This is a genomic window from Colwellia asteriadis (assembly GCF_039523295.1).
Classification (GTDB): domain Bacteria; phylum Pseudomonadota; class Gammaproteobacteria; order Enterobacterales; family Alteromonadaceae; genus Colwellia; species Colwellia asteriadis.
Window position 1 is genome coordinate 57672 of sequence record NZ_BAAAFA010000007.1, and the last position, 115343, is coordinate 173014.

Annotated in this window: 101 protein-coding genes and 1 pseudogene (2 of these 102 cut by a window edge); 34 read left to right on the plus strand and 68 right to left on the minus strand. The window is 37.6% G+C overall.

Going from position 1 to position 115343, the window contains the following annotated elements; translation table 11 throughout:
* Positions 1-579, minus strand: the 5' portion of a protein-coding gene (locus ABD005_RS10885; RefSeq protein ID WP_343817420.1) for an MbnP family copper-binding protein. It extends 375 nt beyond the left edge of the window; the window shows 579 of its 954 coding nt (coding positions 1-579); it begins with the start codon at positions 577-579; the stop codon falls past the left edge of the window.
* A 279-nt stretch (positions 580-858) separates the two neighbouring features.
* Between ABD005_RS10885 and ABD005_RS10890 the strand changes: the two genes are divergently transcribed.
* Positions 859-2046: a serine hydrolase domain-containing protein gene (locus ABD005_RS10890; RefSeq protein WP_343817421.1), complete on the plus strand. Its 1188-nt coding sequence runs from the start codon at positions 859-861 to the stop codon at positions 2044-2046.
* Positions 2047-2150: 104 nt separating this feature from the next.
* Here ABD005_RS10890 and ABD005_RS10895 read toward each other — a convergent pair whose 3' ends face one another.
* From ABD005_RS10895 to ABD005_RS10925, 7 genes are all read right to left on the minus strand, one after another.
* On the minus strand, positions 2151-3986 hold the full coding sequence (locus tag ABD005_RS10895) for a DUF885 domain-containing protein (RefSeq protein ID WP_343817422.1): 1836 nt from the start codon (positions 3984-3986) through the stop codon (positions 2151-2153).
* Between the two features lie 213 nt (positions 3987-4199).
* Positions 4200-5747, minus strand: coding sequence for a bifunctional GNAT family N-acetyltransferase/carbon-nitrogen hydrolase family protein (locus tag ABD005_RS10900; protein ID WP_215981375.1), 1548 nt, complete (start codon positions 5745-5747; stop codon positions 4200-4202).
* A 261-nt stretch (positions 5748-6008) separates the two neighbouring features.
* Positions 6009-6401 (minus strand): hypothetical protein, encoded by a 393-nt coding sequence (locus ABD005_RS10905; RefSeq protein ID WP_343817423.1) that lies wholly within the window; start codon positions 6399-6401, stop codon positions 6009-6011.
* A 71-nt stretch (positions 6402-6472) separates the two neighbouring features.
* A complete protein-coding gene (locus ABD005_RS10910; RefSeq protein WP_343817424.1) occupies positions 6473-7156 on the minus strand; it encodes a flagellar brake domain-containing protein in 684 nt (227 codons plus the stop codon).
* 167 nt (positions 7157-7323) lie between these two features.
* A complete protein-coding gene (locus ABD005_RS10915; RefSeq protein WP_252739014.1) occupies positions 7324-7575 on the minus strand; it encodes a hypothetical protein in 252 nt (83 codons plus the stop codon).
* Between the two features lie 48 nt (positions 7576-7623).
* Positions 7624-8148, minus strand: a complete 525-nt coding sequence (locus tag ABD005_RS10920) for a peroxiredoxin family protein (RefSeq protein ID WP_343817425.1) — start codon at positions 8146-8148, stop codon at positions 7624-7626.
* Between the two features lie 154 nt (positions 8149-8302).
* The gene (locus ABD005_RS10925; protein WP_343817621.1) at positions 8303-9001 is read right to left on the minus strand and encodes an EAL domain-containing protein; all 699 of its coding nucleotides are present in this window, start codon (positions 8999-9001) and stop codon (positions 8303-8305) included.
* Between the two features lie 412 nt (positions 9002-9413).
* Here ABD005_RS10925 and ABD005_RS10930 point away from each other — a divergent pair, with 412 nt between their 5' ends.
* On the plus strand, positions 9414-9854 hold the full coding sequence (locus tag ABD005_RS10930) for a type II toxin-antitoxin system HicB family antitoxin (RefSeq protein WP_343817426.1): 441 nt from the start codon (positions 9414-9416) through the stop codon (positions 9852-9854).
* A 33-nt stretch (positions 9855-9887) separates the two neighbouring features.
* Here the strand turns inward: ABD005_RS10930 and bioD are convergent, their stop codons facing one another.
* The 4 genes from bioD to bioB all read right to left on the minus strand — a co-directional run bounded on the left by bioD (position 9888) and on the right by bioB (position 13882).
* Positions 9888-10682 carry a dethiobiotin synthase gene (bioD, locus tag ABD005_RS10935; RefSeq protein WP_343817427.1) on the minus strand — a complete coding sequence of 265 codons (795 nt, stop codon included), beginning with the start codon at positions 10680-10682 and terminating at the stop codon, positions 9888-9890.
* 83 nt (positions 10683-10765) lie between these two features.
* Complete coding sequence (gene bioC / locus ABD005_RS10940; RefSeq protein WP_343817428.1) at positions 10766-11557, minus strand: malonyl-ACP O-methyltransferase BioC; 792 nt, start codon at positions 11555-11557, stop codon at positions 10766-10768.
* Positions 11557-12756, minus strand: a complete 1200-nt coding sequence (locus ABD005_RS10945) for an aminotransferase class I/II-fold pyridoxal phosphate-dependent enzyme (protein WP_343817429.1) — start codon at positions 12754-12756, stop codon at positions 11557-11559. The genes bioC and ABD005_RS10945 overlap by 1 nt, the downstream gene beginning before the upstream one ends.
* A 49-nt stretch (positions 12757-12805) precedes the next feature.
* Positions 12806-13882: a biotin synthase BioB gene (bioB, locus tag ABD005_RS10950; protein ID WP_215981383.1), complete on the minus strand. Its 1077-nt coding sequence runs from the start codon at positions 13880-13882 to the stop codon at positions 12806-12808.
* An 88-nt stretch (positions 13883-13970) separates the two neighbouring features.
* Between bioB and bioA the strand changes: the two genes are divergently transcribed.
* Complete coding sequence (gene bioA / locus ABD005_RS10955; RefSeq protein ID WP_343817430.1) at positions 13971-15326, plus strand: adenosylmethionine--8-amino-7-oxononanoate transaminase; 1356 nt, start codon at positions 13971-13973, stop codon at positions 15324-15326.
* Between the two features lie 228 nt (positions 15327-15554).
* On the opposite strand, the gene ABD005_RS10960 is transcribed toward bioA, so the two are convergent.
* Both ABD005_RS10960 and ABD005_RS10965 read right to left on the minus strand, forming a co-directional pair.
* Positions 15555-15968, minus strand: a complete 414-nt coding sequence (locus ABD005_RS10960; protein ID WP_343817431.1) for a hypothetical protein — start codon at positions 15966-15968, stop codon at positions 15555-15557.
* 30 nt (positions 15969-15998) lie between these two features.
* A pseudogene (locus tag ABD005_RS10965) lies at positions 15999-16256 on the minus strand (hypothetical protein).
* Between the two features lie 222 nt (positions 16257-16478).
* Between ABD005_RS10965 and asnS the strand changes: the two are divergent.
* Positions 16479-17879: an asparagine--tRNA ligase gene (asnS, locus tag ABD005_RS10970; protein WP_215979120.1), complete on the plus strand. Its 1401-nt coding sequence runs from the start codon at positions 16479-16481 to the stop codon at positions 17877-17879.
* A 126-nt stretch (positions 17880-18005) separates the two neighbouring features.
* Here the strand turns inward: asnS and ABD005_RS10975 are convergent, their stop codons facing one another.
* Entirely contained in the window at positions 18006-18572 is a 567-nt protein-coding gene (locus ABD005_RS10975) for an NAD(P)H nitroreductase (protein WP_215979121.1), read from the minus strand.
* A gap of 622 nt (positions 18573-19194) precedes the next feature.
* On the opposite strand from ABD005_RS10975, the gene ABD005_RS10980 reads away from it, so the two are divergent.
* Positions 19195-20100, plus strand: coding sequence for a DMT family transporter (locus ABD005_RS10980; protein ID WP_343817432.1), 906 nt, complete (start codon positions 19195-19197; stop codon positions 20098-20100).
* 83 nt (positions 20101-20183) lie between these two features.
* Here ABD005_RS10980 and ABD005_RS10985 read toward each other — a convergent pair whose 3' ends face one another.
* Entirely contained in the window at positions 20184-20900 is a 717-nt protein-coding gene (locus ABD005_RS10985; protein WP_425544898.1) for an HvfX family Cu-binding RiPP maturation protein, read from the minus strand.
* A 175-nt stretch (positions 20901-21075) separates the two neighbouring features.
* Between ABD005_RS10985 and sppA the strand changes: the two genes are divergently transcribed.
* The gene (sppA, locus tag ABD005_RS10990) at positions 21076-22992 is read left to right on the plus strand and encodes a signal peptide peptidase SppA (protein WP_215979123.1); all 1917 of its coding nucleotides are present in this window, start codon (positions 21076-21078) and stop codon (positions 22990-22992) included.
* Positions 22993-23136: 144 nt separating this feature from the next.
* Positions 23137-24159, plus strand: coding sequence for an asparaginase (gene ansA / locus ABD005_RS10995; protein ID WP_215979124.1), 1023 nt, complete (start codon positions 23137-23139; stop codon positions 24157-24159).
* Positions 24160-24352: 193 nt separating this feature from the next.
* On the opposite strand, the gene ABD005_RS11000 is transcribed toward ansA, so the two are convergent.
* The 6 genes from ABD005_RS11000 to ABD005_RS11025 form a co-directional block, all read right to left on the minus strand.
* A complete protein-coding gene (locus ABD005_RS11000; protein ID WP_343817434.1) occupies positions 24353-27289 on the minus strand; it encodes a DUF349 domain-containing protein in 2937 nt (978 codons plus the stop codon).
* 49 nt (positions 27290-27338) lie between these two features.
* Positions 27339-27662: a YeaC family protein gene (locus tag ABD005_RS11005; protein ID WP_215979126.1), complete on the minus strand. Its 324-nt coding sequence runs from the start codon at positions 27660-27662 to the stop codon at positions 27339-27341.
* 20 nt (positions 27663-27682) lie between these two features.
* On the minus strand, positions 27683-28009 hold the full coding sequence (locus ABD005_RS11010; protein ID WP_215979127.1) for a YrhK family protein: 327 nt from the start codon (positions 28007-28009) through the stop codon (positions 27683-27685).
* 255 nt (positions 28010-28264) lie between these two features.
* On the minus strand, positions 28265-29776 hold the full coding sequence (locus ABD005_RS11015; RefSeq protein WP_215979128.1) for an alanine/glycine:cation symporter family protein: 1512 nt from the start codon (positions 29774-29776) through the stop codon (positions 28265-28267).
* A gap of 99 nt (positions 29777-29875) precedes the next feature.
* Entirely contained in the window at positions 29876-31018 is a 1143-nt protein-coding gene (locus ABD005_RS11020; RefSeq protein WP_343817435.1) for a M14 family metallopeptidase, read from the minus strand.
* 84 nt (positions 31019-31102) lie between these two features.
* Complete coding sequence (locus ABD005_RS11025; RefSeq protein ID WP_343817436.1) at positions 31103-31621, minus strand: TlpA family protein disulfide reductase; 519 nt, start codon at positions 31619-31621, stop codon at positions 31103-31105.
* A gap of 263 nt (positions 31622-31884) precedes the next feature.
* Here ABD005_RS11025 and ABD005_RS11030 point away from each other — a divergent pair, with 263 nt between their 5' ends.
* Genes ABD005_RS11030 through lnt form a run of 3 tightly spaced genes read left to right on the plus strand, consistent with a single transcriptional unit; the run spans position 31885 to position 34383 of the window.
* Positions 31885-32514, plus strand: a complete 630-nt coding sequence (locus ABD005_RS11030) for a hypothetical protein (protein ID WP_343817437.1) — start codon at positions 31885-31887, stop codon at positions 32512-32514.
* Positions 32507-32686, plus strand: coding sequence for a hypothetical protein (locus tag ABD005_RS11035; RefSeq protein WP_215979131.1), 180 nt, complete (start codon positions 32507-32509; stop codon positions 32684-32686). The genes ABD005_RS11030 and ABD005_RS11035 overlap by 8 nt, the downstream gene beginning before the upstream one ends.
* Positions 32683-34383: an apolipoprotein N-acyltransferase gene (gene lnt, locus ABD005_RS11040; RefSeq protein WP_343817438.1), complete on the plus strand. Its 1701-nt coding sequence runs from the start codon at positions 32683-32685 to the stop codon at positions 34381-34383. The genes ABD005_RS11035 and lnt overlap by 4 nt, the downstream gene beginning before the upstream one ends.
* A 105-nt stretch (positions 34384-34488) precedes the next feature.
* Here the strand turns inward: lnt and serS are convergent, their stop codons facing one another.
* The 6 genes from serS to lrp all read right to left on the minus strand — a co-directional run bounded on the left by serS (position 34489) and on the right by lrp (position 41629).
* A complete protein-coding gene (gene serS / locus ABD005_RS11045; protein ID WP_343817439.1) occupies positions 34489-35769 on the minus strand; it encodes a serine--tRNA ligase in 1281 nt (426 codons plus the stop codon).
* A gap of 84 nt (positions 35770-35853) precedes the next feature.
* A complete protein-coding gene (gene crcB, locus ABD005_RS11050) occupies positions 35854-36255 on the minus strand; it encodes a fluoride efflux transporter CrcB (RefSeq protein WP_215979134.1) in 402 nt (133 codons plus the stop codon).
* Complete coding sequence (locus tag ABD005_RS11055; RefSeq protein ID WP_343817625.1) at positions 36239-37552, minus strand: replication-associated recombination protein A; 1314 nt, start codon at positions 37550-37552, stop codon at positions 36239-36241. Before ABD005_RS11055 ends, crcB begins: the two co-directional genes overlap by 17 nt.
* A gap of 166 nt (positions 37553-37718) precedes the next feature.
* Positions 37719-38447, minus strand: coding sequence for an outer membrane lipoprotein periplasmic chaperone LolA (lolA, locus tag ABD005_RS11060; protein ID WP_343817440.1), 729 nt, complete (start codon positions 38445-38447; stop codon positions 37719-37721).
* Positions 38448-38509: 62 nt separating this feature from the next.
* Positions 38510-41095 carry a DNA translocase FtsK gene (locus ABD005_RS11065; protein WP_343817441.1) on the minus strand — a complete coding sequence of 862 codons (2586 nt, stop codon included), beginning with the start codon at positions 41093-41095 and terminating at the stop codon, positions 38510-38512.
* A gap of 51 nt (positions 41096-41146) precedes the next feature.
* Positions 41147-41629 (minus strand): leucine-responsive transcriptional regulator Lrp, encoded by a 483-nt coding sequence (lrp, locus tag ABD005_RS11070; RefSeq protein ID WP_343817442.1) that lies wholly within the window; start codon positions 41627-41629, stop codon positions 41147-41149.
* A gap of 170 nt (positions 41630-41799) precedes the next feature.
* On the opposite strand from lrp, the gene ald reads away from it, so the two are divergent.
* The 7 genes from ald to ABD005_RS11105 all read left to right on the plus strand — a co-directional run bounded on the left by ald (position 41800) and on the right by ABD005_RS11105 (position 48560).
* Positions 41800-42918, plus strand: coding sequence for an alanine dehydrogenase (gene ald / locus ABD005_RS11075; protein ID WP_343817443.1), 1119 nt, complete (start codon positions 41800-41802; stop codon positions 42916-42918).
* Between the two features lie 294 nt (positions 42919-43212).
* On the plus strand, positions 43213-44166 hold the full coding sequence (trxB, locus tag ABD005_RS11080; protein ID WP_215979139.1) for a thioredoxin-disulfide reductase: 954 nt from the start codon (positions 43213-43215) through the stop codon (positions 44164-44166).
* A gap of 274 nt (positions 44167-44440) precedes the next feature.
* The gene (aat, locus tag ABD005_RS11085; RefSeq protein ID WP_343817444.1) at positions 44441-45169 is read left to right on the plus strand and encodes a leucyl/phenylalanyl-tRNA--protein transferase; all 729 of its coding nucleotides are present in this window, start codon (positions 44441-44443) and stop codon (positions 45167-45169) included.
* 156 nt (positions 45170-45325) lie between these two features.
* Entirely contained in the window at positions 45326-46066 is a 741-nt protein-coding gene (locus ABD005_RS11090; protein ID WP_343817445.1) for a hypothetical protein, read from the plus strand.
* A complete protein-coding gene (locus tag ABD005_RS11095; RefSeq protein WP_343817446.1) occupies positions 46059-46775 on the plus strand; it encodes an arginyltransferase in 717 nt (238 codons plus the stop codon). Before ABD005_RS11090 ends, ABD005_RS11095 begins: the two co-directional genes overlap by 8 nt.
* Positions 46776-46935: 160 nt before the next feature.
* Complete coding sequence (infA, locus tag ABD005_RS11100; protein ID WP_011043571.1) at positions 46936-47154, plus strand: translation initiation factor IF-1; 219 nt, start codon at positions 46936-46938, stop codon at positions 47152-47154.
* A 191-nt stretch (positions 47155-47345) separates the two neighbouring features.
* The gene (locus tag ABD005_RS11105; protein ID WP_215979143.1) at positions 47346-48560 is read left to right on the plus strand and encodes a M24 family metallopeptidase; all 1215 of its coding nucleotides are present in this window, start codon (positions 47346-47348) and stop codon (positions 48558-48560) included.
* Between the two features lie 311 nt (positions 48561-48871).
* On the opposite strand, the gene ABD005_RS11110 is transcribed toward ABD005_RS11105, so the two are convergent.
* The 8 genes from ABD005_RS11110 to recC form a co-directional block, all read right to left on the minus strand.
* The gene (locus ABD005_RS11110; protein WP_343817447.1) at positions 48872-49327 is read right to left on the minus strand and encodes an SMI1/KNR4 family protein; all 456 of its coding nucleotides are present in this window, start codon (positions 49325-49327) and stop codon (positions 48872-48874) included.
* Between the two features lie 104 nt (positions 49328-49431).
* The gene (locus ABD005_RS11115) at positions 49432-49959 is read right to left on the minus strand and encodes a YgjV family protein (RefSeq protein WP_343817448.1); all 528 of its coding nucleotides are present in this window, start codon (positions 49957-49959) and stop codon (positions 49432-49434) included.
* Positions 49960-50105: 146 nt separating this feature from the next.
* Positions 50106-50765, minus strand: a complete 660-nt coding sequence (locus tag ABD005_RS11120) for an NADPH-dependent FMN reductase (protein ID WP_215979146.1) — start codon at positions 50763-50765, stop codon at positions 50106-50108.
* Positions 50766-50818: 53 nt separating this feature from the next.
* Positions 50819-51097: a hypothetical protein gene (locus ABD005_RS11125; protein WP_215979147.1), complete on the minus strand. Its 279-nt coding sequence runs from the start codon at positions 51095-51097 to the stop codon at positions 50819-50821.
* A gap of 54 nt (positions 51098-51151) precedes the next feature.
* A complete protein-coding gene (locus ABD005_RS11130) occupies positions 51152-51709 on the minus strand; it encodes a DUF3087 family protein (RefSeq protein WP_343817449.1) in 558 nt (185 codons plus the stop codon).
* Positions 51710-51870: 161 nt separating this feature from the next.
* A complete protein-coding gene (gene recD, locus ABD005_RS11135; RefSeq protein WP_343817450.1) occupies positions 51871-53892 on the minus strand; it encodes an exodeoxyribonuclease V subunit alpha in 2022 nt (673 codons plus the stop codon).
* Positions 53885-57649 carry an exodeoxyribonuclease V subunit beta gene (gene recB / locus ABD005_RS11140; protein WP_343817451.1) on the minus strand — a complete coding sequence of 1255 codons (3765 nt, stop codon included), beginning with the start codon at positions 57647-57649 and terminating at the stop codon, positions 53885-53887. Before recB ends, recD begins: the two co-directional genes overlap by 8 nt.
* Entirely contained in the window at positions 57646-61197 is a 3552-nt protein-coding gene (recC, locus tag ABD005_RS11145) for an exodeoxyribonuclease V subunit gamma (protein WP_343817452.1), read from the minus strand. The genes recB and recC overlap by 4 nt, the downstream gene beginning before the upstream one ends.
* A gap of 250 nt (positions 61198-61447) precedes the next feature.
* Between recC and ABD005_RS11150 the strand changes: the two genes are divergently transcribed.
* The 4 genes from ABD005_RS11150 to ABD005_RS11165 all read left to right on the plus strand — a co-directional run bounded on the left by ABD005_RS11150 (position 61448) and on the right by ABD005_RS11165 (position 66196).
* Positions 61448-63121, plus strand: coding sequence for an AMP-binding protein (locus tag ABD005_RS11150; RefSeq protein ID WP_343817453.1), 1674 nt, complete (start codon positions 61448-61450; stop codon positions 63119-63121).
* Between the two features lie 104 nt (positions 63122-63225).
* Positions 63226-63453 carry an acyl carrier protein gene (locus ABD005_RS11155; RefSeq protein ID WP_343817454.1) on the plus strand — a complete coding sequence of 76 codons (228 nt, stop codon included), beginning with the start codon at positions 63226-63228 and terminating at the stop codon, positions 63451-63453.
* A complete protein-coding gene (locus ABD005_RS11160) occupies positions 63443-64351 on the plus strand; it encodes a lysophospholipid acyltransferase family protein (RefSeq protein ID WP_343817455.1) in 909 nt (302 codons plus the stop codon). The genes ABD005_RS11155 and ABD005_RS11160 overlap by 11 nt, the downstream gene beginning before the upstream one ends.
* An 18-nt stretch (positions 64352-64369) precedes the next feature.
* A complete protein-coding gene (locus tag ABD005_RS11165) occupies positions 64370-66196 on the plus strand; it encodes an ABC transporter transmembrane domain-containing protein (RefSeq protein WP_343817456.1) in 1827 nt (608 codons plus the stop codon).
* Between the two features lie 118 nt (positions 66197-66314).
* Here the strand turns inward: ABD005_RS11165 and ABD005_RS11170 are convergent, their stop codons facing one another.
* The 6 genes from ABD005_RS11170 to ABD005_RS11195 form a co-directional block, all read right to left on the minus strand.
* The gene (locus ABD005_RS11170) at positions 66315-66674 is read right to left on the minus strand and encodes a magnetosome magnetite crystal formation protein family (protein WP_215979156.1); all 360 of its coding nucleotides are present in this window, start codon (positions 66672-66674) and stop codon (positions 66315-66317) included.
* A 173-nt stretch (positions 66675-66847) separates the two neighbouring features.
* On the minus strand, positions 66848-69049 hold the full coding sequence (locus ABD005_RS11175; protein WP_343817457.1) for a transglutaminase TgpA family protein: 2202 nt from the start codon (positions 69047-69049) through the stop codon (positions 66848-66850).
* Between the two features lie 2 nt (positions 69050-69051).
* Positions 69052-70059 (minus strand): DUF58 domain-containing protein, encoded by a 1008-nt coding sequence (locus ABD005_RS11180; RefSeq protein WP_215979158.1) that lies wholly within the window; start codon positions 70057-70059, stop codon positions 69052-69054.
* Between the two features lie 3 nt (positions 70060-70062).
* Positions 70063-71103 carry an AAA family ATPase gene (locus tag ABD005_RS11185; protein ID WP_215979159.1) on the minus strand — a complete coding sequence of 347 codons (1041 nt, stop codon included), beginning with the start codon at positions 71101-71103 and terminating at the stop codon, positions 70063-70065.
* Between the two features lie 148 nt (positions 71104-71251).
* Complete coding sequence (aroG, locus tag ABD005_RS11190; protein WP_343817458.1) at positions 71252-72310, minus strand: 3-deoxy-7-phosphoheptulonate synthase AroG; 1059 nt, start codon at positions 72308-72310, stop codon at positions 71252-71254.
* Positions 72311-72549: 239 nt separating this feature from the next.
* Entirely contained in the window at positions 72550-72810 is a 261-nt protein-coding gene (locus ABD005_RS11195; RefSeq protein WP_215979302.1) for a DUF5062 family protein, read from the minus strand.
* A gap of 184 nt (positions 72811-72994) precedes the next feature.
* On the opposite strand from ABD005_RS11195, the gene ABD005_RS11200 reads away from it, so the two are divergent.
* Entirely contained in the window at positions 72995-74119 is a 1125-nt protein-coding gene (locus ABD005_RS11200; RefSeq protein WP_343817459.1) for a DUF3083 family protein, read from the plus strand.
* A gap of 75 nt (positions 74120-74194) precedes the next feature.
* On the opposite strand, the gene ABD005_RS11205 is transcribed toward ABD005_RS11200, so the two are convergent.
* On the minus strand, positions 74195-74383 hold the full coding sequence (locus ABD005_RS11205; RefSeq protein ID WP_215979162.1) for a hypothetical protein: 189 nt from the start codon (positions 74381-74383) through the stop codon (positions 74195-74197).
* Positions 74384-74664: 281 nt separating this feature from the next.
* Between ABD005_RS11205 and ABD005_RS11210 the strand changes: the two genes are divergently transcribed.
* The 6 genes from ABD005_RS11210 to ABD005_RS11235 all read left to right on the plus strand — a co-directional run bounded on the left by ABD005_RS11210 (position 74665) and on the right by ABD005_RS11235 (position 77687).
* A complete protein-coding gene (locus tag ABD005_RS11210; protein WP_343817460.1) occupies positions 74665-75261 on the plus strand; it encodes a DNA-3-methyladenine glycosylase I in 597 nt (198 codons plus the stop codon).
* Positions 75262-75518: 257 nt separating this feature from the next.
* Positions 75519-76187, plus strand: a complete 669-nt coding sequence (locus ABD005_RS11215; protein ID WP_343817461.1) for a Bax inhibitor-1/YccA family protein — start codon at positions 75519-75521, stop codon at positions 76185-76187.
* A 104-nt stretch (positions 76188-76291) separates the two neighbouring features.
* Entirely contained in the window at positions 76292-76669 is a 378-nt protein-coding gene (gene tusD, locus ABD005_RS11220) for a sulfurtransferase complex subunit TusD (RefSeq protein WP_215979165.1), read from the plus strand.
* Positions 76670-76698: 29 nt separating this feature from the next.
* Positions 76699-77061, plus strand: coding sequence for a sulfurtransferase complex subunit TusC (gene tusC / locus ABD005_RS11225; RefSeq protein ID WP_343817462.1), 363 nt, complete (start codon positions 76699-76701; stop codon positions 77059-77061).
* Between the two features lie 3 nt (positions 77062-77064).
* Entirely contained in the window at positions 77065-77358 is a 294-nt protein-coding gene (tusB, locus tag ABD005_RS11230; protein ID WP_343817463.1) for a sulfurtransferase complex subunit TusB, read from the plus strand.
* Positions 77349-77687 carry a TusE/DsrC/DsvC family sulfur relay protein gene (locus ABD005_RS11235; protein ID WP_215979168.1) on the plus strand — a complete coding sequence of 113 codons (339 nt, stop codon included), beginning with the start codon at positions 77349-77351 and terminating at the stop codon, positions 77685-77687. Before tusB ends, ABD005_RS11235 begins: the two co-directional genes overlap by 10 nt.
* 16 nt (positions 77688-77703) lie before the next feature.
* Here the strand turns inward: ABD005_RS11235 and ABD005_RS11240 are convergent, their stop codons facing one another.
* Both ABD005_RS11240 and ABD005_RS11245 read right to left on the minus strand, forming a co-directional pair.
* Complete coding sequence (locus ABD005_RS11240; RefSeq protein ID WP_215979169.1) at positions 77704-77904, minus strand: hypothetical protein; 201 nt, start codon at positions 77902-77904, stop codon at positions 77704-77706.
* Between the two features lie 177 nt (positions 77905-78081).
* Positions 78082-79533, minus strand: a complete 1452-nt coding sequence (locus ABD005_RS11245; RefSeq protein WP_343817464.1) for a glyceraldehyde-3-phosphate dehydrogenase — start codon at positions 79531-79533, stop codon at positions 78082-78084.
* 202 nt (positions 79534-79735) lie between these two features.
* Between ABD005_RS11245 and ABD005_RS11250 the strand changes: the two genes are divergently transcribed.
* Positions 79736-80539 (plus strand): DUF2989 domain-containing protein, encoded by an 804-nt coding sequence (locus ABD005_RS11250; protein WP_343817465.1) that lies wholly within the window; start codon positions 79736-79738, stop codon positions 80537-80539.
* Positions 80540-80624: 85 nt separating this feature from the next.
* On the opposite strand, the gene msrB is transcribed toward ABD005_RS11250, so the two are convergent.
* Positions 80625-81002, minus strand: coding sequence for a peptide-methionine (R)-S-oxide reductase MsrB (msrB, locus tag ABD005_RS11255; RefSeq protein ID WP_215979172.1), 378 nt, complete (start codon positions 81000-81002; stop codon positions 80625-80627).
* Positions 81003-81048: 46 nt separating this feature from the next.
* A complete protein-coding gene (gene gndA, locus ABD005_RS11260) occupies positions 81049-82581 on the minus strand; it encodes an NADP-dependent phosphogluconate dehydrogenase (protein ID WP_215979173.1) in 1533 nt (510 codons plus the stop codon).
* Positions 82582-82872: 291 nt separating this feature from the next.
* Between gndA and gap the strand changes: the two genes are divergently transcribed.
* A complete protein-coding gene (gene gap / locus ABD005_RS11265) occupies positions 82873-83877 on the plus strand; it encodes a type I glyceraldehyde-3-phosphate dehydrogenase (protein WP_215979174.1) in 1005 nt (334 codons plus the stop codon).
* A gap of 146 nt (positions 83878-84023) precedes the next feature.
* Here the strand turns inward: gap and pyrF are convergent, their stop codons facing one another.
* From pyrF to gyrA, 9 genes are all read right to left on the minus strand, one after another.
* Positions 84024-84719 carry an orotidine-5'-phosphate decarboxylase gene (gene pyrF, locus ABD005_RS11270; RefSeq protein ID WP_215979175.1) on the minus strand — a complete coding sequence of 232 codons (696 nt, stop codon included), beginning with the start codon at positions 84717-84719 and terminating at the stop codon, positions 84024-84026.
* A gap of 199 nt (positions 84720-84918) precedes the next feature.
* Complete coding sequence (gene lapB / locus ABD005_RS11275; protein WP_215979176.1) at positions 84919-86088, minus strand: lipopolysaccharide assembly protein LapB; 1170 nt, start codon at positions 86086-86088, stop codon at positions 84919-84921.
* Positions 86088-86333 (minus strand): lipopolysaccharide assembly protein LapA domain-containing protein, encoded by a 246-nt coding sequence (locus ABD005_RS11280; protein WP_343817467.1) that lies wholly within the window; start codon positions 86331-86333, stop codon positions 86088-86090. The genes lapB and ABD005_RS11280 overlap by 1 nt, the downstream gene beginning before the upstream one ends.
* 89 nt (positions 86334-86422) lie before the next feature.
* Complete coding sequence (gene ihfB, locus ABD005_RS11285) at positions 86423-86710, minus strand: integration host factor subunit beta (RefSeq protein WP_215979178.1); 288 nt, start codon at positions 86708-86710, stop codon at positions 86423-86425.
* A 177-nt stretch (positions 86711-86887) separates the two neighbouring features.
* Entirely contained in the window at positions 86888-88549 is a 1662-nt protein-coding gene (gene rpsA / locus ABD005_RS11290) for a 30S ribosomal protein S1 (protein WP_215979179.1), read from the minus strand.
* A gap of 143 nt (positions 88550-88692) precedes the next feature.
* Positions 88693-89373, minus strand: a complete 681-nt coding sequence (cmk, locus tag ABD005_RS11295; protein ID WP_215979180.1) for a (d)CMP kinase — start codon at positions 89371-89373, stop codon at positions 88693-88695.
* A gap of 86 nt (positions 89374-89459) precedes the next feature.
* The gene (aroA, locus tag ABD005_RS11300; RefSeq protein ID WP_343817469.1) at positions 89460-90740 is read right to left on the minus strand and encodes a 3-phosphoshikimate 1-carboxyvinyltransferase; all 1281 of its coding nucleotides are present in this window, start codon (positions 90738-90740) and stop codon (positions 89460-89462) included.
* 1 nt (position 90741) lies between these two features.
* Complete coding sequence (gene serC, locus ABD005_RS11305; RefSeq protein WP_343817470.1) at positions 90742-91827, minus strand: 3-phosphoserine/phosphohydroxythreonine transaminase; 1086 nt, start codon at positions 91825-91827, stop codon at positions 90742-90744.
* Between the two features lie 120 nt (positions 91828-91947).
* Positions 91948-94677: a DNA topoisomerase (ATP-hydrolyzing) subunit A gene (gene gyrA, locus ABD005_RS11310; protein ID WP_215979183.1), complete on the minus strand. Its 2730-nt coding sequence runs from the start codon at positions 94675-94677 to the stop codon at positions 91948-91950.
* Between the two features lie 327 nt (positions 94678-95004).
* Between gyrA and ubiG the strand changes: the two genes are divergently transcribed.
* From ubiG to yfaE, 4 genes are all read left to right on the plus strand, one after another.
* Positions 95005-95736, plus strand: a complete 732-nt coding sequence (gene ubiG, locus ABD005_RS11315; protein ID WP_343817471.1) for a bifunctional 2-polyprenyl-6-hydroxyphenol methylase/3-demethylubiquinol 3-O-methyltransferase UbiG — start codon at positions 95005-95007, stop codon at positions 95734-95736.
* A gap of 564 nt (positions 95737-96300) precedes the next feature.
* Positions 96301-98571, plus strand: a complete 2271-nt coding sequence (gene nrdA / locus ABD005_RS11320) for a class 1a ribonucleoside-diphosphate reductase subunit alpha (protein WP_343817472.1) — start codon at positions 96301-96303, stop codon at positions 98569-98571.
* 90 nt (positions 98572-98661) lie between these two features.
* On the plus strand, positions 98662-99792 hold the full coding sequence (nrdB, locus tag ABD005_RS11325) for a class Ia ribonucleoside-diphosphate reductase subunit beta (RefSeq protein WP_215979186.1): 1131 nt from the start codon (positions 98662-98664) through the stop codon (positions 99790-99792).
* 21 nt (positions 99793-99813) lie between these two features.
* A complete protein-coding gene (yfaE, locus tag ABD005_RS11330) occupies positions 99814-100116 on the plus strand; it encodes a class I ribonucleotide reductase maintenance protein YfaE (RefSeq protein WP_252738793.1) in 303 nt (100 codons plus the stop codon).
* 178 nt (positions 100117-100294) lie between these two features.
* On the opposite strand, the gene ABD005_RS11335 is transcribed toward yfaE, so the two are convergent.
* From ABD005_RS11335 to ABD005_RS11390, 12 genes are all read right to left on the minus strand, one after another.
* Positions 100295-101677, minus strand: coding sequence for a diguanylate cyclase (locus ABD005_RS11335; protein ID WP_343817473.1), 1383 nt, complete (start codon positions 101675-101677; stop codon positions 100295-100297).
* 168 nt (positions 101678-101845) lie between these two features.
* Positions 101846-103006: a response regulator gene (locus tag ABD005_RS11340; protein ID WP_343817474.1), complete on the minus strand. Its 1161-nt coding sequence runs from the start codon at positions 103004-103006 to the stop codon at positions 101846-101848.
* A gap of 62 nt (positions 103007-103068) precedes the next feature.
* Positions 103069-104829 (minus strand): ATP-binding SpoIIE family protein phosphatase, encoded by a 1761-nt coding sequence (locus ABD005_RS11345; RefSeq protein ID WP_343817476.1) that lies wholly within the window; start codon positions 104827-104829, stop codon positions 103069-103071.
* 37 nt (positions 104830-104866) lie between these two features.
* Positions 104867-105172, minus strand: a complete 306-nt coding sequence (locus tag ABD005_RS11350; protein WP_215979191.1) for an STAS domain-containing protein — start codon at positions 105170-105172, stop codon at positions 104867-104869.
* Between the two features lie 22 nt (positions 105173-105194).
* Positions 105195-106382, minus strand: coding sequence for a methyl-accepting chemotaxis protein (locus ABD005_RS11355; protein WP_343817478.1), 1188 nt, complete (start codon positions 106380-106382; stop codon positions 105195-105197).
* A complete protein-coding gene (locus ABD005_RS11360; protein ID WP_343817627.1) occupies positions 106379-107542 on the minus strand; it encodes a protein-glutamate methylesterase/protein-glutamine glutaminase in 1164 nt (387 codons plus the stop codon). Before ABD005_RS11360 ends, ABD005_RS11355 begins: the two co-directional genes overlap by 4 nt.
* A 27-nt stretch (positions 107543-107569) precedes the next feature.
* A complete protein-coding gene (cheD, locus tag ABD005_RS11365; protein WP_343817480.1) occupies positions 107570-108229 on the minus strand; it encodes a chemoreceptor glutamine deamidase CheD in 660 nt (219 codons plus the stop codon).
* A 32-nt stretch (positions 108230-108261) separates the two neighbouring features.
* Positions 108262-109146 (minus strand): CheR family methyltransferase, encoded by an 885-nt coding sequence (locus ABD005_RS11370; RefSeq protein WP_343817482.1) that lies wholly within the window; start codon positions 109144-109146, stop codon positions 108262-108264.
* A 77-nt stretch (positions 109147-109223) separates the two neighbouring features.
* Complete coding sequence (locus ABD005_RS11375; RefSeq protein WP_343817484.1) at positions 109224-112007, minus strand: methyl-accepting chemotaxis protein; 2784 nt, start codon at positions 112005-112007, stop codon at positions 109224-109226.
* Positions 112008-112111: 104 nt separating this feature from the next.
* On the minus strand, positions 112112-112654 hold the full coding sequence (locus ABD005_RS11380) for a chemotaxis protein CheW (RefSeq protein WP_343817486.1): 543 nt from the start codon (positions 112652-112654) through the stop codon (positions 112112-112114).
* Positions 112655-112703: 49 nt separating this feature from the next.
* Positions 112704-113225, minus strand: coding sequence for a chemotaxis protein CheW (locus ABD005_RS11385; protein ID WP_215979196.1), 522 nt, complete (start codon positions 113223-113225; stop codon positions 112704-112706).
* Positions 113226-113235: 10 nt separating this feature from the next.
* A protein-coding gene (locus ABD005_RS11390; RefSeq protein WP_343817488.1) for a chemotaxis protein CheA crosses the window boundary here: on the minus strand, positions 113236-115343 show its 3' portion. The gene runs 91 nt beyond the window's last position; only the last 2108 of its 2199 coding nucleotides appear in the window; its start codon lies off the right edge, out of view — the gene reads right to left on this strand; the stop codon is at positions 113236-113238.

Genomic DNA, 115343 nt, shown 5'->3' on the forward strand with positions numbered 1-115343 from the left:
GTAACCACTTGCCCAAGACCAATACATTTCATTTAATGGCGTTGGCGCATCTTCTTGTGTATTAGTGGCAATAACTTCTTTCATAACCGCTTGTGGTACACCAACATCAAAACTAACACGGGTAACATTTTCATCTAATAATGTACCGCTAATACCATTATTTACACGTTCGGTACCCCCTAAAGCTTCATCGGTACAAGCGCCTGATACATTACTTGTTAAGTCAATTAGGCCAACAAAGCCTTGCTCACTATGACGCTGAAAATCATTTTCATTGAGCTCAGCTGCAACTTCTTCATTGTTCTGGTTATAAAACTTAATATTACTCACGTAAAAGCGTAAATCACTAACTGATACTGAATGTAGAGCTTCTGTACCAAACTGATTATGGTTACTATCACAAGTCACTAACTCACCCGCACTTTTTGCTGCGAAACTTAAAGTAAAAGGTGCACTTTTATTTAAGTTACTATCTGTAATATCGCTTGAGCTGTCAGAGCCACAACCCGCTAATAAGGCGGCTGAAATAAGTGACAATGAAAGGGTTGAGTTAATTCTAGAACTAAAGCTTGTAAACATTATTGCATTCCATCGATTAAAAAAGTGCAATTATTATAACGATATAGCATAAAAAATAAGTGCGACCTATTGTCGCACTTCGCAATAAAACCCCTATTGTTTATAGTGTTTTATCTACCTTTTTAATGACTTTTAGTTTTAGAAAAAATTAAGATACAAACTGAGTGTTTATATTGTGCTATCTATTGGTAAAATATAAACTTAAACGAATTTTTCGACCTTGGTTGTAATCCTGTAGCCAATAATTAAATTCACTCACCTTAACGAGCTTGCTGTTATATGCTTATTCGCTGTATTGCTTTATTATCACTCTGCCCTTATTTTATCTCACCTCTTTGCTTTGCTAGCAATAACGATGGTATTACAAAATTCAACACGGCCTTTGCTAAAACTTTTCACCAAGAGCTAAAAAAGCTCAGTATCCCTGGTGGCGCTTATGTGATTGTAAAAAACAATCGCGTTATTGCCTTAGAAACTTTTGGACACCTTGATAACAGCAAAAAGCATAAGGTCGATAAAGATACCGTTTTCCGCTTAGCTTCTGTTTCTAAACCGTTTGCCGCAACTATAACGACAATGCTTGCTCAAGAGAAAAAGCTAACCTTATCTGATCCAATTACTCAGTATGTGCCTGATTTTGTGCTGGCAAAAAATAATGCTGCTAAAAATATACAACTCAAGCATATTTTAAGTCACTCAAGTGGTTTAATGCCTAATGCTTACGATAACTTGCTACATGAAAATTGGAGTATGGAAAAAATCATTAGTCGGTTTGATCGCATTACCCCCATTTGTAAACCAGAAAGGTGTTATGGCTATCAAAACGTAACCTATGGTTTTTTAGAAAATGCGATTGAATCAAGCCAAAGTAAAAGCTACGTTGAATTATTAAATGAAAAACTTTTTGCACCATTAAACATGCACAGTGCTTCTGTCGGGTATGATGATTTTATCGCGCAAGACAATACAGCAAAGCCTCATATTTTAAGAAAACGCGTCAATACCGGCAAAAAAGATAAACAAGGTAAAGCGATAAAAAAATATATTTGGCGAACGGTAAAGGTTAGCCCTGACTTTTATAAAGTAGCTCCTGCTGCTGGTGTAAATGCCAGTATTAGTGATTTAGCTCAGTGGCTTATTGCTAACCTTGGCCATCAACCTGACGTACTTAGTCCTTCACTATTGAATATAATGACAACGCCACGCATTCAAACCAAAAAAGATTTAAAACGCCGATATTGGAAGGATCATTTAACTGATGCACATTATGGTTATGGCTGGCGTATTTATCAGCTAAAAGATTACCCTATTATTTATCATGGTGGTTGGGTTGCAGGTTATGTTGCCGATATAGGCTATTCGCCTGACTTAGATATTGGCTTTGCAGTATTACTCAATGCTGAGTCGGGTGTTATTAGTAAAATATCGACTCAATTTTGGTCTCAAGTACAAGTGTTAACTCAATAAATTAGTTCAATAAGTTAGCTCAATAACTATCTCATTTATACTTAATCAATAAAAAACGCGCCGAAGCGCGTTTTTCGTTAATTGACTTATCTTAATTTCATTATTTAGCTTTGCTTAACGCTAATATACTCGTCAACAAGTTGTGATAGAACATTTAATGGTACTGGACCATTTTTTAGCACCACATCATGAAATTCTCGAATATCAAAGTTGTCACCTAATTGCGTTTTAGCGTGTTCACGTAGCTCAATAATTTTGTTCATACCAATTTTATAGGCGGTTGCTTGAGATGCCATCACCACATGACGCTCAACCATTTTCACCGCATCTGACTTGGCATTAGGGGTATTTGACACGTAGTATTCAATACCTTGCTCTCGCGTCCATTTTTTAGCGTGAATACCTGTATCAACCACTAAACGACATGCGCGCCATAACTCCATCGCTAAACGACCAAAATCAGAATACGGGTCTTGATATAAACCAATTTCTTTTGGAATAAACTCTGAATACAAGCCCCAGCCTTCGGTGTGCGCAGTATAGCCACCAAATTTACGGAACTTTGGAATACCTGTTAGCTCTTGTTTAATCGCTAGTTGCATATGATGGCCTGGAATACCTTCATGATAAGCAAGCGCCGCCATTTGATAAACAGGCATCGCTTCCATATCGTAAAGGTTAGCGTAATATACACCTGGACGTGAGCCATCTGGTGCAGGTTGCTGATAAAATGCTTTACCTGCTGACTTTTCACGGAATGCTTCAACCGCCTTAACTTTTAATTTAGCCTCAGGCTTAGTTAAAAATAAACTATCCAAACGCCCTTCCATGTCATCTATAAGTGCTACCGCTTCATCGATATAACGCTGTTTACCTTCTGGGGTTGCTGGGTAGTAAAACTGTTTATCATTACGCATGAAAACAAAAAACTCACTCAAGTCACCTTTAAAGCCAACCGCTTTCATAATAACGCGCATTTCATCATGAATTCGAGCGACTTCACTTAAACCTAATTGATGAATTTGAACCGCTGTTAAATCTGTGGTTGTGGTGCGTTTTAAGGCGTTATTGTAAAACGCTTCACCGTTAGGGAATTTCCAAACACCGTCACGATTATCGGCTTTTGTTTCAAGTACCGTTAAGTAATTAATTAACTCTTCATAACCCGGCTTTAAGCTATTAACTAATGCCTTATTTAAGTTAGTGATTAACTGGCTTTTACCGTTATCGCTGATCTCAAGTTTATTCACCTTCTCCGTAAAATCGGCCAAAATAGTACTGTCGGTTTCCGAGTCAAACGGCGCACCAACGAGAATGTTTTTTGAGTCACGAATAACATGCTCAAACACAAATTTAGGGGCAATAATACCGCGCTCTTCACGTAAACGTAATTGCACAATTAATTGCTCCATAACTTTTTTAGCGCCATGAACACGCGAAATATAATCTTGCGCTTCTTTCACGTTACTAATTGAGTGCTGGTTAATTAAAAATGCAGGGACTTGTGAATGAGTACCGTACATTTGATTTACTGGGTAATTATGAAAACGCCATTTATAATCATCAATTTGATTTTGGAGTTTTTGGGTGTACAGGCTGTAGCTAATTTTGGTTTGATCATCGAGAGTATCAAAGTCAATTGCCTGAATACGTATTAGGTTAGCTTTGGCAAATTCAAGCTCTTGTAAGCTGTTTTCTTCGGTGAACTCGCTCCACTTATCATAATCTTTTTTAATGCCAAGGTAAGTTTGTTTAACAGGATCACGATCAATACCTTCTTGGAAAATAGTATCAAAAAGTTTATTTGCTTGTGTTGAAGCTTCAGCAACAGTGGCTTCACTAATTGGCTGATTAACACTTTGATTAGCCGTTTGGCTTGTACAAGCACCAAGCAGTGCTGTTGATACGGCAAGTACCAAAATTGATTGTTTGAAGTTCATGCGATTCTCTCGTTGATGGTTATAAATACAGTGTGCCTGAGTGTCATGTACTTTATCAATGGCGCTACGACCAACTAACTGATTATTGCGATTAATAAAATAAAGCAGGTAAATTGTAGACCAAAAAAATGCCTATGCCCGTATCATCAGGTATAAGCATTTGGGTTTGTTTTTTAATAGAATTAACGTGGCTATTTTACTTTTATAGCTGCACTATTTACCTAACCACTCTATTTTATATAGATCACGACGACGATCTAAATAGTTTCTTACTGAGCCTTCATTTTGCAGTTTATTTAATTTATCGAGATCTAAATCAACAATTAAGGTCATTTCAGTATTTGGTGTAGTTTCTGCCATAATCGCATCATGAGGAAACGAGAAATCCGAAGGCGAAAATACCGCAGATTGTGAATATTGAATATCCGCCCCATCAACTTTAGGTAAGTTACCAACACTGCCAGCAATGGCGACATAACATTCATTTTCTATGGCGCGGGCTTGAGCACAACAACGGACACGTAAATAACCATTTTTTGTATCTGTCCAAAAAGGAACAAATAAAATTTGCATCCCCTCTTCAGACTGTAAACGCGCCAGCTCAGGGAATTCAACATCATAACAAATTAAAATGCCAATTTTACCAAAGTCAGTATTAAATACTTTAAGCTCATTGCCGCCTTGCATTATCCATGCTTTTTTCTCATAAGGCGTTGGATGAATTTTATATTGCGAGTCTACCGTACCGTCACGACGGCATAGGTAAGCTACGTTCAGTAATTCATCATCTTCTAACGTGGGTACTGAGCCGGCAATAATATTAATATTATATGATACCGCTAACTTTGAAATAGCTTCAACAATCTCAAGACTGTATTCCGCTAATGCTTTAATAGAATCAATAGAGTTTGCGTGATTATCTATTCCCATTAATGGTGCATTAAAAAACTCAGGGAACAATGCTAAGTCGCATTGATAGTCTGATAAGGCATCAACAAAAAATTCAACTTGTTGAATGAGCTCTTCAACGCTATCAAAGGGGCGCATTTGCCATTGTATACAACCTATACGTGCCGTTGTCCGTTTAGCACCAATGAGCGGTGACTTTTCAGGGTCGTAATATAAATTAGTCCACTCTAATAATGTTGCATAACCGTGCGACTCTTTATCTTCAGGTAAATACCCTTTAATAACACGCTTTACTTCAAATTCATTTGATAGTTGAAAAGTTAAAATAGGATCATAAAGTTCTTTCCGTTTAACTTGCTCAATATAAGCTTGCGGCGTTAATGTTTCAGAGTGGTTTTTATAAAGCGGAATACGCCCACCGGCAACAATGGCCTTTAAATTAAGATTTTGACAAAGCTCTTTACGCGCTTCGTATAAACGACGCCCTAAACGCATACCGTGATAATTAGGCGAAACAAAAACGTCAACGCCATAAAGTACATCGCCTAAAGGGTCGTGCGTTGTTAAATAAGCATTACCTGTTATTTCGTCATAAGTATGTTGATCACCAAACTTATCGTAATCAACAACAACACTAAATGCGGCTGCAACAACAACGCCGTGATCTTCAATACATATTTGTCCATCTTGAAATACCTTAAGCTGTGCTTGGAATTTTTTTTCAGGCCAAGCACCACCAAGATCAGGATAAACAGTATCCATGAGTTTTTTTACATCAGCGTAGTCACTTAATTTTAAATGGCGAAGGGTAAGTTTATGTTCGGGGTCTTCTATTAACGTATCATCAGTCATTGATGTTCTCTTTACAAAGCAACGCTAGTTAGCTCACGATTGAGCCGATATAACTCGTTGGTATCACCCATACAAAGTTAGATTTTTTATCTGTAAGGCATGCGCCATTACCACGCTAATACAATAAATTTTAATTAAGACGTAGCGCAGGTGATATATAAGGCAGCTTCAAAGAAAAGGCAAGTATTATTGAAAGGTTATTTTACTGTGGACAGTAAAAATACTTGTAAAGGGGTAAAGGGGTAAAGGGTGAATGATACGTTACTCGACGCTTAACATACCAATATCACTTAGCCATGCGTAAGCTTGCTCAATGTTATCAAAGAAATTACTTTCAACATTGGTCAACACCGTGTGACTGTCTTCCATTAGAGTTTTTTGCAGTGACATACCACAAATTACCGCTTCATATTTTTGATTATTGATATTGCCCCAGGCATTTAACTTATCAATTTCATCCCACATTTCAGGGGTCGATAACTCCCACTGACTTAAATCAACTAAGCATGCCCATGGTTTATCTTTTATTTGATTAACTAAGACTTTATATTCTCGGCAAAGTCTTAAAACAGTTTCAATATTCCAAGCATCAAAACATTTGACAACTAAGGTTTGCCCAATGATTTTCATTTTAAAAGAACCGTGTTCTTGCATAAGTATTTCCAAAATTTATCATTAACATCTACAGTGATAAAGTATTATTCGCTTTTATGCGCGCTACATACTTAAGTTGACTCAATTGCCATTTCGTCGAGTAATAATGAAATAGTTTTTAATGACGACTCATCAAACATAATACCCACAAGAATATTCCCATTATCAAATCTATTATTTTTAATGTGTGCATTTACTAGTAATGGCTCTTCTACACCTATACGTGTGATTGCAATATGAACGGGACATTTTTTAACGCCACTATCACGGCTTATCGCTTTGAATGAAAATAAACAACCGCGAGCAGAAATATCTACAATATAGCCGCCAATACAGTTACCCGTTAAGGTATTACCTTTTTTATTTTGAGCGATTTGAGCGGGTATGTGTGTTTGTTTGCGTTGCGATGTTCTCAGTTGACGGTTTTCTATATGGGTAGGATAGTTTAAAAATATTAATTTTTCTGGGATAGTTGATACATGTTTTATACTCGTTGAAAAAGCAACACATTCACCATGCTGTCCTTCCAGAATATAACGAACGACTACGCCACTACCGCTAAGCAGTATGTCTTTGTAATCTGCGTGGTTTAGTTTATTTGGAAATTTGACAAGTATGTAACGACCTAAATCAATACCAATCACTACTGGCTTCATTCTAACGCCACTTAACCCACCAAATTGAAGATCAATTATTTTCCCTGGCGTTAAATTATGTATAAACTCATTAAGAATTTGGTTTTCGGCATCTATCATTCAATAACTTCGTTTTAGATAACTTTACTAAATACTGCATTGTTAAATGATAAATATCAATATATTAATATTGGGATAGAAAAAAATAGATACAAGAAATAATGACTTCACATGTAACGTAGTCACAAGTGTAACAACCACTGCGCTATATATTGAGTGAATATACTTTATTTAAACCATACTTTACCGCCAACTATTTTCAAGGCGGGCGTTCCTTTAATTAATTGCTCCCGAGCAAAAACCAACTCACACTTGGGGCAAGTACCTAAAACTTGAGTAAAATCTTTGCTTATACGCTCAATAAAACATTTTACCAGAGCGCCCTTGCCACCTTTTCTATATTTAAGCAGCTGCGTATTACAGCTGCTACAAAATATATCAACGGTTTTTGTTGGACCTTTTTTATTCGGTTTAGCCATTGTGGTTAATACTTTATCTTATTGCGTTTTTCAATTCTGTGCTGAACACTACAGCAGACTAACGCCTAATATTTTCAAATTTTCAGCCATATCTTCCGCAGCAGTTCTAGGAGAAATATCTTCATCTATTTTGATAATCATACCGGCTTTGTCGATATAAAAAGTTACTCGGCTAGCAACACCGGCAAAATTTAAAACATCATAGGCTTTTGCAGCGGCCTTAGTTGGGTCACTTAACATAGGAAAGTCAGCTCCCGTCTTTTCTGCAAAGTCTCTATTGTCATCTAATGGATCAACGCTTGCCATAAAATAACTCACGTCATACTTTCTTATCAGATGACCTTTCTCAGTTAACGATTTGCACTCGATAGTGCAGCCACGTGTATTAGCCATAGGGTACCAAGCTAATACGACCGCTTGTTTACCTTGATAATCAGATAACTGATAAAAGTCACCATTGGTTGCTTGTAACTTAAAGTTTGGCGCTTTATCGCCCACCTTAAGTTCGTTTGCGCTCAAGGTTAAGCTAATAGCGCAGGAGATTATGCCGAGCAGTGATAAAAGTTTTTTCATTGTTGTTACCTTAAAAGTAGTTGAAACGTTTTAGTAAGTGCCATGTAAAGCGCAATATGTAAACGACAATAAAATTACGTCTTAAATGGTTGAAGGTATATACGCGCTTGAGTGTACTACAGATCTAAAATAGCACGATAAAAGTTATCATAAATTAATTAACCACTTTAAATTGCTCTTGATAGTAAAAACCTTGTACAAAATCAATATTGAGTGTTTTCGCTAGTGCCAAATCATCCGCTGTTTCAACACCTTCTAAAATAACCTGTTTACCTGCGCTGTGTGCATAATTAATAATAGACTCCACTAACAGCATAAAGTTTTGGTTGGCTCTATTTTTTAATACGTATTTATCTAGTTTTATATATTTAACTAGCTGAATAACCGATGTTGAGATCATTGATTGAGGGTTACACACGTCATCAATTGCAGTGCGTATATTATTTTTAGCTAGGTTATCTATCATCGCTAAACTCATAATCGCATCATTAATTTCTGAATTTTCAATCAGCTCAACTACTACTTCTGCCTTTTGAAACTCTTTAAATAATTTTAAAAATGGGTTATTGCCATTAATAATTCCACTGGAAAAATAAGAGTCTTGATCTAAGTTAACAAAAATATCTGAGCCATTGACAGCGTACGATAGTTGCAGCTTTTTCTGTTGGTATTCAACTTGAAACAAACTTAACGGGCTACTGTGTAATGATGCATAAACTAGATCAGGCCTGAGCGGTTTATCATCGGCACTATAAAAACGCGCTAACGCTTCATAAGCAAATATTTCATTATTTTTACACGCTATGATGGGCTGATATTCAACACCAAAACGTTTTCGTTCGATTAAATCTATTAAACATTATGAGCTTAATGCTTCTGTATTTTTCATTCATTACCTAAGTCACAGCGGCTAGATTACTTGCTGTTGATATGACTTTTTACGACAGGATTAACGGGAACGGCACATATTAAATGAGAATTATTATCAGGTAAAGGTAATTACTAAAACATTTAGCTAATGTTGCTAACAACTCCAAATAATAAAGATCTTTCGCTGAATTCAACTAATAACTATACGCTTTTAGCTATGTTTTCAGGCTATAGTAAACAATCACTCCAATATATTTCAGGGTTATCAGGGTTATTTAAATTACTTACGTAGAGTTATTGGAGTTATATCCACATGCATACAAAGGGGTTGTCGGAGTTATTATAAAGTGACATGATGTGGTTAACAAACAGACAATGTTAATTAGGTATCTGGCATGAAATACCCGTTATTGATAGAGAAAAAAAACCAAGCGTTCGGTTATCAAGTGAGCGTACCAGACTTACCCGGTTGTCAGGCGAATGCTGACTCTATTGATCAAGCTTTTGAAAATATTAACGCGGTGATCAAATCACATCTCACTATATTATCTGAGTACTCAGAGCCAATTCCAAATGGTACATCAATAGAAAAACAACGGGCCTTATGGCTAGCAAATCGTACTCAAGCACAATTAATAACTGATAATAGTACTGAAGTTATTTGGGGGTTAACCGAGCTAGACATCACTCCCTATTTAGGAAAAAGTCATAAAATCAATGTCACCTTACCTGAGTTGCTGATAACGCAAATTGATAAAAAAGTGAGTAAATCACCAGACTATAAAACACGATCGGGCTTTATTGCTTCCGCCTGTATAGCGCTACTTAACAAGTAGTTCTTTTGGTTATCATTAAGTGCGGTTGTTACCTTATGGTTTAGGAGTAGACTTAGCTTCAGCTTTATGTTGAGGTAATAATATTGATACATCAATACTCTCTGCGGCAATTTTAATTTTATCGGTAAAGGTTAAACCCTGCCCTGCTCTTATGTTCATATGAGCATCAGCAATAAAGTCTACTTGTGCTATTTTAGGTATTGGCAGTAACTGAGTTAAGGACTCAATATTTTCAGCTAAATTGCTCATTGGTGTTTCGCTGGCGCAATTTGCCACCCAAGCAATGCAATTTAAACCATCGGCCTTAATTGCATCAAAAGTGAGTAAAGCATGGTTTAAACAGCCAAGCTTCATATTCACAATTAAAATAACATCCATTTTTTGTGCTTTAACAAAATCAGCCATAAATTGTGTCGTGTTTTTAGTACCTTGCGCGCTATTGGCGACTATCAGAGGTAATCGCCAGCCACCAGCACCTTCAATTAAATTAATATCTGCATTTAAAGCATTAATCTGAGTAAAGTGCGTACTTAAGTCACTTACCGTGATTGCTTGTTGGTGTTTTTGTGCTGCAATATGTGGTGCTATAGGCTCTAAAAAAGCAATGGGGTTTACTTGCTTTAACGATTGCTGACAATTTGCATAATGGGTTAACCATTTAGCGTCATCATTAACTAACTCGCCATTAATTAGTTCACAGCCAGCAGATACGGGCTTATAAGCAGCGACTCGTTGATGATATTGTTGAGTAAGGGCGTGAATAATAGCGCAACTGACAAAGGTTTTTCCTGCGTCGGTATCCGTTGCGGTAATAAAAATATTTTTCATGAAAAGTAACCTGAAAATATACTATAAAAGGTCAGTACTGAACTAACCCTTTATAATTATTAAAGAATAAAGTCTCAATCAAGCTAGGTTTTCACCACTAAACCTGAAAAAAGACGATAGGTAGCGGGGTAAATACCACTAGGCTCAAGAAAGTCTTGGTAATGCTCGGTCATTTTAAACCATTTAGCTTTACCGGATAAACCACGGTTCTTTTTATTAGCTAAATGATTAGCCCCTAAACCTTTTAATTCACGTGCTAAATGAATGACATTTTGATATTCAAGTACTATATCTTGGCATTTTTGTTCAACTAACTGACACGATTGTTTGCTAAAAACATCGTTTAACTGGGTAGCGGTTTTAAAATCAATAACGTGCTGATCATCGTCAACTTGTCGCCATGATGACTTTAGTTCATGTAACGTGCCATCAACAAGTGTTGTAAAAATAAACATACCACCCGGTTTTAGCACCCGCAGTATTTCTTTAACGGCATTATCAAGCGGATTAAACCATTGAATAACCAAGTTAGAATAAATAAGATCAATACTATTATCTTGTAAAGGAATGTGATGAGCATCTCCTTCAACCCAAGTAATACTCTCATTACGGTTTGCTTGCGCAAATCGTAGCATTTGTGTGGCAATATCTAAGCCTATTACACGTTGATATTTACTGGCTAATAAGTCGGTAAAAAAACCGGTACCTGAGCCTAAGTCAAGCACGGTTAAATCGTCTTGCTCAGGTAACCACGGCATTAAGTGTTTACCTGAAAAACGTTGTAAGCGTGCTGAAACATCGTATGATTCACTCGCAGAGCCAAACGTTTTTGCAATATTTTTTCGGGTAAATCGAATTTGTTCGGTTGGAACCATTACTTTAGAGCCTTGTTTAAGCATTCTGCTAAGTATTTGATATCATTTTCATTATGATGTGCACAAATGGTTACGCGTAACCTAGAGCTATTAACCGCAACTGTTGGAGGTCTGATTGCCGTTAACCAAATACCCTGCTGTTTTAATTTTTCACTGACCTGAAGTGCTGCTTTTTCATCACCAATAATAATAGCGTGAATTGATGACTGTGAGGTGATCAATTGGATATTATCTGCTAATAACCTTGTAAAAAGCGCGCTGAGTTCATTAATTTTATCACGTCGCCATTGCGCCTGTTTTATCAATTTAATGCTTTTAATTGTCGCCCAAGCAATCGCCGGTGATATTGCGGTTGAATAAATATAGTGGCGAGAAAAATTGATTAAATAATCGTGCAACTCTGCCTGACAAGTTAAAAAGGCACCACTGGTTGCCATCGCTTTACCAAAAGTTGCCATGGTAATATCAATATCAGTAATGCTATTACTGCCCTGACCTTGTTCACCAATAACACCGATACTGTGAGCATCATCTAAATATAACCAAGCATTATGTTGTTTGGCCAATTGTGCTAATTGAGCAACCTTAGCTTGATCGCCATCCATACTAAAAACCCCTTCAGAGGCAATTAACGTATTCTCGGCATTATTTTGTTCAAGCAGTCGTGCCAATTGCTCGGTATTATTGTGGTTAAAGCGTTTCACTTTGGCGTTACTTTGATATGCACCATCAATCATTGAAGCATGACTAAGCTTATCTAAATAAAATTGCGCCTGGGAAGTGTTACTGCTTTGCGTATCACCTTGTTGCCCTAGTGCATGAAATAGTGCCAAATTAGCCGAGAAGCCACTTGAAAATAATAAACAGCGTGGTTTATTTAGCCATTGGCATATTTCATCTTCTAATGCTTGATGAGCATAATGATAACCAGTAACTAAGCTAGAAGCGCTGGCACAAGTACCAAATTTATCAGCGCCTTCTTGCAAGGCCTTATTAATTTCAGCATGATTATTTAATCCTAAATAATCATTTGATGAAAAATTAATATAGTGTTTTCCAGCAATATTGATCGTGCAATTATGTTCGTTGGTAACGCCAGCACCAATGCATACACGTTGACGATAACGATTAAGTTGTTGCTGTTCGGCCAACTGGCGGCTGATAAAACTGAAATTATTAGCGTGTTCAGTTGGCATCATAGCTTTTACCTTAGTAACGTTACTCACTCTAATAGCAAGCTAAATAACGTTATAATGCTGCGTTAGTAAATAAGTCGCTGTGTTGTTGGTCAACAATCGCCGTTTTAACTAATTTATCAACACGTTCATTATCATCAACAACCGTTTCAGTGTTAATGCCTAACTTTTCAAATAACGCAATATCTTGATTAGTTTCAGGGTTTTCAGTGGTTAATAACTTACAGCCATAGAAAATAGAGTTTGCACCAGCAAGAAAACACATTGCTTGCATTTGCTCGTTCATTGCTGAACGACCAGCCGATAGACGAACATGGCTTTTTGGCATCATAATACGGGCCACAGCAATACAGCGAATAAAATCAAAACTTTCTAAGTCATCGACATTTTCTAATGGTGTACCTTCAACTTTAACTAACATGTTAATAGGCACACTTTCTGGTTGTGGGTTTAAATTGGCTAACTGTGCTAATAACGAGGCGCGATCTACCGCTTTCTCGCCTAAACCGACAATACCGCCACTACAAACTTTCATACCAGCAGTACGAACATTATCAAGAGTGTCTAAACGGTCTTGATAAGTACGGGTGGTAATAATTTGATTGTAATGCTCTGGTGAGGTATCAAGGTTGTGGTTGTAGTAATCTAAACCTGCTTCTTGTAATTGTTCAGCTTGGTCTTCTGACAACATACCTAAGGTCATACACGTTTCCATGCCTAACTCTTTCACACCTTTAACCATGCTTAATACATAAGGCATGTCACGCTCTTTAGGGTTACGCCATGCGGCGCCCATACAAAAACGGGTTGAGCCCATTTCTTTAGCGCGTTTTGCGGCTTCAAATACTTTTTCAACCGCCAGTAAACTTTCTTTTTCTAAGTCAGTTTTATTACGTGCACTTTGCGAGCAGTATTTACAGTCTTCTGGACAAGCTCCAGTTTTAATTGATAATAAAGTACTTACCTGTACTTCATTAGGATTAAAATTTTCTCTGTGCACAACTTGTGCTTTAAACATTAAATCGTTGAAAGGAAGATCAAATAATTCCTTAACTTGCGCTAAGTTCCAATTATGGCGAATATTTGTTTGTTGGCTTGCTGACTGTGTTGATAAAACTGCTTCGGACATGATTACTCAATTGCATCTGGTTAACTTAACGGGTAGTCTAGCCAGCACGACCATGATGTCAACAATTTTAATTGCCAGTAGTTAACAAATGAACAAAAAACAAACACCTCTTCACTCTTCTTTCTCGACTTTATCCACAAACGATTTACTTCAATTTGATAAAGATAATGTTTGGCACCCATACACTTCAATGTCTGCTCCCTTACCTACCTATATGGTAGATCGCGCTGACGGTGTTCATATTCACTTAGCCAGTGGTGAGCAACTTATTGATGGTATGTCATCTTGGTGGTCAGTTTTACATGGCTATAATCATCCTAAACTAAATGCAGCACTCGTTGAACAGTCAGCAAAAATGTCGCATGTGATGTTTGGCGGTTTAACTCACCAAAGCGCCATTACATTGTGCGAGAAGCTCATTCGTTTAACACCAACAGGGTTAGATAAGGTTTTTTTATCTGACTCCGGCTCCGTGGCTGTTGAAGTTGCAATGAAAATGGCACTGCAATACCAACATGCAGTAGCGGCTAAAAATGCTACTAAGTTAACCAAAACAAAATTACTCACGGTTAAGAATGGTTACCATGGCGATACTTTTGCGGCGATGTCAGTTTGTGATCCCGTGACGGGAATGCATCAAATATTTGAGCAGGTATTAATGCAACATTATTTTGCTCCACCGCCACAATGTAAATTTGGTGAAGCGTGGCAGCTAGAAGATGCCGTTGAATTAAGTAGGCTATTTGCGCAACATCATCACGAAATTGCTGCTTTTATTATTGAGCCAATAGTACAAGGTACTGGTGGTATGCGTTTTTATCACCCTGAGTACTTAAAAACCTGCCGAGCACTTTGTGATCAATACAATGTGTTATTCATTGCTGATGAAATTGCCACAGGCTTTGGCCGCACGGGTAAGCTTTTTGCCTGTGAATGGGCAGACATAAGTCCCGATATTATGTGTTTAGGTAAAACACTTACTGGCGGCTATATCACTTTAGCCGCAACCCTTTGCTCTGAGCATATAGCCAATACGATTAGCCAAGGCGAAGCCGGTTGCTTTATGCATGGACCAACATTTATGGGTAATGCTCTTGCTTGCGCAGTAGCGAATGCCAGTATCGATTTATTATTTGAGAATAACTGGCAACAACAAGTGGCAGATATAGAAAAGCAGCTAATTCAAGATATTTTACCCCTTAACTGTCACCACCGCGTTGTAGATGCTCGAGTACTGGGCTCTATTGGCGCCGTTGAATGCAAGCAAAGTGTCAATGTTGCTGCTATACAAAAGCGTTTTGTAGAATTAGGCGTATGGATCCGCCCATTTGGTCAACTTATTTATATCATTCCGCCACTTATAACTACCGCAGCGCAATTAACGACATTAGTAAACGCGATTGCCGAAGTATTAAATGATGACAACTGCTTTACCACTAATTAACCTGAACTCGATTTAAGAGATATTTAACAAATTGAAATATCAGCAAAAATTACTTTTATGAACCTCTAGCTTGATAGTTTTTCTTCTTTTCATATGATAAGCAAGGAAAATTTCGCGTCAATAGCTGGCCTATTGCAAGTAAATTTAACGAAGAAGTTAGGAAAAGTAGCCGCTAGAGAAACATTTATTAAGCCGAGCTCAGGTTAATTAATAATAGTAAGAACAGTACTAACTATAACGGTGCAAATGATAAAGAATATACACCAGCCAGATCAAGTTAATGACCAGTAAAAAAATCAAATGGTAATGCGGGTTATCGGCTTTACGGCGGTTACGATACTTATCAAGCATCAACGCAAGGTAGCTGCCTAAAGCACTGAGCCAAAGCAAAATATATAAATACCCCGTTAAGGGTGTTAACCAAAATTGCCTGACGTCAATATCATAATAACGTAGCACGCCATAATTGCTTTCTGGCGCTGCGTAATACGACATAATTAATGCGACGAGAAACAATATCCAACTAGCCAGTGCTAACAGTATTTTGCCATAAACCCATGTGTCGATAGTTTTTCGGCGCTCAACAGGTTTAGCTGTTTCAGCATCGTTAGATTGTTTATCAGGCGTTACAGATAATTTCATTCATTAAGCTCTTTTTATGAATATTTACCGTTAAGTTCTAGGGGCTGTTGATCTTTCGAGATTATTTTTGCAGCTTTTTGTTGGGTATTTATACAAGGCAGAGCCTTTGTAATGTAGTTATTCAGGACAATAAGCTCCTGCATTGTCTAATAAACTACATCCATGTAGCGTTACCTAAAAAGGCGATAACGCAGTAAAAATGACCAACAAACGCTGTCCGAAGGATTCGGCTAAAAGCGTCTTACTCTTTGTTGAACAGTATTTGCTTAGAATGACTAGGCAACACACTGTCCGCCGCGATTAAAACGCTTTTATCTCGAACAAAGTTTAACCGCGAAAAATCAACAGACCTTAGTTTAATATAACAATTAAACTAAGTTTTTCCCTAACATGGCAATTAAGCGTTGCATTTACACAACGTCACGGTAACATATCACTCCATTTTCAGAGTAAAAGCAAATTTGTAAAAATTTGATTACTATTTGATATAACAATATAAGAGGTCATTAAATGTCAGTTATAGCAATTACTGATGTATTAGCAGGCAAATTCCCTGTTAATGAAAGTATTACCGTGCATGGTTGGATCAGAACCCGCCGCGACTCAAAAGCCGGTATTTCATTTTTAGCCGTTCATGACGGTTCATGTTTCGATGCTATTCAAGCTATAGTACCTAGTGATCTAGATAATTATCAAGACGATATACTTAAATTAACAACAGGTTGTTCAGTTAAAGTTACCGGTATTTTGGTAGAATCTCCAGGCCAAGGCCAATCATTTGAAATTCAAGCAACCGCAGTAGAAGTATTAGGTTTTGTTGAAGACCCAGATACTTACCCAATGGCCGCTAAACGTCACAGCATTGAGTTTTTACGTGAACAAGCACATTTACGTCCACGTACGAATATTGGCGGCGCAGTAACACGCGTACGTAACTGTTTAGCACAGGCCGTGCACCGTTTCTTACACAGTAAAGGCTATTTTTGGATCAGCACACCGTTAATTACTGGTAGTGACTGTGAAGGTGCCGGTGAGATGTTCCGCGTAAGTACCTTAGATATGGAAAATTTACCACGTAGTGAAAATGGTCAAGTTGATTACAACAAAGACTTTTTTGGCAAAGAAACTTTTTTAACTGTATCAGGTCAGTTAAACGTTGAAACTTATTGTAACGCGTTATCAAAAGTATATACATTTGGCCCTACATTCAGAGCAGAAAACTCCAATACTAGCCGTCACTTAGCTGAGTTTTGGATGGTTGAGCCAGAAATCGCTTTCGCTAACCTATCTGACGCTGCTGACTTAGCCGAAGAAATGCTTAAATACGTCTTAAAAGCTGTTTTAGATGAGCGCCCAGATGATATGGCCTTCTTCCAACAGCGTGTTGATAAAACCGTTATCGACCGTTTGAACTCTGTTATTAATACAGAATTTGTTCGCTTAGATTACACTGATGCCATTACTATTTTAGAGAACTGTGATAAGCAATTTGAAAATGCCGTTTCTTGGGGTGTAGATTTAAACTCTGAGCACGAACGTTATTTAGCGGAAGAGCATTTTAATGGTCCTGTTGTTTTACAAAACTACCCGAAAGATATTAAGTCTTTCTACATGCGTTTAAATGATGATGGTAAAACCGTTGCTGCAATGGATATTTTAGCACCAGGCATTGGTGAGATTATTGGTGGTAGCCAACGTGAAGAGCGTCTTGATGTACTTGATAGCCGTTTAGGTGAAATGGGCTTAGATGTAGCCGATTACAGCTGGTATCGTGATTTACGTCGTTACGGCACCGTACCACATTCAGGTTTTGGTTTAGGTTTCGAGCGTTTAGTCGCTTATGCTACTGGCATGCAAAACGTGCGTGACGTAATACCTTTCCCAAGAACGCCTAACAACGCAGCGTTCTAAGCAAATAAGCATTAGCTTTGCTTCTTATATAAAGGCGACCATTGGTCGCCTTTTTTATGATTGTTGTTTGTATACTTATTGGTTATAACGCACTATGTAATAACGCGCTTCAACATATTGTCAGTACTAATCCCAATACGTCACGAATTCCTCATAAGGTTTTGCGGGTTTTACTACCGCTTCTTTAGTTGGACTACCAATATATAAATAGCCAACAATTTCATTATCATTACTAATACCTAACGCTTTCTTTACTGTTGGGTTATAAGCAAAACCCCCAGTACGCCACATAGCGCCATAGCCTAATGAATATGCCGCCATTTGCATAGCATGAGCGCAGCAACCCGCAGTAACTAATTGCTCTTGTTTTGGTACTTTATGCTCAACAAATTTGGTGCTGATCACAATAATCATTGGCGCGCGAAATGGTTTTTTTGAGACTTTTTCAATTTTAAGTGCCAGCTTTTCTTCATCTTCATCCGCTAACTCTTCATGGGTAGCTTGAACAAATACTTCACTTAAACGTTGCAAACCTTGCCCTGTAATGACAGTGAAGTGCCACGGCTTTAAGGCACCATGATCTGGGGCGCGCATTCCCGCAGATAAAATGGCATCAAGATCATTATCTTTAGGGGCTGGGTGACATAACATTTGTGTCGACTGACGGTGTAATAACATTTCAATAGCGTTCATTTAAGAGCCTTTAATATAAAATATAGTGTCTGTTTATCTTTCATATGACAATGAAAGAAAAGAATAGCTAAAGTGTATCGTGTCAGATAATTAACTGCATTAAAAATCCTCATAAAGCCGCTATTTAATGCTTGACTTAGTATGTGCTTATCGCCAGTATAAAATCACTGATATAAAAACAATCAAGATATAGCCCAATGCTAACAACTTTATTGCCAACAATACCTATGCTTAACCGACTTATGCTGCTCAGCGTCTCTGCTCGCTTAGCTAATTGTGTCTGTGTACCTAGCAATAAATGGCGATTAAGCTGGCCTTGTAGTGCGGAGTATTGAAAATATAAAAGAATAAAATTTATATTATTTTTTAAGCCGCAAAACTCAAACGTTGCGGCTTTTTTATTTTCTTCATTTTTTACCTTGATTGTTTACCTTAATTGAAGAGTTAATAAAAATAATATAAAACCGCTAACATCTCTACCCTGTTTGAAACCTACGGTTAAAAAATAATACTTAATTTGACTCAACATATGGCACCTAAATAAAGGTACTAAGTTGATGTCAGGTTATACGTATTTATTAACTAAATGTTCATGCTGAGCATTATAACAAGGAGAAAAACCATGTCGGTGCCAATAGCCTATTTGGCGGTATTATTAATTTGGTCTACAACACCATTAGGGATTGTTTGGAGCAGTGAGTCTATTCCACCAAGTATGGCAGTGTTACTGCGAATGCTTATAGCCTTAGTGCTCGGCTTTATGGTGATTAAAAGTAAAAAAATAAATTTACCTTGGCACAAACAAGCCATCACATTATATAGCTACTCTGCTTTGGGCATTTTTGGCGGTATGATGTTTTCTTATCTAGCAGCGGGTTACTTATCTTCAGGCGTGTTATCACTGGTTTTCGGTTTATCGCCTGTGATTTCCGCTATTTTAGCGCGTAAAATATTAGCTGAGCCTAAAATTAGTAGTATTCGCAAAAGTGCTATGTTTATTGCTCTAGCTGGTTTAGGCGTTGTTTGCGCTGATAATTTTACCTTAGCTGAAAATGGCATTTTAGGATTAGTTTTTGTTTTTTTAGCCGTATTCTTTTTTAGTTTAAGTGGTGTTTTAGTAAAAAGTGTTTCTTTAGCGATACACCCTTTAGCAACCACTGTCGGGGCGTTAAGTGTAGCAACACCGTTATTTTTTATCAGCTGGCTAGTATTAGATGGCAGTATTAATACAGAGCTTTGGCAAGCCAAATCTATTTGGGCCACTATATATTTAGGGGTGTTTGGCTCCCTACTGGGCTTTTATGCTTACTTTACGGTACTACAAAAGTTATCAGCAAGTACCGTAACGCTTATTACCTTAATAACACCAGTAATAGCACTGTCATTAGGCGCTTTACTAAATGATGAAGCATTACACTATAAGTTAGTATTAGGTGCATTCTTTGTGTTATTTGGCCTAGCCATTTATCACTGGGGTGATGTGCTTGTCAGCTATATAAAAAAAAGACGAGCACTTGTTAACGCTTAATGAACAACACAATAGTGAATAAACCAAAGATTCATCATGAGTCTTTGGTTTATCAACATTACCCCCATCATAATCACATTAAATTACCTACCTGAGCTCGGAGTATCAGCCTGACCGGAGGTGAAGTAGCGCTTTACAATAAAATAATCAACACTGGTATAGCGCCCTGCACCAATAAAAAACAGCGCAAGTAACATAATGAAATAGGTGGTAGAAAACTCAACACCATTATTGAGTATCACAATATTGCCTTTTTCATATAACCAATCGGTATTGCCATTTTCGTCAAGTAAATTTTTCATTGCCGTTAAACGCTTAGCGGCTTCATCACTATTATCTAAACTCGCCTTGGCGCTATCAATACCGACCCAAGTTAATACTTTTGCAGGACTTATTACACTATTCGTTGGAGTAATAGCAAACCAGCCATGATCAAGGTGAACCGTTGTAGCTGCCACAAACATAGTAAACATCAAAGGAATTGTAACGAGTCGAGTTAACACGCCAAAAAGTAGTAGCCAACCACCAAGCAGCTCAACAATAATAACTAAGTTTGCCAGTAATGCCGGAAAAGGCAGACCTAAGCCCCATTCACTATTACCAAACCAAGCAATAATTGTAGGATCAGCCATTAGCGCGGTAACGCCATGCACCTCATCGTTGAGCAGTTGTGTTTTACTAAAGCCCGCCATAATAAAAACAGGGGCTAAATAAACCCTTAACATTAAGGCAGGTATACCATCAAAATTTTTTAGTTTTGCTATAAAGCTTTGATAACAAGTGGCAATAGATTTCATCATTGGAGCTTCTTATATACAGTAAAATAGTAGCGTATAGATTAAGACCTCGCTAAAGGGTAGTTCATTTCATTAATATAAGATCATTATTACTTACAAACTTACGTGAGTGATTGTTATCTTTTGATAAATATTAAGTTACTATAAGGTTAGGTATAATTTTAAAATAAGAGATCTTATGAATAAGAAACCCAACATCATTAAACGGATTTTCTCAGCACTTTGGCGCAGCATTACTTTTACACGTAACTTAATATTAAATTTAATCTTTTTTGTCTTACTATTTTCCTTTATTGCGGTTATCGCCAGCAGTGAAGACCAAATAATTGTGCCAGAAAAAACCGCCCTAGTTCTGAACCTTGTTGGTGATATTGTCGAGCAAAAGCGTGAAGTGGATCCAATGGAAACATTCATTAATGAAGCGCTTGAGCAACAAGAAGAAAATCCAGAAGTATTACTGGCCGATTTAGTCAAAATTCTTGAAAAAGCGAAAAAAGATGATCGGGTACAATTATTAGTTTTACAACTACAAGGCCTAAACCGTACTGGCTTAACCAAGCTACAAGATGTTGCAGCGGCATTGAACGATTTTAAGAGCGATGGTAAAAAAATTATCGCGTTAGGCGATCAATACACGCAAGATCAATATTACCTAGCCAGCACCGCCGATGAAATATGGTTAAACCCTAAAGGCTTTATGCTTATTGAAGGCTATGGTCGTTATAACATGTACTTTAAATCTGCATTAGATAAGTTAGCAATTAATCAACATATCTTTCGCGTAGGCACATTTAAATCAGCAGTAGAGCCATTCATGCGTGATGATATGTCTGATGCCGCTAAAGAAGCCAATAAGTTATGGTTAAACGATTTATGGCAGCAGTATAAAACGGATGTTGCCAATCGACGTGGTTTTGCTATTGATAACTTTGATGAAAATGTTGACGACTTAGTTGCAAAGTTTTCTAAAGCAAATAGTAGCTTTGCTGATTATGCTTTAGCAAATAACTGGGTTGATCATTTAAAAACTCGTCAGGAAATGCGTAGTGAGTTAACCGAACTGGTTGGCAAAAATAAAAAAGGCGATAGCTACAGCCATATTGCTTATAAAGATTACCATAAAGTAACCAGCTCGCCACTAGCGACTGAGGCTGCTTTAGCAAAAACAACAACAGCGGATAAAGTCGCCATTATTGTTGCCAAAGGTACTATTTTAGATGGTACGCAAAAGCCTGGCACTATTGGCGGCGACAGTACCGCTAAATTATTACGTAAAGCCCGTAACGATGAAAACGTTAAAGCGGTTGTGTTACGTGTAGATAGCCCAGGTGGTAGCGCTTACGCTTCTGAAATTATTCGCCAGGAAGTTGAGTTACTCAAAAAATCGGGTAAACCTGTTGTGGCATCAATGGGAACCTATGCAGCATCTGGCGGCTATTGGATTTCTGCACCGGCAGATAAAATTTATGCGGCTCCATCAACCATTACAGGCTCTATCGGCATTTTTGGGATGATGATGACATTTGAAGATTCATTAAGCAAAATGGGAATTTACACCGACGGTGTTGGTACTACCGACATTTCAGGTTTCAGCCCTACTCGCCCATTAACCGATGGCATGAAGCAATTGTTTCAATTATCAATTAATAAAGGTTACCAAGACTTTATTACCTTAGTGGCTAATAACCGCAATATGACTTTAGCGCAAGTTGATGCTGTAGCTCAAGGTCGTGTTTGGACAGGTAAAAAAGCAAAATCTTTAGGTTTAGTTGATGAGTTAGGTACCTTAGATGATGCAGTAGTAGCTGCAGCGACGTTAGCCAAATTAACCACTTATGACACTTTACTGATAGAAAAAACACCTTCTACCCGTGGTAAATTTATGGAGGCGTTAATGGGCAATGCAGCTAACATTACTGCGATGCTAAATGGCACTCAAGCAAATAGTGTTGTTGAGCTAGCAACACATACAGCAAGTAACGAACAAGGTCTTGGTGTGCTCGTTAACATGTTGAAAACCCAAGTAGAGCAAGTTAATGAGTTTAATGATCCACAAGGTAAATATACCTTATGTTTAGCTTGTACTAGCTTATAAACATTAAAATTTAAAAATATTTAAAGGCAGTTATGTAACCCATAGCTGCCTTTTTATTTTAGCGCGTTTTTTACATTTATTAGCCATAGCTAACGCAGCTACGATATAATGACAGGTATGTAGGGCTCAAATACGATAACAACAATGAAAAAGAAAATTTATGTCGCTTATACTGGCGGTACTATTGGTATGATGCAAAGTACTCAAGGGTTTGTACCTATTAAAGGGCATTTGACCGACTCAATTAACGGTTTACCTGAGTTTCATCGTAGTGAAATGCCTGACTTTACCATTAATGAATATCAACCATTGATTGATTCTTCTAATATGACGCCAACTGACTGGCAGCGTATTGCTGAAGATATCAAAGCCCATTATGACGACTATGATGGTTTTGTCGTATTGCATGGTACAGATACCATGGCTTATACCACTTCTGCCTTATCATTTATGTTTGAAAATTTAAGTAAGCCCGTTATTGTTACCGGCTCACAAATCCCGTTAAGCCAGTTACGCTCAGACGGACAAGTAAATGTTCTCAATGCAATTTATATTGCAGCAAATTACCCGATCAATGAAGTTGGCTTATTCTTTAACAATAACTTATACCGTGGTAACCGTTGCATTAAAGCTTATGCCGATGGCTTTAATGCCTTTGACTCACCAAACATGCCGGTACTATTAGAAGCAGGAATAAATATTAAACTAGTTGCTGGTAAAGTTGCCCCACCCGCCACGACTATTGAGCCACTACAACTGACTTATATGACACCTCAACCTATAGGTGTAGTGCATTTATATCCGGGTATTAGTAGTGCTGTTGTAGAAAATGTTATTAAACAACCAGTAAAAGCATTGATTTTACGCAGTTATGGAGTTGGTAATGCTCCGCAAGATGAAGCATTACTCAATTGTTTAGCTAAAGCAAAGCAGCAAAATATTATTGTTGTTAATTGTAGCCAGTGCATTAGAGGCACCGTAAATATGTCGGGTTATGCAACAGGCAATGCTCTTAGTGAAGCTGGCGTGATCAGTGGCGCTGATATGACCTTAGAGGCAACACTTACTAAACTGCACTACTTACTGAGTAAAAATTACAGTTACGATGAAATATGCGCATTAATGCCAAAGAATTTACGGGGTGAGTTATCCGCCGTTGCTAATTGAGATTTTTATCACGTTAGCTTAAAAGTAAATCGGTCTTGCTAGTATGTTATTAAACCTCTTAACCCGAGCTCAAGTTAAATACTGATTTTAACTTGGGCTTTTAATTTTAGCTGCGCTTATTTTTCGCTTAACCTTTTCACGTAACTTAATACATTAACCTGAGTTCAGATTAATGTATTAATGTATTAAGGTTTTAACTAACACAGTAAACCGCTTTTAGACGAGCTAATAATGCGCTATCTTTTTCACTCAGTTGTCCTAAGTGTAACCATTCAACAAGACAATCAGTTAGGTTAACGTCACTGCCTGATACCATTTGTTCTTGCATTAGCTTTACCTGAACTGCCATACGTTGTTCACTATATTCAGCAGGTGATGGCTTTTTAGCTAAAATCTCAATGGCTAAAGTTTGCTCAAAGCGCTCGGTTGCATCAGCAACACCATTAAGTGTAACTTGCTCACGTAAACGTTTTTGCCAAAAGCTTGAAAGACTTTGATAGTGTTCGGTTAACGCTAATTCATCGGTAGTCATTGACTGACCACATAATGAGTTTAATAAACTAAATACCGATGACCACTGTCGCTGTTGCTCTTTCTCATTAGCCGTATTTATTTTTGCTTTTAAGTCGTTAATAAACTGCTCAACACTATTAGCTACGCTTTTGGTCACTGGTCGCTGCGAGGTAATTTGCTGTAATAAATCACGAGCTTGTTGCTGTGTTTGCTTTAAAGCAGTTAGCGTTGCCTCTGTGCTATTTGCTAACGCACTTGATAGTTGCTGCAATTGCTCTGAAAATGCTTGCTCTTGCTGTGATACCATCGCTTGTTGCGTCGATTTTTCTTGTGCGCGTTTGGCAAAAACTTCATCATTGATGGTACGAAAACGTTGCCATAACTTGCTTTCTTTAGCATTACCGGCAAAACCAACATTACGCCAGTTTTGTTGTAACTGCTTAATTTCTTCAATAACCGTAAAAACATTATCACTATTTAACAGGGCTTCTGCTTTAGTAATAAGCGCTTCTTTTTCATTAACGTTGCGTTGGTGAAAGGCACTAATTGCTGCTTTTATCGGTTTAATAATCGTTTTGAATTGACCTTGCAGTTTTTTATATTCGTTACGATCTATTTCTCCAGCGTGTTGCCAGTTATGTTGTAGTTTATTTAATTGTGCATCCAGCTTTTTAAAATCAAGCGACGGACTGAGTTCACTACTCTCGTGATTAGCATTATCGGTTGCAGTTAATTCAGCAGCCAATAATTGCGCATCGGCTAAAATTTTATGCCGAGTCACTAAATGTTGCTCTCGTAACTTATCCTGCTCTGCGTAAAATAAACGACACGGCGCAAAAGCTTCTTCACAAGCTTTGTTAAAGTGCTCGTTTAGCTCATTATCTACCGCTTCATCGGCGTGGCCTAGCGTATTCCATATTTTACGGAACTGTTTTACTTTTTCAGCTTGTTCATTTGGGTTATCTAATGGTGTTGTCACTAAATTTTGTATATCAGCTAACAACTCTTGCTTACGAGGAGTCGCAATGTAATGTTCCCAGTCACTTAACTCAGCAAGCTGTGTGTGTACATTGTCATAATCGCGTTGTAGCTGTTGCTGTTGCTTAGCTGACAATAAAATAAAATCACTTTTTAGCCCTTTAAATAAACCAAAACACACTTTATATTTACCCGCTAATAATAAGCGTTTAATGTCGGTAAGCTTTTTCTTATTTTGAAAGAAAAGATCTTTTTGGGTTGCTTGTAAAGACTTTAAACCGCCTTGCCATAAACTAACAATTTGTAATTGTGAGTCTTTTATTGATTGTGGCAATACCCCTTTTGTTTTTGACTCAATAACTTTCCAGTCGTTTAACCAGTTATTATAGGTTTCTTGGCGATCATTTAATTGCTGTAGGTTATCAGGTAAAGTTAATTGAGAAATACGAGAAATTAACGCTGTTGCTTGACTAACAGACTGTGCAATATCAGGTAATTGCCCGAGTTTTTCTCTTAACTGAGTAACCTGTTTACTGAAAACCTCTTGCTCTTGTTCATTCAAAACAGAGTGTTTAATATCGGTTGATAGCTGCTTAAGCGTTGCTAAAAAGCTCGTTTCATCTAACTTATCGCTATAAAAGCTGTCACTATCAAAGCTATCGCTTTCAAATATTGCCGTTGTTAATGCTTGGTTGGCGTTATTTATTTGTTTGCTAAAATTTGCTTTTGCTTGTTGTTTATCAAACGCGAGTTTATCGGCAATTTTTTGTTGTTCGAACGCTTCTACTTTAGCGGCATAAATCGTTGTAAGTTGTGCAGAAATAAGCTGATATTTTTCGGTAAGCTCGGTGTTATCATCAGCAGTTAAGCATGACATTTCTGTGCTTAGCTGTTGCCACTCTTGCTCTAAAGCTGATTTTTTAGTGAGGTAGGTTCCATAATCCAGGTTATCTTTTAACGCTAACAGCTTTGATAAAACGAGTTGTAACTGTTTTTTCAATTTATTAGGTTTTTCTGCAACCTCATGAAGCTGTTGTAATTTATCAGTGATTATTTTAGCAATAGTTTCATCACACGCCTTTTTTAATAGCTTCTCTAATAGCTTGCTGTCGTCTATTTGGTGCAATAAGTGCTGCTGTACTTGCACATTTTGCTTTTTAATAAAGGTTTGCGTTAGCAGTAAGCTACTTTGTTTTTTGCTATTGAGTTGCTCAAATAATGGAATAACAAGCTCACTTCGCTGTTCTTGGTTTAGCCACTGTTCTAATAATGTGCTATGAGCGTTATCACTTTCAATAAAAGCAATTTTCTGCTCGGTCGATAATTGCTGTTTTGGCTCGCTCGTTGTTTGTACTGATTGCTGTTCAAGCAGCATATCGGTTAGTTGTTTAAGTGAAAATAGTTTAACTTTTTCGTTTGAGTTATATTTGCTTGCTTGTAAAAAATAATCAAAGTTATTCAGTTTAATTAGCGCTGCTCTGCGAACTAACTCATTGCTATCTTCATTGATTAAATTGATTAAAATATCGTGGTGTGTAGGATCTTGAACGTGTAAATCGTTATTAATGGCCGCAATTCGAACATTACTGTCTTTGTGCTGCCAAGTAGGTTTACTTTTAAATAAAGAGGAGAAAATCATCGAATTGTATTCACATATAAAAGGGAAAAGTTATTACATCGCTAAAACGCTATAATTCATTATTGCTAAAATAAGCAATATCAGCCTTAGTTGGCTTGGTACAAGGAACGATTTCTTCATCGCTTTTAGCGCTACTAAACTCTGCTTTTAGTTCACGCTTATTTTTTTCAACAATTTTACCATCAGCGCCAATAGTTAGCATTTGGTCATTATCAAGGTGGCGTGCTTGGTAAGCCATGGTTAATTGTAATGCCATTGCTCGCTGGCTCTCTTCGACAACAGTACCTTCAGGCCATTTACCGGTTTCAGCAGCACACTTTAAACGTGTATACATATCTGCAGACATAGTGTCGATTGTATTTAATAAGTTCATAAGTTTTCCAAATCTGACTACTATTTTTTATGCTTGGTGAAAAGCAACATAGCACGTATAACAATATAAAGAATAAATCCGATAACAGCACAAACCATAGCACTGGTATGTTGCCATGTACCCGGCTCAACGTTGTCCCAATACATAAAAAGAAAACCACCACAAAAAAGCAACATAGCAATAAATGAGTAATTCATTAATCGCTGCTTTTTATTAATACGATTTATTTTTTCAATGGTTTGCATTTTTTCTGAGTCAAGCTCGTTAAGCGATATATTACAGTGCGAGCATGTTTTTGCTTTATCAGATATTTTTTTCTTACAGCTTGGACAATTTATTACGGCCATTTAATTACTCATAAAATAGATATTAGTCGTAGTGATAACGTTATTAGTGCTAAAGCACATAACAAAAATTCGACTAAGTATACCTGACCTCATACGCTATTTCACTAGCGATATAGACTAAATTAATGCTATTGATAAAAGTAATAAAAAAGTCAATTTGTTAAAACAGATATAAAGTAATCCCCATAAAAAATGCCGCGCATATTACTGCGCGGCATTTGATTAATATCAATGTAATTTAACGATATTTTTTAACTATTTTTGTTTAGACTCGCTATCACTATTATTTTTAGCTATACGTTTTTCCCAAAAGTCAGCATTAGTGATACCAAGCTTTTTAGGATCAAAAGTAAAGGTTGTTACACCACGCTTTTGTTGTTCTTCATAATCTTTTAGCGCTTTCAGTGCTGGCTTAGACATAAAGAAAATAATTAAAATACCAATAATATTAAGCCAAGCCATCATACCAACACCAATATCGCCCATACCCCAAGCTAAATCGGCAGCTTTAACTGTACCGTAGAAAGTGGCTGAAATTAAGGCTACTTTTAAAATGGTGTTAAGTACTGGAATTTTGAATGTTCTTCGAATGTAATAAACATTATTCTCTGCAATAAAGTAATACGCCAAAATGGTCGTAAAGGCGAAGAAGAATAATGCAACAGCAACAAAAGGTTTACCCACTCCTGTAAAAACACTTTCAACGGCAAGCTGAGTATATGCAGGGCTATTAGCCGCAACTGTCGCTGCAACATTTTGCACTAAAAACACATCATCTATGCCATGAACGTTATATGCGCCAGTAATTAAAATCATAAAGGCCGTTGCTGAGCAAACAAATAAAGTATCAATGTACACCGAAAATGCTTGTACTAAACCTTGTTGTGCTGGGTGATCAACTTCTGCTGAGGCTGCTGCGTGAGGGCCTGTACCTTGACCCGCTTCGTTAGAGTAAACACCACGCTTTACGCCCCAACCTATTGCAGCACCAAAACCTGCCATCGGGTTAAACGCATCATTAATAATAAGCATAAACACCGCAGGTAAACGGTCGATACTTAAACCAATGATCACCAAAGAAACTAAAATATAAGCAAGTGCCATAAATGGCACAACCACTTGAGTAAAGTGAGCAATGCGCTTTACCCCACCAAAAATAATAAAACCTAACAGTAGAACAATCGCTGTAGCAGTGTAAACTTTTACCATACTTAGCTCGCCAAGCGCGGTATCAATAGAGTTACCTTGGCCAAATACCATGGTGATAGCTTCACCAATGCCATTTGATTGCACCATAGGTAATAAAACACCACAAGCAAGGATCGTTGCTAACGCGAATATCCATGCGTACCATTTTTGTCCCATCGCTTTTTCAATATAGTAAGCGGGACCACCACGGTAAAAACCGTCTTTCTCTTCTTTGTATATTTGCGCACTAGTTGATTCAATATAAGCGGTAGCAGCACCAAAAAAAGCAACAACCCACATCCAAAATACAGCGCCAGGGCCACCAAAACCAATGGCAGTTGCAACACCTGCAATATTACCCGTACCAACGCGACCTGATAACGAAACTGACAGTGCTTGAAATGATGACAAACCTTTTTCAGAGCTTTTTCCAGACAATAACAGTCGCCACATTTCACTAAAATGACGTACCTGTACAAAACGCGTGAGTATAGTAAAAAACAACCCCGCTCCCAAACATAAATAAATTAATGCTGGGCTCCATATAATTCCATTGAGACTATTGACAAAATCTTGCAAAGTTAATTCCTCATCTTATTTTATTTATTGTTATATAGATAAATACGCAAAAGGCGAATTCACTATGAATTCGCCTATTTCATTTATAATATTAGCTGACTACCTTAAGTCATCCAACATATGATAAACCCCTGTTAAGAAGTCTCGGCCTAATAAGCTACTACGTTCATCTGACCAACCTACGCTGTAATCTGGGAGTAAATCATTATCTTTAAATGGCATTTCAATGGTATACGCTAAACATTTAAATTGATTACCAACCCAGTTGGTGCCAACCGTTGGGTTCGCTTTACCTGGCTCATCTTTAGCATAACCACGCTCATCTTGAAACTCAGGGGTAATGGCGACCATAATTTCTTTGAACTTGTCTTCAAGTGCCTTATGACGAGCATCGTAATTTACAACACCTTCACAGCCAGCAACAAAGTTCACTGGTAAAGCTTCATCGCCATGCACGTCAAGGAACATATCAACGCCAATCGCTAACATTTGTTCACGTACCAAGAAAACTTCTGGGCTACGCTCCATTGTTGGCTCTAACCACTCACGGTTTAAGTTTGCGCCACAAGCATTAGTACGTAAATGACCACGAACACTGCCGTCTGGATTCATGTTAGGTACGATATAAAATACGGCTTTATTTAATAAAGCACGAGCAACACCGTCATCTTCGTCAAGTAAACGGTCTAATAAACCTTCAACAAACCACTCAGCCATAGTTTCACCTGGGTGTTGACGCGCAGTGATCCAGATTTTACGTTTACCTTCGCCCTCTTCACCTACTTTTAATAAGGTCATGTCACGACCATCAAGTGTTTGACCTAAAACTTGAACTTGGCAATCAAGGTGCATTTGTGCGTTATGAATTAAGTCTTGATGACGCTCATAACTATAAGGTGCAAAGTAAGCGAAATATACTGAGTCGTATTCTGGCGTTAAAGTTATTGTTAACTTTTCACCATCATATTCTGTCGGCACGCGAAACCAATGCTCACGATCATAAGAAGCAACGGCTTGATAATCAACCCAACCATCGGTGTAAGCTGCTTTACCAGCGTTATTTAAATGAAGAACATGCTCTTGACGTTCGCCATTAATTGGCGCATCGGTTTGCAACTTAAAATGGAACCATTGATAAAACTCTGATTGGTGATCATGTTTTATTTCTAATTGAATATTATTAGCATTAGTTGCATCAATAACGCGGATATTACCGCTGTCAAGATTATCAGTAATTTGCATAAGGGCTCTTCTTTCGTTTTCTTGCGAGAGTATTAATGAAAGTCATAGTGTACACAAACAATACTTAGATCACTATATCGAACCTTATAAAGATCGTAAATAAAGCCCTAGCTCTGATGAATAGCCCATTGACTTTGCTGTTATAACGTTATCTTTATCTACAATGTAATAGCTTGGGTAGCCGGTAATAGCAAAAGCTTGCTTGGTTTTCTCATCACCTAACGCAATAGGAAAAGTAAGTTGATGTCGTTGTGTAAACTTCAACACTTCTTCATTACTTGTGTAATCAAGCGCTATAGCAATCACATCAACGTCCTCGTTATGCTGAAATAAGTTTTGTAAATTACCAATACTGGCATGACAAACTTGACACCAAGGAGCAAAGAAATAAAGTACGGTAGTGTTACCTTGTGCTTGTAAAGCCACAGGTTCACCGTTTAAGGTAGATAACATAATCGCACCACTTTCATTATGATGCTGTGCTGGTGTATTAAGTGATGTTACGGGTAAGTCGGTGTCGAGCATACTTCTTTCTCTTAATAAAGAAAGTAACTGAAATGCCAGAATAAAAATCACTAATTGAATCGCAAAACTACGTAGCACGTATAAACCTTTTATAAAAAATGAAATGACGAATAAATAGACCTGAAATGAATAAAATTTATTACAAGCCTCTTGCTATAATTTAATGTAACTCATCTCATTATAATTACAGCTGTTTAACCCTATTTATAAACTAACTTAAAAATAAAGGTTAAAAAACAAGATGCTGATTAAGTAATTACTTGCCATAAAAAGGGTTCCGCCACTATACTGAGATAAACTGAAACGATGCGCTAACCTGCTTTTGATAGACAAGGAATATAATGGTCTTATCGAACAAAGTTCCACAATTAATTCTATTCAAACACTTCTTAATATATTTGGGTTCATCACCCCTTGTTCGTAAATTAAAAGATAACAACCTAACTTTCTTTGTTGTTTTCGTCTTATGCTCCGTACTTATTCAATTAACAGTTTGGCAAATACATCAAACACCATGGTTAGCCGATAGCATTCAAACAGCACTTGCCTATGCCGCTGCAAATTTATCTCAGCTATTTTCAATAGATGTCTTACTGAATGAAAATGAAATTATCCATTCACTATCGCAGCGCTATATAGTCGTTGACTCACAATGTACTGCTCTCTCATTAATAGGCACTTTATTAGCTGCGATTATCGCTTTACCAATAAAATCAATATCTGCGTCAGCTTCCTCTGTGACATTTTCACAAATTGTACGTATAAAGGGATTAATATTTTTCATCAGCGCTGGTTTTATTCAAGTGCTCAATATTATACGTATTAGTCATTTATTTTTTGAAATAAAGCACCCTATTAATAACTTTGAATTTTATCATTTATATGTTTGGCAAGGTATTAACTTCATTACCGTCATATGCATTTTTTATCTAATTCATCAATATGTTAAAAGGAAATTAACACTTGAATAAGATCTCTTGGTTTTGTCTACTCTTTTGCTTACTGTATACCTTTAATGCTTTAGCTACCGGAGGTGGCGGTGGCGGCGGAACAGGCTCAAGTGCTAGCGTACCTTTTTTAACACCTAGCCTAAACTTACTTGCTGTTCTCGTTATTTATTTCATTTATAAAAAACGTAAATGAGCCATACCGATAAACCTACCGCCATTACTTCCTTATCAAATAGTCATATTGTGGAAGATAAAACGTCTGAGCAATTATCAGCGAATACATCAAAGAATAACATTAGCCCGAGTAAACAACGAAAAGATTTGTTACTTGTTTTACTCACCGTCGCTCTATTTTATTTAGCGTTTCCCAGTGGGGGTTATGGACATTTAGCCTGGTTTATTATGATCCCTTTAATGATCGCACTTCATAATACCCAAGGTAAGTACGCTTTTATGCTCGGCTTAGTTGCCGCGACACTTGGCTGGATGTGCAGCATTTGGTTGGTAGTTGATGGCTTAGCTCAAGTCACTTTCAGTCAAAGTAATATTGTTATCCCTTTTATCTTTGGGTTTTGTGTATTATTTGCGCTGCCTTATGCCCTCGCTTGCTGGTTACACGCACGGTTTTATTGGGGAAACTCAATCAGTGGCGCATTAAAGTCAGCATTAACTTTTACCGTCATTGTTAACTACATACCTAATGTACTGCCTGGTAACCTTGCACATGCACTGTACTTAGCACCATTACACATTCAACTCCTTGATATTGGTGGTGTGCCACTGGTGTTTTTTCTTTTGCATTTTGTTAATTTTCTCTTGGCGACTGCGGTTATTCATTGGCGTAAAAGAATCGACCTTAGCGTTAAGTGTATCGCTGTAGCATTAAGTTGTTGGTTAATAAATGTTGGTTATGGTTATGTAAAAATAAATGACTTACTTGAGCCGAGTACGGAGAAAATCCCTACGCTTTCAATAGCAATGGTGCAGCCAAATGTTGATATTTCGCTGCGTACTCGCGATGACTGGCGACAAACATTACCTAAAATTCAAGAGCTACTGGCTGGGGTAGTAAGCGCTGAGCCAACCGACTTAATTATTTTACCTGAAATGCCTGTCCCACTTTCTTATAAAAATTATCCACAAGATAAGCACGCTTTTGATGCTGTAATCAAAAATAACAACCTGTTAATTACAGCGATTGAGCTTATGTTCAACCCTATAAACAATGAAGTTCAAGGCTATTTCAATACTGTTGAGCTTATTAGTGAGCAAGCGCTTTTACAGCAATATAAAAAACAAAAACTTTTGCCCATTGGAGAATATTTACCCTTTGAAGCACAGCTACCAATATTAAGAACTTTATTTCCTAATGCTCCCAACTATATCGCGGGTAAACAAACATATACTTTAACGCTAGCCTTAGAGCAGAAAACCATTAATATTGTGCCGTTAATTTGTTATGAAGCGGTTTTTACTGAATTAGTTGCCAATAGTCTTAAAAAGAATGCTCTCAACAAAGAAACTCTTGAGCCGAATAATACGGCAGCTCCCCCTAACTTTACCATACTTGTCAATACCGTTAATGATGCCTGGTTTGGTAACACGGCAGGTCGTGATGTGCATTTAGCTCTTGCTTTATATCGTAGTGTTGAATATAGAAAGCCACTTGTTAGAGTCACCAATAATGGTGTCAGTGGTATTATTAATCACAAAGGCGAAATTATTAAAGACTCTCAAATAAAGTCATTTACAGCGGATAGCGTGATAACACATGTTGATTTAGTTGATATACACAGTATCTACCAGAGATTCCCTTATGGTTTTATGCTGTTAGCAATTATTTTTGTTGTTGTCGTCATTATTAGCGAGCAATATAAGCGAGCAATATAAGCGAGCAATATAAACGAGTTAACAAACCTCGATTTTTAGCTATAAAAAAGCGAATACATAAAAATGCATTCGCTTTCTTGTTCAAGCTTTACAGCTAACTAGCAGCTACTTAATCGAAGTTAAGCCGCCCATGTAAGGCTGCAATACCGTCGGAATATTAATACTGCCATCAGCTTGTTGGTAGTTTTCAAGAATTGCGACTAACGTACGCCCTACTGCTAGGCCTGAGCCATTTAATGTATGTAATAACTCTGGTTTTTTCGTTTCACTGCTACGATAACGTGCTTGCATACGACGAGCCTGAAAAGCTCCCATATTTGAACAAGACGAAATTTCACGGTAAGTATTTTGTGCCGGTAACCATACCTCTAAATCAAAGGTTTTAGCAGCACTAAAACCAACATCACCACTACATAATTGTACGGTGCGGTATGGCAGCTCTAGTTTTTCTAAAATAATTTCAGCGTGACGTGTTAACTCGTCTAATGCCGCCATTGATGTTTCAGGCTTAACAATTTGTACCATTTCAACTTTATCAAACTGATGTTGACGAATAAGACCACGAATGTCACGACCACCTGAGCCGGCTTCACTTCTAAAACATGGTGTGTGCGCTGTCATTTTAATAGGTAAATCAGCTTCTTCAACAATCTCATCACGTACTAAATTAGTTAATGGTACTTCTGAGGTTGGAATAAGTGATAATTTCTTATTTGATAAATCAGTATGAAATAAGTCTTCGCCAAACTTAGGTAACTGCCCTGTACCGTATAATGAGTCTTCGTTCACTAAATAAGGCACATACATTTCTTGATAACCGTGCTCTTCGGTATGAGTATTTAACATAAACTGAGCAATAGCACGGTGCAATTTAGCAATATTACCACGCATTACGGCAAAGCGAGTACCGGCAAGTTTAGCGCCGCTTTCAAAGTCTAAGCCTTTAGCAACACCAAAACCTAAGTCAACGTGATCTTTAACTTCAAAGTCAAATTCACGTGGTGTACCCCAACGCTTTATTTCAACGTTATCATCTTCATCTTTACCAAAAGGTACTGACTCATCAAGTAAGTTAGGAATAGCGCTAGCAATCGCATCGATTTTAGCAAGCACTTCATCTTGCTCTGTCTTTGCAGCATCTAAATCGTTACCCAGCTGGCTCACTTGTGCTAATAATGGCTCAATATCTTCACCACGCGCTTTCGCTTGGCCAATCGATTTAGAACGAGTGTTACGCTCACTTTGTAATTCTTGGGTTTTAACCTGAATACCTTTGCGCTGTTCTTCAAGCGCACTTAACGTGGCGGTATCAAGTTCAAATCCACGTTTAGCCAGTTCGCTGGCAATATTATCTAAGTCTGTTCTAAGCAGTTTTGCATCAAGCATAATTGTTCACATTAATCGTTGAAAAGTTATAATAATGGGTTAATTGCTGACAAGTTAAGTAATAATACATATAACTTAACTTCTCTATTTGGCCAGTGACGATACAATAAACATACCGAGTGCAGCTGCGCCAATACATAAAACAACATTTAAAAATATATTTAATGTTGCTTTAACGACCTCGCCTTGTTGCAATAATAACAAGGAGTCTAATGAAAATGTAGAAAAGGTGGTAAAAGCACCTAAAAAACCTATTCCGATGAGTGTTCGGTGAACACTGATATCTAAAATTTCATTCTCTATCAGTTGATAAAGTAAGCCCATAACGAGCGATCCGGTGATATTAACCATCAATGTCGCAAAAGGGAAACCTTTTCCTAGCCAATTTAACACTAATTGGGAAATATAAAAGCGCAAACTAGCGCCACAAGCTCCGCCAATGGCTACAAAGGCGTATAAAGTAAAGTTACTAATAGCGCCGCTCATGACTGTTCCTATTAAGTTGTTCTAAATATTCCAGCTTCTCTTTGAGCTGCTTTTCAAGGCCACGTTCACTGGGTTGGTAAAGCTGTGTGTATGATTTATCACCTTGCGCTAACGCTTCGGGAAAATAATTCTCACCAGCGGCAAAAGCATTGGGTTCATTGTGAGCATAGCGATACTCACTGCCATGACCTAAACCTTTGGTAATATCGCTGGTTGCATTTTTTAAATGGTTAGGAACATCAAGTTGTGATGTATCTTGCGCTAATCGTTTTGCTTTTTTAAAGGCATCATAAACGGCATTGCTTTTAGGTGCTAGAGCCATATAAACTGCAGCTTGCGCAATTGCTCTTTCACCTTCACTGGGACCCACACGATGATAAGTATCCCACGCATTAACGCCAATTTGTAAAGCTCTTGGATCAGCATTACCAATATCTTCACTGGCAATAGCTAATAAGCGACGGGCAACATAAAGTGCATCACCACCGGCAGTGAGTATACGTGCATACCAATAAAGCGCAGCATCTGGACTAGAGCCACGAACCGATTTATGAAAAGCGCTAATCAAATCATAAAAAGCATCACCGCCTTTATCATAAAGTGCTATTTTACTCCCTGATACTTGTGCTATCAGCCCTTCAGAGATAAGACACTTACCCTCGCTTGTATCAAGACTATCAACACAGTTCTCAAGCAAATTAAGTAGTCGCCTAGCATCACCGTCACTACGATTGAGTAAGCTTTGAGCTGCATCGTCACTGAGCGAAACCATTAAGTTTTGCTCGTGTTGATAAAGCGCTATGGCACGCCTTAAGACTAAACGTAAATCGTCACTGGTAAGTTTTTTTAAAATATATAAACGCGCCCGTGAAAGGAGTGCTTTATTTAATTCAAAAGCTGGATTTTCAGTGGTCGCGCCAATAAAAATAATGGTACCGTCTTCAATATGCGGTAAAAATGCATCTTGTTGAGATTTATTAAAGCGGTGCACTTCGTCAACAAATAATACCGTACGGCGTTGTTGAGCATTAGCACGCATTTTTGCACGGTCAATCGCTGCACGTATTTCTTTAACACCAGACGTGACTGCTGAAACACGTTCAATATCGGCATCGCTATGCTGAGCAATTATCTCAGCTAAAGTCGTTTTGCCGCTGCCTGGTGGCCCCCAAAAAATTAATGAATGGCAATTCCCTTGCGCTATAGCTTGAGCTAAAGGTGACTCTGGCGCTAAAATATGTTGCTGTCCAACATAGTCTTTGAGTGTTTTGGGGCGCATTTTAGCCGCTAATGGCATAAACCCCTGAGGCTCATCTAGCGAAGGCTCAATACCATTAATTTGCTTGGCTTGATTACTATCATCGCCCTCAAGTCCATGCAACATGTCTCTTTCAGATGTATCGAATAAGTCATCTTCAAATAAGCCACTTTGACTTTGCTGTGGCTTATTAATAGCGCCCTGATTATCGCTTGTCTTCAAGTCTGACACCTTGTGGCAAGCTAAAAGAGAATAATTGTGCGTTAGGCGCATCGGTACTATTAAAGTTACTTAGAAGTATTTGGCTTACCTGCCCTGTTGCATCTTTAAATGAAAATTCACTTAATTGCGTTGTGCTAGACTCATTGCGGCTAAAGCGTAACGATAAGCTTTTAATCTGGCTTTCTTGATTTAATGGCGTAATCACAAATTGTTCATTTTTTTGTTCAACTTGATAATTATCCCATAGCGTTTTTTCATCACTGGTAAGTAATAATATTGGAGTGTTATCAATAGCTTTTGCTAAACTATAAGCACTAGCCTGCTCGATAAATGGGTCATAAAACCACAGTGTTTCACCATCACTAACAATAGTAGTTTCATCGGGCTCAGTCGTTTGCCAATTGACTAAATTAGGCTTACTAATGGCTAAAGTGCCAGCACCTTGTTGTAATAGCTCTTCACTTTCGCTAAATATTTTTTGAGTAAAGTCTGCGCTAAAATACGTTAATTCAGATAAGGTTGCCATTAATCTTGCTTTATCTTGCGCGCTACGTTCGTCTGTAGTATTTAACACCTGCGTTGCCACTGACTCAATAGCGGTGTCTTTAGTTGCCGGTGTAACACTTACCTCAGCATGTACACTAAAATGACTTAATACGGGAATGCTCAGTAACGTTGCTAAACGAATTTTTTTTAAAACTGTTGGGGACATCTAATTAATAAACCTTCTTCAATAAACCTAAGTAGTACAAACTATTATTTCAATTGTGTTAGTTAAAAGTCACGCACAGGTGGCGGCGCTAATACTTCACGGGCACCGTTATGGCCAGGTGTTGATACTACGCCTTGTATTTCCATTTGCTCAACAATACGTGCTGCGCGGTTATAGCCAATTCTAAATTGACGTTGCACACTTGAAATTGATACGCGGCGTTTTTCAGTCACAAACTGAATCGCTTCATCATAAAGCGCGTCAAGCTCTTCTTCTCCACCACCTTCAGCTTGCTCGCCAGGTAATAAAATATCTTGCTCATTCTCACCAGAAAGAATTTCATCTATGTAATTAGGCTCGCCGCGAGACTGCCAGTCTTTTACAACCGCATGCACTTCATGATCGTCAATAAATGCGCCATGTACACGCGTAGGAACACCTGTGCCCGGCGGTAAGTAAAGCATATCACCCATTCCGAGTAACTGCTCAGCACCTTGTTGATCTAATATGGTACGGGAGTTTAAACCAGAAGAAACTTGAAACGCCATACGCGTTGGAATATTTGCTTTAATTAAACCCGTGATAACATCAACTGATGGGCGCTGGGTTGCTAACACCAAATGAATACCTGCAGCACGTGCTTTTTGTGCGATACGTGCAATTAACTCTTCTACTTTTTTACCAACAATCATCATCATGTCGGCAAATTCATCAACAATAACCACAATACTTGGCAGTTTCTCTAATAACGGTGCGGTTTGGTCTAAACCGTCATTTGGTTGCCATGTAGGATCAATAATAGGTTGTCCACTTGCTTCAGCGTCACGAATTTTTTTGTTGTAACCTTTTAGATTTCTCACCCCTAAAGCAGACATCACTTTATAGCGACGTTCCATTTCACCGACACACCAACGCAGCGCGTTAGCTGCATCTTTCATGTCAGTTACCACTTCAGCTAATAAATGAGGAATACCTTCATAAACACTTAACTCAAGCATTTTAGGGTCGATCATAATTAAACGGACGTCTTCAGGCGTAGATTTATATAACAAGCTGACAATCATGGTGTTAACACCCACTGATTTACCTGAGCCTGTAGTACCTGCTACCAATAAATGTGGCATTTTACCCAAATCAACAACCACGGGTTCACCAGCAATATCTTTACCTAACACCATAGTTAATGGCGAGGTTGCCTCTTCAAAAGCAGGACATGAAATTACTTCGCTTAGGCGAACAATTTCACGGTGTTTATTTGGTAATTCTAAGCCGATAACCGACTTTCCTGGAATAACTTCAACAACGCGGACACTAATAGCAGATAATGCTCGTGCTAAATCTTTTGATAAACTGGTAATTTTACTGACTTTAACACCAGGAGCTAAATCAAGTTCAAAGCGAGTAATAACTGGGCCGGGATAAACTGAAACAACCTCAGCGACAATATTAAAATCAAGTAACTTGGCTTCAACTAGGCGGCTCACTTGATCAAGCTCTTCTTGGTTAATTGGATTTTTTGCTTTATCGGGTCTATCTAACAAGTCAATGGAAGGCATCCCTTGGAATTTATCTTCTTCGGCCACTAAATTAACTTGACCATTGCTGTTGTCTAACTGTTGTTCAAATGTTGATGTTTTATTGGCTGTGGCTGGAGTTTTAGTAGCGGTTCTCGTTTTAGGCTCAGCCTCATCATCAGCAACATGTAACTGTTCTACGTCAGTGAATGCCGCGGCAATTTCATCTTCACTAACATGCTCTTGTACATTCATCGCCAATGGCTCAGTTAGCAACTCATTAATATCAATAAATGGTTCACTTTTTTCATGTGAGCGATAATCATCTGCACTTGGTATAGTTGAATCATCATTATTATCCGCTGTACTTGAGTCAGTTTGTGCAATAAGCGGCGATTTATTTAAGCTATTACTATCTGATGTGAAATCATTATCTTCAGCACTGTCGGCGGTAGGGTTTTTACTATGCTCATCTTGTGTACCAAAATGCTCTTTAATTAAAGCAGGTAGCGTTAACAGCCAATTAAATGAGGCAATCGCATATTGGCCAACGCTATCAACAAACTTTAACCACGAAAAACCCGTTAAAAGCACAAAACCAGAGCAGGTAAATAGTAGAAATAATAAGGTACTACCAACAAAAGAAAGATAAGGAAGTACTGCTTTGCTGATTACATCCCCTAAAATACCACCGGCAGAAAAATAGAATATATCATCAAAATTCATGCTCGCTAAAGACGTAATACCAAGATAGAGCATGAAAAAACCAACAAGCTTTAAGCCTAAGGTTAAATAATCCAGCGCCATAACTTGATGAAAGCGTTGAAACAATAACCAGCCAACAATTGCAGTAACAAAAGGTAAGGTGTAAGCAATTAAGCCAAATAAGTTTAGTAATAAATCTGATAAATAAGCCCCTACTGCCCCGCCTAAATTGCGTACAGGGGTTTGATAACCAGTTTGCGCCCAGCCAGGATCAGCGGGATCAAAACTTAATAATGCCAACACCATAAATAAAGCAAAGGCGCTAAAACATAACAAGCCAGCCTCAAGCAAGCGCTGTACACCAGAAAGTTGTTTGTTGCTGATATCGGCAACACTGTTATCACTATTTTCTACAAGTTCAGAAGACAATTATTCGTACCATCGGGAAAATTAATAAGAAGAAAGGAATAAAATAACAAATTAACGGTTAATTGGCAGCATATTCGATGATTTAATTTCATCCATCACCACATAAGTTCTACTTGCACTTACTGCGGGCAACCGTAATAAGGTATCACCTAGTAACTCCCTATAGGCTAACATATCTTTAACTCTTGTTTTTAAAAGAAAATCAAAATTACCTGAAACTAAGTGACATTCTTGAATAACATCAAGTTTATGTACCGCTGCGGCAAACTCATCAAAAACATCGGGGCTGGTTTTAGTTAACGTTATTTCAACTAACACTAATAAAGCAGCGTCAAGCTTCATAGGGTTAAGTACTGCGCGATAACCCGTAATATATTTTTCTTTTTCAAGACGTTTAACTCTTTCTAAGCAAGGCGTTGGGCTTAAACCGACACGTTTAGATAATTCAACATTGGTCAATCTGCCATCCTTTTGTAATTCAATAAGAATGTTTTTATCAATGCGATCGATATTTTTACCTATTGTGATACTCATTTTTTATATAACTCTAAAATAGTGGCCTATTACAGTATTATATATCGAAGCAAATTAAATAACGACAGGTTATTCTACAAATATATCACTATACTAGTCGCAAATATTACAGGCACTCCCATGTGCTTAGCATAATATGCTACAACAAACTTTGCTTAAGAGAGATTAGTATGATTATTGGTGTACCTAAAGAAATTAAAAACCACGAATACCGTGTTGGCATGGTACCGGCGAGCGTTCGTGAATTAGTTAATCACGGTCATAGTGTTATTGTTGAAACGAATGCTGGTAGTGGTATTGGTTTTACAGACACAGATTACATTGAAGCCGGCGCTTCAATTTTAGCAACGGCAAGTGACGTTTTTGCCCAAGCAGAGATGATTGTAAAGGTTAAAGAACCTCAAGCAGTAGAACGTGCTATGTTACGTGAAGGTCAAATTTTATTCACTTACTTACATTTAGCACCTGATTTACCACAAACTCAAGATTTAGTGAAAAGCAAATCAATTTGTATTGCCTATGAAACAGTAACCGATGCTAACGGTGGTTTACCATTATTAGCACCAATGTCTGAAGTGGCTGGTCGTATGTCAATTCAAGCAGGCGCACAAGCTTTAGAAAAATCAAATGCCGGTTGTGGCATGTTATTAGGTGGCGTACCAGGTGTTGAGCCAGCTAAAGTAGTTATTATTGGCGGTGGTATGGTTGGTAATAACGCGGCACAAATGGCAGTAGGCATGGGTGCTGAAGTAGTTATTCTTGATCGTAATGTAAATGTTTTACGTAAACTTGATGCACAATTTGGTAACAAAATTAAAGCAATTTACTCAACAGCTGACGCACTTGAAAAGCACGTATTAGAAGCTGACTTAGTCATTGGCGGTGTATTAATTCCAGGTGCAGCAGCGCCTAAATTGGTTACTAAAGAGCACATTAAAAACATGAAGCCTGGCTCTGCTATTGTTGATGTAGCGATTGACCAAGGTGGTTGTATTGAAACCTCTTACGCAACAACTCACGCTGAGCCAACTTTTATTGTTGATGATGTTGTACATTACTGTGTAGCAAATATGCCAGGTGCTGTGCCTCGTACCTCTACTTTTGCATTAAACAATGCGACATTACCATACATTATTCAGTTAGCGAATAAAGGCTACAAGCAAGCACTTAATGATAATGCTCATTTATTAAATGGCTTAAACGTTATTAATGGCCAAGTAACGGTTAAAGAAGTTGCTGAAAACTTAGGCTTTGAATACGTTGCTCCTGCAACAGCATTAAATGCTTAATAAATATGTAAAATAAGTGATAACCCTTCACCGCTAAATTTTTCAGTTGAATAATTATCACGCTAAATAGCGCACTTTTGCTTACACTTGAGCAAAAGTGCGTTTTTTTTTGTTTAGCATATAACAAACTGGCTATTTACCCCCTTGCTTTATTTCCTTATCATCCCAATCAATTAAAGTAACTTTATTCATCAAAATACCCTGTTGGCTTTAAATATAGTCAGTTTCTGGGTTACTTGATGTTACTTAAGAACAAATTTAAAAATTAATCATTATAAAAATTTTGGAGTAATCATGAGCGACGTTAGACATTGTCCACTACTTATTTTAGGCTCAGGCCCTGCTGGTTATACAGCCGCAGTATATGCAGCCCGCGCTAACTTAAATCCAGTAATGATCACCGGTATGCAACAAGGTGGTCAATTAACAACGACAACTGACGTAGAAAACTGGCCTGGCGACGCTGACGACTTAACCGGCCCAGCTTTGATGGATCGTATGCAAAAGCATGCTGAAAAATTTGATACTGAAATTGTTTTTGATCACATTAACAATGTTGACTTCAGTGAACGTCCATTTAAATTAACGGGTGATAACGGCAGCTACACTTGTGATGCTCTCATTATTTGTACTGGTGCATCAGCACAATACTTAGGTTTACCTTCAGAAGAAGCCTTTATGGGTCGTGGTGTATCAGCCTGTGCCACTTGTGATGGTTTTTTCTATAAAAACCAAAAAGTTGCTGTTGTTGGTGGTGGTAATACTGCCGTTGAAGAAGCACTTTACTTATCAAATATTGCCAGTGAAGTTCATTTAATTCACCGTCGTGATACTTTCCGCAGTGAAAAAATCTTAACTGATCGTTTATACGAAAAAGTTAAAAACGGTAATATTATTCTTCACACCGATCGTACCCTTGATGAAGTACTAGGCGATAACATGGGTGTTACTGGTTTACGCTTAAAAGAAACTAATTCAGAAGTTACTGAAGAAATTGATGTAGCAGGCGTATTTATTGCAATTGGTCACAAACCAAATACAGATATTTTTAAAGATCAATTAGCGATGGAAAATGGCTACTTAACCATTCAAAGTGGTACGCAAGGCAATGCGACACAAACCAGTGTTGAAGGTGTGTTCGCTGCAGGTGATGTCGCTGACCATATTTACCGTCAAGCAATTACCTCTGCGGGTGCAGGTTGTATGGCAGCATTAGATGCTGAGCGCTATTTAGACGCTAAAGGCTAATAAACCTGATTGCAGGTTGATAAGCATTGAATGTTAGTGCTTGTTACACGTTAAAAAGATAAATACTGGCGGCTTATATATCTATATTGGTAAGCCTCACTCAATAAAAAGAGCATTTCGTGCTCTTTTTTTATGTTTATCGTTTATTGCTTTACCGTGTATTATCTAAAGGTGTTTTACTTTTAATTCACCCTTATTGTTTTCATGTATCTTAACCTCAATAAAAATAAGTTAATCATAATATTATCAACAATATCAGTATGAAGAGTGCCGTATGTTATATCAATTAGATGATAATGATCTAAGCTTCCCTCCTATTAAATTAGCCCTAACAGAGCCCAATGGTTTATTAGCTTTTGGTGGTGATTTATCCATAGAGCGGTTAAAAAATGCTTATCAGCAAGGTATTTTCCCGTGGTATTCATCACAAGACCCTTTGATGTGGTGGTCGCCTAACCCCAGAGCGATTATTCCTATTGATACGTTAAAAATAAATCGTACTTTACGTAAGTTTATAAAAAAGTCGCCTTATCGTATTACCTTAAACCAGAAATTTGCTGAGGTTATTGATTTTTGTGCAGACGCGCCCTTTCGCAAAGATGGCACTTGGATTGTCGATGAAATGCAAGCCGCTTATATTGCACTTCATCAACGAGGGTTAGCCCATTCAATTGAAGTTTGGCAAGACCATCAAGATGAAAATAACAATCACCACAGCAAACTTGTTGGCGGCTTATACGGCGTTACAATTAATGGTTTTTTCTCGGGTGAGTCAATGTTTTATACGCAGCCCAACGCCTCTAAATGTGCGTTAGTAGCCTTGGCAAAATTATTAAGCGAAATTAATATTGACTTTATTGACTGTCAATTACTCAACCCCTTTTTAGCCGATATGGGCGCTATAGAAGTAAGTAGAGATGAATTTACCCAGATGAAAGATACAGCCCTATCTGTTATAGTTCCTAATAACTTCTGGGATCCTAGAACGTTATCACTATGCTAAAGGATTATGCTAAAGCTAAAGGAGTATGACATTATCATTATACAAAAAGCTTATTTGATACTTATCGCTTCTCTTATCGTATTCATACCCAATAAGGCGTTTTCTTCTTCACCATTATTGATTGGTATACATAACGGTGGCCAAGAACATTTCAATATGTTTATTAATAAACGAAACCCATTAACAATCACCGATTTTACCGGGAAATACGCTTATCGGGATATTGTTGAACAGGTTTTATTATTACAAGCACTGCATCGCGGCGGTTATAACTCTCCTATTCAACTCGTCTCTGTTGATTTTTATCAACGCCGAATAAAACTCATCAACCAGGGTGAAGTTCACCTTAGTGCAACCCCTTCTTGGTACGCTGATATTAAAGATAAAGAAAACCTTTTTATCAGCCCGCCATTAACTCAAGAAGGCGAGTTTACCGCGGGTTTATATGTTTATGAAAAAAATGAACATTTATTAAAATTATCACCCCCCAACATTCAAAGCCTTTTTGCCGTATCTAACCGTAATTGGAAAACTGATTGGGCAGCACTTTGCGATATGAACCTAGCAGGTCTGATTCATGTGGGGCAATTCCCACTAATGACACAAATGCTGGTAAAAGGTCGAGCCGACTTTATGCTAGCACCATTTTATAACACACCAGATTTATCCTTTACGCAAGACGGCTTCACTTTTAAACCGATTCCTAATGTGCGCGTAAAATTACCGGGTAGCCGTCACTTTGTCATAAGTAAACAACATCCCGATGCCAAAAATATATACCTTGCTTTAACTAAAGGCTTAACCATACTTAGAGCAGAGGGCATTATAAAAAAAGCCTATATACAAAGCGGATTTTTTAATAAAGCAGTAGAGAATTGGCCTATTATCAATGAATAACACCAGTTTTAAGTTAGGGGTAACCCAAGAGTTTCCTTGCAACTATTTACCTGAGCAAAACGAGCGATTATTAATTGCCGTTGATGAACGACTACAGAATAACAAAAGCTATTCATGGTTAATGGAGCAAGGCTTTAGACGCAGTGGTGAGCAAAGTTATCGCCCCCATTGTTTACAGTGCAACGCTTGTCAGTCTATTCGCGTTTTAGTCAACCAATTTACACCATCTAAAAGCCAAAGGCGCAGTAAAAAGCGTAATAGTCATTTTATCATTAAAGAGTCGAACACTTTAAAAGACAGCTATTACCCTCTTTATGAAAACTACATTAATACCTGCCATAGCGACGGTTCAATGTTTCCTGCCAATATTGAGCAATTTAGAAGTTTTTTAAGTTGCCAGCTAACCCAACAACTCTTTATTGAAACATGGCTCATTGAAGAAGACTTAGAGCAACTCATTTGCGTGGCGGTTACCGATGTTTTAAGTAATGCACTATCAGCGGTATATACCTTTTATCATCCAGAATTTAAAGCACACGGTTTAGGCGTATTTTCTATTTTAACTCAAATAGAAATATGTCAGCAGCGCGCACTTCCCTATTTATATTTGGGATATCAAATTGATGAGTGCCAAAAAATGAATTATAAAAATCGTTACCACCCTCATGAGCGATTTATTAACGACCGATGGCAATATAACGAGAATTAACGACATATAACCAGTAAATTGACAAATAAATGGTCACAATGCTTTACATTAGCCAAGCAATTAGGCATCATTCGCGCAGCTTTTTTTATCGGTCATGACTTTTAGCAATCTCGTTATTATGTTTTGGCTAATTTGCACAACATTAGAGGTTTAGCGCCCCATGGCGAAAGAAGAAAATATTGAAATGCAAGGTACGGTATTAGATACCTTACCAAACACTATGTTCCGAGTTGAACTAGAAAACGGCCACGTGGTCACTGCTCATATTTCAGGTAAAATGCGTAAAAATTACATTCGTATTTTAACTGGCGATAAAGTAACGGTTGAATTAACACCATACGATTTATCAAAAGGCCGCATTATTTTCCGCGCTAGATAATATATTATAATTACCTTGAGTTATCTCGAGGTTGATAAATTTAAAAAACCAGCTTTTGCTGGTTTTTTTATTTCTTATTTTTAAGAATCTAGCAATTCATCGCATATTCCCTTGTTGTTACCTTAACAAGCTTTCATTTCACTAACCCTAAATGATACATTCTACATATTGTATACAATAAGGAATTAATTATGACACTTGGTGTTGGCGGCTCTACCCCTGAAATTGAACTCAATAAATTATCTGACATGACCACAGATATTAGCGCAATTTCTCTCGATGAATTTAAAGCCCGTATCGCGCAAGCACAAACTTATATGCTCGAGCAAAATATTCAGGCGATGTACTTAGATGCGGGAACTAACTTAACTTACTTTACCGGGTTAAAGTGGTATAAGAGTGAGCGTTTAGTTGGCGCTATTTTACCTGCAAAAGGTGAGCTAGCATTTATTGCACCGCACTTTGAAGAAGGCTCTTTACGTGATCACATGTTGATACAAGGTAACTTTCACGGCTGGCATGAGCATGAGAGCCCTTATGCGCTATTTGCTCATGTGCTAACAGAGATGAACATTAGCACAGGTAATATTGCCATTGATGAATCAGCTCCTTTTTTTGTGTTTGATGGTTTTAGAAAAGCAGCGCCACATATAACTTACACCAACGCTTCAGATATAACCGCATTGTGTCGTCAAATAAAGTCGAGCGCAGAGATTGCTTTAATGCAACGAGCGAAAGATATGACTATTGCCGTACATAAAGCAGCAGCCCGTATTTTAAGGCCTGGTATCAGTACAGTAGAGGTTACACAGTTTATTAACGAAGCCCATAAACGGGTTGGCGCCACAGGCTCTTCGTTTTGTATTGTACTTTTTGGTTTAGCCACCTCATTCCCACATGGCGTAAAAGATCCGCAAATTTTACAAGAAAATGACTGGGTTTTAATTGACACGGGTTGTTTAGTGCAAGGTTATAATTCTGACATTACTCGCACTTATGCTTACGGCGAGGCAACCCCTGAGCAACGCAAAGCATGGCAAGTTGAAAAAGATGCACAAATTAATGCGTTTAATGAAGCTAAACTTAATGCTCCTTGTGGAAATGTCGATGATGGCGCACGTATAGTATTAGAAAAACACGGTTATGGACCTGACTACCAACTACCGGGTTTACCACACAGAACGGGGCATGGTTGTGGGCTTGATATTCACGAATGGCCATATTTAGTTAAAGGGACTGAAACAAAATTACAAACCGGCATGGTATTTAGCAATGAGCCGATGTTAGTTATTCCTGATCAATTTGGTGTTCGCTTAGAAGATCATTTTTATATGGATGAAAACGGCCCTGTGTGGTTTACCACGCCATCACATTCAGTTGACGACCCTTTTGGATTAGAAGCTTAACGACTTACACAGTTAATGACTTATACAGTTAACAACAGCTATGAAAGTTTAATGGGGTGTGAATACCCCATTAAACAACAATAAAGTTAATAATACGTATAAAAAATAATACTTAACCTGAACTCGGTTTAAGAAGTCTTTAACAAATTGAAATTTCAGCAAAAATTATTCTTAAGAATCTCTAGCTTGATAGTTTTGCTTAATTCAAGGTAAATTTCGCGTCAATAGCTGGCCTATTGCAAGTAAATTTAACGAAGAAGTTAGGAAAAATAGCTGCTAGAGAAACATTTGTTAAGCCGAGCTCAGGTTACTTATAAATGAGCAGTGTTAAAACGTATTAGCCAAGGTACAAATCCTTGCGCGACTTGAGTAACAGTGCATAACGCCTGATTATAAAACCATACTGGTACATCATTAAGCTGAAGATCACACTCACTTTTTTTAAAGCAAAACATATTACCTTCACTATCAGAAGCAAAAACTATATGCCCGGTTGGCATGCCTGTCATCTCATAAAGCTTTGAAAGAGATAAAACATCTTCAACACTTAAAAAGTCTTGCACGTTTGCTACTTCAACATTTAAGTCACAAGTTTTTGTCAGAACATTGGGCGTGCGTACTAAACCATAAGTAGTCAGTAAATATTTATATGCCTGAGGTAAAGCAACTTGTAGTTGCGCTTCAAGCTCAATAATATCTTGGTGACTTATCGGCACCATAGCACTCTCACCTGCCCAATTTTCTATAAATAAATCGATATCTTTCAATTAAATGTACTCTTATTTTTCAAAGGGGTAAACACTGTAGCTCCCGACAAATACGCCAACCACAATACGGTAAAATCATTTATTTAACCTAAACTCGGGCTAAGTTAGCTCTTTATTTTTGGCTCAGTGACATTGCTTTCATTATCTTTAATATAATAACGATAAAAGCCAACCGCTGTACTTCCCACGAAAATGGCTTCTACTAATATACCAACCGGTGTCCATAAAATAATATTGTGTAGAAGCCATAACGAGCCGCCTACCATCATCATAATACGTAGTAATTTATCATTTTTAGTAAATGAGCCAATGGTAATAAAAACCGTCGCCATAAAGCCAATCACACTTAAAAAGCCAATATAGGTATAACACGCAATTAATAAACTAACCCCAATGGATAATGCTGAAATCCATTGAAACTTCCATTTAATAGAAATTAAAAATCGAATACTCGAAAACCAGAAAATGAAAGCCGCAGTCGGCTGAGCTAATAAAAAATAATGAATACCATTAAAAAAACAACTCACTGACAGCAACGCTAAAATGGTATTTTTATTTTTGTGCTGCATTGCATAGCATTCAATAATTAAGGTAATTGATGCAAGCACCTGCGAAAGAAGAAAATCAGGCATGTTATCTCAAATAAATCTCAAAATGGTGGTCTAGAATATTACTGGGCATGAGCAGTAAATGAGCTGACCTATTAATGCAAGGTGTTTAATACAAGGTAGTTAACATAAAGCAGCAAAGTTAGAAAATCCCTTTGCTGCTCGGTATGCTAAGGTGCGTTGCGCTCAGCAGGCGATGTTTTAAAGTCTTTCACCATAGTGTTCGGGTTAACTTCACTCTTATGCTTTTGGGCCGCCTGTGCCCACCATACAAGTTGACCGAATGTTCGAGAGAAATAATCAAACCACGAAGATTGCTCTTCACCTGGTTGTAATGTGCCTTCTTGTGTAAAGACATCTTGCGCTTTAGGAACATGAATCATAGCAGAGACCGGCAGACAGCCTAATTCACCCAAAAAGGTGCGCATGCCAACCGCTGCTCGCATACCACCCCATTGCCCAGCTGAATAAGTAACAATAGCGCTAGGCTTATAAGCAAACAAAGAGCTGCCAAAATGATTAAGTAAGTTAGCCAACGCAGGACTCATTGAATGATTATATTCTGGGCTGATCATAATAAAAGCATCTGCTGCGGCTATTTTTTCAGCTAAGCGACTAAGGGCTGCAGGCGCTTGATTACTTCCATACGCAAAGTGCGGCTTAAAAATAGCCTCTAAAGGGTAATCTAACGCGTCAATTAGCTCAATCTCATGTTCCGCAAAGCGAGCGTGTAAACAGTTAAGACTCGCTTTAGCAACTCTAACACCAAGACGTGCTGGTTTAGGTGGTGTGCTTTCACGAACCGTCCCTAAAAAAACGAGAATTTTCATCGGTGAATTCCTTTTATTCTGTAGACTCAATAACTGTAGAACCAAATATAGCGCTATGCTTGCGTAATGAAATATATACCAAACGCTAACCCCAAATACATCATCAGTGAAAATACACTACCAACGAGTGTCAACATCGTTGAAATTCCCCTGAATTGAAAACTTAATGCCGCACTCAGCGCTTTAGGTCGTGACTGAAATGAATGAAAATATTTAAATTCAGTTAACGTACTAGCTAAAGTCGGATTGTTTTTAATTTCATTATCAATAGTTTTGTCATAAACAAATGCGACTAAATAAAAAACAATCAAAAAAATTAAAATGGATTCCACAACCGTATTTCCTCAGCTATTCAGTACAAATTATTGTCGTTAAGCTCAGGGCTATTACTTATAATCCGCCAGCATTGCTTTATCGAAAGGCAGCGCGTCAATATCAATATTTTTCTCATTAATTGATTCAGTGATATCTTGTAAATTTTTCTCAACACTTGATAAGGTAATGGTATTGTCATCTAAAATATATAACTGCTTGATGCTGTTGTAATAGTAAAACAAAATACGTAATGCTTGTTCATCCCCCTCTTTCGCCGCAGCTTTGATCTTTTTTAGCTTACGATAAATAAGGTTTTGTACCTGTTTAATTTGCCACACATAATAAACTTCGTTGAAAAAATCACTATTTTTCACGCGGTGTAAAATAGCTGCGTTCACAAATAACGCTAGCACAACGCCAATTAAATTAAACTTAAAATTACTCCCCTCTGGTGCTTGCTCTGCGGTAATTTTTGCAAGGTCAATCACGTTTTGCTCTACGGTTGAAAAAAGTGCAATCAGCAGCTGACCAAAAATCAGAGATAGTATTAATAAACTACTGATAAAACCAACAATGACAATATTTAAATGTTTTTTATAACGTGCTTTATCAATATCTTTTAATTGCATAACCTTAAACCTTAAACCTTAAACGCTAGTGACTAACCTGAACTCTTCAAAAATAAAACGCGAGTTATTTTAACTATCGCTTTATCGTAAGCCGCAATTATATCAGGCATTTAGGCAATTAACGCACAATAAATCATGACTAAATTGTTATTAGACTGATCTCAGTCAAAGTCACTGCAACTAAGCGATAGTCCTGAGTGCCTTTTAACCTGAGCATTAACCCCTTGCTGCCAAGTACTTTGGTTACTTGCCACGGTGATCTGCTGTTTAGCGCGTGTAATGGCAGTGTACAATAACTCGCGCGACAGTAATTTGCTCTCCCTTGCCTTATCAGAGCCATGACTAGCACCAGTTTCACTTAATAACATCGCAACATGGGTAAATTCACTCCCTTGGGTTTTATGAATTGTCATCGCATAAACTGTTTCATATTTCGGTAAACGTGACGGCAGAATACGCCGAATAGGCTGTGCTTGGTCACTACTTTCAAAGCATGCCATTAAATGGCTATTACTATTATTTTCATCATCAACTCGCCATATAATGCCAATATCACCATTATAAAGTCCCAAACGGTAATTGTTTTCACTGATCATTATCGGTTGCCCGTGATATAAGCCTTGCTGCTCACTATGTTGGCTGACAAAAGCTTTACCTAAGTAGCGTTTTATATAGTCGTTAATCGCTTCAACGCCATAGCTACCTTGACGCGTCGCGCATAACACTCGAAATTGCGCGAGTAACTTAAAGGCTTCACTCACATTTTCGCAATGCTCTATAGGTTGGAAATACTGCTTAATTAACGGTGCTAACCAAGCTGACAACTCGGTTGTGGCTAATGCTAATTGTGAAGAATTTTTAGCTTTAGCCTCCGTTAATAAACCCCAGCTCTCTTGAGAGTCACCTTTTATCACTGCACTGGCTAATAAACCAATACCGCCTTTGCCGTCAAAACGTCGAGACTTAAGTAAATAAGTCAAATAGTCATTAGGGTTTGTTGAGTGCTCGGTATTGAACGGAGAAAAAGCTTGTCTTAATACAGCTCCCTTTAACTGACAAACTTGCGCTAAGTAATCACAATTTAGTGTTGAAAACCCACCATGAGGTCTTGGCGCTATATCAGCTAAAACACTTCCTGTTGCCACTGACGGTAACTGATCGGCATCTCCTAACAATATAACTTTAGTGTTGGGCTTTAAAGCACGAAACACACGTGTCATTAAAGGTAAATCAACCATAGATACTTCATCAATAAGTACTACGTCATAAGCCAATTTGTTATCAATGCCATGTCTGAAATTAGGACTATTAGGAATAACCCCTAATAAGCGATGAATAGTTTGTGCACTACTAGGAATTTTTGCTAATACATCGCTAGCAATTAATTCACTAAACCCTGCGACTGCTTTAACAATAGACTCTGATAAACGCTGTGCGGCTTTACCTGTTGGCGCAACTAGCGCAATACTTAACTCGCTTGATGATAACGTATCACTTTGCTGCAACATAACCAGCGCCGCCAGTAATTTAGTTACCGTATAGGTTTTTCCTGTGCCAGGTCCGCCTGCAATCACACTGAAGTTTTTGTTAATAGCATTGGCCACTGCAACTTTTTGCCAATCAATATCATTAACATCATTACGAGTTTCGCTTAAATTATCCTCTGGAAATAAACCACTAATACACTCAGTAATCTCATCAAGACTAAAGGTTGAGCGCGTAGCAATACGCATTGAAATATCTTGCGCTAATTCACACTCAAACTGAAAATATCGACGCAAATATAAATTACCATGATGAAAAACAATGGGTTGTTGTTGCTCAGGTGATAGCGCTAATGCCGTAATAGTTGTTGTTAATATCGTTAACTCAGGAAAAATAACACCTGAATGACTAACCTCTCCGTAATTATCAAAGGCACAACCCCAGTGTTTATTAGCGAGCTCACTTAATGGCAAGCAGGTATGCCCTGCGCGCAAACTCTCACTCAATGCCAACAAGATATGAGTAATTAAGCGGTCATTGTCGCTATGGTTGTCACCCGTATCCACTTGGCCTTTGCGATGAATACTGTCATTACTCACTAGTGCTTGCACCATTTCTTTAGCAAAAAAGTAATCGATAGCTTCAAGGCCGTGAATTTTCTGTTTGGCTTGTGCAAAGCTGCTATAAACATTATTCATCAGTGCTTTCCTCAGCCTTTGCTATATTTTTGTCTGTTGTGTTTACTGGCGTGTCGCTATGCTGAGCCTTTTCACCTGAAAATAATTGATCAAGCAATGTTAACTCCTGTGGTGTTACCGCACTATAATAAATACCTGCGCCGGCATGCTGCGGGTTTGCGGTCATACCGCGAAGATATAAATAATAGACTCCACCAAAGTGTGCTTCAGGTTGGTAATCAGGTAACGATTGCTGTAAATGACGATGCAATGCCAAGGCATAAATTAAATACTGTAAATCGTAGTAATTACCTTGCATATTATCCAATAACGCCGCAGGTTGATAATGACTATACCTGTCTCCTAAATGGCTCGATTTATAATCACAAAGGTAATATTTACCTTGATGTTCAAACACTAAATCAATAAATCCATGCATCATACCTGAGAGTTTTTTATAACTCGGTAATTGCACAGCTCTGGCAATATTAATGTCACCTGTGTTAGCTGAAGTCGTGGCTGCTTTTATTTTTCTATGTTCGGTGAGTATTTTAGCTAACGCATTACTGTCTTCCCCTTGCATTGGAAAGTAAAACTCACTCTCTCGCATAGTTTGTATTAAGCTTAAGCTCGACAAGCTCCCCTTATTGTCAATATCTTCATTTTCGCCAATAAACGGCGCAGCGATCACATCATCAAGCCAAGTGATTAAGTCATCTTCGCTAAATTGTGTATTAGCTTGTTGATTTAAATCACCATATTTAACTAAAGGCCACTTAATACTTTCTTGCCAATTAGCGTGGCTAAAATCAGTTAACTCAAAAATATCATGCAATAAATTACCACTATGTGCGCCTTTACTTAACTTAAAGCGAATAGACTGTGATACTGCGGTTGTTTCACTGCTGACATAAAGATCGGCATCTCTGTCAGGAGTTGAAACACCGCTGTGCCTGATGTTACGGGTTAATGCTGAAAACGAACTTAACCACCAATCTCGTTCAATATTTCCAATAAAACGGCTAGCTTGTAGTGGGTTTTGCTCGTCATAACTAGTCTTGTTAAGGCAAGCATTTTCTTTATTAATAAGGTGCTTCGCCGCTAGCGCTGAAAAACTTAATTCGGTAATGCCAATAGCATCGGGACAAAGCGCTTTAAGTGATTGTAAATTGGTAATGATATTGTCATCTTCACGCCACTTTAAGGTATTGCCTAATGGGGATAAGTGAAACTTTTCAAACCCCGTAGTTAGCACATAACAGCGTTTTTCTGCGCGAGTTATCGCCACATACAATAAACGAATACTTTCAGCATAGGCCTCTTCAGCCATTGCCTGTTTCGCTGCTTTTGAGCCATCTAAGCTTAAAATTAATTGCCCGTTACTATCATGATATTCAATATAACTCACCGATTTAGGCCCAAATTTCATCGGGTCTTTATGACGAGTTGCAAACGGAATAAAGACATAAGGATACTCTAGGCCTTTTGAGCCATGTTGAGTAATAATACGGATTAAATCACCGTCACTTTCTAAGCGTAATTCGGCTTCAGTTTCAGGATTATCTAAACGGCATTGTTGCTCAAACCAGAACAACAGCTCTTGTCCTTGGTGATGACGTTGACTTGCCGCTTGCAGCACCTCAAATAAATGCAGTAAATTAGTTAATGCGCGATCTTTATCATCATCAATAACCACAAAGTGCTGATGCATTAAATTAATGGCCATGGTAATAAAACCTTGACGCTGCCATTGCTGACGATAATCAACAAAAGCAAATTTTAAATGTTGATAAGCTTGCTCATCTTGTTGTAGTGCTGCAAGTTTATCGGCACTAAAGCCAAGTAAGCCCGAGCCAAGCGCAGCAATAAACAAACGTTCATTTTCAACAAGCAAAATGCCTTTAAGCAAGCTTAATAACTGCCCTGCTTGAGCGCTGTAAAATAAATTAGCGCGATCAGACATAAAAACGCTATCAAGCCCGGCATGTTGTAATGCTTGCTTAATTTCACGCGCTTCAGCGCCATCTCGCACTAATAGCGCAATATCTTTAGGTCTTATTTTTTCAGCGGAGTTATTATCTTGATGATTCACGCTAAGGAGTTTACTTATTTCTGCTGCGCACCAACTGGCCAAATAAGTACGCGAGCTTTGCCCTACTTTGTCATTGTCATTTTCTTCGTCATTAAAATGAATAAACTGTAGCGCTTTATTGCTATCAAGTACTGTTGACTCCTGCGGTTTGATTGACGACTTTTTACCCGCCAGTACCGGTAAATAAGGGATACCGTAACCAAACACTTGATCTTGAGCTAATGCTTGCTCGCTATTATCTTCACCTGCTGCAATCGAGCTATCTTTACTCACAAAAATTTGATTATAACCCGCAATCATTTCAGGGGTTGAACGCCAATTGGTATCCATTAACCAATGATAATCGCAACCAGCACGAGCACTTAAATAGGCAAAAATATCACCACCACGAAAGCCATAAATAGCCTGCTTAGGATCGCCGATTAAAAACAACCCTGCATTGGCTTGAGTTGCTTTTTTTCCGTAGTACAGTGCTTGTAAAATACCAAATTGTTTAGGATCGGTATCTTGAAATTCATCGACTAACGCCACGGGGTACTGCGCTAACAATTGTGCGGCTAATACGCCCTGCTCGTCATTGGCTAAACATTGTGCGAGTGTATTAATCAGATCGTCAAAGTCGAGCATATTGAACAGTTGTTTTTGTTCAATAATTGTTGCTCGCATTTGATAAATACCCGAGCGCACTAACTGATATGCTTTCGCTTTATCTATTTTATTATGAATGGTTTTATACTGCTCTTTAACCGCTTTTACACTGTCAAAAGCAACAAGCAGCTCTTCTTTAAACTTAGATCGTCCGTAGCGCTTGCCATCAAAAAAAGCATCTGGCATTTTATCCAGTGCAATTGGCTCATCGGTCACCTCTTGCGCCATTATTTCAACGACCGACTCAAGCCATAAAATTAACTGCGCCAACTCACTACGCCTTGTTTCTTGCTCCGCCCCTTTTTTCACTAAGATAAGTGCGGTTTCTAATAGAGCATTATGACTAGCTAAGTCAGTTTTAGCTTGCCGCGCCAGCTCAGAGAATTGTTGTTTAATCTCGTTAACATCAATTAAGGCAATTTCACCACTGTGACCGATGGCTTTATTAAAACTCGACAAAAAACTACTTGGGGTTGCCCAAAAATTGGCAAGTAATCTAAATTGCTCACTGTTATTTTTTGCGAGTTGGCGATACCAATCTTGGCAAGCTTGTAAAATGATCTCTTTCGTATCTGCAGCCATGTTGGCATTAAACGGCAAGCCACTTGAAAAAGCATATTGATTAAGGACCCGCTGACAAAAACCGTGTATTGTAAAAATGGCCGCTTCATCTAAAAATAATAGCGCACGTTTTAATAAAAACTCCCGTTTATCGGCATCAATAGTAGTATTCAAACGGGTAAAAAATTCACCATCACTCCCTTGTGACTCACATAACCCCTGCCAATTACTTAATGCTTCACGTAAAAAGCTGTCAATACGGCCACGTAATTCTTCAGTAGCATCTTTGGTGAAAGTCATCAGCAAAATCTGTTCAACTTTCAGCTCTCGCTCAAGCAATAAGCGTAAATAAATACGGGTAATATTGTAAGTTTTGCCTGTGCCTGCGCTCGCTTCAATTAAATGCTTACCACTCAGTTCAAGGGTTGCGGCATTTAAATTTTTCAAATTAAGTACCGGAGATGTCGCTAAGCTCATGATTTAGTTCCTTTAGCACTGGCTTTTTTTGTGGTTGATTTAACTTTTTCAACCACGTTATAAATATCGTCATAAACCGCCACTAAATCACGCTCATACTGACTATATTCGGGGCATGTTGGCCAAAAGTAATTGATATAAGGGTCTTCAGCAAAGCCTCGCATATTGATATCACCATGCCAAAAGCTTTCAAATCGCTCTTGGGTAAACTCTTCTACTTTACCCCATTTTTTAGCATAAACAGCTGCCGCTAATTCGCCGTTAAGCAACAGTGGCTGCTGTTGTCCTTGGATAAAAAAGCTGACTAATTGTTTGAGTTTAGCGACGGGACTCTCAATTGCACTCACCTGATATTTTTCAACGCTTTGAGTTTTCGTATTAAAATAAATACCGAGATTTTCATCAACCGCTAACAGTGCTTCATTTATCCCGACCGATTGCTCTTGCACAACTTGTAATATCAATTGATTAAGGTACAAGGTAAAAAGATCTTTGGCTTTAGCTGTTGAACTGCGGTAGTGCACTAATTTATTATTTTTAATGGGTAATTTAGTGTTTAGAGTTAGCTCAATCGTCAAGGGCGATAACAGTGCTAACGGTAAACTCACATCGATTAATTCAGGGTTATCAACGCCATGATTGCGGATTTCTTCGCTAAAAATCAAAGTGTCTTGTACATATTCATCTAACACGCCAGGTGTTGTCGGTAAATCAGGAAATTTACCGGTTAACTGTGCATGTTGTAATACCGCGGCAGTGTTATCAGCACGTGTAGTTTCTTGCGTAGATAAACAGCCCTCAAGCAATGCTTGGCGCACAAGGTAACTTTGCAAACGATCAAATTCAAATGGCTCAACGTCGTTTAGCATTACGCTGTCATTATCAAAATAAAGGTTCAAGTTTTGCTGTGCAAAAAGGCGTGCTGGGTGTTGAAAAAAACGTATCAACTGTTCTGTTGAGAGCACTAGGTGGTTATTAAGATCTTGTGCCTCAATGCTGCTCAACAATTGCGCCTTACTTTGCTCAATAGCAAGGCTACTCTGCTGTTCATTTAGACCTAAGGCTAACCAGCGGCTATCAAAGCTCGGCCAAGGGTTGATATTACTGCGATAATTATCAAGACTAAACGCTTGCATCGGTAATTGATTGAGGTCTCGCTTATCATGGTCTGAAAACTGATAACCATAGCCCTGCGTTAAATAGTCCATTAACTCTTTAAGTACAATAGACGGTTGACGCTCGTTGTTATTTTTTATATTGCGTCCTTGAAAGCTTAAATACAGTGCCTTACGAGCAGAAATAATGGCTTCAAGAAAGAGGTATCTATCATCGCCTCGACGAGATCTATCGCCTAATGCCACTGGGGTTAACGACATTAAATCAAAGCCAAGCGGTTGTCGCTGCCTTGGAAATTCACCATCATTTAAGCCTAATACCGCAATCACTTTAAATGGAATGCTACGCATTGGTAGCATTGAACAGAAGGTCACTTGCCCTACCATAAACTGTTTACTGGCATCGCCTTCACTAAAGTGATTATTCAGGTAGTCAACAATAATTGTTAATGGCAAAGCTTCTTCAAAGTATGCATGCTGGCAATGCTCCACTAAGCCAGCAATCGCCTGCTCAATTATAGCGATGCTCGCTTCACTATTAAGTGATTTATCATCAACACGGCTAAAGAGCGTTTCGAGCTGCTCTAACAGGAAACTTTGCCATTGCACGGCGCTGCGTGGTGTATTTAACTGTAAGCTAAAATGTTGCAGTTGTTCAATAAAGAGCATGAGCTGCCCTAACAGAATGGCATCATCACCTTCAACATGTGTTAGTAATAATTGTTGTTGATAGACTTGCTCGCTATCGTTAAAAGCAAACCCGCGTAATAATCGCGATAAACCTTGTTGCCAAGTAAAGCTATTGCTCGCTTGCTCGCCAATAAACTGCTGTTTATGCCGTGTATCTAAACCCCAGTGTACACTGGCATCATCAAGCCATAAGGTAATTTTATCTAAGTCATCAGCGCTGATAGAAAACTTATGACTGATAGCAGGTAAACGAATGAAGCTTAGCAACTGTGATACGCCAAAGCGGCTGTCAGGTAATGCCAGTAATTCAGTAAAAGCGGCAACCAGTGGGTCGCTGTCTTTAGCGCTTCTATCGGCAATTGAACACGGTAGCGGTGGTACATCATCACCAACATCTTGCCAACCCCGCGTAAATACCGCGTTTACATAGGGTGCATACTGCTCTATTTGCGGACACATCACTAGTATATCTTTTGGGGTTAAACTCGGGTCTTCATTAAACTGATGCAGTAAATAATCATGTAAACCTTGTACCTCACGCAGCGCACTGTGAGCACTACTGATAACAATAGAGTTATCGTGGGTATTCAGGTTATTGTTACCCTCTGTGCTATTGCCTATGCTATTCGCACTATTTTCGCGGGCATCACTTAAGGTTAAAATATCATTTTGTAGTTGTTGGAGAATATTAAGCGATGGAGAGCCTGTCGTCGGCTCTACTGCATGAGTGATAGCATGAGCCTCTTCAAATAACTCGATATCTACGGTGCTGTAGCCTTGAATCATCGACAAAAATTCGCGACCTTGTTGACCTAAGTTTGCCAACAAAGGATTACCAATAAAGCATTGCTCGTTTTCTGCATCGGCCGACCAATGACTTAGCTTAGCCAGTGCTTGTTTTTCACTTTGAATGTCACCCCAATAAGAGAAACACGGATTAAGGTGAAAAAAGTGTACTTCAACATGTTCACTCAGCGCATTAATAAAGTCTAACCACATCGGCGCCATGGTATTTAAACCAAAAAAACTAATTCGCTTTGGGATAATTGACTTTTTATCCGCCATATTAGCAATGGCATCACGCATTAACGCTACAGGATCATAAGGTAATTCTTGGGTTAATAATTGCCACAACCGTCCCTGCCATTTATGCTCTTGAAGTGGGTTGTGTTGCTGTTCACTGCTTTGGTTTTCGTTATTTAATGCTAATGCAAAAGGTGATGTCGGTGAAAAATCACCTTGTTGCCATGCACTTAACCACTGTGGTCTAAAAATTAAATATTGCTCATACAAGTCAGCCATTTGTCGGGCTAATTGATAACGTTTTAATGCGGCTTGTTTATCAACGTTTTGTTGCTCAGCTATATGATCTACATCCGCTAACCAATAACGTGTTGCTGGCATAAAATCATCATCTTTTATCACAGTTTCAAGACCTAACAGGTGGTAAATTCGCCACGCTAACACCTCTCTAGAATAGGGAGATTGATCTGGAACCTTTTCTTCGCTAGCAAGTGAACGCATTAACTTCCAGAGAAACTGAGCAGGTAACGCGTAACGAATATTCATGCTAATTCCGCGCTCATTCGCTAATGCTAAGTTCAGCCAATGTTGCATACCTGCATTTTGCACCACAATAACATCTTGATTAAAAACACCGAGGGGAGAAATTTCAGAAATCTTGTTCAATAAAAGCAACAAATTTTCCATTTTGTTTGCAGGATAGAGGTAAATCAAGAGCAAGCCTTACGCGCAGAATAATACATAACAAAGAAAGTAAATTTAATCACATCGATACCATGAACACTAGTAAAATCAGTGCGCTATTTATAAGGAATATTGCATTGATAGCAAACAGCACATATTACAATTACTCACAGTTGGCTATAGATTTCTTACAGGGTAACGACACAATTACAACGGTCGCTCAACAAGCTTTTACCTATAGTAGCGCTATTCAATTATTGCGCTACTGACAATCTTAGGTAAAAAAATGGACTTATTTCATGACACTTTTTATAAATCAGCACAACAATACCCACATAATATCGCGCTTTGCACGACAGAATACGGTCAAGAGTTACAATTTAGCTATCAAGAACTCTTAAACATTACCACACACTGGTCACAATATTTATTACCTTTAAATACGCACTATAACCCCATTGCTATTTATGGTGGTAAACAGTGGCAAATGTACGCAGGTATTCTCGCCATTTTACAAACTACCGCCGCTTACGTGCCATTGAATAATAAGCAGCCTGCTGACAGAAACTGTTCAATATTAAAGCAAATAAACTGTCAGATTTTACTCGTTGCTGCTGGAGAAGATCCGAGCCAATTATTATTGCACTCTCAACCAATGACGGTAGTGTATTTAGGTCGTGATACGCCGCAGTGGTTACATAGTATTGAACAAAGCTCACACCACCGCACTGTTAATATTACGCAAGAAAACCCAATTGTGTCTTGTAAAATAGAACCGCCCCTGACTAACAATACTGCATTTTGTGGCTCACATCCTGCGTATATTTTGTTTACTTCAGGTAGTACAGGAGTGCCTAAGGGCATTGCGGTTAGTCATAATAATATTACGGAGCATTTATTTAATTTACATAAATTATTGCAGTTAAATGCTAATGATAGAGTCAGTCAATTTTTTGAATTGTCTTTTGATTTATCCGTTCACGATATGTTCAGTTGTTGGTCAACAGGCGCGGCATTGTATGTAGTACCTAACCAATATTTGTTATGCCCTATTACCTACATTAAACAGCACCAATTAACGGTATTTTCAGCGGTTGCTTCTACGTTATCTTTTATGGATAAATTGCGTCAGTTAACACCTGAGCAATTACCTGACCTGCGCATTAGTTGTTTTGGCGGCGAAAAACTATTAACTAGCCAAGCTTTAAAATGGCAGCACTGCGCACATAACAGTCGAGTAATAAACCTGTATGGCCCTACCGAGTGCACGATAACCGCGACGAGTTATGAATTAAACCTTGACGATATACCATTATCAGCTTCAGTGCCTATTGGTAAGCCACTTAATAATGTCATCGCAGTGCTAGTGAAAGATAACCAAATAGTAAGTCAAAAAAATACACTAGCGGAGCTCTATTTAGCTGGAGAACAGCTGGTTTCAGGTTATTGGGCTGATGATATAAAAACCGCACAATCATTCATTACCTGCTCATTGTCTAACACACATTTACAACGAGAGAATTTGTCAAAACAAGCGTTAACACGCTTTTATAAAACCGGCGATATGGTTTATTTAGATGAGCAGCATAATATTGTTTTTCATGGCCGTAATGATCACCAGTTTAAAGTCTCGGGTCACCGCGTAGAATCGGCAGAAATTGAGGCCGCCCTATTGAGTTTTCATCAAGATATCAGTTGGGCAACAGTAAAACTGATGTCAAAAAGCTCAAACGCTAAAAGCAACCATATTGTTGCGTTTATTGAAGTCGCAAAGCACGTAATAGACCATTCACAGTTAAACAATGCTCCGTTAAACAGCAAATCTCTTCGAAAGTACTGCGTCGAAAAGTTACCGCTATACATGGTACCCGACCAATTTATTCTCACGGAGCATCTTCCTCGAAATCTCAGCGGAAAAGTTGATGTAAAGCAATTAAAAACGCTACTAACTGATGCCTGAGCTACCTCATTAAAGTATCTCTAAAGAGCAGTTGTTCGTTAAACACCTGAATTTACCTTAAAAAATAATTAATCACAAAAATATCAAAAGAAATTGGAGTATATATGCTGGTAAAACAAACCATTATCAACTTTATTCAAGAGAAAACTCATAGTAACGACATTGACTTAGAAATGAGCTTATTTGCTTCGATAAAGTCTTTTGACTTTATGATGTTGATGCTCGATTTAGAGCAGAAATTCAATATAGCGTTACCGTTAGAAGAAGCTTTTGAGCTAAATACCCACAATATTTGCCAATTTATTACTTGGGTTGAGAAATATGCCAATTAAAGCATCGACCCAGCAAAAGCAAAAGCAAAAGCAAAAAACGGTAAACCTAAAGCATGCTTTGCTCAGTGTTTTGGCAAAAATGTTAATTACCATATTACGTATATTGCCCGCTAAAATGCGAAAATCAAGCATTAAGCAACTAGGTAGGTTCATTTTACATTGCGCTAAAAAAACACGTTCTCGCGCTATTAATAATATTCAACGGGCTTTACCTGACTTATGTTTTAATGAAATTAAACAAATTGCCTTTGATGCCTATGCTAACTGTGCATTTGGCGTAGCGGAGTCTTTATGGCTTGATCAACTAGACCCTGAAATCTATTGTGATGAAGCAACACTTGAAATTTTACAATCAGGAGAAGGTGCTTGTATTGCCACAATGCATTTAGGCTGTTATGAAGCCGTCCCCTTAGCTATAAATAAGTTCTCAGGGCAGTCTGTAACGTTAACTAATGTGCCAGATTTTCTTGAGCAAGGCCTACAATTTTACGCTAAAGCAAAAATTACAGCGATTAATAAAAATGACAACAACGCCTTTGCGCAGCTGTTAAAGCATACAACTAGTAATGCTTATATTTCATTACACTGTGATTTATATGCAAATCAAACTCCGGTTAACTTTTTCAAACAAACGACTAAAGCACCGTCTGGCGTAGTAATGTTAGCTAAGTTGAGCAAAAAACCTTTATTACTTGCTTATTCTGTTTATCAAGCCGATGGCAGTATTAGTGTATTTTTTGAAACAGTTGTAAGTAGCAACAATAGTGAAATTCAGCTAAACCAAGATAAATCCGTCGAAGAGATTATGGACATTATTTATCAACGCTTTGAACAAATCATTCAACAATATCCAAGCCAATGGTATTGGTCTTATAACCGTTGGCGTATTAGAAGCTAAATCACAAAAGTAATAACAATGAATTCTACCAATAAACAAAGTACAACCTCTCATGAACATAGTAATCGTCGTCAATTATTACGGTTACTCAGCTATTACCGCGCTCATACAAAACTTATTGCGATTGCATTTTTAGGGCTATGCCTATTCAGCACCATTGATGCAGGCATGATTTACTTTATTAAACCTTTAATTGATAACGGGTTAAGTAATGCTAATAGTGACACCTTAAAAATTGGCGCTATTTTAGTCGTTTTGATATTTTTATTTCGCGGTATAGCCAGCTTTATATCTAATTACACCATCGCCTATATGAGCAGTAAAATTACTTACTGTATAAGACAACAAACCTTTGAAAAACTACTGGTTTTACCTCGTGGCTTTTATGAAAGTCACAGTCGCGGTAGTATCATTTCAAAACTCATTTATGACACTGAACAAATATCACATGCCATTTCTAAAAGCGGTGTCATCATCGTCAGAGAAAGCATTATCATTTTAGTACTCATTGGCATGATGATTTATAACAGCTGGCAACTCAGCGCTATTTTTTTAATAATAGGTCCTGTTATTGCTTTACTGATTAACCGAGTTGCCAAACGTTTCAAACGTATTAGTAGCCAACTACAAGTCAGTATGGGTGAAGTAAGCTGCGCTACAGAACAAGCCATAGTAAATCAACAAGAAATACTACTGCTCAATACCGCAACACAAATAGGCACACAGTTTGCTAAGGTTAATAATAAAAATCGTCTACAACACTGTAAACTTGCTGCAACGAGCGCCCAAAACAACCCAATCATTCAACTCATAGCCTCTTTTGCAATAGCTGGCGTCTTACTATTAGCAAGTATTGAGCAGGTACTCAACAGCTTAACACCAGGAACATTTACCTTAGTGCTCGTAGCAATGGCATCATTATTAAAGCCCCTAAAGCAGCTCACTAATGTTAATCAGCAATTACAAAAAGGCTTGGCTGCCGCACAAAGCTTATTTACTTTACTAGATGAACCGGTAGAGCAAGATAATGGTACTTTAACCTTACGTGGTGAGCAATTTACTATTCGCTTTAATCAACTCTCGTTTACTTACCCGAATAATCTTTATAATACTGCTAAAAATGCTGAAACACGCACTGAAAGTAAAGTGAAGGCAGCTATCAACAATTTATCTTGTACTATTGCTGCTGGTAAAAGCATTGCCATAGTCGGTGAATCTGGTAGCGGTAAAAGTACCTTAACCTCATTACTACTACGTTTATACCAAGCACCTAAACAAAGTATTTTTATTAATAACATTGCTATTGAAGAATATACGCTAAGCTCTTTACGAGCACACTGCGTATTAGTATCACAAAACATTGTGCTTATTGATGATACCCTTGAAAACAACATTCGCTTTGGCTGTCATCACGCTATTACTGATGAAGATATTAAAATGGCGGCTGAAAAGGCGAATGTACTTACCTTCGCAGATAACATGCCGTTAGGGTTAGCAACTCCTGTCGGGGAAAATGGCAGAAACCTTTCGGGTGGTCAACGTCAACGCATTGCTATTGCGCGCGCGATATTAAGAGATAGTCCAATTATTATACTTGATGAGGCAACTTCAGCACTTGATAACACCGCCGAAAAGTTTGTTAAGCAAGCATTGGCGCAATTAGGTAAAAATAAAACCATGATTATTATTGCGCATCGTTTATCAAGTATTAGTGAAGTCGATGAAATATTGGTGATGCACCAAGGTAGATTAGTTGAACAAGGCTCGCATCATGCATTGCTCTTAAAAAAAGGACATTATTATAATCTTTATCATGACGACGCGTCACCTGAACTTATATCATGAGTAAACACACGACATAATTACAGATCTAAAAAAGGGGAGTATTCCTTACTCCCCTTTCGGTTATACCTTTGAGTTATACCTTTGAATTATACCTTTCAATTATACCTTTGAATTAACTTTAACGAATAAAGTCGATACTGTGTTGATAAAAGCTACCCAGTAGAGGAACTTCATATTTAGTGCCTTTTATTGCACTATAAATCCCCATAAACCAAGCACATAATACGCCAATACCAAGTGCCCAGCCAATTAATGGTACCAAGGATAATAAAGCCCCGGTAATGATCAACCCTAGTGATTGTCGCAAGTGAAAGCTTGCTAAGGATGATTGGTGTTTGTCATAAATAACAAGAGCGACAATCCAACCAATTAAGGTGAAATAACTAATAACGGCAACAAGCACCGCCATTTTTTGTTGCTCTGGTAAGCTGAGTTTTTTCTCAAATACATTGTCATAATCACTGGGTACATTCGGCATAACAAAACACTCCTTCGTTAACTACGTTAAGAATATTACGGGCTGTTACTTTCCTATCTTTTTCTATAATCCATACCTTAAACCTAGTAAAAATTATCCCTCGAAACAAGTCCGTTTTTACCGTGAACTTGAAATTATCAAGTAATTGTTTCAAATATATGAATAAAAAAATTTTATATTTTTTTTGTTGCTTTAATAAAGTTTTTGTAGTGTTGTTGCAGCTTTTTAAACTCCTTTTTTTGCTCTTCTCTTGTTAGTTCTTGATAATTCAAACGTGTGAAGCTAGCGTTAACACGAGCAAAAGCTAATGATAATTCAGGATATTTTATTTTTATTATCAGTAAAAAATTTTGAGGTGTAACATTCACTGGTTTTTCCAGACCGTTATTGGCTAAGATTAATAATGCTTTTTGATACAGTACTAGCCACGGCGACAATGCACGTTTTTGCTTCTTTTGGTGGTTAATTAAAAACATAACACCAAAAACAAGCGCAATAGATATCGCCATTGCGCCAATAATAATTAAGGCAACTTTCCATGCTTGAAATTTTCCTAAAAGTTGCTGTAATAAATCACGCTGTTTATCATTTGAATAACCTAAAACCCAGCGTGTCCATTGATAGTCGAGTGCATCAAAACGCAAACGTAATTCATTTAACCAAGCAAATTTTTTGAGGTGATTAAAGCTCAATAAGTTGTTATTTAATGCCAATTGCTGTTGTTGTAATTGTGTTGAAAATCCAGAATTAACGCGCATAGGATCAACCGCAGCGGTAGGATCGACTCTTAACCACCCTTTTCCTTCGACCCAAATTTCAGACCAAGCATGTGCGTCTGATTGATAAATACTTAAATGCCCTTGCTGAGCACCTTGTGCTTCATTACTTCTGTTAGTAGTGCCATCACTACTTAAATTATTATATTCACCACCTAAATAGCCAGTAACAAGCCGAGCTGGCACTCCAGAAGCGCGCATAATAAACGTAAAGGCACTAGCATAATGCTCACAAAAGCCAGCTTTCGTGTCAAAGAAGAATTGATCAAGACTGTTATTTAATAAACGTGGTGGCTCTAATGTATAAAAATATTGCTGTTCTCGTATTTGCGTTAATACGGCTTGCGCCCGCTGTTCACTATCAGGGTATTGTTGGGCTAGTTGTTGCGCTAATTGAACTAACCTAGGGTTGCTCCTTGCTGGTAGGGCTAAATTTTGTGCTTTTCTCTCTTGCGCAATATTGACTTCCAGAGGCGAATTAAGATAACTGTCAAGGTGATAACCTTTCGCTTGGCTGAGCAGCTTTCGGCTTTGAATGGTGTAATCAGGTAATAATAGTAAGCTGTTATCTTTACTGGTTGCTGGCGCTAAGGCAAACAACCAGTGCTGAAAACTTGGCTCTGTAATAATTTGATAGTTCAGTTTTTCACTTTCTTTGAATGTATTGGGCATAAATAAACGTTTGTTTATCGCCTCAAGCTGATAGTTATCATGACTGACTGTTGCAGGATCAGGTGCCGTTCGAGACCATGCCCTACCATCATAATCCTCTAACACCATCGCTCGCCAATAAAGTTGTGAATAGGTGGGAATATTTCCTTGGCTGAAGTTAACCCGAAATGCTAACTCACTTGACTGAGCAAGCTTAGCAATATCGCCCGGCTGCACCGTATCAGATAAACCAGTTGTCGCTGAATTTGCCTGCGGTACTTGCCAAAATGGTGATAAACGTGGGAATACTATAAATAATACTGCCGCTAAGAACATACTTTGCCCAAGTAATAATAATACCGTTTTCAATGTATTACTCACCGCTTGCGCCCTAGAAAAAAACTGCAATAAAACAGCTAAATTTACAACCAGCGCGACCATCGCAATTAATGCAAAACTTAAGTCTTGTTTAAAGATAAGTGCCGCAGCAACCAAAAATAATCCCAGTAAAAACAGCTGATAAAAATCTCGACGACTTTTTAACTCAAATGCTTTTAATGCATAAGCAAAGCTAAGTAAATGCACCATACTCAGTAGCACACCTAAACCTTGCGCGCTTAGCGTAATAGCTAAACAACCTGCAATGGCAAAAAAACCTAAAAAGACTGGTGAAATATGGTGATCGGGTTTCTTTTTAGATTGACTATTCTTTTTATCGCTCGATAGTTTATGGCTCGTGGCATTTTTATTGAGTAACAGCGCTTGCCAAACAAACGATAAGGCAATTATCGCCAACATCCATGAGCTAAGCTCTGCGCTAATCAAAGCAATGTTAATGCATTGGCAACACCACAATAACCAAGAATTTTGAGTTGATAAGCTAAAATGCGCTATTTTAGGTTTGGTTGCGATTACTTTTTTGTTGGTTGAAAATGAGAATAATGACATAACTAAAAACGCGCCAAGGCTTGTAGGCAACGTTGTTGATGGCTGCTACCACTATTAGGTAAAATTTCACTATGTGAGCTATTTAATTGTAAACCAAAAACTTGCTCTGTTCGGGTTAACTCGTTTACTAAAAAAGTTAAATAACTCAATTGTGTTTCTATATTTTCTGCTGGCATATCACTTAGTTTAAGCCACAGTAATCCACCATGGTTTTCTTGATAATGCTTAGTAAAGTGACCTTGACCTTTCGCTAACTGCTTCCAGGCAGTACGTGCCTTAGACTCACCACGCACAAAATGTTTTAGCTCTGAAAAGTCATCAATACCACGGTTACCTCGAAGTGAGATAGACTCTCCTTGCTCAGTTTTATCATTTAATAAAGCATATTGCTTACTAACTATGCGCTTAGGTTTAGGGTACAGGGTTACATGCTGGGCAAAGTCGAGTTGGCTCCAGCTTTTAAACAAGCCAAACGAGTATTCACTATAAATAGTAACTCGGCCTAGTGAATACTCCCCACGCTGCTGCCCGATAATTAGCAACTGTCGACTATTATCGCCTTTTTCACAACACGCTAATGAAGCTTTGCGATCATCAAAGTTTAATTGGGGTGGCAACGATTTAAGTTGAAAATTTACGTGGTAATGTTTTTTAACCGCGCTAATTATTAACGGAAAATAAAGGGGTTGCCCAGCATAACCCAATTGATGTTGCTGATTTACTGGTACTGTAATTTTGAGCTTTGAGAAATTTAAAAAGCTATGCATCATGACGGTAATAAAAAAGCTCGCTAATAAATAACTCAGTAACAAAATAATGTTATTTTGATAATTAGTGCCAAGTAAAAACAACAACAAGACAAAACTTAAGTAAGCAATACCAAAAGGCGTAGGTAAAATAAAAATATTACGATTACTAAGCGTATGAGAGTTTGCTGCAGGGATACGTTTAGTAAGCCAAGAGTTTGCTCGTTGTGTAAACCATGTTAGTGCATTTTCTTTAAGTGTCATTTGTTAGTAAGCCAAAGGATTCAAGACATCAACTTGCTCTAAGATACGCTGCGCAATACTATTTTTTTGAGCATGTTGACTCAGTATTTGCGTTGGGGTTTGCTCCAACCTATGTTGACACACCACATAAAAAACCGCTTGTACGTCATCTGGTAGTACATAGTCACGGTTATCAATAAAAGCGACAGCTTTAGCGGCGCTTAACAAGGCTTTAGATGCGCGTGGTGATAACGGATTACAATGTAAGTCACCTAAACTACCTGTTTTATTTGATTGCTGAGCGGTTAAAGGTTTATCAACATAAGCACTGCGACTTATATGGCTTAAGGCAATAATATATTCAAGCACATCATTGGCAACTGTCACTTCTTGTACTGCTTGCTGCATGGCTAATAACCCCGCTTGATCAATAATTGCGGTATGATTTACGGTTGGCGCTTTGGTGAGCGTTTTGTTTTTCCCGTTATGACTGAGTAAAATTTTCTTTTCTGCTGCTAAGTCAGGAAACCCTAGTGATAAGCGCATCATAAAGCGATCAAGTTGTGACTCTGGTAATGGGTAAGTGCCCGAGTGTGATAGTGGGTTTTGCGTTGCAATGACAAAAAATGGACTCGGTAGCTCATAGGTAGCACCATCAATACTGACTTGTTCTTCGGCCATAGCCTCAAGTAAAGCTGACTGTGTTTTAGGGCTAGCACGGTTTATCTCGTCAGCTAAAACCACTTGATTAAAAATAGCGCCTTTGTGTAATTCAAAGCTATTATCCGTATGATTTAACATTGAAAAACCCACTACATCAGCCGGTAATAAGTCACTAGTAAATTGAATGCGTTGGTAACTTAACCCTAAAGTAGTCGCTAACATATGCGCAAGTGTTGTTTTACCCATGCCAGGTAAATCTTCAATAAGTAAATGCCCTTGTGCTAACAAGCAGGCTAGCGCAAGTTTACATTCTTGAGGTTTACCTAAAACGACTGATTCGATTGTCGCTAAAATGTCTTGGATAACTTGTTGATTTTCTGAAGGAGATAAAACTGGCGACATAAACAAAAAAACCTAATTAATAATAAACTAATTAGGTTTTTTACCATGAATTACAACGTAATGATATTATTCAAAACATAAAAAAATACTGAGTTATTGTGCTAAGTCATTATTTATTTGCAATGCCTTTATTTTACATTAGTGTTATTTATTCAGTAATTTCTCTGCGGTTTGTTACAGCAGCACTTAATTGCGCTAATAAAGTTTCAGTGTCAGCCCAGCCAATACAAGCATCGGTAATACTTTGTCCATAAACTTCAGCTTTACCATTGACCAAACTTTGATTGCCCTCAACTAAATGACTTTCAACCATAACACCAAAGATATTTTGATTACCTTGGCTAATTTGCTCACTAACATCTGTTGACACGAGCATTTGATTTTCAAATTTCTTGCTCGAGTTAGCATGACTAAAGTCAATCATCACTTTCGTATTTTGCTCGCTTGATGCTAATTGCTCAGTAACTGCTTGCACGCTTTTCGCGTCAAAGTTAGGTGTTTTACCACCACGTAAAATAATGTGACAATCGGTATTACCTGTTGTTTCAACAATGGCTGCATGACCAAACTTAGTCACAGACAAAAAGTGGTGCGATGCGGCGGCAGAGCCAATTGCATCGATTGCTATTTTGATAGTGCCATCGGTACCATTTTTAAAACCAACAGGACATGATAAACCAGAAGCGAGCTCACGATGCACTTGTGATTCAGTTGTGCGTGCGCCAATAGCGCCCCAACACATAAAATCAGCCATATATTGTGGTGTGATCATATCTAAAAACTCACCCGCGGTAGGCAAACCAAGTTCATTTAAATCAAGGAGCAATTTACGACCTAAGCGTAAACCTTCATTAAGTTTAAAGCTATTATCCATGAACGGGTCATTAATTAAGCCTTTCCAGCCGACTGTTGTACGTGGTTTTTCAAAATAAACACGCATAACGACTTCAAGCGTGTCTTTATATTTTTCACGTAGAGCGACTAAACGTTGTCCGTATTCAAGTGCTGCTTTAGGGTCATGAATAGAACAAGGACCAATTACAACCAGTAGTCTATCGTCTTTACCATTTAATATATTATGAATACTCGCACGACCAGCAACAACCGACTGAGTGGCTTTTTCTGACGCTGGAAATCGTTCCAGTAATGCGATAGGAGGTAATAAGTCTTTGATTTTGTTGATGCGCACATCGTCAGTTTGGTACATGTTCTGCTCTCTTTACTGCTTTATTAATAAGTGTGTATACATGCCATTAGCAATATCGCATGTATGTCATAGGTAACTCTCCAAAGTAATCCCACGATTAATCTAGCAGCCTTAACAGCCGAATACTATGAAAAAATGCCTCTTTATTTACGTTTTTAGAATATTTATTCTAAGTAGAGCAATACTCGTTATAAAAAAGGCTAAACCTCCCCCTTTTAATCCATAATATTGAGGTAAGTCTATTTTAATAACGCATGCCCTTCAGGTAACTGCTTAGCAATCCATAAAGCCAATTTATGTCGCATATTTAATTGATTTTCATTTTCAACAGGTAACGGATGAATAAGTTTGTCATTAACTAATAAACGATACAGGCTTTCTATTTTATCTTTCGCAGAATTGGTTGGTTTGAATGACTCGTATCCTCGGTTGATGGCATACTTTTCACCAATAATCAGTGCTTTTTTCAATAACTCTGCTTCATTTTTAATTTTTTTCATTGCCACTTCTCCAAACACGTTAGTCATACACTACTTGCCTATTTGGCATACTCTATAGCGTTACATTTTTTAACATAATGCCAGCTTTAATATTGATTTACATCATATTTCATTGTTTACGCGCACAGTATACTGCACGCAAAGCTAACACAATAAAATCAACACAATATTTACAGGTGACCTAATGCCCTTATCTCGTATGCGAAACACACAACACAAAGTTTATATCCCAACATCAGCAAGAGAAAACCAATATTTAATGGCAAAAATTCCATTAACTGATGAATTACTCGCAAAATATAGCAACCTTATTGATGAAAATAACAATGTCCCCTATGAAAAGCTATACCAAAAGCTCTCCGAGATATTTTTTAATATAACCAGCCAGCTTGCTATTGAGAATGCACAATTTATTGCTAATGATAAGTTTGCACGGGTACGGTTTAGCCCTGAAAAAGTGGTATCACAAACTAAGCAGCAAGTATTATTTCTCTATAATCCTAAATATCATACTAGCCAGAATTCATTTTATAATGGCCAGAATAAAGCGAAAAAAATCACGTTAGTTTTTTTATCTAGTGGCGAAGATATTCGTGTGCAATCAGCAAAATTTCATCGTTTAGCCGCCCAAGCCATTAGCGAATTCACTACAGAAATAGCACTCGATACAAGTTTATGTCGCGTTAGTGACCATCAACACTTAACTTATGATTTATTTGCTAAAAGTAAAGGGGTTGAAGGGAGTCAAGCTCATAAGTTTCGTGCTATCTCTGAAAGATATATGGCAGATGAATATACATTACCGCAAAATACTGACGCCCTCACTTATGCCGTTGTTGACTTCCCTATTAATCATCGAGTTCGTTCACTAGCAACACCAGATGAAAATGAGTATGAACGTTACAACCCATTATATAACTTGATCGCTGATGCTTTTATCCAAAGTGCTAAACAGCATAATTTACACAATGGAGCGATTATAGCTAATGGCTTAGTGCCAATTGTACGTAAAGGCGAAGATGAGAATGTGATCACCAATGGCGAACTCTTAATGCTCGGTTATAACCCCACTCATACTAGTGGTGGTTATACATGCAAATGGGATTCAGCTAAACTAGTTGATACCGCACAATTGATTTTCGTTGCGAGTGAACTCGATAAAAACGCTCATGGCTATGGTAAGTTTGTTAATAAAATAGAGCAAGCATTACGAGATTTTTCTGAGAAGCTCAACATGATTGTTGAACAAGAAGAGTTATTAGTAAGATTACATCAACATATTGCTTTTTCTCTACCCGAAAAAGCATAGTTATATTGTTATATACTCGCAGGCTGGCGTTATATTAGCCTGCAGGGTATGTAACTTAAATATAAAGTAACTCTTTTAACTATGTTTAGGCTTACTATTCATTTTTGCAGGACTATAACGAAAAACGCCCAACCAAAAAACGATTTCAAATAAAGCACCGATAACAACAAATATTACCGCCCCTTCAGCAAAACCCAAACCATACGAAAACATTGCTAACACTAATAGCGTTAACATAATTATTCCTCTATATATACTTTTCATTATAAATATCCTTTTTATTTTGCGCTCATCTAGTGATTAAAATTTAATCGACAAGAGAAGGAAAAAAAAGCTATACAAAAAGGTAATTTGTAATAGGTTGTTACCTGTCACTTAACGCTAGCGTAATTATTTGCGTAACCGTTCATTGAGTACGGCATTTAACGCGTTAAAAGGTTCACTCTCTAGCATGTTTAGCGTAAGGTATTTATTAAAATAATTGCAACACGCCGCCTAAATAAAAACGAATGCAAGTCATTGCGTAAAAGAATATGGAAGTCCAGATGAAAAATGAACCCCTCTGTCGCTGCCCTTGGGTCGACTTATCGAAACCTGATTACGTCCAATACCATGATGAAGAATGGGGCGTTCCCGTTTATGACGATAAAACAATGTTTGAGTTTATGGTACTTGAGTCTGCTCAAGCTGGATTAAGTTGGTATACCATACTCAAAAAGCGAGCAGGCTATCGCCGCTTGTTTGCTGATTTTGACGTCACAGCTGTTGCTAAGTTTAACCAAGAAGATGTTGAGCGCTTAATGCAAGATGCTGCAATTATTCGAAACCGCTTAAAAATAGAGGCAGCGATAAATAACGCAAAACGCTTTATAGAAATTCAAACAGAGTTTGGCAGCTTTACGCACTTTATTTGGTCATATGTTAATAACGCCCCTATTGTTAATAACATTGAAAGCGCTGAGGACTACGTTGCAACCTCCCCGATTAGTGATGTTTTGGCTAAGGAGTTAAAAAAACGAGGTTTTAAGTTTTTAGGTTCAACGACGCTTTACTCTCATTTACAAGCAACTGGGTTAATTAACGACCATTTAAACAGTTGCTATAGAAAGGAGGCTGTATCAGCTTTAATTCAACCTTTATAACTCAAACCTAAACTCAAGGTTGCTATTGTTAATTTATTCTATAAATTACAACACGATAAAGTAATAAAATTAAATAAGCGCTTTGTTACAAAAGAAAACAATTTATAAGGCTCAGTAAGTTATAGTAATCATAGTATTTTAAAAAACACCGTGCCATAATATGTCATAAGGCGTTATGTTAATAAAAGCGAGAAACCTTGAACTTAACTAAAATGACCTTATTTACATAATTAGAATTAAATACCTAAGGAAGTTTTATGCAATCTAATATGAATTTTCAAACAGCGAGTCAAAGCTCTGCTGTAGAAATTAATAAAGTATTGAAAAATACTTACATGTTGTTATCAATGACTCTCGCCTTCAGTGCTGTTACTGCTGGCATTTCTATGGCGATGAACCTATCACATATCGCTGCACTTGTTATGACATTAGTCGCTTTTGGCTTAATGTTTGTTGTTAACAAGAAAGCTGACTCTGCTAGCGGTATTTACTGGATTTTCGCATTTACTGGTTTAATGGGCGCCTCTTTAGGGCCAATGTTAAATGTTTATGCTGCTATGCCAAATGGTGGTGCATTAATCATGCAAGCCCTTGGTGGTACCGCATTGATCTTTTTCGCCCTATCGGGTTATGCACTAACAAGCAAAAAAGACTTCTCATTTATGGGTGGTTTTTTAATGGTTGGCCTAATCGTAGTAGTGGTTGCCAGTATTGCTAATATGTTCTTCCAAATCCCAGCATTATCACTTGCCGTAAGTGCAGCGGTAATTATGATTATGTCTGGTTTGATTTTGTTTGATACAAGCCGAATCATTAATGGTGGTGAGCGTAACTACATTCGTGCAACTATTTCATTATACTTGAACATTTATAATATCTTCGTTCACCTATTAAGCCTACTAGGCGTATTAGGTAGTGATGACTAATAAAATAATGTACTAAGCTGCTTTCATCTGTACGCTAGTGCTTTATAATAATAAACCTCGCTTTTGCGAGGTTTTTTTTTAGCTACTTTTTATTAGGAATTTTTGTGGATAAATTGGCTGTACTGATAACCACTCCACCCTATAGCAATTTAACAGTAACGGCTATTGATTACATAGAAGCAGCATTACGCTTAAATGTTAATATAGTGGGTGTTTTTTTCTATCAAGATGGTGCTTTGCACGCCAATAGCAATATACACATTGCGAGCGATGAGTATCAAGCGGTTGCAAAATTAACGCAATTACATCAGGAGTTTGGGCTAGCACTACATTTATGTATTACCGCAGCAGAAAAACGCGGTATTGCCTGCGATGCATTAAGTGAAGGCAGTGCAATTAATATTAATCCAATATTCACCGTTTCAGGTTTAGGTGAATTAGTCTCCCTAACAACAAACAGTACACGTTTGGTTCAATTCTAATACAAATTTACAAGGTAATATGAGTAGCAATGACAACGAACCTATTAGCTATAATTAATAGTAGCGCACCTTATAATAGTAATTTAGGTAAAGAATCACTCGATGTAGCATTAATTTTTGCATCGTTTGAACAAGGCGTTTCTCTATTTTTTCAAGGTGATGGCGTTTATCAATTAATTGATCAGCAAACCCCACAGAAGATATCTGCTAAAGATTATTTGAAAACATTCTCTGCGTTTGAATTCTACGATATTGAAGACATTTATATTTGCCAAGAGTCATTAACGGTACGTAATTTAAGTGAAAGCTTTCATATTGATAATGTACAAGTCTTACCGCCTGAAAGCTTTGCTAAACATTTAGCAATGCACCAACAAATACTGAGGTTTTAATTCGTGAGTATTTTACACCTTATTCGTAGCTCTGCATTTCACCGCTCTGACTTTGAACAATGCCTTTCTATTGCGCAAAGCAATGACACTATTATTTTTTGTGATGACGGTTGTTACAACCTTAGCCACCCGTTAACGACAAATTTACTCGCTCAAGAAAATAAGTTAACGATAAAGGTACTGCAAGATCACGCACAAGCTAGAGCAATAATAGCCCCTCAAACAATTGAAGAGATAACGATGGAAGATTTAGTTTCTTTAACTTTTACCCACGATAAAGTAATAACATGGCAATAACATTAATATTTAACAAACAAGAAATCGCCACCGATAAACAAGGCTATTTACTTGATCATTTACAGTGGTCAGAAGCGTTAGCAGAGGTTATGGCAACAAATGATAAGTTCACGCTAAGTGATGAGCATTGGGAGGTTATTAACTTTGTTCGTACCTTTTATTTAACGTACAACACCTCACCCGCAATTAGAGCGCTCACAAAAGCAATGAAAAGTGAGTTTGGCGAAGAAAAAGCAAGTAGCCGATATTTATACCGTTTATTTCCTGATGGGCCCGCAAAACAAGCAACAAAATACGCAGGTTTACCAAAACCTGCGCGATGCATTTAGCTCATGCTAATAGTAGTTACACTTTAATATTAATGTTACTACCTACACTGCCAGACGCAGGGGCAACGTTATCAATACTAGCAGATTGTATCATTTGAATTGCCATCTGCCCTTCTAGCTCTTGTTGTTTTTTCGCTAAGTTGGCAGTTTTAAGCGCAAACCCTGTATCTGTATTTGTTTGTACTGAACTTGCAGAGCCACCAATAGTTATTGACATAAAAACACCCTCGTTAAAGTAAACTGTTATTCTCTATCGGCCGGAAAAATGTAAACTTAAGCGATTTTTAATAAATTTTATAATTAGGCTTAATAACACAAATTTTATGCCTTTAAAAATATCAAAAGCCCATCAACAAAGCTGATGGGCTTAAAGAATAGTAATTAATTTATTGTTTTATATTGCTGGCAATGTTGGTACGGTAATACCCGCCATTGCAAGCATTACTCTAACTACCTGACAACTATAACCAAACTCATTGTCATACCAAACATATAATACGGCACGATCGCCATCAACAATTGTTGCTTGAGAGTCAACAACACCAGCATAACGAGAGCCTACTAAGTCAGTAGAAACAATCTCACTTGAAGCGGTATAATCTACTTGGTTTTGTAAGTCTGATTTTAAAGAAATATTGCGTAAATAATCATTTAGCGCTTCTTTGTCTGTCGCTTTATTAAGGTTTAAATTCATAATTGCCATTGAAACATTAGGCGTAGGAACACGAATAGCATTGCCTGTTAATAAACCTTTTAGCTCAGGTAATGCTTTAGCTACCGCCTTAGCTGCACCTGTTGTGCTAATAACCATATTTAGTGGAGCACTACGACCACGACGTGGCGCTGGGTGATAATTATCAATTAAGTTTTGATCATTAGTGTACGAGTGAATAGTTTCAACATGGCCATTTTTAATACCGTACTCATCATTTAGTGCTTTAAGCACTGGCGTAATCGCATTTGTTGTACAGCTTGCTGCTGAAACAATGTTATCCGAAGCTAAAATCATGTCATGGTTAACACCGTAGACAATGTTTTTAATATCACCTTTAGCAGGAGCGGTTAGTAAAACTTTAGCAACACCTTTAGATTTAAGGTGTTGTCCTAGGCCTTCTTCATCACTCCAGATACCTGTATTATCAACAACTAACGCATTATTAATACCATGTTCAGTATAATCAACTTCGGCTGGTGATTTAGCATAAATAACTTTAATAAATGCGCCATTCGCTTTGATAACATTGTTCTCATTATCAATAGTAATACTGCCATTAAATGCACCGTGAACAGAATCACGGCGTAACAAACTTGCACGCTTAGCTAAATCATCTTCACCTTTACTTGGGCGTAAAACAATAGCACGAAGGTTTAATTTGGCATTAGGACCAGTTTGCTCTATTAATAAGCGCGCTAACAAGCGACCAATGCGGCCAAAGCCATATAAAACAATATCTTGGCTTTGCTGGCCGGTATTATCACGGCTAACCGCAGTCAGCTCTTTCTCTAGGTATTGTTCAATTGATAAATCGTTTGCTTCGCCTAAATATAGGTAACGATAAGCAAGCTTACCCACATCAATACGCGCAGGCGCCAAATCCATGTTATTAATAGCATTAACAAATGGAAAACTTTCACGTAAACGTAATTTACTCTCTTCATGTAAAGCCACCGACTTGTGTGCTTTAATGATATCAATTGGCGATGCATTCAGTAATGGACGACCGTATACTGAAATTTCAATGCCTTTATTTCTAAAGAGTTGCCCGATAATCGGTTGCATATTTTCAGCGAACGTTTGACGCTCTTGCCAGCTTGCTTGGTAAATTTCCTCAAGATGAGAAGTCATTGATTAAACCTTTTATTACAGTCAATTGAACAATAGTCTATTATTAGCAGATAATACCTACTACCTGTTAAATAATAGCGGATAAATGGGGTAGTACTAAATCACACGCGCATTGTAATTCACTATGAAACATTTCTCCATAGGTTACAAAAATAAATTTATGGTTTATTTACTTTTATAAACACTGAACACAGAGATTAAAATGAAATTAAGATTTTTTATTATCTTTTTACCATTAACCATAGCTGGTTGTGACAATAGCCCTAACTTGGCGCAATTATGCCAAGAGAACACTGAAATATGTAACGATTTTGGTAAAGATAATTGGTGTAAAGTAGAACGTAATAATGTTTCTTTATCTCGTATCGCCTTAAAAAACAAACCCAGTGCTGATATTGAAAAGTTTACGCTACTACTCGCTTATGAAAGTTATATTAAATGTATGGCTTTAGCTTCTCAAATTCAGCACATAAAGCTGAAAGAAAAAACGACAATGAGAAAAAATCACTTACTAAAAGCGAAAGCACATTTAGTAGCCCTTACTGATGAAACGGCAAGCTCTGAACACCCTCACCTGTTGTATTATCATTGGTCAAGAACAGCAAATCGTACAGCATTAGAAAAATTTTTAGCGCTTGAGGGATCACCTATCTTAGAAAACGCAATAGATCAGTATCATTTAGCAACTTATTATGTGAAACGAGAGCCTAAAAAAACCCTGCGATTACTTTATCGTTCTTTAGAATTGCACCAACCACAAACAGAGCTTGAGGTGGAAACTTTGCAAACACTAGCCACTATTTTCACCAATAAAAAAGAGTACAAACAAGCTTATATATGGCTTAAAGCCTATGAATTGGCACAAGAAACCCCTGATAAATGGGTGGTTGAAACATTACAGCAATACCAACAAGCTTATCAATTAGATCATGAATTTTTAGATGAAGTCGCAATGAATACACTTGATAATATCTTAGCTGGTAGCTTTACTACTCCTAAATATTAGCGATAGCTGAACTTTTAACTTTAGAAACCAAAAAAGCCTAATAAATAATTATTTATTAGGCTTTTTTGGTACTCAATATCAATCATTAATTTTCAATAAAATCTAAACTTAATGAGTTAACACAATAGCGTTGGCCTGTAGGCTCTGGTCCGTCATTAAACACATGACCTAAATGAGATTGACAGTTTTGGCATTGGATTTCTGTACGCTGCATACCGTGGCTATTATCTTCAATATAGGCAACTTTATGCTCAAGAGCTTGAAAAAAACTTGGCCAGCCGCAGCCAGCATTAAACTTAGTTTCACTGATAAATAAAGGCTGTTCACAGCAAGCACAAACATATGTTCCTACTCGCCAATGATCATTATATTTACCCGTAAATGGCTGCTCTGTAGCGGCTAAACGACACACCTTAAAAGCATCTACTGAAAGCTTATCACGGTATTTTTCATCATTTGACATACGCAACTCCTGTTAATAACAGCCGCTAATAAAGTTAACTTATAGTTTAGCTATCTATTGCAATTGTTGCTCTATCTTTTGTTGACCATTCAACATGATATTTTTTACCTGCAGGCTTATCTGTTCTTTCAAAAGTATGTGCACCAAAGAAATCACGCTGACCTTGCAATAAATTCGCAGGTAATGTTTCACACCTTACTGAGTCATAATAAGCTAACGCCGACGAAAGTGCACCTGTAGGAATACCTTGCATCGTTGCAAAACAAATACCTTTACGCCAGTTTAATTGTCTTTCACCTAACTGCTGTGTGAAAAAGTCATCAAGTAATAAGTTTTCTAAATTCTCATTACGGTCAAATGCTTCAGTAATTGACTGTAAAAATGCTGCACGAATGATACAACCAGCACGCCAAATTTTAGCAATACTACCAAAGTCCAGTGTCCAACCGTGCTCTTTTGCTGCCAATTTCATTAACTGAAAGCCTTGTGCATAAGCACACATTTTTGCACAGTAAATAGCATCATGGAGTTGCTCAATAAGCTGTGCTTTTTCTGCATCAGAAACTGGCGATACTTCAATACCTTGTAATTGTGTTGAAGCTTGCGTACGTAAATCCTTAAAAGAAGAGATTGAGCGAGCATATACCGCTTGTGCAATAGTAGGTGCTGGGCAACCTACTTCTAAACTACTCATAGCCGTCCACAGCCCTGTACCTTTTTGGCCAGCTTTATCAAGTATTAACTCAACAATGGGTGTATTAGTATCTGACGACTTATGACGTAATACTTCAACTGATATTTCCATTAAATAGCTATCAAGCGGGCCATTATTCCACTCTTCAAAAATATCAGCAATTTCATCACAACTTAAACCTAAGCCAGATTTTAGAACGTGGTAAGCTTCACAGATGATTTGCATATCAGCATATTCAATACCGTTATGAACCATTTTAACGTAATGCCCAGCTCCTGCTGGCCCAATGTAAGCCGCACAGGGTTCGCCCTCACTAATAACCTGACCAGGTTGAGTACGCTCTAAAGGCTTACCTGTTGCAGGGTCAACTTTAGCGGCAATAGCTTCCCAAATTGGTCTAACACGAGCCCATGCATAAGGAGAGCCACTTGGCATTAAGGCTGGACCAAAACGAGCGCCAACTTCGCCGCCTGAAACAGCTGATGAAAAGAGTAAAAAGTTACTTTTATATTTTTGTTCGCGAGCAACGGTATCAACCCAAAGGCTGTTACCAGTATCAATAATGATATCGTCTGGCTGAATGCCAGCACCAATAAGGTTTTCACATACTTGATCAACTGGTGCCCCCGCTGGAACACTCAATACAATTAAATGCGGTGCTTTTAATTGCGATAATAATTCAGTATAAGACGAACAGCCATACACTCGTGGTGTACCTGTTGTATTTTCAGCTTCGTCTTGAGCCTTAACCGCTTGAACTTTCTCATCACTTAAGTCGAAAGCCGCTATGTTAAAGCCATTATCAGCTAAGTTAAGTACTAGGTTTTTACCCATTACACCTAAGCCAATAAAGCCAATGTCACACAGAATTTTATCTTGTGTCATAAAGTATGTTCCTTGTTTTTAATAAGGCAGGAGTCAATTATTTAGCTAGAAAAGCTAAGTATCCTCGAAAATTTCGCGCATTCTATCATGCACGAGCCACTCAACAAAGTGTAGATCATGGATTAAGCATAATAATATTAAAATTTATTAATCTAGGATGACCCATTAAACCAGTATTGTACTAATTATTTCAATAATCGTGAAATTTTTAGTCATATTTACCATGTTTAGCTTGTAATATTCTCAAAATGATGTAATTTTACTACATAATGATTATATGAGGTTTCCCAGATGAAAATTAAAGTTGGTATTAATGGTTTTGGCCGTATCGGTCGTTTTGTATTTAGAGCAGCTGTAGAGCGTAACGATATTGAAGTTGTTGGTATCAACGACTTAATGGACATCGAATACATGGCTTACATGCTGAAGTATGACTCAACACACGGTCGTTTTAAAGGTACTGTTGATGTTGTTGACGGTCAGTTAATTGTCAATGGTAATGCTGTTCGTGTTACTGCAGAGCGTAACCCTGAAGACTTAAAATGGAATGAAATCGATGTTGACGTTGTAGTAGAGTCAACAGGTTTATTCTTGACAGATGAGAGCGCACGTAAACATATTACTGCTGGTGCCAAACAAGTTGTATTAAGTGCGCCATCTAAAGACGATACACCAATGTTTGTTTGCGGTGTTAACTTAAATGATTACGCTGGCCAAGATATTGTATCAAATGCTTCTTGTACTACTAACTGTTTAGCGCCTATCGCTAAAGTGTTAAATGATAACTGGGGCATTCAAGATGGCTTAATGACTACAGTTCATGCAACAACTGCTACACAGAAAACAGTAGATAGCCCATCAGCTAAAGACTGGCGTGGTGGCCGTGGTGCTGGTCAAAACATTATTCCTTCATCAACAGGTGCTGCTAAAGCGGTTGGTAAAGTTATCCCTGAATTAAACGGCAAACTAACCGGTATGGCATTTCGCGTACCAACGCCAGATGTTTCAGTAGTTGACTTAACCGTTAACCTTAAAAAGCCAGCAACTTATGCTGAAATTTGTCAAGCGATGAGTGCAGCAGCAGAAGGTGAATTAAGTGGTATCTTAGGTTACACCGAAGATCAAGTTGTTTCGAATGACTTTATTGGTGAAACTTGTACTTCAGTATTTGATGCGAATGCAGGTATTTCATTAACAGATACATTTGTTAAAGTAGTATCTTGGTACGATAATGAAATTGGTTACTCTAATAAGGTATTAGATTTAGTTGCCTTTATCAGTAATTACGAAAAGTAACTACTCGAAAAAATAATATAAAAGAAGCTAGGTTTATCCTAGCTTTTTTATGCCTAAAATTTGAAAGTAACGCTCATTTATGAAAAAAATTAAACACGAATTAGCAATTCAGTCTTAATCACTTTCTTACATCATTAGCTAAATACTTATTTAATTGAAGCATTAATTTGTTGAAGTACTAACTGTGGCTCTTGTGCTTTAGTAATCGGGCGGCCTATCACTAGATAATCAACGCCAACATCAATTGCTTGCTTCGGCGTCATGATACGCTGTTGGTCATCTTGAGCAGAGCCTACAGGTCTGATCCCTGGTGTGATTAATTTAAACTCTTTACCTAATGATAATTTTAATTGTTCCGCTTCCATTGCTGAACAAACCACACCATCTAAACCACTTTCTTTGGTCAAATTTGCTAAAAAGTTAACTTGCTCAGCAGGAGATTTAGTAATACCTAAACCACGAAGATCATTTTCACTCATACTTGTAAGTACCGTTACCGCAATCAGCAATGGAGCATCATTACCATATAGATCTAACGCTTGCTTTGCTTTGGTCATCATTTGACTACCACCGCTAGCGTGTACATTTACCATCCAGACCCCTAAGTCTGCCGCCGCCGTTACTGCCTTGGCGACAGTATTTGGAATATCATGAAATTTTAAATCTAAGAAAACATCAAAGCCCTTCCCTGTTAATTGCTTAACAAACTCAGGACCAAAGTAAGTAAACATTTCTTTGCCAACTTTCAGACGAGCATCACTTGGTTCAATTCGGTCAACAAATGATAAAGCATCAGCTTTTTTATCAAAGTCTAACGCAACTACTACTTTTGGATCATTCATGTTTTTTCCTTTGTATTCTGTACTTAATATCTTCAATACATATCAAAGATTTAATTTTATTTTTCAAATAATAACGTAATTTAATAAACTGAATATTCTAAGGTAATTTCTTCAATATTGCGGAAAGAGCACGGAGCTGACGAATGTCAGTGAGTACTGTTGACAATAATATTGTTGAAATTAACAACGAAGATACTGTTTATTCGCCTTCAAGGCCCCGCACTGGTTTCAATTGTTCCCACTCATGACATGATGGACATGACCAATAATGGGTTGCACTATTAAAACCACAACTGTGACAATTATACCTGTGTTTAACTTTTAAATACTCGCTAATTAACTCTTTAATCAAACCTAAACTAGTGCTATTTTCTGCTTCGTTTTCTTGATTCTTTTGCATGTTAACAAAATGTTGAAAACCTCTAATTGTTGGTCTTCTTTTTAATGCAGAAAGAATAAACTCAATAGCTTTTTTATTACTGTGTTTTGCTTCCACATGCTCTAAGTAGCAAATCAATGCACTTGACCCCGCGGTTTCATCATAAACCTTTTTAATAAAAGCATAGAATTCATCCAGTGCATCTAAACGAGTGTAACAAGCTTTCATGGAATCAATAACGTCTGGAAAAAAATCCTTATCTTGATGATAAATAGCTTGGTAACATTGACATGCTAATTGGCATTGCTCATGATTTTCATAAATTTTTGCCATTAAGAAGTTAGCACGACAAGAGTTAGGGTCTAAGCTCAGCGCTTGCTCTAATAACTCGATCACCTCAATAAATTTATCTTCAGCAAAGGCACTCGTTGCCAGTTCACAATAAAAATTAGCTAAAGTATGTAATTGTCTTTTATCATTTAGCTTAATGATCGTTTTTTTATGATTAAGCCCCTGTTGCCAATCTTTAGTAGATTGATAAATTTGTAATAAATAACTTAGTGACTTAACGCCGTAATCTTTTGATTTAAGTAGCTTTGAAAACATTTTTTCAGCGCGATCATAGAGTCCCGCACTTAAAAAATCTTTACCTAGTTCAAATACCGCTTGTTGTTTATCTTTGGTTGGTAAATGATTCAACCTGACAAGGTGCTCATGTACTTTCAACGCTCGGTCTAATTCGCCACGCTTTCGAAACAAATTAGCCATGGCAAAGTGTGCTTCCACACTATCGTCCTCAACTTTTAACGCGTCTAATAATGAATCTATCGCTTTATCTTGTTGATTTGATAAAAGGTAATTTAACCCTGTAGAATATTTTATTGATAGGTCTTGCTTGGCTGTTTGCTGATTTTGTTTAATGCTATTTCGGCCCATAAACCAGCCATAAGCCATAGCAACAGGCAGTAATAAGAAAAGTAATTCTATCATTAGGTCTCTTGAGATTTATTTTTAGTGAACGCTTTTTTACTACGACGGATTAGTCGCCAGCATAGTGTAACTAATAAGCCAAGTACAAAGCCGATACCTGTAAATATACTAACAGCTGCAGCAACTGTCATTTCAGTACGGGCAATTAAATAATTAAGGGTTATTAATTGACTGTTTTGACTACCGAAGACAAAAGCAATAGCCAATAATATAAAAATAATAAATAGTGTTAGATAAACTCGCACGTAGGCTCGCCTTATAAGTGTAAAGACCAAAAAAAACGGCATGGGTTAACATGCCGTTTATTATCTAATTTTTTATCTTAGTTTGCAATTTATGCCGCGGAAAGATTAACTCTTTCGCGTAACTCTTTACCAGGCTTAAAGTGAGGTACGTATTTACCACTTAACTCAACTGATTCACCTGTTTTTGGATTTCTGCCAACACGAGGTGCACGATAATGTAATGAAAAACTACCAAAACCTCTAATTTCTATGCGTTCACCTTTAGATAAAGATGAAGCCATTAATTCCAAGATTTCTTTTATAGATTTTTCCACATCTTTAGCTGATAAATGACTTAATCTATCGGCTAATTTTTCAATAAGTTCTGACTTAGTCATAAGACCTCTCAGTAGTTACCTAGCACCGTACAGCTTTACTCTAGAGTAAAAGTTAGCTCCGGCCAATGGAGTTTAAAATAAGAGAAGAGCCATATCTATAAAATAAATAACACTCTTCTCACCAGTTGTATTTACTACAACTCTTTTGCAAAGCTAGTTATCCTTTATCGGGATAAATTAGTTTTTAGCGTTTTTGAATGCTGCTGCCATAGCGCTTAAACCAGTTTCTTCAACTTGGTTTAAGTTTTCCATTGCATCGCGTTCTTCAGCTTGGTCTTTCGCTTTGATAGATAAGCTAATAGTACGGTTCTTACGATCCACACCCATAAACTTAGCTTCAACATCGTCACCAACAGTTAATACTGTAGATGCGTCTTCAATGCGGTCAACAGAAATGTCACTTACACGTAAGTAACCTTCAACACTTTCTGCTAACTCAATTGTAGCGCCTTTAGCATCAACTTCTGTGATCTTACCTGTAACAATAGCACCTTTTTTCTTATCTGCAAGGTACATATTGAACGGGTCGTCTTCAGCTTGCTTAACACCTAGAGAGATACGTTCACGCTCTGGGTCAACTTGAAGAACGATAGCTGTGATTTCGTCGCCTTTCTTATATTCACGAACAGCTTCTTCACCGCCATTCCAAGAAATATCAGATAAGTGAACTAAACCATCAATGCCGCCGTCAAGACCGATAAAGATACCGAAGTCAGTGATTGACTTGATCTTACCTGAAACTTTATCACCTTTGTTGAAGTTCTTAGCAAACTCTTCCCAAGGGTTAGCAATACACTGTTTAAGACCTAAAGAAATACGACGACGTTCTTCGTCAATTTCTAATACTAGTACTTCAACTGTGTCACCTAAGTTAACAACTTTAGATGGGTGGATGTTTTTATTAGTCCAATCCATTTCAGAAACGTGAACTAAACCTTCAACGCCTTCTTGGATCTCTACGAAACAACCGTAATCAGTTAGGTTAGTGATACGACCAGAAAGTTTAGAACCTTCTGGGTAACGGTTAGCAATTGCTACCCATGGATCTTCGCCTAATTGCTTCATACCTAGAGATACACGAGTGCGCTCACGGTCGAATTTCAATACTTTAACTTGGATCTCGTCACCAACATTTACGATTTCACTTGGGTGCTTAACGCGCTTCCAAGCCATATCTGTAATGTGAAGTAAACCATCAATACCACCTAAGTCTACGAATGCACCGTAATCAGTAAGGTTCTTAACGATACCTTTAACTTCTTGGCCTTCCGCTAATGACTCAAGTAATTCATCACGTTCTGCACTGCCTTCAGCTTCGATAACAGCACGACGTGAAACAACGACGTTATTACGCTTTTGATCAAGCTTAATAACTTTGAATTCTAAATCTTTACCTTCAAGGTGAGCTGTGTCGCGTACTGGACGAACATCAACTAATGAACCTGGTAAGAAAGCACGAATGTTGCTAACTTCAACAGTGAAACCACCTTTAACTTTACCGTTGATAACACCGATAACAGTTTCTTTTTCTTCATATGCTTTTTCAAGCACTTGCCAAGCTTCGTGACGTTTTGCTTTTTCACGAGAAAGGATTGTTTCACCAAAACCGTCATCAGTTGCATCTAATGCAACATCAATCTCATCACCAACAACTACTTCTACTTCACCAGCAGTGTTTTTGAATTGATCAATTGAGATAACACTCTCAGATTTAAGGCCAGCATCAACGATTACGTTATCTTTAGTTACTTTAACGATAGTACCACGGATAATTGAACCTGGACGTGTTTCGATTTCTTTTAAACTTTCTTCAAAAAGTTGCGCAAAATTTTCAGTCATAACTTACTTATAAACTCAGTTATTAATCCACTCAACGTCATTGTTTCATGGGGTTGTTAAAAGTGTCCAGTGCATCCTTACAGTAGACATTTGTTAAATTACTTAAGTAGCAGTACAAAGTTAGCTAATTAAGAATAGGTTATTTATGTTAACTTTCCATCCGAGAATGAAAGTATTTTATTAACCACTTCCTCAATGGAAAGGTCAGTAGAATCTATAGTTAACGCACCTTCTGCAGGTACTAACGGGGCAACCTTTCGGTTACTATCTCGTTCATCCCTTTGACGTATATCATCCAGAAGGCGGCCGATTTTAACATCTAAGCCCTTTTCTTTCAACTGATTAAATCTTCGCTGCGCACGTTCTTCTGCGCTAGCGGTTAAAAAGATTTTAACGGGAGCACTTGTAAAAACAACTGTTCCCATATCTCGACCATCGGCAACTAAGCCTGGTGATACTTTGAAAGCACGTTGGCGGCGGAGTAATGCTTCTCTGACACGTGGAAACGCGGCAACCTTAGAGGCCAAAATACCAATTTCTTCAGTGCGAATAGTGTGAGTAACATCTTCGCCCTCTAAAATAACTTTACTTTCGCCTTGGCTACTAATTTTAAATTGCACATCTAAATGTGCTGCCATAGGAATTAGAGGCTCTTCATCGTCAAGGCTCACTTGATGATGTTGCGTTGCTACTGCTAATACACGATAGATTGCACCGCTGTCTAATAAATGCCAGCCTAGTTGCTCAGCAACCAGTCTCGCAACGGTACCCTTACCTGCGCCACTAGGGCCATCAATGGCAATAACTGGAATGCTTTCCTGCATACTTCTTTCTCCTAACATCGAAAATCGGCGGCATTATACGGGATTTATTTAGTAAAATCGCGTATAAATGCTTTTCTGTAAAATAATTAACAAGAAACTTGAGCTAACTTGTCAAAATAGTCAGGGAATGTTTTTGCCGTACATTTAGGGTCATTGATCGTAACTGCAGTATCACTTAAGGCAACAAGAGAGAAGCACATCGCTACTCGGTGATCGTCATAAGTATCAATTTCTGCATGTTTCAGAGAGGTTGGTGGTGTGATAGAAATATAGTCTTCACCTTCAACTACCTCGGCGCCAACTTTTCTTAATTCGGTAGCCATGGCGTTTAATCGATCGGTTTCTTTTACTCGCCAGTTATAAATATTGCGAATACTTGTTGTGCCCTTCGCAAAAAGCGCGGTCGTTGCAATTGTCATTGCGGCATCAGGAATATGATTCATATCCATATCAACCGCAGTTAACGGCTTACCAATAACGGTAATTGATTCATCATTCCAATGAATTTCTGCGCCCATTTTTTCCAGAACATCGGCGAAATGCTTGTCACCTTGAACACTCAATTTACCTACACCATGCACTGTAACTTCACCACCTTTTATCGCTCCAGCAGCTAAGAAGTAAGACGCTGATGAGGCATCACCTTCAACCATATACTTATCTAAAGCTTGATATGTTTGATTACCAATAATAGTAAAAGATTTATAATCATTGTTTTGTACGCTAACACCAAAACGTTGCATAATATCAAGAGTAATATCAATGTAAGGTTTAGAAACCAACTCACCTTCAATATTAATCACAGTATCTGTTGATAACAACGGAGCAATCATTAGTACTGCGGTTAGAAATTGGCTAGATATTGAACCGTCAATACTTACAGCATTGCCTGTTAATGCTTTGCCTTTAATTTTTACCGGCGGATAACCAGGGTTTTCTAAATATTCAATATCAGCACCTAGCTGTACTAAAGCATCGCCTAAATGCCCAATGGGGCGCTCCTTCATGCGAGGCTCACCTGTTAAGATATATTCACCTTGGCTTGCAGCAAGTGCAGCACATAATGGGCGCATTGCGGTACCTGCGTTACCTAGAAATAACTCTAATGGTGCTTGGCTGTTAAAAAAACCGTTATTTCCGACAACCGTACACTCTGTACCGCAATCACTAAGTTTATAGTCAATACCAAGGCTTGTGAGTGCATTTAGCATATGATTAATATCATCGCTCACTAATAAATTAGTGATTTTAGTAACCCCTTTTGCAAGCGATGCAATTAACAATGCACGATTAGATAAACTTTTAGAGCCCGGTAAAAAAACATCACCGTTAATTTTATTGATTGGGTTTAATGTTAGTTGCTCCACCTTATCTATTCCTCTTTTCAAACTGTTGCATAAACTCGACTAATGCTTGTACGCCTTCAATTGGCATTGCATTATAAATACTGGCACGCATGCCTCCGACGATTCTGTGACCTTTTAGTGCGGTTAACCCTGTTTGCTCAGCTTCTTGTAAAAATTGCTCATTAAGCGATTCATCAGTTAACCAAAATGGCACATTCATTTTACTGCGATATTGCTCAGTAATGTTATTGGTATAAAAATCACTACCATCTATCGCCTTATATAACAATTCAGCTTTAGCTTTATTCACTTTTTCTATCGTTTTTACACCGCCGTAGGCTTTAAGCCACTTAAAGACTAAACCAGCCAGGTACCATGCATATGTAGGTGGCGTGTTATACATAGAATCATTATCAGCCGTCGTTTTATAATTCATAATACAAGGCGTTGCATGTTGTGCATTACCCAATAAGTCGTCTCGAACAATCACGATAGTTAAGCCCGAAGGGCCTATATTTTTCTGCGCACCAGCATAGATAAGACCAAATTTACTAACATCTATTTCATGCGATAAAATTGTTGATGACATATCAGCAACAATTGGCACACCATTAGTGTTAGGTAGTTCGTTAATTTCAATGCCATTAACGGTTTCATTAGGACAGTAGTGTACATACGCAGCATCTTGCGTTAATGGCCACTCTTTTACGGGTAAAACAGTAATATTGCCATCAACTTCTTTAGTTATATCAACCGTATTGATATTGCCAAAGTTTTTCGCTTCCGCCGCTGCTGATTTTGACCATGATCCTGAAACAATATAGTCTGCCACTTTACCTACAGGTAATAAATTTAAAGGTACAGCAGAGAATTGACCTCGACCGCCACCATGACAAAAAAGTACTTTATAATTATCAGGTATTGACATTAACGCGCGTAAATCGGCTTCAGCCGTTTCAGCCATTTTGATATAAATGCTGCTACGATGGCTTAGCTCCATTACCGAACTACCTGTATTTTGCCAATTAATAAATTCTTGTTGTGCTGTTGCCATAACTTCTGCGGGCAACATGGCAGGTCCCGCACAAAAATTAAAAACCTTTGACATTTCAATTTCCTAATTAAAAATTTAAACAACGGCGTGAGGTAATACCTCAACGCTAAATCCCCTAAAAATGCACATTAAAAAAGGCGGTTATTAGCCGCCCTTGTTAATGTTCTGCGACAACTATTCGTTATTGTTGTCTTCTGCTTTTGTTTCTGTATCCTGCTGTGCATTATGCTCAGCAGAGTTTCTTTCTACAGGAACATCAGCTTGTTCACCGTCAGTAACCTCAGCATCTAAAGCCTCGTCAATATCATCAGGCGCTTCAATTTCATCAATACGTTGTAAGGCAACAACATGTTCATCGTCAGCAGTGCGTATCATGCGAACACCTTGGGTATTACGACCGATAACACTTACTTCATTAACACGAGTACGAACTAATGTTCCGTTATCAGTAATAAGCATTATTTCATCAAGATCTTCAACTTGAACCGCGCCAACAACTTTACCGTTACGCTCGCTTACCTTAATTGATACCACACCTTTTGTTGCACGACTCTTCGCTGGATACTCAGCTAAATCTGTACGCTTACCAAAACCATTTTCAGTAATGGTTAAAATTGCACCGTCATTTTTAGGTACAATTAATGAAACAACTTTTTGGTTGCCTTCAAGCTTCATACCGCGAACACCAGTACCAGTACGGCCAATAGGTTTTAATGCCCAGCGCTGCTCACCTGTTTCAGGGTCAATCTTAATTTCACCTGTTTCGCTATCACGTACTTTTTCGTTAAAGCGAACCACTTTACCCTCATCAGAGAACAACATAATGTCGTTATTACCGTCGGTAATATCGACACCAATTAACGTATCGTCATCACGTAAGTTAAGCGCAATAATGCCGTTAGCACGTTGATTAGAGTACGCATCTAAACGTGTTTTCTTCACTGTACCTGAAGCCGTTGCCATCACAATATATTTATCTTCAGCATATTCACGTACTGGTAAAATAGCAGTAATACGTTCGTCAGCTTCTAATGGTAAAATATTTACAATCGGTCGACCACGAGCTGTTCTACTTGCTAACGGTAATTGGAAAACCTTCAACCAGTATAATTTACCGCGATCTGAGAAACATAAAATTGTGTCGTGAGTATTGGCAATTAATAAACGCTCGATGAAGTCTTCTTCTTTCATCTTAGTTGCTGCTTTACCTTTACCACCGCGACGCTGCGCTTGATAATCACTTAACACTTGATATTTTACATAACCTTCATGGGATAAAGTTACTACAACATCTTCTTCACAAATTAAATCTTCTAACGATAAATCATGTGAAGCATTGGTAATTTCTGTACGACGTTCATCACCAAACTCATCACGAATGGCAATAAGCTCTTCACAAATAACTTCCATTAAGCGTGCTGGTGTTGCCAATATATGCATTAATTCAGCAATAAGATCTAATAACGCTTTATATTCGCTAAGAATTTTTTCATGTTCCATGCCTGACAGTTTGTATAACTGTAAGTCTACAATTGCCTTGGCCTGCTCAGCTGTTAAGTAATATAAACCGTCTCTAATACCATATTCTGGCTCTAACCATTCAGGTCGAGCTGCATCATTACCAGCGGCACTTAACATTTCAGCAACATTGCCTAATTGCCAACCTTGCGCAATAAGCTTTTCTTCTGATTCTTTACGGTTACTTGAGCTCTTAATTAATTCAATAATTGGATCAATATTCGCTAAAGCAATCGATAAACCTTCTAAGATATGAGCACGCTCACGTGCTTTTCTTAATTCGAAGATAGTACGACGAGTAACCACTTCACGACGGTGTAAAACAAACGCCTCTAACATTTCTTTTAGATTAAATATTTTTGGCTGGCCATTAGTTAATGCCACCATATTTAAGCCAAATGAAACTTGCATTTGTGTAAGTTTATACAGGTTATTTAAAACAACCTCTCCTACTTCACCGCGTTTCACTTCAATAACCATACGCATACCGTCTTTATCAGACTCGTCACGTAATGCTGAAATACCTTCAAGGCGTTTTTCTTTAACAAGATCAGCCATTTTTTCAATTAGGCGAGCTTTGTTTACTTGATAAGGTAATTCATGAACAATAATGGTTTCTTTACCTGAAGTTTCATTAACTTCAATTTCTGCGCGGGCACGAATTTTTATTTTACCACGACCCGTACGGTAAGCTTCTTCGATACCAGCACGACCACTGATAATACCTGAGGTTGGAAAATCAGGACCTGGAATGTGCTCTAATAATTCTTCGAAAGTGATATCACTATTTTCAATTAACGCTAAACAGCCATTAATGACTTCGGTTAAATTGTGCGGTGGAATATTGGTAGCCATACCAACAGCAATACCGGAAGTACCATTAACAAGTAAATTAGGTATACGTGTTGGCATAACCGCAGGAATAAATTCTGTGCCATCATAGTTAGGTACAAAATCCACCGTCTCTTTATCTAAATCAGCTAAAATTGAGTGAGCAATTTTAGCCATTCTAATTTCGGTATAACGCATTGCCGCAGCGCTATCACCATCGACAGAGCCAAAGTTACCTTGGCCATCAACCAACATATATCTTAAGGAGAAAGGTTGAGCCATGCGAACAATGGTATCATAAACAGCGGTATCGCCATGAGGATGGTATTTACCAATAACATCACCAACAACACGTGCTGATTTTTTATAAGCTTTATTCCAGTCGTTGCCTAAAACATCCATGGCAAAAAGTACACGACGATGTACAGGCTTTAGCCCATCACGAACATCAGGCAAAGCACGCCCAACAATTACGCTCATCGCATAGTCTAAATAAGAGGTTTTCAGTTCATCTTCAATATTAACTGGAACTATTTGTTTGGCCAGATCGGTCATAAATCGATGGTATCCCTTAACTAAATTCTTTCGTTTAAAAGTATCTTTATTATTAATAAAGCGTTATTTAAACAATATTTTAAATATTTTTTATTGTTATATTAATTATTGCTATATAAACAGATTAAAAAAGTAATCAACGCGGCATGTTAGCATAGAATTGGTTAATGCCATACTGCTTTTATTCTATGGTTTTTATCGCTGTTGTAAACCTTTTTTAAAGTGAATATAAAAGCATCAATCTATGAGTTATCTTGATCTATTTGCTTTGTTTAAAAAGTAGTTTCGTTTAGACTTAAGATAAATTATCTTAATACTTTTTCCATCATGACTGAAACTACTCCGCACTTAAATGTAAATCACGAAGAAATAGCAAAATTTGAAAAAGTCGCCAGCCAATGGTGGGATGTAAATGGCGACTTTAAGCCCTTACATCAAATTAACCCGTTAAGAGTGCAATTTATTAATCAACATATCGCTGAAGTATCTACTAACGGCTTATTTGATAAAACAGCCATCGATGTCGGTTGCGGTGGCGGGATCTTAACAGAGTCTCTTGCTAAACTTGGCGCTAATGTAACGGGAATAGATATGGGGGCCGAGCCGCTTAATGTTGCAAAACTTCATGCGTTAGAAGCAGGCTTATCAATTGACTACCAAAAAATAACAGCCGAAGAAAAAGCACAACAAAGCCCACAAAGTTATGATGTTGTCACCTGTATGGAGATGCTTGAACATGTTCCAGACCCAGCCTCGATAATAAATGCTTGTGCTGCTTTAGTTAAACCCGGTGGTTTAGTTTTTTTCTCGACGCTTAATAAAAGCATTAAAGCTTACCTACTTGCTATTGTGGCCGCAGAAAAGCTATTCAAATTAGTACCTGATGGTACCCATGACCACGATAAGTTTATTCGACCTTCTCAATTAATAACTTGGGCAGAGTCATTTGAATTACAATGTATAGATGCCGCAGGTATTCATTACAATCCCATAACTCAAAACCATAAGCTAATACCGTCTTTAGATGTGAACTATATATTGTGTTGTAAAAAGCTTTAATCGCTTACTACATAAAAATAAAATGCGATAGACAGTGAAATTATATAAATGTTCTATTTACAGGCAACTTGTCTAAACAATAACCGCCTATCGCAATAAATTATATTAGATTGAATTATAAGACTATTTTATTTTTCAATTGAATAATTGCAATTCAAGATAAAAATATTTTTTTGCAAATAAAAGTAATAATTTTTTTAAAAATAATCGTTGCTTTTACTAAATAACTAAATCAAATTGCGGTACTAGGTTAGTTAACACTAACACGGTTTTTAACAGCAAAAACCTATGTCAAAATCAACAGTTTTTATCTCTTGCAAAAACAGCCAAACCTCATTATCTTGTGTTTGTAATTATAAAAAACCCTAGATATTGTGCATTCTCTGCTCAGCTGTTATTTTGTACTCCTCTTCTCATGCGTGATTTTTCAAGCATGATTTATAAGGACAACGCGTAGGTTTTTTTATTCGGGAGCTGCTAACGATAAGTTGTTCACTTCAACATTCATCTTACTAGCTAAAACAACTTGGCAGATAATAACAATAATCGCTTTACAGGTACTTCATGACAAATAAAATTTTTGTAACCAAACGCAATGGCGAAAAAGAGCCTATTGACCTAGAAAAAATTCACCGTGTTATTGCTTGGGCAGCTGAAGGACTTGAACAAGTTTCAGTATCACAAGTTGAATTAAAATCACACATTCAGTTTTACGACGGTATAAAAACCGAAGATATTCATGAAACTATTATTAAAGCTGCTGCTGATTTAATTTCTGAAGAGTCTCCAGATTACCAATATTTATCTGCCCGATTAGCCGTTTTCCACCTTCGTAAAAAAGCCTACGGTCAGTTTGAGCCGCCAAAGCTTTACGACCATGTGGTGAACTTGGTTGAACTAGGGAAATATGATGCTCACTTACTGAATGATTATAACCAAGCTGACTTTGAAAAAATGGAAGCCTTTTTAGATCATAGTCGTGATCTGACTTTTAGTTATGCTGCCGTAAAACAGCTAGAAGGTAAGTATTTAGTACAAAACCGTGTAAATGGCAAAATATATGAAAGCGCACAGTTTTTATATCTACTGGTTTCTGCTTGTTTATTTGCAAAGTACCCAGCAGAAAAAAGATTAACTTACGTTGAAAACTTTTATCACGCAATATCACAATTTAAAATATCATTACCTACGCCAATTATGGCGGGTGTAAGAACCCCTACTCGTCAATTTTCATCTTGTGTGCTTATTGAATGTGGTGATAGCTTAGATTCAATTAATGCCACATCAAGCGCTATTGTTAAGTATGTTTCTCAACGTGCTGGTATTGGTGTAAACGCAGGTAGAATTCGCGCGTTGGGTAGTTCTATTCGTAATGGTGAAGCTTTCCATACTGGCTGTATTCCATTTTACAAATTATTCCAAACTGCCGTGAAAAGTTGCTCTCAAGGTGGTGTTCGTGGTGGAGCAGCAACGTTATTTTACCCGTTATGGCATTTAGAAGTTGAAAGTTTACTGGTACTTAAAAACAACCGCGGAGTTGAAGAAAACCGTGTTCGCCATTTAGATTATGGTGTTCAGTTTAACAAACTGATGTATCAACGTTTAATTCAAGGCGGCTCGATTACCCTTTTCAGCCCAAGTGATGTACCTGGTTTATATGACGCGTTTTTCGAAGATCAAGATAAGTTTGAAGCATTATATGTTCAATATGAAAATGACGACTCTATTCGTAAAAAGCGTATTAAAGCCATAGAGCTATTCACTCTTTTTGCACAAGAACGTGCAAGTACAGGCCGTATTTATTTACAAAACGTAGATCACTGTAATACGCATAGCCCATTTGAGCCAACTAAAGCCGCTATTCGTCAAAGTAATTTATGTTTAGAAATTGCTCTGCCGACTAAGCCAATGAATGACATTAATGATGCAGAAGGTGAAATCGCCCTATGTACATTGTCAGCCTTTAATTTAGGCGCTATTGACTCTCTTGATGAGCTAGAAGGTTTAGCTGACTTAGCTGTTAGAGCACTTGATTGTTTACTTGACTATCAAGACTACCCTATTGCAGCAGCACAAAGCGCGAGCATGGCACGTAGAACTTTAGGTATAGGTGTTATTAACTACGCCTATTACTTAGCTAAAAATGGTCTTTATTACTCAAATGGTAGTGCCAACAACTTAACTCACCGAACTTTTGAAGCGATTCAATATTACTTACTTAAAGCAAGTAATGAATTAGCTAAAGAGCAAGGTCCTTGCCCTAAGTTTGATGAAACACGTTTATCTCAAGGTATTTTACCTATTGATACTTATAAACGTAGCATTGACACTATTACTGGTGAGCCACTTCATCTTGATTGGGAAACGTTGCGAGAGAGCATTAAAAAATACGGTGTACGTAACTCAACGGTATCAGCATTAATGCCATCAGAAACCTCATCACAAATATCTAATGCTACCAATGGTATTGAGCCACCACGCGGGCTTATTAGCATTAAAGCAAGTAAAGATGGTGTCCTGAAACAAGTTGTTCCTGAATACGAAAAGTTAAAAGATAACTACGAATTACTGTGGAACATTCCGAACAATCAGGGCTACATAGAGCTTATTGGTATTATGCAAAAGTTTGTCGATCAAACTATTTCTGCTAACACTAATTACGATCCTTCAAAATTTGAAGGAGGAAAAGTCCCTGTTAAACAAATACTACAAGACATTTTAACCGCTTATAAATTTGGTGTAAAAACCATGTATTATCATAACACTCGAGACGGTGCGAATGATGACGTAGAAGCTGAAGATGATGACTGTGCTGGCGGCGCTTGTAAGATATAGCAAGCTAATTACTTTATACTAATAAAAATAAGGCCTAACCTAATCGTTAGGCCTTAGTGACTACAACTGTAGTACCGCAAGGAATGAAAAATGACGTATACAACGTTTAATCAAACACCCAATAACGCCCTACTTGAGCCAATGTTTCTTGGTAATAGTGTCAATGTATCTCGCTATGATCAACAACGTTATAGTGCTTTTGAAAAGTTAATAGAGAAACAACTTTCATTTTTTTGGCGTCCAGAAGAAGTTGATGTTTCTAAAGATAGAGCTGATTGGCAGAGCTTAACAGAGTCTGAAAAGCACATTTTCATCTCTAACCTTAAGTATCAAACCTTACTCGACTCTATGGCTGCACGCTCAGTAAATGCGGTATTATTGCCACTAGTTTCGTTACCTGAAATAGAAACTTGGGTTGAAACATGGGCATTTAGTGAAACTATTCACTCTCGCTCTTATACGCACATACTGCGTAACTTATTTACTAACCCGGGTGAAGTTTTTGACGATATTATTGTCAATCCAGCTATTTTAAAGCGTGCAAGTAGTATTGCTAAATACTTTGATGATGTGATCCTCACAACACAATTACTTCAGTCACAAGGTGAAGGTAGTTACGAGGTTGAAGGTAGAACTATTGAAGTAAACACACGTAAGTTAAAAGAGCGTTTATATTTAGCGGTATGTTCTGTGAATGCGCTTGAAGCAATTCGTTTTTACGTAAGTTTTGCTTGCTCGTTTGCTTTCGCAGAAAGAGAGTTACTCGAAGGCAATGCTAAAATAATAAAGCTAATTGCACGCGATGAAGCCTTACATTTAACCGGTACGCAGCATATATTGAACAACTGGCTTTCAGGTAAAGATGACCCTGAAATGCAAGTCATTAGTCAAGAGCTACGTAGTGAAGGTTTGCAAATATTCTTGGATGTGGTTGAACAAGAAAAAGAATGGGCGCAATACTTATTTAAAGATGGCTCAATGATTGGCCTAAATGCAGAAATACTTAATCAATACATTGAGTACATTTCTAATCAGCGCTTAATGGCGATAGGTTTTGAGACTCAATTCAATATAAAAAGTAACCCGTTACCATGGATGAACTCGTACCTGGTCAGTGATAATGTACAAGTTGCTCCTCAAGAGACTGAAATATCAAGTTATTTGGTTGGTCAGGTTGACTCCTCTGTACATGCTGATGACTTTAACAATTTTGATTTGTAATCACTTTTTTCTATGTCAATAATGAGCGAAGCTTCCTCAAAGACTGTAAGTACATCTGCTCCTAATTCACCACTTGAAATATCGGTTCAAGAAAAAAAGGTTTGCTATCAACAAGAGCAAACCTTACTTGAATCACTCGAGCAAGCCAATGTGGAAGTACATTTTCATTGTCGAGATGGCTTTTGTGGAGCATGTCGAGTAAAGCTTAACTCAGGTGAAATATGTTATCCCCAAGGCGAGCCTCTCGCCTTTATTGGTGAAAATGAAATATTGCCTTGTTGTTGTATTCCTATCACGAATATTAGTATTACTATTGATGAGTAACGAATAAGCCTAAGCTCAGGATAATAGGTTCACTTGCAATAGACTCGCTATTGATGCAAAGATCCACCTTGCTAGTACTGAAAATTTCTATCTAGAGGGATACCTGAATTATTATTTTAATATTAGTACGTTATTAAATCTCTTAACCCGAGTTCGGGTTAATAAGTATTCGTTTAACTTAACCTTCTAATACTAAACTCTTTTTAATACTTGTCATTACCTTTGTAAATTCTAATGATAATTCATGGAGTAAAGTAGCTAATATATCATCATTATTATTATTATCGATTGCTGAGTCTAACGCTTTTGCTTTCTCAAATAGCACCATTGCCCCTACCGAACTCGATACACCTTTGAGCGTATGAGCAAGTAACTTTTGCGTATTCTTGTCTTGGTTATCAATAGCACTTTGTAACTTATTCACGTCATCTACATGATCTTGATAAAACATTACCAGTATTTCTTTAAATAGTGCTTCATCTTCGAGCACATTACTTAATCCAACCTGGCTATCTACTCCATCGATGGTGATAGATTCTTGTGACATAATTTCGCCTTCTTCATGAGAGCCTAAGTGATGTTGAGCTAACTCTATCGTGTGGCTTGCATTGATGTTCGCCTCAACTTCATCGCTATTCAGTTTATTAATAACCTTTTCATCTAACTCCGTGAAGTCTATAACTTGGTTTCTGCCATTCTCTTTTGCAGAGTATAAGGCATCGTCAGCTTGTTTTAATAGCGCATCAATTGATAAAATTTTCCCTTGCGCAGCCGTTATGCCTATACTCACGGTAATATTAATTGTTATATCATCAGCAATTATTGTAAGTTTTTCTACAGCTTTGCGTAATCGTTCACACACAAGATGTGCTTTCTCTGTTGTTATATTTGTTAAACAAACAGCAAACTCTTCTCCACCAATACGCCCTAAAATATCATAGTCACGAAAGTGCTTTGTTAAACACTCCACAAAGCTCACTAAGACTTTATCACCCACATCATGCCCATAGTTATCATTAACCCGCTTAAAGTGATCAATATCTAACATAACTATCACTAAAGGCTGTGTAGCTCGGTCGGTAGCACTTAGTGCATTTGTACTTAACTCAAAGAAACTCCCTCGATTATGAATACCTGTCAAAAAGTCTGTTTTAGCTAAATACTCAAGTTGTTCAGTTTTTTCTTTTAGTTTGATAGCTGTTCTTATGCGTGCTAACAGTATTTTAGTGACATAAGGCTTTACAACATAATCAGCAGCGCCTAATTCTAATGCTGCAACGACTTCATCCTCATCGTTTGATGCTGATAGCATAATAATAGAAAGGTTTAGATACTTATCTTGTTGCTTAATTTTTTCAAGTGTTTCTAAACCAGATAAGCCTGGCATATACATATCCAATAGAACTAAATCAACTTCCTCACTTTCTAACATATCGATAGCCGCTTGACCGTTATCACAAGCAATAACTTGATAACCGGCCGCAGCTAAATCAAACTCTAAAATAAGTTGAGTATCTTTAGCATCATCGACAACGAGAATAGTGTGCTCAATATTACTCACGCTAACTTTCCTATTTATCATATTTTATAATTAAAGGTACCATATAAATGCTGCTCTACGAGTAAAAAATCAGTCTTTATTATAAAGTAGATGGACTTTTTTAGCATATAAGTTAATGAACAATATCAATTTGTACAAAAGACGCTCATCTGAGCAGTGCTCAAGTAATCAAAATAATTCATCTTCATCATCTATTTCACTGTCACAAGCCGTTGCCGTTTGTTCAACATTTAATTGCTGTAATTGATCTACACTCACTAATGCTTGGTCAAGTAATGCTGAGACCTCTAAAAAGTTCATATCATCTTGGCTATGCTTTTTTAAAGCGCCGTGCACTAAGTCTGTTAAATAGTCTTCTTGAACTTGTGTCATATCTAAAATATGAAAACTTGTTCCCATTCTTTGAACAATATCGTTCATAACCTCTTGTTGATGGTGTTTAGAAACCCCAACCATTTTTTTAGTTGACTTCACCGCTTGTTTAATTTGTTCTTGTACTTCAATAAGCGAGTTTTTATAAGTAATAAAGGCCATTCTTGCACCAATGCACTCAATAACTGATGCCAACGCATCAATATAAATATCAGTATCAACAGTCCCCTCCTCTAAGTTTAAAATTAACAGCGACACCAACTGGTGGTTGAAGATAGTACGGGAGCCAAATTGGTATAATCGTGGCTTGACCTTTAAAAGCTTCATAACATCTATTTCAACCGGGGAACACAGTGCTTTTTGAGCACTATAAAAGCTAGGTTTTTCGTTTAAAGGGTAAAACGCTATACAGCCATGTAACCCCATATTATGAAAATACGTAAAAACTTCATCGCGAATCTGCTCTAAGGTAAAGCAATGATTCAACTTAGAGGTTAACTGCATACAGCTGCCGTATTTAGAGGCTTGGGCCATTGAAATATGGATAATACTATCTTTTGATTTTATTTCGTCTTCAAAATGATGAATTTTATCTTGGTAATTGACTAGTTTTTCTAATTTCGAGTGCAATGCTAACAATGAAAAAGGCTGCGATAAAAAATCATCCGCACCGCATTCTAAACCTTTTAATATAACCTCTTCTGAAGCACTGTTTGAATATAAAACAAATGACATTAAGAGCATTTTATTTATTTTCGTTCTTGCAATCCAATCGGAGCCATATTGCCCTCCAACATTTTCATTAACAACTGCCACATCAAATTGAATGTTTTCTTTTAATAAATCATCCGCAACGTCAAGACTATTGGCATACTTCACATCGAAACTACTCGATAACCGTTGCGTTAACGTCCTTAAGTACTCGATATCATCATCAATAATTAATACACTGTGCATAGTTATATCCTTATCACTTAATTCCTGTAATTGAGTATAGAACTTTTAAAATAAATCATTGTTTAATCTAATACTTGTTTATTACGCCAAATATAACTTGCTATCACTAAGGTGCCATCTTCTTGATACTCTAAAGTGTCACAAAGCTGATCAACGATATTTATTCCTCGCCCACTTAAGCTCATGCCTGTATTTAATAGTTGGCTATTGGTTTTAATCACCTTTAAAACATTAAAACCCACCCCACTATCTTTAATTTTAATGAGCATTTTTCCCCCTTGAAATAACGGGTAATATTGCAAACTGATTCTTACAAAGTCTTCATGCGCGTTACCTTGCTTATTCTCTTGTAATAAATTTAACCGTTGTGTGCGCTCATTAAAATAAGAACTAAACCCTTCGGGAGAGTTTTTTAATGCTGAGTCTAACTTTAATACACCATGATCCAATGCATTAACGAATAGTTCTGTCAAAATGGTGTATAAACTTTGCCAATGTTCACCAGCCCCCTCTAGATCATTAATCTGATTCATCACAAGTGGGATCGGGTTAGTATTTTTGAGTAGCTTACCTGTAAGGTGTAAATGATAAGACCATGCTAATGGTATCGATAAGCTATTATCGAGTTCACTCAATTCGTCAGATAAATTTGATGATATAACCGTAATATCGTTATTATTTATCCAACTACAACAAGGAATATCGACAAGTGATATATCATCCTCTTGTTCTGTATTTTTACAAAAATCAGCTAATTTTTTTTGTATGTTTTTTGCTATATCGCCTTCTATAACCCCCTCTTTTACAGCCGTTTCAAAACGCTGTGAGCCAAAATATTCCCCTTCTTGGTTACGTGCTTCAATAATGCCATCTGTTAGAAAAACAAGTCGATCATGTGGGTGAATATTAATAATATCCAGCTGAACATCTGACAATATTTCGGGTAATATTCCTAACGGGGGGTGTTTAGAGCTAAATTGATGCTTAATATCAGCTTGTTCATTAAACAAGTATGCATCAGGAAGGCCTGCATTGAGTACATAGGCTGATTTTTCATGCTCTGAGATACACGCAAAACCTGCAGCAAAAAAAAGGTCGCCAGGCAGTAAGGTATATAACTGGCTATTGATTTGCATAATAATATCTGAAATTGAAAATCCTTTTTTAGTCATCACTCTAAAGGTTTCTGTGATTGGAATTGCGCCGATAGATGAACGTAAACCATGTCCGGTAAAGTCACCTAGTAATACATGAATATTGCCATTAGGAGATAAAGCACTTAATTGTATGTCACCACTAAATAGTGCTGCGGGCTTTTTGATAACTCCTATTCTATCGAGACCATAATTTCTAGATTCAATGACTTCTGACATCATTTTTTCTGCGAGTTCAGCATCATTTTTTTGTTCATGCTGTAAACTTTTTACTTGTTCAACTAAGTCACTAATACGTTGCAGCGCCTTTATTTTGGCTTTAAATACTGCCGACGAAAAGGGTCGAACTAAAATACTATCACCACCTGCCTCAACACAATTAATAAAGCTTTCATCACTACCCATACTAGTAATAAACATTAAAGGAGCCAAATTACCGACCCCCGACATTGCTTTTATGCGCCGAGTTGCTTCATAACCATTCATTATTGGCATATTAACATCCATTAACACCAAATCAGGTTGATGCGTGATAAACATCTCTACACCTGTTGCACCATCATTTGCAACAATAACACGATAGTTATCTTCTTCTAGTAAAGCTGATAACACTTTACACTGGACTTTTGAATCATCAACAATTAACACAAGGTTTTTACTGCTTGGCATAAACACTTTCCTCTATATTTTCGTGTTTTATATACTGCTATGTGATTGTCATTAGTCGATGAAACTGTGCTATTTCTAAAATTTTATTAACCGTATCATTAGGCTTATCAATAATTAGTGTACCTGTATGTAATTGCACATGATCTTTTAATAGCAAGATCATGCCAAGTGCCGAACTATCCATATAATCTGTTTTACTTAAATCTAATATATAGGTTAAGTCTGGTGTAACATTATCGTGATATGCCGCCCTAAATTGTTGATGTAACGAAAAATCAAAACGTTCTTCGATTGAAATTGTTAGCTGCTTGCCATCTTCTGAAATTTTACTATAAACTGTCATATATATTCCTTATTACATGCTTTTAAAAAAGATCAACGTCCCCTTCATCCATACATAACTGCTTTACGCTACGACTATCTTCTGCCTCTTTTGTCTCCTGATACACTTGCTGACATTTTTCTTTTAGCTTCATTAATTGCAATTGAATATCGTTATTAGAATCACGATTAAACCCCTCAAGTACATCACTAATAGAATGAATGCTTGATACATTCATTTGTAATGATTCTAATGACTGGCGTGTTAAGTCTTCAAATTGTAAAGAACGAATACCTAAACCAACGGCCTCGACAATTTGAGGTGAAATAGCACTAAGCTCATCAACTCGCTCATTTGTTTTTTTATTAGCGGTTTCAACATGTTCCATCATGACACTCATTTTATCTTTTGCTTCAAGCGTGGGTGTCATATCTGCAGATGCCATTACTTCAACAGACATTCGCAGTTTTTCAATAATATCTTTAGCTTCATTAATTTTATTTCGAATATCCTCATTAAGCTCTGTAGAGCCGACGGACAGTGCACGTACCTCATTTGCTACCACAGCAAAACCGCGTCCTGCATCACCAGCCCGTGCTGCTTCTATGGCTGCATTTAAGGCTAAAAGATTTGTTTGACTTGCTATACCCTCGACTTGGGCTAACAATTGAAAGATACCGTCGAATTGTTGAATCATATCATCAGTATAATTCATCGTTTTAAGGCTTTGCTTACTCGTATTAATAATAGTATTTACGAAATCTTCTAGCGTATTATTTGAATCAGAAGCAAATTTTTCTAAATTAATACCATTATCGTTATCTTTATTCGTTGAGTAGGATAACAACACCTTAATCATCTGTTGTTGTTCTTCGTTTAGCGTTTGTAACGATTTAAAGCTATTAGAAATCCCTACCACTGCATCATTAACAAGGGTATTCGTTCTTAAGAGTTCATTTTCAATAATGTTAACTTCTTGGTGGAGAAACTGCTGTAACTCAAAAATAACATTATGAATAAGTTTATTTTCTACCGCTGAGTGTTTTGACTCATTTGAGGGGCTAGTTAATGCAATGGCAGTATATTCTTTGTAAGTTAAAAAAATAAGTAACGATAGAAGTGCGAACAAAAGTGAATAAAAAAAACTAGCGCTACTTAAAAAGACATGGTTAGCTAATATCATGGCTGAAATAGAAATCGCGATAGGTAACAGTAACTTGTTTTCTCTCATACCTCTTTCTCCATTATATATTTGGCTAATGTCTGTTGCATAGCTAACTGACTCAAGCTTGCATAGCTGAGAATTTCGTGGGCTATGTTTAATAAGGGAGCCTGCTGACTATGCGCTGATATTGCATAAGCTTTGCCTGGCATCCCCCAAATTAAACTACTTGCCTTATCTTGTATTATGGTACGGGCACCCAATTTTTTTAAATGTAACATGCCTTGAGCGCCATCTTGCCCCATCCCCGTTAAAAGAATAGCCTGAGTATTTTTAGCATTCCCTTCAAGAGAGTTAAATAAAACATCTACAGCAGGTTTATGCCTATTCACCTCAGGGGTGTCTGTTAAAGTACAGAATAATGCATCACCTTTAGTGACTACTTCTAAGTGCCTATCACCTGGGGCAATATACACATGCCCCTGTTTAATTTTTTGCCCATGCATTGCCTCATGTACTTCAACTTGGCAACAGCGATTAAGACGTTCAGCAAAACGTAAACTGAATGTTTTAGGGATATGAAGGGCAATAACAACCGCAGGGGCGTTTTTAGGTAACGTTATAAGTATTTTCTTTATCGCATCGGTCCCTCCCGTAGAGGCGCCAATAGCAACAATATGTTTTGACTCTTTGACACCTGAAAAAGGTAAAATAGGAGATGACATACTTTGCTCTTGAAAGTTGCCAGTTGAAGAGCTCTCACGATGAATATCACTACTTTGCATATCTGCGCTATTATGGATAGCATCAGATAGTTTGAAATTTTTTTGATCAATTTGCGCTGCTTGGATTATCTTATTAATCAATACTTCGCCAAAGCTTGACCGGATTGCTATCAATTCTTCAACACTAGGCTTTGCAATAAAATCTATTGCCCCTAATTCAAGAGCTTGTAAGGTTATATCGGCTCCTTTAGTGGTTAATGTTGATAACATTATCACCGGCATAGGTCGTAAACGCATCAAGTTAGTCAAGAAGGTGATCCCATCCATTTTGGGCATTTCTACATCTAGGGTTAATACATCTGGATTAAGCTTCTTAATAAGATCTCTAGCCACAAAAGGGTTTTCAGCCTCGCCAACGACTTTTATTTGCGAACAATCAGCTAATGAAGCTTTTATAATTTGTCTAATAACTGATGAATCATCGATAATTAACACTTTTATCATTTCCATATGACCATTCTCCAGCTTCATTTAAAATAACTCAACATCACCACTAACATCATCATGGTCAATTTGACTGCTATAATCGTTTTCACGCTGAATAATAGTATCGTTGTGCAGCGTATTTAGTCTCTTTACAAAAGCCCGCCCACTATAAGGTTCAAATACCACTTTACGAGGGTAAATATCACCTACATCAACCCCGTCAATATCTATGCCTTCTTGTTCAAGGTATTCATAAGCAAAGTTAATATTTTTTTGACCCACGTCTGATAATTGGTTGATGACTTTAGCGCCACCAAAAACCTTAGCTCTAAGGTTAACTTTTCTACCGCCAGCTTTTAAAATCGTATTAATTAAATGCTCCATTGCAAAATTACCATAACGGGTGGCATCAGCGTTTTTATCTCTCTGCCCCCAGTTTACTTCATGTGCTTCTTTATTAGTTAGCGGCAGCATAAAGTGGTTCATTCCACCAATATGCGCTCTATCATCCCATATACAGGCAGAAATGCATGAGCCTAACGTAGTTGCTATAGCGACATTGTCAGAGGTCATATAGAATTCACCAGGTAATATTTTAGCGACCACCCGAGATCTTTCTTTATCCCAGTAATGATTTATTTGGGAGAACTCAGGTAAACACTGCGCTATGCATTGGCTAACTTCGGGGTAATCACAACGCCGCATTTATGCCTCCTTAATTTAACCATGAGTAAAACTCACAGTGACTTTCTAAAAATAGTTCTACCGACATTCTCAAAATATTGTTGATAGTTTCCTAGGTTTTCACTGTGGCCTAAAAAGAAAACGCCTCCTGGGGCTAACATTTCGTAATAACGAGAAAATAGTTCTAGCTGTGTTTTTTTGTCAAAATAAATAATGACATTTCGACAAAATATAGCATCAAACGGCCCCTTCATTGGCCAGTCATCCAATAAATTAAGCTGTTTAAAGGTTATTAAGTTCTTTAAGCTTTCATGCACTTTTACACTGTTTTTACTCTGACCGCAGCCTTGATAAAAATACTTTTTTTTCAGGTTTTCATCGATATCTTCTATACGCTTAATGTCATATATTCCCTGCTTTCCTGTAGCTACGACATTACTATCAATATCTGTTGCAAGTATCTTTACATCCCATTGTGATAGTTGAGGTTTCATTGCCTCCATTAATGTCATGGCGATACTGTAAGGCTCCTCACCCGTAGAGCTCGCTGATGACCATATTCTTAAGCGTTTTTTCCCATTCGCTTGTGCAACTTTATTACTAAGCCACAAGGGTAGCTCGTGTTCAGTAATAAAATCAAAATGATGCTTTTCTCGAAAAAAACTCGTTAAATTTGTCGTTATCGCATTAATAAAGTAGTCTTTCTCTTGAGCTGGGCTATCTTTTAAGCGTTGACAGTAATCGGTGAAGCTATTTATTTTTCTCTCTCTAATAATACGAGTAAGGCGACGATACAGCATTTCTCGTTTACTCTCGTTGAGTACAATACCTGTTGATTGATAAACAAACTGACAAATAAACGCAAAATCTTTGTCTGATAATTGGCACGCCATATTGCGGTTAACATTACTTGTATTATCAGCTTGTCGATCGTTCATACATTGCTCTCAATGTAGTTATAATTTCGCCTTGCTCGTTGCAAGGCATCTAATTTACTGTTGAGACAAAAGAAATGTTAAAACTCTTCCCATTCTTGATCATTCACTGTTTTAGCTCGATTGCGCTCAACTTTATTGACACGATTACCTCTTGATACAGGTCTTTGGTTACTGCTAGGTGCGGGTCTATTATTTCTTATAATTCGAGGTGTTGGTTCAACGTCTTCTTCTTGATTACCATTATTAAAGAATGCGACTTGCTCCAGCAGCGCCTGAGATTGTTCTTCCATTGACTTACTCGATGCTGCAGCTTCTTCAACTAAGGCAGCATTTTGTTGTGTCATTTCATCCATTTGACTTACTGCTGCACTTACTTCCCCTATTCCCGCTGATTGTTCTTTACCTGCACTATCAATATCACTGATCATTTTACTGACTTCTTCTATTGAGGAAACTAACTCTGTAAAGGTTTGCCCCGTCTCATCAACCAACTTAGTTCCTTGTCCAACAGCTTCAACACTGTCATTAATTAACCCTTTAATTTCTTTGGCTGCGCCAGCAGAACGTTGCGCTAAGTTTCTCACCTCTGCGGCTACAACGGCAAAGCCGCGACCTTGCTCACCAGCTCTTGCCGCTTCTACGGCAGCATTTAACGCTAATAGGTTTGTTTGAAATGCTATCTCATCAATAACACTAATAATATCGGCTATTTTTTTACTCGATTTATTAATATCACTCATTGCAGTAATGGCGTTACGAACGACTTCTCCACCATTACTGGCTTTATCCATTACGGAGTTAGCTAACTTACTTGCTTCAGTTGAGTTCTCTGCATTTTGTTGTACGGTACTGGTTAACTCCTCCATAGCAGATGCTGTTTCTTCTAAACTTGATGCTTGTGACTCTGTTCTGTGACTAAGTTCATTATTGCCTTCTGCTATCTCTCTTGCAGAATCAAAGACATTCGTTGATGCACTGCGTATTTCCTCAACCATGTTACTTAAATTATCGATAGAGCCATTCATCGCATTGGCTAGGGCTAAAAATTCACCACCATAATTATTACTCATTGTTTGCGTTAGATCACCATCTGCTAGCGATTGCGCAATGTTAATAGCATCATTAATAGGCTCAACAATAGCATCCATTAGGTTGTTGATATTACTACCTAGTACTTTCATAAAACCTTGATATTCTTGTGTATCTATACGGCTATCTAACTTACCGGAAATTGCATCATTAATAAGACTGTCTATTTGATTTTGCGCATCCTTTTCCTCTGTTAAATCAACCCACTGAACAGCAGTACCAACATGATTTTCTTCTTCATCACGTAACGCCATTGCAATTAATTGAAACGATAGACCCGCTACTGATATTTCAGCGGTATAAGGTAAATTAGCGGGATTGCCTAATAAGTTCTGTTGATGGGATGGGTTTTGATGAAACGAGTCAAAATTAGTACCAATCATAGTATCTATATTAAATGATGGTAATACTGTTTTAAGTTGTGCTTCACGACGGCGCAGCATAGTAATAACTGCAGGGTTGGCATAAACAATATTTCCATCACAATCAGCCATCATTAAGTTAGTGGTCATACCCTCAACTGCGGAAGTTAAACGTCCCACTTCAATTGATTTTTCTCTTGCCGTAGTAACATCTTGCCATTCCAGTGAGTTGCCTATGTATTCACCGTTAGCATCCATAATTGCGGTAACATTAAGTTCAAAAGTAAGGTGTTTAATCTGAATATCAGTTTTGTAAGGTAAGTTACTAGGGTCTTCAAGTAACTTACGTTGGCGGGCGGGATTTTTATGAAAACTATCTATATTGGTTCCAATAATAATATCAGGATCTGCTTTAAATCCGGGCCAGTTATCCGCAAAAACACTTTCATGCTGTTTTAATAATGCTAAGGTTGCTTCATTAGCATAGGTAATAGTAAAGTCTCTATCGATCATAATGTTCGCCGTAGCGGATTGATCAATAGCACCTTGCAATTGTGCCGCTTTATTTTCTTGAACTCTCGCTTCGGTAACATCTTGCCATTCAAGTGCATTACCTATGTACTCACCTGCTGAGTCACGAATAGCACTGACATTAAGCTCAAAAGTTAAGTGTTTAATTTTAATATCAGTTTTATAAGGTAGGTTGTCTGGATCATCTAATAGCTTGCGTTGATGGCTTGGTTTTTTATGAAAACTATCTATATTGGTACCAATAATAACCTCAGGATCCGCGACAAAACCAGGCCAATTTTCAGCAAAAGTACTTTCATGCTTTTTAAGTAAATTAAGCGTAGCAAGATTGGCATAAGTGACAACAAAGTCTCTATCAATCATCATAAAGGCTGTCGCTGATTGATCTAATGCACCTTGCATTTGTATCGATAAGTCACTTTTTTCAGTAGCCATATTCATAGTAACCCCTTTTACGCTATTACTTACTTTTGTTTTTTCTGCCGCTTCTACCATAGTAGAAGACAACAGGTTATAAACTTCTGACCATGCTTTTTTAACTGATGGTGTAAACTCATTCCCTAGCCCTTCAGCTAGGGTTTTTAATAAAGCTGCACCTACGGTGTCGTAATGCTCACGTTTAGTACCATAATTAAGGTGTCTTACACCAAGTTTTTGTACTGTTGGAATGAGTTTTTCTGGGTTATTAAGTAACTTAACTGCGCTGTCGAGCATGGTAATGAGTTTTTTCCCTTGCTCTGTTATATCGTCTGGAAATAGCGCTTTTAATGACGGATCCATTTTAAATAGTGTATTGTAGAATATATCTGCTGCCTGCTCCGAAATGGGTAATACTTTTTGCCAACTTTGCTGTATTAAATTGATTTGCTTGGGTGTCATAAGCTACGTTCCTCGGGGCTATGATGTAATCATTAAGGTGTAGATACTTCTCCACTCTACACTGTGCTCTCTTTATTAAATTAGTCTTGTTTACTTAGTGATCGTTATACTTTTATTATTTGCTTATCGGTACAGTCATTACTATCAAGCGGTAATGTAACCTCTTCTAGACTTTCTGGCTTTTGATGTTCTATGCAGTATAAATCGTCTTCATTGAGTAGCGTTTCACTATCGAGTAAAATAATTAGTTTATCGTCGACTGCCGCTAGCCCTTTTAAGAAACAACGATCAATGTTATTACCAAAGTCGGGTGCATTACGGATTGTTGAATTAGAAAATTTATATACTTCTGAAACAGCATCAACCACAATACCAACAACACTTGTTTTTTGATGACTGTGTTGTCTAAGGATAATAGTGACAGTTTGTTCGTTGTAATCTAACGGAGGTTGCCCAAAGCGTAATCTCAAATCAAGAATGGGGATGATTACGCCACGTAAATTAATGACACCTTTAATATAATCTGGCTTATTAGGAAGTTGTGTTACTGAGCTCCATACTCTGATTTCTTGAACACACAGAATATCAACTCCATACTCTTCACCTTGAAGCATAAAAGTTAAATACTCTTGCTCTTGATCAACCATGGTCAGTCCTATTCAATGCGTTAAATAAAAAGTTTAATATCCATGAGTACTACGAAGCATGTCGCTCTATTTGTTGTAATTGCGCAACATTTAATAACGTAACAATATTAGTATCGTTATTAATTAACCCTTCAATAAATTGTTGTGCGACACTACCACCAAAGGCAGGTGCGGGTTTAATCTCTTGTTCTTCTACATTAAGCACATCGGAAACTGCATCAACAACAAACCCTATGGTGCGTGATTTATCTTCCGACTGATATGTTAGTACGATTACTACTGTTGTATCTAAATACACTGCTTCACCAACATGAAACTTAATACGTAAGTCAACAATAGGAACAATAACGCCACGCATGTTAATAACACCTTTAATGCATAAAGGGGCATTAGGAATGATTGTTGGCTTTTCCCAGCTACGAATTTCTTCTACACATAAAATATCAACTGCATATTGTTCGTCTGCTAGTAAAAAAGTTAGGTATTGATCACCGCTAATAATAAAATCAATTCCTTCAAGGCTATGTTCTCCTTCAGGAGGAATTTCTTGAGCCATTGCTTGAATATTCACAGTAACGCTCCTATGCAACGCTATAACTAGAAAGGGTTTGTGTTTGTTGCGCACGCTCCAGTGCCATATGGATAATACCTGAGATATCTAATATCATTGCCACAGAGCCATCGCCTAAAATAGTAGCGCCAGACACACCATCAACTTGCTGGTAATTATCTTTTAAACTTTTAATAACCACTTGCTGTTGTGCTAATAAATCATCAACTAGCAAGCCTACTTTTTGCCCATCAGCTTCCACCACCACAAGTAACGCGTTATGCAAATCTTTTTTCTCTGCTTTTAGGTTAAATATTTGATATAAAGGAATTATTGGAACATTATCTTCTCTTAGTCGATAAAGAACCATGTCGCCTGAAACCCTATTGATAAGTTTGTCATCGATCTGTAAAGATTCAACAATGGCAATGAGAGGAATAATATAAACCTCGGTACCAACCCTCACTAGCTGCCCATCTAGAATGGCTAAAGTTAGCGGTAAATTAACTTTAAATGTACTTCCTTTTCCAATCACAGAGTCAACTTGAATACGACCGCCAAGTGCTTGAATATTGCGCTTAACAACATCCATACCTACTCCGCGACCAGAAATATCGGTAATAGCTGCCGCTGTTGAAAAGCCGGGCTCAAAGAGCAAGTCATAAGTTTGTGCGTCAGTTAACGTAACTGAGCTATCAATTAACCCTTTTTCAACGGCTTTTTTGAAAATAACTTCAGGATTAATGCCCGCGCCATCATCGCTTATCTCAATAACAATATTTCCACCTTGATGATAAGCATCTAAACTAATGACTCCTTTGACTGCCTTTCCGTTTTCAAGTCTGACTTCTTGAGATTCAATACCATGATCAGCAGCGTTGCGTACTAAGTGAGTTAACGGATCGCCTATTTGCTCCATGACCGTTTTGTCTAGCTCCGTTTGCTCTCCCTTGATTACTAACTCGATTTCTTTGCCTGTTTTAATCGCTAAATCATGAACTAAACGAGGAAAACGATTAAAAGCAAAGCTGATAGGTAACATACGAATACGCATTACGCTTTCTTGTAGCTCTTTCGTATTTTGTAGTAGTTGTTCTAAGCCATTAGTAAGGCGCTCAACTTTACTGATATCAAAATCATTACCCAACTCAGAAAGCATTGATTGCGTAATAACAAGCTCACCAACGAGGTTGATTAAGCTATCAACTTTATCAACGCCTACACGTATAGACCCAGCATCTGCTTTACTCTTAGGTTTGCTCGTCATGGCTTCTTTTTCTATAGTGCTATTATTTACCGCAGGTACTTCTATTTGGTTTTCACTGGCGAGGGATAACGTAGTTTCAGAAGATACTTCTACTATTTTTTCTGCTGGGCTCTCGTTATTAGATAAACTAACTTCAGGGTTATTGTCTAATATTAGGTCTTGATGGCTTTCAGTATTAATTTGCGCTTCTTCGATCAATGTAATGTCTAAAACACATTCATCTTCCACCCACTCAAATATTTCAGCAATATCTGCAATACTAGCGGTAGAGTTAAGCAAAATATTCCAATGAAGATAAAGCTCTTGTGCATCAATATCGGTTAAGGCTGGTAATTCAGCCGTAGATGCAAAAATGGTTAACTCACCTAACTCTGCAAGGGCACTAAATAAAAATAGTGGGTCGTTACCTGTTTTAGCTAAGCTTAATTCAGGGATAAAGTTAATATTATATTGGTTCTTCACAGGAGCTTCACTCAAAGCACCTTCATCTTTAGGAGCATCACTTATGGTTGAGTCAACTCCAGGTGAATGGTTGTTTACTGACTCATCATTTCTTAAGGTAGCATTTGAGGTACTTGGATGATTTGCCAGAGTTTCACTTAACCGAGTTGATGTTTTAGCTACTTTTTCTTTATCATAGCTTTGCTCATCTCGAGCAGCTTCAATTAACAAGCGTATACAATCTACTGACTCTAAGAGTATTTCGATATCGCTTGAACTAACTTCTCGGCGTCCGTCTCGCATTTCATCAAGTAAGGTTTCAACTAAATGAGTAAACTCGGTAACATTATTAAAACCAAAAGTACCTGCTCCGCCTTTAATTGAGTGTGCGGCTCTAAAAATAGAGTGAATGGTTTCATTATCACCTGGGT

What these genes read in the sequence shown, in the direction of transcription:
- ABD005_RS11200 (WP_343817459.1), top strand. Translation starts at nt 72,995, where the DNA reads ATGCCCTTATCTCGTATGCGAAACACACAACACAAAGTTTATATCCCA.
- ABD005_RS11380 (WP_343817486.1), bottom strand. Translation starts at nt 112,654, where the DNA reads ATGGTTGATCAAGAGCAAGAGTATTTAACTTTTATGCTTCAAGGTGAA.
- ABD005_RS11030 (WP_343817437.1), top strand. Translation starts at nt 31,885, where the DNA reads ATGGTCTTATCGAACAAAGTTCCACAATTAATTCTATTCAAACACTTC.
- aroG (WP_343817458.1), bottom strand. Translation starts at nt 72,310, where the DNA reads ATGTACCAAACTGACGATGTGCGCATCAACAAAATCAAAGACTTATTA.
- sppA (WP_215979123.1), top strand. Translation starts at nt 21,076, where the DNA reads ATGAATAAGAAACCCAACATCATTAAACGGATTTTCTCAGCACTTTGG.
- infA (WP_011043571.1), top strand. Translation starts at nt 46,936, where the DNA reads ATGGCGAAAGAAGAAAATATTGAAATGCAAGGTACGGTATTAGATACC.
- ABD005_RS11205 (WP_215979162.1), bottom strand. Translation starts at nt 74,383, where the DNA reads ATGAAAAGTATATATAGAGGAATAATTATGTTAACGCTATTAGTGTTA.
- nrdB (WP_215979186.1), top strand. Translation starts at nt 98,662, where the DNA reads ATGACGTATACAACGTTTAATCAAACACCCAATAACGCCCTACTTGAG.
- ABD005_RS11000 (WP_343817434.1), bottom strand. Translation starts at nt 27,289, where the DNA reads ATGATTTTCTCCTCTTTATTTAAAAGTAAACCTACTTGGCAGCACAAA.
- bioA (WP_343817430.1), top strand. Translation starts at nt 13,971, where the DNA reads ATGAACAAAAAACAAACACCTCTTCACTCTTCTTTCTCGACTTTATCC.
- ABD005_RS11340 (WP_343817474.1), bottom strand. Translation starts at nt 103,006, where the DNA reads ATGCACAGTGTATTAATTATTGATGATGATATCGAGTACTTAAGGACG.
- asnS (WP_215979120.1), top strand. Translation starts at nt 16,479, where the DNA reads ATGTCAGTTATAGCAATTACTGATGTATTAGCAGGCAAATTCCCTGTT.
- ABD005_RS11175 (WP_343817457.1), bottom strand. Translation starts at nt 69,049, where the DNA reads ATGTCATTATTCTCATTTTCAACCAACAAAAAAGTAATCGCAACCAAA.
- ABD005_RS11180 (WP_215979158.1), bottom strand. Translation starts at nt 70,059, where the DNA reads ATGACACTTAAAGAAAATGCACTAACATGGTTTACACAACGAGCAAAC.
- ABD005_RS11120 (WP_215979146.1), bottom strand. Translation starts at nt 50,765, where the DNA reads ATGAAAATTCTCGTTTTTTTAGGGACGGTTCGTGAAAGCACACCACCT.
- ABD005_RS10900 (WP_215981375.1), bottom strand. Translation starts at nt 5,747, where the DNA reads ATGACTGATGATACGTTAATAGAAGACCCCGAACATAAACTTACCCTT.
- ABD005_RS11170 (WP_215979156.1), bottom strand. Translation starts at nt 66,674, where the DNA reads ATGCCGAATGTACCCAGTGATTATGACAATGTATTTGAGAAAAAACTC.
- ABD005_RS11020 (WP_343817435.1), bottom strand. Translation starts at nt 31,018, where the DNA reads ATGCAAATTACTGATAATCTTGACAGCGGTAATATCCGCGTTATTGAT.
- ABD005_RS11150 (WP_343817453.1), top strand. Translation starts at nt 61,448, where the DNA reads ATGGACTTATTTCATGACACTTTTTATAAATCAGCACAACAATACCCA.
- ABD005_RS11250 (WP_343817465.1), top strand. Translation starts at nt 79,736, where the DNA reads ATGAAATTAAGATTTTTTATTATCTTTTTACCATTAACCATAGCTGGT.
- gndA (WP_215979173.1), bottom strand. Translation starts at nt 82,581, where the DNA reads ATGACACAAGATAAAATTCTGTGTGACATTGGCTTTATTGGCTTAGGT.
- ald (WP_343817443.1), top strand. Translation starts at nt 41,800, where the DNA reads ATGATTATTGGTGTACCTAAAGAAATTAAAAACCACGAATACCGTGTT.
- ABD005_RS11195 (WP_215979302.1), bottom strand. Translation starts at nt 72,810, where the DNA reads ATGAAAAAAATTAAAAATGAAGCAGAGTTATTGAAAAAAGCACTGATT.
- ABD005_RS11245 (WP_343817464.1), bottom strand. Translation starts at nt 79,533, where the DNA reads ATGACTTCTCATCTTGAGGAAATTTACCAAGCAAGCTGGCAAGAGCGT.
- ABD005_RS10975 (WP_215979121.1), bottom strand. Translation starts at nt 18,572, where the DNA reads ATGAACGCTATTGAAATGTTATTACACCGTCAGTCGACACAAATGTTA.
- ABD005_RS10930 (WP_343817426.1), top strand. Translation starts at nt 9,414, where the DNA reads ATGAAATACCCGTTATTGATAGAGAAAAAAAACCAAGCGTTCGGTTAT.
- ABD005_RS11160 (WP_343817455.1), top strand. Translation starts at nt 63,443, where the DNA reads ATGCCAATTAAAGCATCGACCCAGCAAAAGCAAAAGCAAAAGCAAAAA.
- ABD005_RS11360 (WP_343817627.1), bottom strand. Translation starts at nt 107,542, where the DNA reads ATGATAAAAGTGTTAATTATCGATGATTCATCAGTTATTAGACAAATT.
- ABD005_RS11010 (WP_215979127.1), bottom strand. Translation starts at nt 28,009, where the DNA reads ATGGCCGTAATAAATTGTCCAAGCTGTAAGAAAAAAATATCTGATAAA.
- ABD005_RS11240 (WP_215979169.1), bottom strand. Translation starts at nt 77,904, where the DNA reads ATGTCAATAACTATTGGTGGCTCTGCAAGTTCAGTACAAACAAATACA.
- recB (WP_343817451.1), bottom strand. Translation starts at nt 57,649, where the DNA reads ATGAGCTTAGCGACATCTCCGGTACTTAATTTGAAAAATTTAAATGCC.
- cmk (WP_215979180.1), bottom strand. Translation starts at nt 89,373, where the DNA reads ATGCAGGAAAGCATTCCAGTTATTGCCATTGATGGCCCTAGTGGCGCA.
- pyrF (WP_215979175.1), bottom strand. Translation starts at nt 84,719, where the DNA reads ATGAATGATCCAAAAGTAGTAGTTGCGTTAGACTTTGATAAAAAAGCT.
- ABD005_RS10980 (WP_343817432.1), top strand. Translation starts at nt 19,195, where the DNA reads ATGTCGGTGCCAATAGCCTATTTGGCGGTATTATTAATTTGGTCTACA.
- serS (WP_343817439.1), bottom strand. Translation starts at nt 35,769, where the DNA reads ATGCTTGATGCAAAACTGCTTAGAACAGACTTAGATAATATTGCCAGC.
- ABD005_RS10905 (WP_343817423.1), bottom strand. Translation starts at nt 6,401, where the DNA reads ATGCAAGAACACGGTTCTTTTAAAATGAAAATCATTGGGCAAACCTTA.
- ABD005_RS10895 (WP_343817422.1), bottom strand. Translation starts at nt 3,986, where the DNA reads ATGAACTTCAAACAATCAATTTTGGTACTTGCCGTATCAACAGCACTG.
- ubiG (WP_343817471.1), top strand. Translation starts at nt 95,005, where the DNA reads ATGACTGAAACTACTCCGCACTTAAATGTAAATCACGAAGAAATAGCA.
- recD (WP_343817450.1), bottom strand. Translation starts at nt 53,892, where the DNA reads ATGAATAATGTTTATAGCAGCTTTGCACAAGCCAAACAGAAAATTCAC.
- ABD005_RS10960 (WP_343817431.1), bottom strand. Translation starts at nt 15,968, where the DNA reads ATGAAATTATCTGTAACGCCTGATAAACAATCTAACGATGCTGAAACA.
- lapB (WP_215979176.1), bottom strand. Translation starts at nt 86,088, where the DNA reads ATGATAGAATTACTTTTCTTATTACTGCCTGTTGCTATGGCTTATGGC.
- cheD (WP_343817480.1), bottom strand. Translation starts at nt 108,229, where the DNA reads ATGCGGCGTTGTGATTACCCCGAAGTTAGCCAATGCATAGCGCAGTGT.
- ABD005_RS11165 (WP_343817456.1), top strand. Translation starts at nt 64,370, where the DNA reads ATGAATTCTACCAATAAACAAAGTACAACCTCTCATGAACATAGTAAT.
- ABD005_RS11235 (WP_215979168.1), top strand. Translation starts at nt 77,349, where the DNA reads ATGGCAATAACATTAATATTTAACAAACAAGAAATCGCCACCGATAAA.
- ABD005_RS11155 (WP_343817454.1), top strand. Translation starts at nt 63,226, where the DNA reads ATGCTGGTAAAACAAACCATTATCAACTTTATTCAAGAGAAAACTCAT.
- ABD005_RS11370 (WP_343817482.1), bottom strand. Translation starts at nt 109,146, where the DNA reads ATGAACGATCGACAAGCTGATAATACAAGTAATGTTAACCGCAATATG.
- ABD005_RS10890 (WP_343817421.1), top strand. Translation starts at nt 859, where the DNA reads ATGCTTATTCGCTGTATTGCTTTATTATCACTCTGCCCTTATTTTATC.
- ABD005_RS11090 (WP_343817445.1), top strand. Translation starts at nt 45,326, where the DNA reads ATGTTTATTAATAAACGAAACCCATTAACAATCACCGATTTTACCGGG.
- ABD005_RS11055 (WP_343817625.1), bottom strand. Translation starts at nt 37,552, where the DNA reads ATGCCATTAGCGGCTAAAATGCGCCCCAAAACACTCAAAGACTATGTT.
- ihfB (WP_215979178.1), bottom strand. Translation starts at nt 86,710, where the DNA reads ATGACTAAGTCAGAACTTATTGAAAAATTAGCCGATAGATTAAGTCAT.
- ABD005_RS11375 (WP_343817484.1), bottom strand. Translation starts at nt 112,007, where the DNA reads ATGACACCCAAGCAAATCAATTTAATACAGCAAAGTTGGCAAAAAGTA.
- ABD005_RS10915 (WP_252739014.1), bottom strand. Translation starts at nt 7,575, where the DNA reads ATGGCTAAACCGAATAAAAAAGGTCCAACAAAAACCGTTGATATATTT.
- aat (WP_343817444.1), top strand. Translation starts at nt 44,441, where the DNA reads ATGTTATATCAATTAGATGATAATGATCTAAGCTTCCCTCCTATTAAA.
- ABD005_RS11210 (WP_343817460.1), top strand. Translation starts at nt 74,665, where the DNA reads ATGAAAAATGAACCCCTCTGTCGCTGCCCTTGGGTCGACTTATCGAAA.
- ABD005_RS10985 (WP_425544898.1), bottom strand. Translation starts at nt 20,900, where the DNA reads ATGATGAAATCTATTGCCACTTGTTATCAAAGCTTTATAGCAAAACTA.
- rpsA (WP_215979179.1), bottom strand. Translation starts at nt 88,549, where the DNA reads ATGACTGAAAATTTTGCGCAACTTTTTGAAGAAAGTTTAAAAGAAATC.
- lrp (WP_343817442.1), bottom strand. Translation starts at nt 41,629, where the DNA reads ATGAGTATCACAATAGGTAAAAATATCGATCGCATTGATAAAAACATT.
- gap (WP_215979174.1), top strand. Translation starts at nt 82,873, where the DNA reads ATGAAAATTAAAGTTGGTATTAATGGTTTTGGCCGTATCGGTCGTTTT.
- ABD005_RS11350 (WP_215979191.1), bottom strand. Translation starts at nt 105,172, where the DNA reads ATGACAGTTTATAGTAAAATTTCAGAAGATGGCAAGCAGCTAACAATT.
- tusC (WP_343817462.1), top strand. Translation starts at nt 76,699, where the DNA reads ATGACAACGAACCTATTAGCTATAATTAATAGTAGCGCACCTTATAAT.
- ABD005_RS10910 (WP_343817424.1), bottom strand. Translation starts at nt 7,156, where the DNA reads ATGATAGATGCCGAAAACCAAATTCTTAATGAGTTTATACATAATTTA.
- ansA (WP_215979124.1), top strand. Translation starts at nt 23,137, where the DNA reads ATGAAAAAGAAAATTTATGTCGCTTATACTGGCGGTACTATTGGTATG.
- ABD005_RS10945 (WP_343817429.1), bottom strand. Translation starts at nt 12,756, where the DNA reads ATGATGCCAACTGAACACGCTAATAATTTCAGTTTTATCAGCCGCCAG.
- ABD005_RS11130 (WP_343817449.1), bottom strand. Translation starts at nt 51,709, where the DNA reads ATGCAATTAAAAGATATTGATAAAGCACGTTATAAAAAACATTTAAAT.
- ABD005_RS10920 (WP_343817425.1), bottom strand. Translation starts at nt 8,148, where the DNA reads ATGAAAAAACTTTTATCACTGCTCGGCATAATCTCCTGCGCTATTAGC.
- bioB (WP_215981383.1), bottom strand. Translation starts at nt 13,882, where the DNA reads ATGTCCGAAGCAGTTTTATCAACACAGTCAGCAAGCCAACAAACAAAT.
- ABD005_RS11185 (WP_215979159.1), bottom strand. Translation starts at nt 71,103, where the DNA reads ATGTCGCCAGTTTTATCTCCTTCAGAAAATCAACAAGTTATCCAAGAC.
- ABD005_RS11115 (WP_343817448.1), bottom strand. Translation starts at nt 49,959, where the DNA reads ATGCCTGATTTTCTTCTTTCGCAGGTGCTTGCATCAATTACCTTAATT.
- yfaE (WP_252738793.1), top strand. Translation starts at nt 99,814, where the DNA reads ATGAGCGAAGCTTCCTCAAAGACTGTAAGTACATCTGCTCCTAATTCA.
- ABD005_RS11105 (WP_215979143.1), top strand. Translation starts at nt 47,346, where the DNA reads ATGACACTTGGTGTTGGCGGCTCTACCCCTGAAATTGAACTCAATAAA.
- serC (WP_343817470.1), bottom strand. Translation starts at nt 91,827, where the DNA reads ATGTCAAAGGTTTTTAATTTTTGTGCGGGACCTGCCATGTTGCCCGCA.
- msrB (WP_215979172.1), bottom strand. Translation starts at nt 81,002, where the DNA reads ATGTCAAATGATGAAAAATACCGTGATAAGCTTTCAGTAGATGCTTTT.
- ABD005_RS11005 (WP_215979126.1), bottom strand. Translation starts at nt 27,662, where the DNA reads ATGAACTTATTAAATACAATCGACACTATGTCTGCAGATATGTATACA.
- gyrA (WP_215979183.1), bottom strand. Translation starts at nt 94,677, where the DNA reads ATGACCGATCTGGCCAAACAAATAGTTCCAGTTAATATTGAAGATGAA.
- ABD005_RS11215 (WP_343817461.1), top strand. Translation starts at nt 75,519, where the DNA reads ATGCAATCTAATATGAATTTTCAAACAGCGAGTCAAAGCTCTGCTGTA.
- ABD005_RS11095 (WP_343817446.1), top strand. Translation starts at nt 46,059, where the DNA reads ATGAATAACACCAGTTTTAAGTTAGGGGTAACCCAAGAGTTTCCTTGC.
- bioD (WP_343817427.1), bottom strand. Translation starts at nt 10,682, where the DNA reads ATGAAAAATATTTTTATTACCGCAACGGATACCGACGCAGGAAAAACC.
- nrdA (WP_343817472.1), top strand. Translation starts at nt 96,301, where the DNA reads ATGACAAATAAAATTTTTGTAACCAAACGCAATGGCGAAAAAGAGCCT.
- lolA (WP_343817440.1), bottom strand. Translation starts at nt 38,447, where the DNA reads ATGTCCCCAACAGTTTTAAAAAAAATTCGTTTAGCAACGTTACTGAGC.
- ABD005_RS11355 (WP_343817478.1), bottom strand. Translation starts at nt 106,382, where the DNA reads ATGAGAGAAAACAAGTTACTGTTACCTATCGCGATTTCTATTTCAGCC.
- trxB (WP_215979139.1), top strand. Translation starts at nt 43,213, where the DNA reads ATGAGCGACGTTAGACATTGTCCACTACTTATTTTAGGCTCAGGCCCT.
- lnt (WP_343817438.1), top strand. Translation starts at nt 32,683, where the DNA reads ATGAGCCATACCGATAAACCTACCGCCATTACTTCCTTATCAAATAGT.
- crcB (WP_215979134.1), bottom strand. Translation starts at nt 36,255, where the DNA reads ATGAGCGGCGCTATTAGTAACTTTACTTTATACGCCTTTGTAGCCATT.
- ABD005_RS11345 (WP_343817476.1), bottom strand. Translation starts at nt 104,829, where the DNA reads ATGCCAAGCAGTAAAAACCTTGTGTTAATTGTTGATGATTCAAAAGTC.
- bioC (WP_343817428.1), bottom strand. Translation starts at nt 11,557, where the DNA reads ATGGTTCCAACCGAACAAATTCGATTTACCCGAAAAAATATTGCAAAA.